This window comes from Mesorhizobium sp. 128a (assembly GCF_053848025.1).
The window spans coordinates 54,787-170,129 of record NZ_JBSPKY010000014.1 but is presented as its reverse complement, the minus strand read 5'-3'; the positions used below and the strand labels follow the sequence as shown (position 1 = coordinate 170,129).

At 61.4% G+C, this 115,343-nt stretch carries 95 protein-coding genes and 2 pseudogenes (2 of these 97 only partly in view); 56 read left to right on the top strand and 41 right to left on the bottom strand.

Annotated elements, in window-relative coordinates; genetic code table 11:
* A protein-coding gene (locus ACWTU9_RS22875) for a hypothetical protein (protein ID WP_455860262.1) crosses the window boundary here: on the top strand, positions 1 to 549 show its 3' portion. The gene continues 3,360 nt to the left of window position 1, outside the view; only the last 549 of its 3,909 coding nucleotides appear in the window; its start codon lies beyond the left edge, outside the window; the stop codon is at positions 547 to 549.
* A 61-nt stretch (positions 550 to 610) separates the two neighbouring features.
* Here the strand turns inward: ACWTU9_RS22875 and ACWTU9_RS22870 are convergent, their stop codons facing one another.
* Complete coding sequence (locus tag ACWTU9_RS22870; protein ID WP_455860261.1) at positions 611 to 1,537, bottom strand: carbon-nitrogen hydrolase family protein; 927 nt, start codon at positions 1,535 to 1,537, stop codon at positions 611 to 613.
* Positions 1,538 to 1,678: 141 nt separating this feature from the next.
* Positions 1,679 to 2,746, bottom strand: coding sequence for a hypothetical protein (locus ACWTU9_RS22865; RefSeq protein ID WP_455860260.1), 1,068 nt, complete (start codon positions 2,744 to 2,746; stop codon positions 1,679 to 1,681).
* A gap of 245 nt (positions 2,747 to 2,991) precedes the next feature.
* On the opposite strand from ACWTU9_RS22865, the gene ACWTU9_RS22860 reads away from it, so the two are divergent.
* The 4 genes from ACWTU9_RS22860 (at position 2,992) to ACWTU9_RS22845 (ending at position 6,991) form a co-directional block, all read left to right on the top strand.
* On the top strand, positions 2,992 to 4,281 hold the full coding sequence (locus tag ACWTU9_RS22860; RefSeq protein WP_455860259.1) for a SidA/IucD/PvdA family monooxygenase: 1,290 nt from the start codon (positions 2,992 to 2,994) through the stop codon (positions 4,279 to 4,281).
* A gap of 47 nt (positions 4,282 to 4,328) precedes the next feature.
* Positions 4,329 to 4,613 carry a hypothetical protein gene (locus tag ACWTU9_RS22855; protein ID WP_455860258.1) on the top strand — a complete coding sequence of 95 codons (285 nt, stop codon included), beginning with the start codon at positions 4,329 to 4,331 and terminating at the stop codon, positions 4,611 to 4,613.
* A 400-nt stretch (positions 4,614 to 5,013) separates the two neighbouring features.
* On the top strand, positions 5,014 to 5,904 hold the full coding sequence (locus ACWTU9_RS22850) for a hypothetical protein (RefSeq protein ID WP_455860257.1): 891 nt from the start codon (positions 5,014 to 5,016) through the stop codon (positions 5,902 to 5,904).
* Positions 5,905 to 6,742: 838 nt separating this feature from the next.
* Positions 6,743 to 6,991, top strand: coding sequence for a hypothetical protein (locus ACWTU9_RS22845; RefSeq protein WP_454577445.1), 249 nt, complete (start codon positions 6,743 to 6,745; stop codon positions 6,989 to 6,991).
* Between the two features lie 36 nt (positions 6,992 to 7,027).
* Here the strand turns inward: ACWTU9_RS22845 and ACWTU9_RS22840 are convergent, their stop codons facing one another.
* Together ACWTU9_RS22840 and xseA are read right to left on the bottom strand one after the other, a co-directional pair.
* The gene (locus ACWTU9_RS22840) at positions 7,028 to 8,146 is read right to left on the bottom strand and encodes a DmpA family aminopeptidase (protein WP_455860256.1); all 1,119 of its coding nucleotides are present in this window, start codon (positions 8,144 to 8,146) and stop codon (positions 7,028 to 7,030) included.
* A 108-nt stretch (positions 8,147 to 8,254) separates the two neighbouring features.
* Positions 8,255 to 9,865: an exodeoxyribonuclease VII large subunit gene (gene xseA, locus ACWTU9_RS22835; RefSeq protein WP_455860255.1), complete on the bottom strand. Its 1,611-nt coding sequence runs from the start codon at positions 9,863 to 9,865 to the stop codon at positions 8,255 to 8,257.
* A gap of 154 nt (positions 9,866 to 10,019) precedes the next feature.
* Here xseA and ACWTU9_RS22830 point away from each other — a divergent pair, with 154 nt between their 5' ends.
* Positions 10,020 to 12,233: a bifunctional diguanylate cyclase/phosphodiesterase gene (locus ACWTU9_RS22830; RefSeq protein ID WP_455860254.1), complete on the top strand. Its 2,214-nt coding sequence runs from the start codon at positions 10,020 to 10,022 to the stop codon at positions 12,231 to 12,233.
* 3 nt (positions 12,234 to 12,236) lie between these two features.
* Here the strand turns inward: ACWTU9_RS22830 and ACWTU9_RS22825 are convergent, their stop codons facing one another.
* Positions 12,237 to 13,193 carry a LysR substrate-binding domain-containing protein gene (locus ACWTU9_RS22825; protein WP_454577449.1) on the bottom strand — a complete coding sequence of 319 codons (957 nt, stop codon included), beginning with the start codon at positions 13,191 to 13,193 and terminating at the stop codon, positions 12,237 to 12,239.
* A gap of 177 nt (positions 13,194 to 13,370) precedes the next feature.
* Here ACWTU9_RS22825 and ACWTU9_RS22820 point away from each other — a divergent pair, with 177 nt between their 5' ends.
* On the top strand, positions 13,371 to 13,661 hold the full coding sequence (locus tag ACWTU9_RS22820; RefSeq protein WP_455860253.1) for a DUF1127 domain-containing protein: 291 nt from the start codon (positions 13,371 to 13,373) through the stop codon (positions 13,659 to 13,661).
* Between the two features lie 183 nt (positions 13,662 to 13,844).
* Here the strand turns inward: ACWTU9_RS22820 and ACWTU9_RS22815 are convergent, their stop codons facing one another.
* From ACWTU9_RS22815 to ACWTU9_RS22800, 4 genes are all read right to left on the bottom strand, one after another.
* Complete coding sequence (locus ACWTU9_RS22815) at positions 13,845 to 14,876, bottom strand: DUF937 domain-containing protein (RefSeq protein WP_455860252.1); 1,032 nt, start codon at positions 14,874 to 14,876, stop codon at positions 13,845 to 13,847.
* 88 nt (positions 14,877 to 14,964) lie between these two features.
* A complete protein-coding gene (locus ACWTU9_RS22810) occupies positions 14,965 to 16,338 on the bottom strand; it encodes a glutamate--cysteine ligase (RefSeq protein ID WP_455860251.1) in 1,374 nt (457 codons plus the stop codon).
* Between the two features lie 153 nt (positions 16,339 to 16,491).
* Positions 16,492 to 17,226, bottom strand: a complete 735-nt coding sequence (locus ACWTU9_RS22805; protein ID WP_455860250.1) for a 16S rRNA (uracil(1498)-N(3))-methyltransferase — start codon at positions 17,224 to 17,226, stop codon at positions 16,492 to 16,494.
* A 31-nt stretch (positions 17,227 to 17,257) separates the two neighbouring features.
* Complete coding sequence (locus ACWTU9_RS22800) at positions 17,258 to 17,905, bottom strand: hypothetical protein (RefSeq protein WP_455860249.1); 648 nt, start codon at positions 17,903 to 17,905, stop codon at positions 17,258 to 17,260.
* Positions 17,906 to 17,991: 86 nt separating this feature from the next.
* Here ACWTU9_RS22800 and ACWTU9_RS22795 point away from each other — a divergent pair, with 86 nt between their 5' ends.
* Together ACWTU9_RS22795 and ACWTU9_RS22790 are read left to right on the top strand one after the other, a co-directional pair.
* Entirely contained in the window at positions 17,992 to 18,690 is a 699-nt protein-coding gene (locus tag ACWTU9_RS22795; RefSeq protein ID WP_455860248.1) for a type 1 glutamine amidotransferase, read from the top strand.
* 279 nt (positions 18,691 to 18,969) lie between these two features.
* A complete protein-coding gene (locus ACWTU9_RS22790) occupies positions 18,970 to 19,110 on the top strand; it encodes a hypothetical protein (RefSeq protein ID WP_006206855.1) in 141 nt (46 codons plus the stop codon).
* On the opposite strand, the gene ACWTU9_RS22785 is transcribed toward ACWTU9_RS22790, so the two are convergent.
* From ACWTU9_RS22785 to ACWTU9_RS22775, 3 genes are read right to left on the bottom strand one after another with little or no spacing between them, the layout of a single operon-like run.
* Positions 19,107 to 19,874: a metallophosphoesterase gene (locus tag ACWTU9_RS22785; protein ID WP_455860247.1), complete on the bottom strand. Its 768-nt coding sequence runs from the start codon at positions 19,872 to 19,874 to the stop codon at positions 19,107 to 19,109. The two genes, ACWTU9_RS22790 and ACWTU9_RS22785, sit on opposite strands and share 4 nt — an antisense overlap.
* A 56-nt stretch (positions 19,875 to 19,930) precedes the next feature.
* On the bottom strand, positions 19,931 to 21,067 hold the full coding sequence (locus ACWTU9_RS22780) for an alpha-hydroxy acid oxidase (protein ID WP_455860246.1): 1,137 nt from the start codon (positions 21,065 to 21,067) through the stop codon (positions 19,931 to 19,933).
* A gap of 19 nt (positions 21,068 to 21,086) precedes the next feature.
* On the bottom strand, positions 21,087 to 21,884 hold the full coding sequence (locus tag ACWTU9_RS22775; RefSeq protein ID WP_455860245.1) for an FCD domain-containing protein: 798 nt from the start codon (positions 21,882 to 21,884) through the stop codon (positions 21,087 to 21,089).
* 275 nt (positions 21,885 to 22,159) lie between these two features.
* Here ACWTU9_RS22775 and ACWTU9_RS22770 point away from each other — a divergent pair, with 275 nt between their 5' ends.
* From ACWTU9_RS22770 to glcF, 4 genes are all read left to right on the top strand, one after another.
* Positions 22,160 to 23,482 (top strand): DUF3422 family protein, encoded by a 1,323-nt coding sequence (locus ACWTU9_RS22770; RefSeq protein WP_455860244.1) that lies wholly within the window; start codon positions 22,160 to 22,162, stop codon positions 23,480 to 23,482.
* 288 nt (positions 23,483 to 23,770) lie between these two features.
* The gene (locus ACWTU9_RS22765; protein ID WP_455860243.1) at positions 23,771 to 25,267 is read left to right on the top strand and encodes an FAD-linked oxidase C-terminal domain-containing protein; all 1,497 of its coding nucleotides are present in this window, start codon (positions 23,771 to 23,773) and stop codon (positions 25,265 to 25,267) included.
* Between the two features lie 227 nt (positions 25,268 to 25,494).
* Positions 25,495 to 26,706, top strand: coding sequence for an FAD-binding protein (locus ACWTU9_RS22760; RefSeq protein WP_455860242.1), 1,212 nt, complete (start codon positions 25,495 to 25,497; stop codon positions 26,704 to 26,706).
* A 3-nt stretch (positions 26,707 to 26,709) separates the two neighbouring features.
* Positions 26,710 to 28,035 (top strand): glycolate oxidase subunit GlcF, encoded by a 1,326-nt coding sequence (gene glcF, locus ACWTU9_RS22755; protein WP_455860241.1) that lies wholly within the window; start codon positions 26,710 to 26,712, stop codon positions 28,033 to 28,035.
* A gap of 3 nt (positions 28,036 to 28,038) precedes the next feature.
* On the opposite strand, the gene ACWTU9_RS22750 is transcribed toward glcF, so the two are convergent.
* Both ACWTU9_RS22750 and ACWTU9_RS22745 read right to left on the bottom strand, forming a co-directional pair.
* Positions 28,039 to 28,959 (bottom strand): bifunctional 5,10-methylenetetrahydrofolate dehydrogenase/5,10-methenyltetrahydrofolate cyclohydrolase, encoded by a 921-nt coding sequence (locus ACWTU9_RS22750; RefSeq protein ID WP_454577463.1) that lies wholly within the window; start codon positions 28,957 to 28,959, stop codon positions 28,039 to 28,041.
* A 367-nt stretch (positions 28,960 to 29,326) separates the two neighbouring features.
* Complete coding sequence (locus tag ACWTU9_RS22745; RefSeq protein WP_455860240.1) at positions 29,327 to 30,070, bottom strand: L,D-transpeptidase; 744 nt, start codon at positions 30,068 to 30,070, stop codon at positions 29,327 to 29,329.
* Positions 30,071 to 30,280: 210 nt separating this feature from the next.
* On the opposite strand from ACWTU9_RS22745, the gene ACWTU9_RS22740 reads away from it, so the two are divergent.
* The gene (locus ACWTU9_RS22740) at positions 30,281 to 30,919 is read left to right on the top strand and encodes a DNA-3-methyladenine glycosylase I (protein WP_454589851.1); all 639 of its coding nucleotides are present in this window, start codon (positions 30,281 to 30,283) and stop codon (positions 30,917 to 30,919) included.
* A gap of 149 nt (positions 30,920 to 31,068) precedes the next feature.
* Here the strand turns inward: ACWTU9_RS22740 and ACWTU9_RS22735 are convergent, their stop codons facing one another.
* Entirely contained in the window at positions 31,069 to 31,317 is a 249-nt protein-coding gene (locus ACWTU9_RS22735; RefSeq protein ID WP_455860239.1) for a hypothetical protein, read from the bottom strand.
* A 352-nt stretch (positions 31,318 to 31,669) separates the two neighbouring features.
* Here ACWTU9_RS22735 and hisS point away from each other — a divergent pair, with 352 nt between their 5' ends.
* The 4 genes from hisS to ACWTU9_RS22715 all read left to right on the top strand — a co-directional run bounded on the left by hisS (position 31,670) and on the right by ACWTU9_RS22715 (position 37,064).
* Entirely contained in the window at positions 31,670 to 33,178 is a 1,509-nt protein-coding gene (hisS, locus tag ACWTU9_RS22730; RefSeq protein ID WP_455860238.1) for a histidine--tRNA ligase, read from the top strand.
* 178 nt (positions 33,179 to 33,356) lie between these two features.
* Positions 33,357 to 34,475, top strand: a complete 1,119-nt coding sequence (locus ACWTU9_RS22725; RefSeq protein ID WP_455860237.1) for an ATP phosphoribosyltransferase regulatory subunit — start codon at positions 33,357 to 33,359, stop codon at positions 34,473 to 34,475.
* On the top strand, positions 34,472 to 35,170 hold the full coding sequence (hisG, locus tag ACWTU9_RS22720; protein ID WP_455860236.1) for an ATP phosphoribosyltransferase: 699 nt from the start codon (positions 34,472 to 34,474) through the stop codon (positions 35,168 to 35,170). Before ACWTU9_RS22725 ends, hisG begins: the two co-directional genes overlap by 4 nt.
* A gap of 127 nt (positions 35,171 to 35,297) precedes the next feature.
* Positions 35,298 to 37,064 carry an AMP-binding protein gene (locus tag ACWTU9_RS22715; protein WP_455860235.1) on the top strand — a complete coding sequence of 589 codons (1,767 nt, stop codon included), beginning with the start codon at positions 35,298 to 35,300 and terminating at the stop codon, positions 37,062 to 37,064.
* 32 nt (positions 37,065 to 37,096) lie between these two features.
* Here the strand turns inward: ACWTU9_RS22715 and ACWTU9_RS22710 are convergent, their stop codons facing one another.
* Both ACWTU9_RS22710 and ACWTU9_RS22705 read right to left on the bottom strand, forming a co-directional pair.
* Positions 37,097 to 40,237: an efflux RND transporter permease subunit gene (locus tag ACWTU9_RS22710; protein ID WP_455860234.1), complete on the bottom strand. Its 3,141-nt coding sequence runs from the start codon at positions 40,235 to 40,237 to the stop codon at positions 37,097 to 37,099.
* On the bottom strand, positions 40,234 to 41,403 hold the full coding sequence (locus ACWTU9_RS22705; RefSeq protein WP_455860233.1) for an efflux RND transporter periplasmic adaptor subunit: 1,170 nt from the start codon (positions 41,401 to 41,403) through the stop codon (positions 40,234 to 40,236). Before ACWTU9_RS22705 ends, ACWTU9_RS22710 begins: the two co-directional genes overlap by 4 nt.
* Before the next feature lie 80 nt (positions 41,404 to 41,483).
* Between ACWTU9_RS22705 and ACWTU9_RS22700 the strand changes: the two genes are divergently transcribed.
* The 5 genes from ACWTU9_RS22700 (at position 41,484) to ACWTU9_RS22680 (ending at position 45,430) form a co-directional block, all read left to right on the top strand.
* Positions 41,484 to 41,705, top strand: coding sequence for a cysteine rich repeat-containing protein (locus ACWTU9_RS22700; RefSeq protein ID WP_454577473.1), 222 nt, complete (start codon positions 41,484 to 41,486; stop codon positions 41,703 to 41,705).
* 149 nt (positions 41,706 to 41,854) lie between these two features.
* The gene (locus ACWTU9_RS22695; protein ID WP_455860232.1) at positions 41,855 to 43,012 is read left to right on the top strand and encodes a calcium:proton antiporter; all 1,158 of its coding nucleotides are present in this window, start codon (positions 41,855 to 41,857) and stop codon (positions 43,010 to 43,012) included.
* Between the two features lie 154 nt (positions 43,013 to 43,166).
* On the top strand, positions 43,167 to 43,430 hold the full coding sequence (locus ACWTU9_RS22690; RefSeq protein WP_455860231.1) for a hypothetical protein: 264 nt from the start codon (positions 43,167 to 43,169) through the stop codon (positions 43,428 to 43,430).
* 149 nt (positions 43,431 to 43,579) lie between these two features.
* Positions 43,580 to 43,951, top strand: coding sequence for a hypothetical protein (locus ACWTU9_RS22685; protein WP_455860230.1), 372 nt, complete (start codon positions 43,580 to 43,582; stop codon positions 43,949 to 43,951).
* Positions 43,952 to 44,194: 243 nt separating this feature from the next.
* Positions 44,195 to 45,430 carry a flavin-containing monooxygenase gene (locus ACWTU9_RS22680; protein WP_455860229.1) on the top strand — a complete coding sequence of 412 codons (1,236 nt, stop codon included), beginning with the start codon at positions 44,195 to 44,197 and terminating at the stop codon, positions 45,428 to 45,430.
* Between the two features lie 378 nt (positions 45,431 to 45,808).
* Here ACWTU9_RS22680 and ACWTU9_RS22675 read toward each other — a convergent pair.
* From ACWTU9_RS22675 to ACWTU9_RS22650, 6 genes and pseudogenes are all read right to left on the bottom strand, one after another.
* Positions 45,809 to 45,977 (bottom strand): annotated as a pseudogene (locus ACWTU9_RS22675) (IS630 family transposase); the annotation flags it as partial.
* A gap of 35 nt (positions 45,978 to 46,012) precedes the next feature.
* On the bottom strand, positions 46,013 to 48,058 hold the full coding sequence (locus ACWTU9_RS22670; RefSeq protein ID WP_455860228.1) for a CHASE2 domain-containing protein: 2,046 nt from the start codon (positions 48,056 to 48,058) through the stop codon (positions 46,013 to 46,015).
* A gap of 15 nt (positions 48,059 to 48,073) precedes the next feature.
* A complete protein-coding gene (locus ACWTU9_RS22665) occupies positions 48,074 to 48,799 on the bottom strand; it encodes a FecR domain-containing protein (RefSeq protein ID WP_455860227.1) in 726 nt (241 codons plus the stop codon).
* Between the two features lie 88 nt (positions 48,800 to 48,887).
* Entirely contained in the window at positions 48,888 to 50,162 is a 1,275-nt protein-coding gene (locus ACWTU9_RS22660) for a tetratricopeptide repeat protein (RefSeq protein WP_455860226.1), read from the bottom strand.
* A gap of 449 nt (positions 50,163 to 50,611) precedes the next feature.
* On the bottom strand, positions 50,612 to 51,799 hold the full coding sequence (locus ACWTU9_RS22655) for a magnesium transporter (protein ID WP_455860225.1): 1,188 nt from the start codon (positions 51,797 to 51,799) through the stop codon (positions 50,612 to 50,614).
* Positions 51,800 to 52,231: 432 nt separating this feature from the next.
* On the bottom strand, positions 52,232 to 53,140 hold the full coding sequence (locus ACWTU9_RS22650; RefSeq protein WP_455860224.1) for a hydrogen peroxide-inducible genes activator: 909 nt from the start codon (positions 53,138 to 53,140) through the stop codon (positions 52,232 to 52,234).
* Between the two features lie 140 nt (positions 53,141 to 53,280).
* On the opposite strand from ACWTU9_RS22650, the gene katG reads away from it, so the two are divergent.
* On the top strand, positions 53,281 to 55,476 hold the full coding sequence (gene katG, locus ACWTU9_RS22645) for a catalase/peroxidase HPI (protein WP_455860223.1): 2,196 nt from the start codon (positions 53,281 to 53,283) through the stop codon (positions 55,474 to 55,476).
* A gap of 62 nt (positions 55,477 to 55,538) precedes the next feature.
* Here katG and ACWTU9_RS22640 read toward each other — a convergent pair whose 3' ends face one another.
* Positions 55,539 to 56,216, bottom strand: a complete 678-nt coding sequence (locus ACWTU9_RS22640) for an MIP family channel protein (RefSeq protein ID WP_455860222.1) — start codon at positions 56,214 to 56,216, stop codon at positions 55,539 to 55,541.
* A 316-nt stretch (positions 56,217 to 56,532) separates the two neighbouring features.
* Here ACWTU9_RS22640 and ACWTU9_RS22635 point away from each other — a divergent pair, with 316 nt between their 5' ends.
* From ACWTU9_RS22635 to ACWTU9_RS22625, 3 genes are all read left to right on the top strand, one after another.
* The gene (locus tag ACWTU9_RS22635; protein WP_455860221.1) at positions 56,533 to 57,822 is read left to right on the top strand and encodes an RsmB/NOP family class I SAM-dependent RNA methyltransferase; all 1,290 of its coding nucleotides are present in this window, start codon (positions 56,533 to 56,535) and stop codon (positions 57,820 to 57,822) included.
* Between the two features lie 152 nt (positions 57,823 to 57,974).
* Positions 57,975 to 58,433, top strand: coding sequence for a PaaI family thioesterase (locus ACWTU9_RS22630; RefSeq protein ID WP_454577486.1), 459 nt, complete (start codon positions 57,975 to 57,977; stop codon positions 58,431 to 58,433).
* The gene (locus tag ACWTU9_RS22625) at positions 58,433 to 59,068 is read left to right on the top strand and encodes a 5'-methylthioadenosine/S-adenosylhomocysteine nucleosidase (protein ID WP_455860220.1); all 636 of its coding nucleotides are present in this window, start codon (positions 58,433 to 58,435) and stop codon (positions 59,066 to 59,068) included. Before ACWTU9_RS22630 ends, ACWTU9_RS22625 begins: the two co-directional genes overlap by 1 nt.
* Positions 59,069 to 59,077: 9 nt before the next feature.
* On the opposite strand, the gene ACWTU9_RS22620 is transcribed toward ACWTU9_RS22625, so the two are convergent.
* Positions 59,078 to 59,395, bottom strand: a complete 318-nt coding sequence (locus ACWTU9_RS22620) for a hypothetical protein (protein ID WP_455860219.1) — start codon at positions 59,393 to 59,395, stop codon at positions 59,078 to 59,080.
* 85 nt (positions 59,396 to 59,480) lie between these two features.
* On the opposite strand from ACWTU9_RS22620, the gene ACWTU9_RS22615 reads away from it, so the two are divergent.
* The 3 genes from ACWTU9_RS22615 (at position 59,481) to ACWTU9_RS22605 (ending at position 63,146) form a co-directional block, all read left to right on the top strand.
* The gene (locus tag ACWTU9_RS22615; protein WP_455860218.1) at positions 59,481 to 59,963 is read left to right on the top strand and encodes a MarR family winged helix-turn-helix transcriptional regulator; all 483 of its coding nucleotides are present in this window, start codon (positions 59,481 to 59,483) and stop codon (positions 59,961 to 59,963) included.
* A gap of 55 nt (positions 59,964 to 60,018) precedes the next feature.
* Positions 60,019 to 61,596, top strand: coding sequence for a glutamine-hydrolyzing GMP synthase (gene guaA / locus ACWTU9_RS22610; RefSeq protein ID WP_454590543.1), 1,578 nt, complete (start codon positions 60,019 to 60,021; stop codon positions 61,594 to 61,596).
* Between the two features lie 293 nt (positions 61,597 to 61,889).
* A complete protein-coding gene (locus ACWTU9_RS22605) occupies positions 61,890 to 63,146 on the top strand; it encodes a tyrosine-type recombinase/integrase (protein ID WP_455860217.1) in 1,257 nt (418 codons plus the stop codon).
* Here the strand turns inward: ACWTU9_RS22605 and ACWTU9_RS22600 are convergent.
* Positions 63,112 to 63,396: a helix-turn-helix transcriptional regulator gene (locus ACWTU9_RS22600; RefSeq protein ID WP_455860216.1), complete on the bottom strand. Its 285-nt coding sequence runs from the start codon at positions 63,394 to 63,396 to the stop codon at positions 63,112 to 63,114. The genes ACWTU9_RS22605 and ACWTU9_RS22600 overlap by 35 nt on opposite strands.
* Before the next feature lie 493 nt (positions 63,397 to 63,889).
* On the opposite strand from ACWTU9_RS22600, the pseudogene ACWTU9_RS22595 reads away from it, so the two are divergent.
* A pseudogene (locus tag ACWTU9_RS22595) lies at positions 63,890 to 64,132 on the top strand (ArdC-like ssDNA-binding domain-containing protein); the annotation flags it as partial.
* 596 nt (positions 64,133 to 64,728) lie between these two features.
* Here the strand turns inward: ACWTU9_RS22595 and ACWTU9_RS22590 are convergent.
* Complete coding sequence (locus ACWTU9_RS22590) at positions 64,729 to 64,896, bottom strand: hypothetical protein (RefSeq protein ID WP_455860215.1); 168 nt, start codon at positions 64,894 to 64,896, stop codon at positions 64,729 to 64,731.
* A 906-nt stretch (positions 64,897 to 65,802) separates the two neighbouring features.
* On the opposite strand from ACWTU9_RS22590, the gene ACWTU9_RS22585 reads away from it, so the two are divergent.
* Together ACWTU9_RS22585 and ACWTU9_RS22580 are read left to right on the top strand one after the other, a co-directional pair.
* Entirely contained in the window at positions 65,803 to 67,005 is a 1,203-nt protein-coding gene (locus tag ACWTU9_RS22585) for a CapA family protein (protein WP_455860214.1), read from the top strand.
* A 55-nt stretch (positions 67,006 to 67,060) separates the two neighbouring features.
* Entirely contained in the window at positions 67,061 to 67,525 is a 465-nt protein-coding gene (locus ACWTU9_RS22580) for a helix-turn-helix domain-containing protein (RefSeq protein WP_455860213.1), read from the top strand.
* Positions 67,526 to 67,539: 14 nt separating this feature from the next.
* Here the strand turns inward: ACWTU9_RS22580 and ACWTU9_RS22575 are convergent, their stop codons facing one another.
* The 4 genes from ACWTU9_RS22575 to ACWTU9_RS22560 form a co-directional block, all read right to left on the bottom strand.
* A complete protein-coding gene (locus tag ACWTU9_RS22575) occupies positions 67,540 to 67,737 on the bottom strand; it encodes a hypothetical protein (RefSeq protein WP_455860212.1) in 198 nt (65 codons plus the stop codon).
* Positions 67,738 to 67,906: 169 nt separating this feature from the next.
* A complete protein-coding gene (locus tag ACWTU9_RS22570) occupies positions 67,907 to 68,713 on the bottom strand; it encodes a response regulator transcription factor (protein ID WP_455860211.1) in 807 nt (268 codons plus the stop codon).
* A 510-nt stretch (positions 68,714 to 69,223) separates the two neighbouring features.
* Complete coding sequence (locus ACWTU9_RS22565) at positions 69,224 to 72,076, bottom strand: ATP-binding protein (RefSeq protein WP_455860288.1); 2,853 nt, start codon at positions 72,074 to 72,076, stop codon at positions 69,224 to 69,226.
* A gap of 169 nt (positions 72,077 to 72,245) precedes the next feature.
* Positions 72,246 to 72,461: a response regulator gene (locus ACWTU9_RS22560; RefSeq protein WP_455860210.1), complete on the bottom strand. Its 216-nt coding sequence runs from the start codon at positions 72,459 to 72,461 to the stop codon at positions 72,246 to 72,248.
* Positions 72,462 to 72,689: 228 nt separating this feature from the next.
* Here ACWTU9_RS22560 and ACWTU9_RS22555 point away from each other — a divergent pair, with 228 nt between their 5' ends.
* The 6 genes from ACWTU9_RS22555 (at position 72,690) to ACWTU9_RS22530 (ending at position 78,882) form a co-directional block, all read left to right on the top strand.
* Positions 72,690 to 73,217 (top strand): hypothetical protein, encoded by a 528-nt coding sequence (locus ACWTU9_RS22555; RefSeq protein WP_455860209.1) that lies wholly within the window; start codon positions 72,690 to 72,692, stop codon positions 73,215 to 73,217.
* 122 nt (positions 73,218 to 73,339) lie between these two features.
* Positions 73,340 to 73,984, top strand: coding sequence for an isochorismatase family cysteine hydrolase (locus ACWTU9_RS22550; RefSeq protein ID WP_455860287.1), 645 nt, complete (start codon positions 73,340 to 73,342; stop codon positions 73,982 to 73,984).
* Positions 73,985 to 74,584: 600 nt separating this feature from the next.
* Positions 74,585 to 75,892: an epoxide hydrolase family protein gene (locus ACWTU9_RS22545; RefSeq protein WP_455860208.1), complete on the top strand. Its 1,308-nt coding sequence runs from the start codon at positions 74,585 to 74,587 to the stop codon at positions 75,890 to 75,892.
* Between the two features lie 109 nt (positions 75,893 to 76,001).
* Positions 76,002 to 77,288 carry an epoxide hydrolase family protein gene (locus ACWTU9_RS22540; protein ID WP_455860207.1) on the top strand — a complete coding sequence of 429 codons (1,287 nt, stop codon included), beginning with the start codon at positions 76,002 to 76,004 and terminating at the stop codon, positions 77,286 to 77,288.
* A gap of 40 nt (positions 77,289 to 77,328) precedes the next feature.
* Complete coding sequence (locus ACWTU9_RS22535) at positions 77,329 to 78,087, top strand: SDR family oxidoreductase (protein WP_455860206.1); 759 nt, start codon at positions 77,329 to 77,331, stop codon at positions 78,085 to 78,087.
* Between the two features lie 132 nt (positions 78,088 to 78,219).
* A complete protein-coding gene (locus ACWTU9_RS22530) occupies positions 78,220 to 78,882 on the top strand; it encodes a VOC family protein (RefSeq protein WP_455860205.1) in 663 nt (220 codons plus the stop codon).
* A 595-nt stretch (positions 78,883 to 79,477) separates the two neighbouring features.
* Here the strand turns inward: ACWTU9_RS22530 and ACWTU9_RS22525 are convergent.
* The 9 genes from ACWTU9_RS22525 to ACWTU9_RS22485 all read right to left on the bottom strand — a co-directional run bounded on the left by ACWTU9_RS22525 (position 79,478) and on the right by ACWTU9_RS22485 (position 88,789).
* Positions 79,478 to 81,685: a molybdopterin cofactor-binding domain-containing protein gene (locus tag ACWTU9_RS22525; RefSeq protein WP_455860204.1), complete on the bottom strand. Its 2,208-nt coding sequence runs from the start codon at positions 81,683 to 81,685 to the stop codon at positions 79,478 to 79,480.
* Positions 81,686 to 81,695: 10 nt separating this feature from the next.
* On the bottom strand, positions 81,696 to 82,157 hold the full coding sequence (locus ACWTU9_RS22520) for a (2Fe-2S)-binding protein (protein ID WP_455860203.1): 462 nt from the start codon (positions 82,155 to 82,157) through the stop codon (positions 81,696 to 81,698).
* Between the two features lie 397 nt (positions 82,158 to 82,554).
* A complete protein-coding gene (locus ACWTU9_RS22515; protein ID WP_455860202.1) occupies positions 82,555 to 83,607 on the bottom strand; it encodes an alpha/beta fold hydrolase in 1,053 nt (350 codons plus the stop codon).
* Between the two features lie 73 nt (positions 83,608 to 83,680).
* Positions 83,681 to 84,118, bottom strand: a complete 438-nt coding sequence (locus ACWTU9_RS22510; RefSeq protein ID WP_455860201.1) for an organic hydroperoxide resistance protein — start codon at positions 84,116 to 84,118, stop codon at positions 83,681 to 83,683.
* Positions 84,119 to 84,166: 48 nt separating this feature from the next.
* A complete protein-coding gene (locus ACWTU9_RS22505; RefSeq protein ID WP_455860200.1) occupies positions 84,167 to 84,973 on the bottom strand; it encodes an SDR family NAD(P)-dependent oxidoreductase in 807 nt (268 codons plus the stop codon).
* A gap of 115 nt (positions 84,974 to 85,088) precedes the next feature.
* A complete protein-coding gene (locus ACWTU9_RS22500; protein ID WP_455860199.1) occupies positions 85,089 to 86,390 on the bottom strand; it encodes an epoxide hydrolase family protein in 1,302 nt (433 codons plus the stop codon).
* A gap of 337 nt (positions 86,391 to 86,727) precedes the next feature.
* Positions 86,728 to 87,525 carry an alpha/beta fold hydrolase gene (locus ACWTU9_RS22495; RefSeq protein WP_455860198.1) on the bottom strand — a complete coding sequence of 266 codons (798 nt, stop codon included), beginning with the start codon at positions 87,523 to 87,525 and terminating at the stop codon, positions 86,728 to 86,730.
* Positions 87,526 to 87,694: 169 nt separating this feature from the next.
* Positions 87,695 to 88,453 (bottom strand): sulfite exporter TauE/SafE family protein, encoded by a 759-nt coding sequence (locus ACWTU9_RS22490; RefSeq protein WP_455860197.1) that lies wholly within the window; start codon positions 88,451 to 88,453, stop codon positions 87,695 to 87,697.
* A 105-nt stretch (positions 88,454 to 88,558) separates the two neighbouring features.
* The gene (locus ACWTU9_RS22485) at positions 88,559 to 88,789 is read right to left on the bottom strand and encodes a DUF1127 domain-containing protein (protein WP_455860196.1); all 231 of its coding nucleotides are present in this window, start codon (positions 88,787 to 88,789) and stop codon (positions 88,559 to 88,561) included.
* A 192-nt stretch (positions 88,790 to 88,981) separates the two neighbouring features.
* Here ACWTU9_RS22485 and ACWTU9_RS22480 point away from each other — a divergent pair, with 192 nt between their 5' ends.
* The 16 genes from ACWTU9_RS22480 to ACWTU9_RS22405 all read left to right on the top strand — a co-directional run bounded on the left by ACWTU9_RS22480 (position 88,982) and on the right by ACWTU9_RS22405 (position 108,255).
* A complete protein-coding gene (locus tag ACWTU9_RS22480) occupies positions 88,982 to 93,109 on the top strand; it encodes a PAS domain S-box protein (protein WP_455860195.1) in 4,128 nt (1,375 codons plus the stop codon).
* Complete coding sequence (locus ACWTU9_RS22475; RefSeq protein ID WP_455860194.1) at positions 93,106 to 93,480, top strand: response regulator; 375 nt, start codon at positions 93,106 to 93,108, stop codon at positions 93,478 to 93,480. The genes ACWTU9_RS22480 and ACWTU9_RS22475 overlap by 4 nt, the downstream gene beginning before the upstream one ends.
* A 91-nt stretch (positions 93,481 to 93,571) precedes the next feature.
* A complete protein-coding gene (locus tag ACWTU9_RS22470; RefSeq protein WP_455860193.1) occupies positions 93,572 to 94,189 on the top strand; it encodes a response regulator transcription factor in 618 nt (205 codons plus the stop codon).
* A 240-nt stretch (positions 94,190 to 94,429) separates the two neighbouring features.
* On the top strand, positions 94,430 to 95,950 hold the full coding sequence (locus ACWTU9_RS22465; protein WP_455860192.1) for a cyclic nucleotide-binding domain-containing protein: 1,521 nt from the start codon (positions 94,430 to 94,432) through the stop codon (positions 95,948 to 95,950).
* 153 nt (positions 95,951 to 96,103) lie between these two features.
* Complete coding sequence (locus ACWTU9_RS22460) at positions 96,104 to 97,309, top strand: acyl-CoA dehydrogenase family protein (protein ID WP_455860191.1); 1,206 nt, start codon at positions 96,104 to 96,106, stop codon at positions 97,307 to 97,309.
* Between the two features lie 62 nt (positions 97,310 to 97,371).
* Positions 97,372 to 98,214 carry an enoyl-CoA hydratase-related protein gene (locus ACWTU9_RS22455; protein ID WP_455860190.1) on the top strand — a complete coding sequence of 281 codons (843 nt, stop codon included), beginning with the start codon at positions 97,372 to 97,374 and terminating at the stop codon, positions 98,212 to 98,214.
* Positions 98,215 to 98,239: 25 nt separating this feature from the next.
* The gene (locus ACWTU9_RS22450) at positions 98,240 to 99,466 is read left to right on the top strand and encodes a CaiB/BaiF CoA transferase family protein (protein WP_455860189.1); all 1,227 of its coding nucleotides are present in this window, start codon (positions 98,240 to 98,242) and stop codon (positions 99,464 to 99,466) included.
* A 28-nt stretch (positions 99,467 to 99,494) separates the two neighbouring features.
* A complete protein-coding gene (locus tag ACWTU9_RS22445) occupies positions 99,495 to 100,277 on the top strand; it encodes an enoyl-CoA hydratase (RefSeq protein WP_455860188.1) in 783 nt (260 codons plus the stop codon).
* Between the two features lie 87 nt (positions 100,278 to 100,364).
* The gene (locus tag ACWTU9_RS22440) at positions 100,365 to 101,234 is read left to right on the top strand and encodes a 3-hydroxyacyl-CoA dehydrogenase (RefSeq protein ID WP_455860187.1); all 870 of its coding nucleotides are present in this window, start codon (positions 100,365 to 100,367) and stop codon (positions 101,232 to 101,234) included.
* 22 nt (positions 101,235 to 101,256) lie between these two features.
* Complete coding sequence (locus ACWTU9_RS22435; RefSeq protein WP_455860186.1) at positions 101,257 to 102,222, top strand: 3-hydroxyacyl-CoA dehydrogenase NAD-binding domain-containing protein; 966 nt, start codon at positions 101,257 to 101,259, stop codon at positions 102,220 to 102,222.
* 88 nt (positions 102,223 to 102,310) lie between these two features.
* Positions 102,311 to 103,975 (top strand): fatty acid--CoA ligase, encoded by a 1,665-nt coding sequence (locus ACWTU9_RS22430; RefSeq protein WP_455860185.1) that lies wholly within the window; start codon positions 102,311 to 102,313, stop codon positions 103,973 to 103,975.
* Positions 103,976 to 103,992: 17 nt separating this feature from the next.
* The gene (locus tag ACWTU9_RS22425) at positions 103,993 to 104,460 is read left to right on the top strand and encodes a MaoC family dehydratase (protein WP_455860184.1); all 468 of its coding nucleotides are present in this window, start codon (positions 103,993 to 103,995) and stop codon (positions 104,458 to 104,460) included.
* A 194-nt stretch (positions 104,461 to 104,654) separates the two neighbouring features.
* Positions 104,655 to 104,801: a hypothetical protein gene (locus ACWTU9_RS22420; protein ID WP_455860183.1), complete on the top strand. Its 147-nt coding sequence runs from the start codon at positions 104,655 to 104,657 to the stop codon at positions 104,799 to 104,801.
* A gap of 16 nt (positions 104,802 to 104,817) precedes the next feature.
* On the top strand, positions 104,818 to 106,773 hold the full coding sequence (locus ACWTU9_RS22415) for an FUSC family protein (RefSeq protein WP_455860182.1): 1,956 nt from the start codon (positions 104,818 to 104,820) through the stop codon (positions 106,771 to 106,773).
* A complete protein-coding gene (locus tag ACWTU9_RS22410; RefSeq protein WP_455860181.1) occupies positions 106,754 to 106,957 on the top strand; it encodes a DUF1656 domain-containing protein in 204 nt (67 codons plus the stop codon). Before ACWTU9_RS22415 ends, ACWTU9_RS22410 begins: the two co-directional genes overlap by 20 nt.
* An 11-nt stretch (positions 106,958 to 106,968) precedes the next feature.
* Positions 106,969 to 108,255, top strand: coding sequence for an efflux RND transporter periplasmic adaptor subunit (locus ACWTU9_RS22405; protein WP_455860180.1), 1,287 nt, complete (start codon positions 106,969 to 106,971; stop codon positions 108,253 to 108,255).
* Positions 108,256 to 108,378: 123 nt separating this feature from the next.
* On the opposite strand, the gene ACWTU9_RS22400 is transcribed toward ACWTU9_RS22405, so the two are convergent.
* Positions 108,379 to 113,946, bottom strand: a complete 5,568-nt coding sequence (locus tag ACWTU9_RS22400; RefSeq protein ID WP_455860286.1) for a trifunctional serine/threonine-protein kinase/ATP-binding protein/sensor histidine kinase — start codon at positions 113,944 to 113,946, stop codon at positions 108,379 to 108,381.
* A 102-nt stretch (positions 113,947 to 114,048) separates the two neighbouring features.
* Between ACWTU9_RS22400 and ACWTU9_RS22395 the strand changes: the two genes are divergently transcribed.
* Positions 114,049 to 115,343, top strand: partial view of a sugar ABC transporter substrate-binding protein gene (locus tag ACWTU9_RS22395; RefSeq protein WP_455860179.1) — the 5' portion only. It continues 352 nt past the right edge of the window; only the first 1,295 of its 1,647 coding nucleotides appear in the window; the start codon lies at positions 114,049 to 114,051; its stop codon lies beyond the right edge, outside the window.

Genomic DNA, 115,343 nt, shown 5'->3' with positions numbered 1-115,343 from the left:
CCCTTCGTCCGTCTCGGGCTCGTGCGGTATCAGCCGCATGCGGCGTCTCATCTGCAAGTGTCCGAACCGGTGACGCAATGGGTCCGCATCCTTCCCGATCGAGAATTGAGCGTCACAGGTCAACGGTACACCGACAAGACGAACAAGATGGTGCGCATTCAGGCTTCGGTCTCTGGCATCACGGACAACGGCACGGTTCTGCCGGAGATGGAATTCACCCTTCGCCGTCGCCGTTCGGACGGGGAGGGCGACCATTCCGAGAGTGAGGTACAGAAGGCGGTGGTCGAGCCTTGCTGCGCGGGATCGCGAGCGGAGTGGAGTTGCTCTTTCATCATCGCGGCGACGAGCTACGACAAAGCCGGCGACCAATGGTTCGTCACTGCTGCCGAGACAGAGCTTTCCCGACCAGGCAGCTATATTGACGAGCCGCGCTACCGGACCGCAACAGAGGCGCCCTCGGCTCGCGCTGGGGAGAGTTTCCTCGTCCGTATGCCGCTAGCCCGACTGAGGACCACAGTCGGAAAGCCTCCGCCAGAGGCAGGCGGCTAGAGTTCGAGCCCGTACGTTCGGTTTCAGGTTGCCGAGTTTTCCAGCCCGGCGATAGATCGCGCTAGTGAACTGGAATATCGAAGATCGCCATGTCCTGGGTCTCGTCGGCAACGCCGCCGACCTTTCCGGCAGGGGTCGCGTAGCCGCTCGTGCCGCAATAGAAAGAGGGTCGAAACCGACCATAAGGTCGTTCTCCCACCGAATTGGCGCCGACAACATAGGCTGATTTCAAATGCGTCGCTGCATCCACAGCAAACCCGGTTGCATTGAAACCGGGCTTGCCACACTCCGCAGGCGTACCAGCTGTGACCCCCCAAGGAACGATGACAAGATTGGGCTTTAGCGTTTTCAAAGCGTCCAGTGTCGAGGGGTCAAAGGTATATGCATCGGCACAAACCAGCATGCCGACACGCCCAAACGGAGTCTTTGCTACCTCAACATCGCTGAGCGGACCCGGTGTGTAGCTGCAGCCTTTCGATCCATATCTAATTGGACATTCGCTGAATGCGTTCTTGATCACGTTGTGCTGACGGTAGTGCAACGCTGTATGTCCCTGGGGATCGATCAGTATGCCGGAATCGAACACTTCAAACGTAGGTGGGTCGGCTGCTATCTGCCGGCCTCGTTCCGCCAGGCCCGCCGCGACCCAGATGCCAGCCTGTTTCGCAATGTCTGCAAAAGCGGCCTGAGATCTACCGGGTATCGGCTCCGCTTCATAAAACACGTTTGGATTGAGCCATCCGAAAACCGATTCTTCCGGATAGACCACTATCTCGGCGCCTCGATCCTTCGCGCCCTTCGCATAGCTCAACATGGCCGCGAAATCGCCAGCCTTGGAGCTATCCAATTGAATAACAGCCACCCGCACTGGCAGGGCAGCCTCATCAGCCTTTACCGGGCTCGCCAGAAGCCACAAACCTGCAACCAAGAAAAGCGGCGTACGCATCATCGCATTTGTCCCTGATATCAAGGCGCTATAGCTGGTCACCTTGCGGGTCCGGCAGCCTTGGCTGGCTGTGCGATATCTCGTCCTTCGAGTGGAGATGATCGTTGACCTATCCGGGTGATCCGCTGCTTTTACGTTACTGGGCAAAGACAGGAGCAGTTTCGGCCCCAACTCACGTCTGTGCTATTTCTTTTTCTTTTTCTCGCGCTTCCATATCGGCCCCCATCGGTCGTCTACCTCGCGCTGAAATTTGAGGTAGGCTTTCCATGCCTTCTCATTCGTCTTGTGAATATTGATCTGGATGTAGTCAGCGCGAAGGCGATCCAGGATAGTCCCGATGCCTGCCGCCATACTATGCCGCCCAGCGTCGATTTCGTCCCACGCTGCTTGGAGCTTGGTCGTCAGTGGCATGTCGCCGGGGTTGCTGAATATGTGCGCCTTGCCGCTCGATGTCTCATGATACTCGTTATGATGGGCCAACGCCGCAAGCCAGCCCGCGTCGAGTTTATCGACTGCATCCCTAAGCACCGGATCATAAACACTGAAGAGGCTGTTGGAGACGACGCCATGGAAGTTCTCGTGGAACCATAGCGCCTTGTCCGAGATCATGTGAGGCAGGTTCTCAATATGCTGCTGAAGTGTCGGCAAATGCAGGGTCTCCATCAGCCAGCGCATGTTTTCAATGTCATGATCGTGCTCGATTTTCTCCCGCGACAGACCTTTGAGCTCAGCTGGCCGCTTGGGGTTGCTGTCGAGCACCGCCTTGATGGCTGCTTCTAGAAAGTCGCTGAGGTCGTCACACTTCGACGAGGAATCGGATTCCGCGTACTGGTAAGGATTCGCTCGGTTCTGGATGAAGTCGAAAGGCAAATCGGTGGGAAAATCCCCGATCGCCTCGTTGAACAGAAGTATGACGCGATCCCAACCCAATGTGGCAACTGCGTATCCGAGTTCATAGCCGACGTTGGGATTGGGGCAGGGACGCTTTGCGCCCTTCGGGGTGACGGTTGTTATGTCGGCGATGAAGATCGCCGACTCCTCAATCTTCTCGAGAATCTTGAGTGCAATGTTCGGGCTGCCGCTCGTGTCGCGGGTCGCTTCATCCGGAACGAGTTTGAGCGTCGGATTGGCCTTTTTTAACCGCTTGCATGCCTTTGCAAGCGCCTTTCGTATCGCATTGAGGTTAGTCTTCCTTGGCGAATCGCTTTGCCAAGAATAGAAGATACGCGTCGACGTCTTGTTCTTCTTCATGTCATCCCAAAAGTAGGCAGTTTCGTTTGTAGAAGCAAAATCGCTAAGATGGAGCACCTTCTAATATGCCGGTTTGTGCTTGTCCAATTCGCGGGCTTAGAACGAACATGGTTGAATATCGCGGTTCTCCGCAAACCTATAATCGCCCCATATTCCGTACGACGTCGAGGCTATGGCAATACGGGTTCGGGCGATATTGAACGCGGCTGAGAATAACCCTTTCCACGGTATTCAAAGGTAAAGCCATGCCCCAACAAAACATTGCAATAGTCGGTGCTGGGCCCAAAGCAGCGGCAATTGCCGCGAAAGCGTATTGCCTTCGACAAGAAGGTGTCGCCATTGCTGTGACTGTTTTTGAGCGATCCGAGGTCGGCGCCAACTGGACAGGCCGGCACGGCTATACCGACGGCGAACAGCGACTCTGCACGCCCGCTGAACGGGATCTAGGCTTTCCCTACCAGCGGACGTTCGGCGAAGAAGCCGCAACTCTCATGCAGTCTCGTTTCTCATGGAACAGCTTTCTTGTCAGCCAGACCAATGCAGGTCGCTACGCAGACTGGGTCAACCGCGGGCGCCGCCCACCTACTCACTCGGATTTTGCCGGTTATCTTTCATTCGCCTTAGACCGGTCCGCCACATCACCACTGATTGGGCGTGTCACCAAACTCATCGACAAAGGCGGTACTTGGACAATACGTCAAATTGAGAAAGAGACAGGCGACGTGGTCCATTACGACGGGTTTCATGGAGTGGTCTTTACCGGCCCGGGGCCAGCATCGAAGAAACCGGTGCAGGTCAAGGATCCGCGAGTCCTATCGGGTGTTAATTTCTGGAGTTTCCTGGCCCGTGTGCGAAAAATGGTCGATAATTTGAAGCAGGATAACCCAATCGTAGTGATCGGCGGTGGCGGCACAGCGGCGGCAATTACGGCATGGCTAATCCGCGCGGGCATCAAGAAGCCAATCTTACTTCTCAACAACCAAGCTATGCTCTTTACCCGCACGACAAATTTTTTTGAGAATAGCTTGTTTGACGACGATCAGACCTGGCCTGCGCTGAGCCCTGCCGATCGCACAGCCTTTACACAACGCCTCAACCGTGGGGTCGTTTGGGAAACGGTCACGCATCTTCTCAGCGACGCCGAGAATCTCACGCTTATGCCGGGAAGGGCCACCAACATCCGCCATGCGGGCGGCACAGGCGCGCACGCGCTAGCCGATCTCGAAGTGGAATACGTGAACGAGCAAGGCACCCACGCAATTGCTGCAGGGATGGTCATCGACGCGACCGGCTTCGATCCTTGGGCGTTTGAAGTGTTCGCGCCCGATGAGATGCGAAACGAACTTGTTTCAGCGCGACGCCAGGATCTTATGAGCAGAATGCGCGAGGACTTGTCATTGCCTCTCGACGCTTGGCCAAAAGTTCACCTTCCCGGTCTTTCCGACGCACTGGGTCCGGGGTTCGGATCCCTCATGGTGCTGGGCGCGATGGCGGATCGCATCCTGCGGCCCTATTATGACGTTGCACGCACTTGAAAAATTCATGACGCACCTGTACATATGTACAGGTCATGGAGGCGACTATGAGTGACAGCACTGATAACATGGTCTTGAGAACTCTATATCTGCCGCGCGATCTGGATCAGGCGCTCAAGTCTGCCGCTCTCCGTGGCGCGCGCAGCAAGGGCGATGTCATCCGCGAACTGATTTATGCAGGATTGAAAGTCATGCGTGCGGATCCCGGCAGCTATTTTGCCGAGCCTTCGAGTCCAAAGAAGCCCGTACAGCTGAAGACCCCAAATCGTTCAGTTGTGGCCAAGGCGAAATCACGAGCCGTTCGAAGTGGTAAGAAGGTTGTCGCGGCTTAACGTCCTCGATCGAAGACGGATTTTCTCTGCTTAATCCAATGCTGGGGGCGTGGCCGGCAGGGAGCCCATGGGCTAGGAGCATCCCTTGCCGTCAGATACATCGATGCCAGCAAATCGCTCCACCAAGATCGGACCTACGACACCGCCTATGGCGCTGCCAGAGGTAGCTGCTCCAAGGAGTTGGCGAAACTGGCATGCATACCTCGACGGCGCCTCTCGGCTTGGCATCGTCGAGTCCAGTCTATTCTCCGACGCCTGGTTCGTTGCTGACGCTAAGGGGCACGGTCCGTACAGCATCATAAACACTGTGGCCAGCACTACCCATGGTGGAGGGCTATACGAGTGGAAGCCGGCGCTCGTTCTGAGGGTCGAGTATTGCCTCCGCGGCGAACGCCCCGATATGTCGGCGACCGTTGCCGAGCATTATCATGGAGGATCGCTCGAAGATGAAGTCGCGGCGCTTCTAGCGCTCATTCTCGGTGTCCGCATTGTTGCCGGACCGATTGAACGCGAGTTTGATGATCATGGTGATCCGCTAGGCCGACCACGCACTCACTCCGCAGGCAGCCTCCCGATTTTGCCACCGCGTTTGCGCAGGCCACAAATCCCCAATCTGCTTGGCCAACGCGACTTACGTGAGATCAGCCTGCTTGGGACGCTACCGAAGATCCCCGCTGCAGCTGCAACCGCACTCATTAAGAGTGCGCGCAGCTATCAGCAGGCCCTCTGGATGGCGGACGCTGCACCTGAGCTTGCTTGGCTCCTATTCGTATCTGCGATCGAGACGTCTGCGGGATTCTGGGATGCGGCAGAACTGAAGCCGGCCGAACGGTTAGAGCGAAGCTATCCTCGCCTTGTCCGGTTGCTTCGTAACAACTCACAGGATGGATTGATCGACCTAGTCGCCCAAGAGATGCACAAAGTGATTGGAGCTACCAGCAAGTTCACCAGCTTTTGCAGGCGCTTCAAGCCTGACCCACCGGCAGATCGCCCTCTGATTGGAAGATTCGATTTCGACGATCCGAGCTACCGCGATGCGATAGCAAAGGTGTATGACTATCGGTCTAAAGCGTTGCACGGTGGAACGCCATTTCCGCATCCCATGTGCCAGCCCCCACGCATCTACGGTGATGACCAGGCAGTTGAAGAAAAACCATTTGGGCTTGCCGCGTCGTCACTCGGTGCGACGTGGCTCGCCGAGGATCTCCCGATGCACCTTCACCTGTTCGCGCACATCACTCGAGGTACTCTGCTCAATTGGTGGCGCACACTAGTGGAACCTGCGATATAGCCCGGGTTTCTGCAGGCTTTGCAGTACGAGATTGCGGTTCCGAATCGTCCGAAGACCGCCTAACAACACTTGGACTCCGCGAACTCGACGGAGTGTTGCCTTGGCCAGGACGTCGGAGGGTAGATAGGACTATGCGTTGCCGGCGAACGGGGGCCGCAACGTTCCTCCTATGTCCTGATACCGTGACGGTACTTTTCTTCAGCCAGATTTCCGTGTTAGGTGCGGGAGAGAACAGGCGGAAGCTCCGATTGACTCCGATAATACACGAAACCTCGAAAAAAATTTCGCCACAAATTTCCCTTTAAAATCAATACTGTAAGTTTTTGACGGGCCCTGGGTCGGCTCTCGGTGCCATAGGAAAGAAAAAACCCAGCTAGATCAATGGCCTAGCTGGGTCATAAACAATTCAGTGGCAATATTGATGCCGGAAACAGTTGTCGGTACGTCATCGAGCCAAGACCGACTGCAGCCGAGGCCAAGGGGAGTCAAATTGCGTGAGGATCTATGGTATCGGCGTATCGCCTAGGGCATGTCCCTGAGCTCGTAGAAAAATGTGCCACATAATGTGCTACCTATTGTGATACAAATCGAGCTCAGAAGCAGCGAAAAACATAATAGAAACAATAGTTTGATGACCGGATCGATCCCAGCCAACGGTACCACCATATCAAACAATCAGAACGTGCTCCTTGAACCCTCCCTTTCCTCCGGCTCTGTGGACCTTGGACAAGATCGGCTTGCCGGGGGAAACCGACTCGGTTGGAATGGGAGTATGCATCCTTTGCCGGATGCAGACGTTTACGATTACCAACCGGCATAGTCGCTAGGGAATGGCAGTATGAGTGAACATGCGATCGAGTTCTTGCGCGAGTGGATTGGCGACCATTGCCAGCATTCGCCGGTAAAGACCGAAAAGCAGGCCGAAACCCTCGCCAGGGAATGTGCGGCCAAGGCGGCTGAGGCCGGTATTCCCCTGGAGGACATCCAGGAAGAAGTCGGCGACATCCAGGAACTGATCGCTTCGCGGCTCGAAGAGGCGGCCGAGGCCGATCAGGGCAAAGCGAATTCGGACAAGCCGTCCGAATGACGTCTCTTGCCCGGCCGCACGAGCCGGGCTCTGCATCTATCCGAACCGATCCTTTAGCCATGCTTTCGGCAGCGCCGGCACGAAATTGCCGTCGCGCCCGCTCATGTCCTCATTGGCGACCAAGGCGTTGAGGATTGCCTCCTCCACGCCTTGCACCACCGCATCGAAGAACGGGTCGATATCGACATCCGGAATGTAATCGGCGCTTGCCGTCTGTCCTGACGGCGCAAGTGCTGCTTGCGGATTGGCGGTGGTGAAGGCCAGGAAGATGTCGCCCGAACTGTGGTAGCCGAAGCCACCGGTCATCGCGATCCCGAGCGGCACACGCCTTGCCAGCCGCTTCATCTGATGCGGCAGGAACGGCGCGTCGGTGGCGACGATGGCAATAATCGAGCCCTTCTCGGTGCGCTGCGTCCCTTCGCGGATCGCCGGCTCCGCCAGATCGGGCCCGACGCGCGCGCCGCGCAGCGTGAAGTTGCGCCGCTTGCCGAAATTCGCCTGCACGAACACGCCGACCGTATGCCTGATACCTTGCCATTCGACGATGCGCGACGCCGTGCCCGAGCCGGCCTTGAAGCCGAAGGCGATCATGCCGGTGCCGCCGCCGACGCTGCCTTCCTCGATCGCTCCGCCCGTAGCCCCGTCGAGCGCGGCTTCGACATGTTCGAAGCCGACATGATGGCCGTTGATGTCGTTGAGGAAGCCGTCATAGGTTTCTGCCGCCACTGGCAGGCCCCAACCGCTGTCGAGTGCGGCCGGCAGTACGCGCTGCATCCAGCGCAGCGTGCCGTCACGGGTGACGCCGCAGGAATGCGTGTTGGTGATGGTCACCGGCAGGTTGAAGGCGCCGACCTCCTCGATAATGTGCGAGCCCGTCAGCTCGCCATTGCCGTTCTGGCTGAACACGCCGGCAAACACCGGCGTGGCGAGTTCGGCCAGCGGTCGCGGCAGGATGGCGGTGACGCCGGTGCGCACCGGCCCCGTGCCGACATCGAGCGGCCCATCGCCTGAGATCAGTGTCGCGTAGCCGACGCTCACACCTGGCACATCGGTGATGGCATTGAAGCGACCCGGCATGCCGTCAAAGGCAATGCCGAAAGTACGGGCGCGCGGTTTGCCGGCCGGCGTTTGAAGATGCGGGTCGTGTCCGGTCATGCCGTCCTCCAGAGCAATTTCGGAAAAGTGTGAAACGGTTTTCCGTCCGGAATTGCGTCAAGACAACAGATAGAGCGGTTCGTCGTTTCTGAGAAACGATGAACTGCCCTAGAATAGCGAGCCCTGATTGCCCGGTTCTTTTGGTTTGCTGGGAGCCGCCTTGGTGGCCGCGGGCTTGCTGGCAAGAGGCGTGGCCGCCGGTTTGGCGACTGCCTCAGGCTGCCCTGTACCGCCGGCCGCAACTGCATCCGTGGTGCCGTCGGCGAATTCCAGTTGCAGCGCTGCCCCTGGCGTCACGTCAGCCGCCAGCTTGATCACCGCGCCTTCGGCGTCCTTCACCAGCGCGAAGCCACGCGCCAGCACTGCTTTGTGCGACAGCGTTGCGAGCAAGCGGTCGGCCTGCGTCAATTGTCCGCGCAGCCGGTCCAGCCGTCGCGACACCGCCTGATCCTGACGGCGCGTCAGTGCGGCCAGCGTGTCCGCCTGCAATTTCTGTCGCCTTGCGATCGGCGTCGGCGATAGTCTTGCCGACGTACGGGAAAAGCGTGATCGCCGTTCGCGTACGATGGCGAAGAACGCCGCCTGCGCGCGGGCGAGATCGCGGCCGATCAGCGTGCGGGCCTCGTTGATGCGCCTGGACAAGGTCGCGGGCGTCAGCCGGTGCCCGCCGAGCTTCGCCTTCTTGCGCTCGATGCTGACGGACAGCGCCCGGCCGAGCCGGCTGGTCGCCTCGTCCAGGCGCCGCCGAGGCAGCGCCAGCAACTGGTCGGGCGAGGGCAGTGCGCGGGCGGCTGCACGGGAGGCCTGCCGCTTGCGTTCGAAATTGCGCAAGGTGGCCGCTTTGAGCCTTGCGCCAAGACTGGCAAGCGTCGCTTCGAGATCGGCTTTTACCGGCACCGCGATCTCCGCGGCACCCGTCGGCGTCGGCGCCCGCATGTCGGCGACGAGATCGATCAGCGTCCAGTCGGTCTCATGGCCGACGGCGGAAATAATCGGGATGCGCGAGGCTGCGACCGCGCGCGCCAGCCCTTCATCGTTGAACCCCCAGAGATCCTCGAGGCTGCCGCCGCCGCGCGCTACGATCAGAAGATCGGGCTGTGCAATGGCGCCATCCCAGGCCTGCGCGTTGAAGCCGTTGACGGCGGCGGTCACTTCCGCGCCCGCCGTCTCGCCTTGCACCCTGACCGGCCAGACCAGCACATGCAGCGGAAAGCGGTCCTTGATGCGGTGGATGATGTCGCGGATGACCGACCCCGTCGGCGAGGTGACGACGCCGATGACGCGCGGCATGAACGGCAGCCGGTGTTTGCGGCCGGTATCGAACAGGCCTTCGGCCTGCAGCCGCCGCTTGCGCTCTTCCAAGAGCGCCATCAGCGCGCCGGCGCCGGCAGGCTCGAGATTGTCGATGACGATCTGGTAGTTGGATTTGCCGGGATAGGTCGTGAGCTTGCCGGTGGCGATCACCTCCATCCCTTCCTCGGGACGAAATTTCAGCCGGCTCATCGTGCCCTTCCAGACCACGGCATCGAGCCGCGCGCGATCGTCCTTTAGCGTGAAATAGGCATGGCCGGAGGAGTGCGGCCCGCGATAGCCCGAAATTTCGCCGCGCACCCGCACATGGCCGAAGACATCCTCGACCGTGCGTTTCAGCGCGCCGGAAATCTCGCTCACCGTATATTCGGTGGCGTTGGTGCGTGATTCGGATGCCGCGTCGCTCATCGGCCGATTGGGGGACGGTTTGTCCGCCCGCGTCAAGGGCGCTGCAATAAGGCCGTTGCAATCATTGCCGGTTTCATAACGCGATCTTAAGGCGGATTTGATTGGCTCTGCGCAGGGAAAAATGGCTCACGACGCAAAAGATGGCCCAAGACACATGAGCGCACGCGCGCACCGCAGCCCGTTGACGGTCCAGGTCACCGTGACGGTGCTGACGCTTGCCGTTTTTGCGCTGGCAATGGTCGTCGGTTTCGGCCTCTACGCCACCATGCAGGCCGACCGCGTTTCGCTCGAGCGGCAGAAGATCTTCTTCGCCAACGGCCTCCAGGATCAGATCGCAACCGTGGAGCGTGAACAGGAAAGCATCGCCGTCTGGGACGACGCCGTCACCAATGCCAAGGCCGGCAATCAGCAGTGGATGGTCGAGAACATCAGCGTCTGGATGTATTCCTATTACGGGCACAACCGGGTCTATGTGCTGGACGACGCCAACCGCCCGATCCATGCGATGCGGGAGGGGCAGGTGGTGGCGCCGGCCGCCTATGACGAGGACGAGCCCGCGCTGCTGCCGATGATCGTCAGGTTGCGCCAGCTGATCGGCGCGGCGGATGCAAACCAGGCCGGCGATCCGGCCAAACTGGTCGCCGAAGATCTGGTGTCGCTCGGGGGCAAGCCGGCCATCCTCAGTATCATGCCGCTGGTGCCGAGTTCGGACCGGCTCACCCAGGCGCCCGGCAGCGAATATCTCCATGTTTCCGTGGAGTTCATCAACGACGTCGTGATAGGCAGGATCGCTGAAAAATATCTGCTGGCGGGCGCGCATCTGCTGCCGCTGTCGCAGCCGGTCGGCTCGGCCGCCATTCCGCTGCTTGATTCGCGTGGCGTCATCCTGGGCTATATCGGCTGGGACCAGGAACGGCCCGGCCTGACGCTGGTGCGCAAGGCCGGCCCCGCATTGATCCTGGCAGCGCTGCTCGCTGCTAGCGTCCTGGCATTCCTTCTCAGGCGCCTGCGCCGGGCCTCGTCCGCGCTGCAGACCAGCCAGGACCAGGCACAATATCTCGCCTTCCACGATACGCTCACCGGCCTTCCCAACCGGGCGCTGTTCGAGGACAGGCTGCGGCGCGCCTTGCTCACCACCGGCCACGAAACCGGCAAGGTGGCGCTGCTTTACCTCGACCTCGATCGCTTCAAGCATGTCAACGACACGCTCGGTCATCCGGCCGGCGACGAGCTTGTGCGCCAGACCGCCGCCAGGCTCCAGCTCATCACCCGCGAGGTCGACACTGTGGCGCGGCTCGGCGGCGACGAATTCGCCGTCGTCCTGATCGATGTCCGCGATGTCAGAAGTGCGGAGGATGTTGCCGACAGGCTGCTGCAAAAGCTGCAGGAACCCTTCAAGCTGATGGACGATCAGGTTTTTGTCAGCGCCAGCATCGGCATCGCGCTGTCGACCGGGCCCGATGCGGAGGCCGACGACCTGTTGCGCAAGGCCGACATCGCCCTCTACGAGGCCAAGAAGAATGGCCGTAGCCGCTACCAGGTCTTCGCCGGCGATATGGACGATCTGTTGCTGCGGAAACGCAAGGTCGAAAGCGCGCTGCGCGAGGCGCTGGCTGGCGGGACCGACATCAAGCTCGCCTATCAGCCGGTTTTTGGCACTGACGGCAGAAAGATCCTCGGCGCCGAGGCCCTGATCCGCTGGGGCCACGAGGTGCATGGCGCACTGCCGGCGGCACAATTCATAGCCATCGCCGAAGAACGCGGCATGATCGGGCAACTCGGCAGATGGGTGTTGCTCGAAGCCTGCCGCTTTGCCGCCGGCTCCGCATTGCCCTGGATAGCCGTCAACGTGTCGCCGCTGCAGTTACGTGATTTCGGTTTCGCCGACGAGGTTGCCTCGATCCTTGCCGAGACCGGGCTGGCGCCGGAACGCCTGCAGATCGAGATCACCGAAAACGTGCTTCTCGAAAACAACGATGCGACCAGGACGGCGCTGGCGGCTCTGCGCCAGTCGGGCATTGGCATCGTGCTCGACGATTTCGGCACCGGCTATTCCTCGCTGAGCTATCTGCGCCGTCACGCCATCGACAAGCTCAAGATCGACCGCTCCTTCGTGCGGCTTCTCGACGGCGACGGCAGCCCGGTGGCGATCGTCAAGGCGCTGATCGACCTTGCCGTCGCGCTTGGTGTCGAAGTCACCGCGGAAGGCGTCGAAACCGAGCAGCATAAGGCGCAGCTTGTCGGCATGGGTTGCCACCAGCTGCAGGGCTACCTTCTGTCGCCGCCGCTCGAGCCGGCGCAATTGCTGGCTTTAGCGGACCTGTCGTCAGGCGGCGACGTTAATAAGCAGACTGCCGCCCGCGCCTGATTGTTACCAGCCTGGCAGGATCTGGTTTGGCTTGGTCCGCTTCATCTTGGCGAAGGCGAGCGCGGCGAAGTCGAAGCTGCCCGCCTCATCGCCGAGCGGCACCGAGATGTTGTCGAGGCTTTCCGAGATATGGCGGGCCAGAGCGTCGACGATCTCCGGCCGCGAGGTCTGGCCGCGCATGATGCCGATGCGGCAATCAGGGAGCGCCCCGAAGCCGTCGGCTTCGCCCAGCACCCGCATGCCGGGCCTGAGCGCGCATTCCGGCAGCACCGAGATCGCCAGGCCAGACAGCACCGCAGCGGTGATGACGGTTGCCGAGAAGCTGGTGAACAGGATGCGATAGTCGCGGTTCTGCCGGTCGAGTACATCGACGGCGGCGCGCCGCCAGATGCAATTCGGCCGGCCGAAAGCCATCGGCAGGACTTCCTGTTCATGTGTGGCATGGTTGGCCGAGGTAACCCACAGAAGCGGTTCGCGCCGCACCACTTCCGACTGGCCGCGCGTGTCGTTGTGCGTCACCAGCGCCAAATCAAGATTGCCGCGCTTGATATGCTCGACCAGCCCTGGCGTCGGCTCGCAGATGACGGTCAGCTCGACACGCGGGTTGGAGCGCGTGAAGCGCGCCATGATCTCGGGCAGGAAGCGGTCGGCATAGTCGTCGGGCGTGCCGATGCGGATGGTGCCTTCGAGCCGCCGGTCATCAAAGGCGGCCAGCGTCTCGCGGTTGAGATAGAGCAGGCGCCGCGCATAGGAGAGCAGCTTGTCGCCTTCCTCGGTCAGCCTGTTGGTGCGGCCATCCTTTTCGAACAGCGGCTTGCCAATCCGCTCTTCCAGCCGCCGCATCTGCATCGACACCGCCGACTGGGTGCGAAGCACTTCCTCGGCCGCGCGGGTGAAGCTGCCGGTATCGGCAATCGAGATGAAGGTCTGCAACTGGTCGAGATCGAGTGGCGCTTTCATCGGTCCAATCCATCACTAGCGTTGATGCTAAAGATTAGAAACATTCGTTGGATTAATCAATCGGCTCATGGCAAATTCGAATTGTCCACATGAATGCATGTGAATCGAGACCGGAACGGCGCTTCTCCCAGGCGCTGTTTGCCCGGCTCCGTCCGCTCGACTCCGAAGGAGACTGACATGGCTACGTATGATTTCGCCACAGAGACCTCGCGCATAACCTCGCGTCCGGCCGTTGCGACGCGCGTGGCCAATGCTCTTCTCAACGCCTTCCAAGCCTGGAAAAATCGCCGCGCCTTCTATCGCCTTGGCGAGATGTCGGACGCCGAGCTTGCCGACATCGGCCTGACGCGCGCCGACCTCCATGTTGCCATCGATGTGCCGTTCGGCGGTGATCCGACCGTGAAGCTGCGTGCGATCGCGAGCGATCGTGTCGACACGATCGAAAATCTTGTCCGCCAGGTAGTGTGATATCAGGCGCCTTGTTTCGGTGGCCGTGAACCTTTTTCAGGCTCGCGGCAACCAAGGAGTATAGCAGGCTCCCCACTCCCTGCCGGTTCCCCGCTGGCCAGCCTGCGTACTGCCCGGTCCTCCTCCAGGACCGGGCTTTTCTTTTAGGTGAGCTGAATCTCAACTCACCTCAGCGAGAAGCCTCTATCGCCGGTCCATGTCCCGCTTGAACTGGTCGAAGATCGATTCCACGCCCTTCTGGTATTCGTCGCGCTGCTGAGCACCGGTCTCGAACATCTTGCCGAAAATATCGTCGAACGGATTCCGTGGCCTGCCGCTCGGATTGGCCTGCGGTTGCGGCGCCTGGCGCTGCTTGGCCTGGGGCTGCGGCGCTGGCTGCTCGCTTGGCTGCCCACCGGGCAGACCGAAACCACCGCCACCACCTTGCCGCAGCATCTCCTCAAAAATCTTGCCCAGCGGGTTGTTGCCGTAGGGACTCTCAGTCTGTTGCGGCTGCGTTGGCTGCGGCCGCCCCTGCGGCTGTTGCGCCGCGCCCCCGCCGAACATGTCCTGCAGCACCTTGCCGAGCGGATTGTCGCCATAGGGATTGGGCGCTTGCTGCGGCTGGCTTTGCGGCTGTTGCGCGCCGCCGCCGAACATGTCCTGCAGCACCTTGCCGAGCGGGTTCTCGCCGTAAGGATTGGGTGCTGGCTGCGGCGCAGGCTGCGTGCCGCCTCCGGCCTGCCGCATCATCTGCTCGATGATCTCGCCGAGCGGATTGCTGCCACCGCCGAAGCCGCCGGCGGCCTGCATCTGGTTTGTGGTCTGCTTGAACAGTCCGCCCATCACCATCGAGGCGATGGCAGGCAGCATCTGCTGCAGGATCTGCTGGCTGACGCCGGTCGCCTGCGCTGCCTGGCTGGCCACGGCGCGCGAAAGCTCCTTCGAGCCGAACAGATGACCCAGAATGCCGTTGCCTTCATTGACGCCTTGCGGCGAGAAGGCCCTGGTCACGTCCTCGAAGTACTTGGCGTGCTGGCCGCTGGCCATCGCCGTCATGAAGGCACCGAGCCCGTAGGGATCGGCCGTGTTGCGTTGCAGCCCTTGCGAGAAAGCGGGCAGCAGCGCGGCGACCGCCGCCTGCGTCTGCTGCATCGAGAGCCCATACTGCTGGGCAAGCGCCTGCATGCCGTTGCCGTTCTGCGCCTGTGCCAATATGTCGAACAAGGTAGGCATCGGTTTCTCCTCCGGGAAATCCTTGGGAGAACCTAGTTCGTTTCGATGTTCGATTGAAGCGGCTTTTGCCGCTCCTCAAGGCGCGCAGTTAATAGGCATATTCCATGAACACCGGCTCGATCGAACCGCCCCAGCGCGTGTGGTAGGCCGACAGCATTTCCTCGGCGCTGGTGGTCCCGCGCGCCACGACTTCGTCGAGCGTGTTGAGGAATGAGGTCTCGTCATAGCCGTCGCGGTTTTTCTTGCCGCGGTTCTTCAGGCCCATGCGTGAAATGGCCATCACGTCGCGGGCGATCTCACGCAGCGTCGTGTTGCGGAACGGCGCCGAAATGCCTTGTTCCGGCACCGCATTGCGCATCGCCAGCGTTTCTCCATAGGTCCAGCTCGAGGTCAACGCTTCGGCGGCGTCAAGCGCTGCTTCGTCATAGAGCAACCCGACCCAGAAGGCCGGCAGCGCGCAGATGCGCCGCCACGGTCCGCCATCGGCGCCGCGCATTTCGAGAAAGCGCTTCAAACGCACGTCCGGAAACAGCGTCGACAGGTGGTTCGCCCAGTCGCCCATGGTTGGCAGCCCGTCCGGCACCTCATTACGGGCAGCACCAGCCATGAACTGGCGGAAGGTGACGTGCGTCATGTCGTGATAGTGGCCGTCGCGGATGACGAAATACATCGGCACGTCGAGCGCCCATTCGACATAGTCGGCAAAACCGAACTCGGGCGAGAAGCAGAATTCGAGCAGGCCCGAACGCTGGTTGTCGGTGTCGCGCCAGATGTCGCCGCGCCAGCTCTGCAGCCCGTTCGGCCGGCTGTCGGTGAAGGGCGAGTTGGCAAACAGCGCCGTCGACAGGGGCTGCAGCTTCAGCGACACCTGCATCTTGCGGCGCATGTCGGCTTCGCTCTCGAAGTCGAGGTTCACCTGGATGGTGCAGGTGCGATACATCATGTCGAGACCCTTGGTGCCGACCTTGGGCATATAGCGGGTCATGATCTCGTAGCGAGACTTCGGCATTTTCGGCGTCTCGGCAAGCGACCATTTTGGACTGCCGCCGAGGCCAAGAAAGCGGATGCCCATAGGCTCGGCGATCTCGCGCACCTGCGCCAGATGCGCATTGCCCTCGCGGCAGGTCTGATGGATCGACTCCAGCGGCGCGCCGGACAGTTCGAACTGGCCGCCAGGCTCCAGGGAGATGGCGCCCTGGCCGGTCGGCTCGACCAGGCCGATGATGCGGCCATCATCGATGATCGGATCCCAGCCAAGCTTGTGCTGCATGCCTTCGAGGATGGCGCGGATGCCGCGCTCGCCGCCATAGGGCACCGGCGCGTTGCCGTCGACATAGAACGGGAACTTCTCGTGCTCGGTGCCGATCCGCCACTTGTCGCGCGGCTTGTTGCCTTCGGCCAGGTGTTCGACCAGTTCGTCGAAGTCTTCGATCGGCCGGAAATCGGTAGTGTCGCGCGCCATTTTTAGCCCTCAAAGGCGGTTGGACCCCACCGCCGGCGCTAAATGGACGAAATGTCAGTAGCCGATCAAGCGAAAAATCCTGAGCCACAGGTCAAGAGGAATTGAACGGCAGCGGTGAACCTTCTTCCGTCCCGAAGGGAAAAGGGGAAGAGCTCACCAATCTCCGATCGTTGCTTGCATCACCGCAAAGGCGGCCACCGCTGCTGTATCGGCGCGCAGGATGCGTGGGCCGAGCGGGATGGCGGTGACGAAGGGGAGCGCCCGCAGCATCTTGCGCTCCTCATCGGAGAAGCCGCCCTCCGGCCCGACCAGCAGCGCCAGCTTCTTTTCCTTGATCGCCTGCAATGCCGGCAGCGGATTGTTGGTCGAGGCGTCCTCGTCGCAGAAGATCAGCCGCCGTTGCTTGTCCCAGCCGGAGAGCAGACGCTCGAATTTCTCGGCATCACGCACCTCCGGCACCGCCAGTATGCCGCATTGCTCGGCCGCCTCGACGACATTGGCGCGCAGGCGCTCGATGGAGGGCTTTGCCACTTGCGTGTGCTGGGTGATTACCGGCTGCAGGATGCCGGCCCCCATCTCCACCGCCTTCTGCACGAGATAGTCGAGCCGGCCCTGCTTCAGCGGCGCGAAGCAGTAGATCAGATCGGGCAGCGGCGGTTGCGGCCGCTGCGGGACCAGAACTTTCAGCCGCACCGCCCTCTTCGACCCGGCGGCAATCGCCGCCGACCACTCGCCGTCGCGGCCGTTGAAAACCAGGATCTCAGCGCCTTCTCCGAGCCGCAGCACATGCATGAGATAATGGCTCTGCTGCTGGCCGGCATCGAATTCGATATCGGGTGCGAGATCGTCCGGCACGAACAGCCGCTGCATCTTGTAATTGGCGCGCATCGCCGAGGAATGGGCGAGGCGGTGTCTGGCGTCAAGTCTCGGCGGAAGGATGCCACACCGGCTCAAAGCCCTGCCGCAGTACCGAAATGGTCGTGGCAGGGGTGAGCAGGCGCAGCTGCCGCCCGGTAACGCTGCCGAAGGCAGCTGGATCGCCATAGCCCGCAAACGACCAGGGCAGTGCCTTGCAGCCGCGCAGCGCATAGGCGGTGACGCTATCTCCGATCATTGTTCCGTCGGGCAACCCGGAAAGCTCCTCCGCGGTAACAGCTGGTGGCTTTCCCCCCGACGCCAGCCGCTCCTTGTGCAAGCGCTTGTCGACCATTGGCGCGCGCGGTTCGGTTATGCCGACCGCTTTGCCGAAGCGGCCGACAAAATCCGTGGCTCGCTCACGCCGGCAATAGAAACAAGGCCGATGCCCGGCCGCCAGCGCCGTCACCTCGTCGAGGAAGAACAGCTCGGTCCAGCCGGCCTTGCCGCCGGGCCTGTTCCTGCCCATCGGCTCGCGCCGAACGTCCCGGAATTGGCAGACGCAGATGATCCAGGCCGGCAAAGCCCAGCGCTTCTTCAGCAGCGTCTTGGTCTGCGGGTCGTGGATGATGCCGCGGTTGCCGGTAAGCAGGCCGCGCTCCGGCACGGCATGGATGGCGCCGAACGGGTCGACCCGGTTTTGCAGTGGCATAGTTCTCTCCCGAATGCGCATCTTGGCTGCAATGCTGGCGACATGATATCGCTCGTCCCGTCATTTCATGTCAGCAGGGTTTCCGTATGCGGGTGCTGGTGGTCCAGAACTACGACAACACCGGCCTCGGCCAGGTGGGCGCGGCGCTTGCCGAAGCCGGCGCCGATCTCGACCTGCGCCGGCCCTACAAAGGCGATCCGCTGCCGGACGACGCGACTGGACACGATGCCATGGTGATGCTCGGCGGTGGGCAGAACGCGCTGGCCGACGACGACTACCCCTATTTCCCCGCACTGCTCGACCTTACCCGCGATTTCGCCGCCAAGGATCGCTCGGTGCTCGGTATCTGCCTCGGCGGCCAACTGGTCGCCCGCACCTTCGGCGGCGAGAACCAGATCGGCGGCGCCTCGGAATTCGGCTGGCACAAGGTGTCGCTGACGCCGGATGCCAAAACCGATCCGGTGCTCGCCGCACTTCCCCAGGACTTCCCCATCTTCGAATGGCACGACGATACCTTCGCGCTCCCTGCAAATGCGGTGCGGCTCGCCGGTAGCGAAATTGCCGAGAACCAGGCGTTTCGCATCGGCCGCGCCGTCTACGGCTTCCAGTTCCACTTCGAGGCCGACCGGCCGATGGTGAAGGACTGGAGCACATCCTTCGCACCGCTCATTGCCGAGCGCCATCCCGACTGGCACGACCGGCTTGATGCCGAAATGGCCCGCAACGGTCCCGACGCCGATGCCGCCGGCCTCGCCATTGCCCGCGCCTGGGTGGCGACGATCTGAGCCCCGGCGCGGAAGCCGGCCGTTGCATAATTGGCACGCGGCGGTGAATCCGCCGGGGACAACATCTTTCATCCTTGGTTTGTGGCCGAACGCTAGCCTACAAGGCGCGCGCTCTGCATCGGCAATGCAACCGCGATGAACCTTTTGTGTGATCCGCGCGACACACCGCCGATACAGAATCGACCTACAAGCGCGAAATCGTCGAAACTTTGAGACGAATTCTCCGTTTCAACCCATTGGTAACCGCCTCGTGCCCAGATGCAGGAAGCTCAACAAGAGATGACGTCCGTGAAAGCAGCGCTTCTGTCCTTTGTCATGCTGTCTGCCATCGTGCTGTGCGGTCTCGGCATTTATTCCGCCGATGCAGCCAACAACCATCAGGCCGTCGACGGCTACGGCGTCACCGCCGCGCTCCGTTAAAACGCTTTTCCTTGCACCGTCAGGATACGCTTGTCGGCGCCGTCCACGGCGAGCGCGCTGAGCATGCCTGACTGCCAGGCGAGCGTGTCGACATTGACACGGTTCGGCATCAGTTCGGCCTCCGGCACCGGCGTGTGGCCGTGCACGACCACTTTCGGGTAAAGCCCCGGATGGTTGTGGAAGACGTCGCGGATCCAGACCAGATCCTGCGGGCTCTGGCTGTCCAGCGGCACATCCGGTCTGATGCCGGCATGGCAGAAGAAGAAATCGCCGAAAATCAGTGACAATTGCAGCGACCGCAGGAAGTCGACATGGGCTTGCGGCACTGCATTGACCAAGTCAGCGTGGCCGCGCCGCACTGCGTCCGCCTTGCCGAACCAGCGTGCGTCTCCAATCAGGTCAACGCCATAGGATTGTGCCGTCTGCACGCCGCCATAGCGCATGAACAACCCGTCCGGATCGGGCTCCGTGAGGAAGTCCAGGAAGCCGATGTCGTGGTTGCCGGCCAGCATCAGGTTGCGTGGATCGCGCTTTTGCGCCTCGATCAGGAAGTCGAGGACGCTTTTTGAATCCGGCCCGCGATCGACATAGTCACCGAGATGGATGATGCGGCAATCGGCGGTCGGCTTATATTTGAGCTCACTCTCTATGCGGCGGTGCATGGCGGCGAGCAGGTCGTGCCGGCCATGCACGTCGCCGATCGCATAAAGGCGCATGCCGTCCGGCGCGCGTGCGTCGAGATAGTGGATGCCGGTCTCGGTCAAGGCTGGCGTGGTCTCCGTGATCCCAGCGAGGCTAGGGCCAATCGGTGAACAAGACCCTAGCGCCGCAACTGACCCTTGCCCATGTCGGTCACCAGGCGCTTGCCGCACAGTGCCAGCGTGATGTCCATCTCCTTGCGGATGATCTCCAGCGCCAGGGTCACCCCTTCCTTGCCCATGGCGCCGAGACCGTAGAGGAAGGGACGGCCGATATAGGTGCCCTTGGCGCCGAGGCACAGCGCCTTCAGCACGTCCTGGCCCGAGCGGATGCCGCCATCCATATGCACCTCTATTCTGTCGCCGACGGCATCGGCGATTTCTTCCAGCGCCATGATCGAGGACGACGCGCCATCGAGCTGGCGCCCGCCATGGTTGGAAACGACGATCGCATCGGCGCCGGTCTCGACCGCCATCAGCGCGTCCTCCTTGTCGAGAATGCCCTTCAGGATCAGCTTGCCGCCCCAGCGTTCCTTGATCCAGGCGACATCCTTCCACGACAGATGCGGGTCAAACTGCTCTGTCGTCCATGATGCCAGCGAAGCGACGTCGCCAACGCCCTTGGCATGGCCGACAATGTTGCGGAAGGTGCGGCGCTTGGTTCCGGCAATGCCCAGGAGCCAGCGTGGCCGCATGGCGATATTGGCAATGTTGGCCAGCGTCATCCTGGGAGGCGCCGACAGCCCGTTGCGGACATCCTTGTGGCGCTGTCCCAGGATCTGCAGGTCGAGCGTCAGCACCAGTGCGGAGCATTTCGCCGCCTTCGCCCGGTCGATCAGGTCGAGCACGAAATCCTTGTCGCGCAGCACGTAGAGCTGGAACCAGAACGGCTTCCTGGTCACCGACGCCACATCCTCGATCGAGCAGATGCTCATGGTCGACAGCGTGAACGGCACGCCGAATTCCTCCGCCGCCTGCGCCGCCAGCATCTCGCCGTCGGCATGCTGCATGCCGGTCAGGCCGGTTGGGGCAAGCGCCACCGGCATTGCCACCTTTTCGCCGATCATGGTCGATTCCAGCGAGCGGTTGCTCATGTCGACCAGCACGCGCTGGCGGAACTTGATCTTGCCGAAATCCTCCTCATTGGCGCGGTAGGTGCTCTCGGTCCAGGCGCCGGAATCGGCATAGTCAAAGAACATCTTCGGCACCCGCCGGCGCGCAAGATCCTTGAGGTCGGCAATGGTGAGGATGTCGCTCATGGTGGTTCTCGCGGGTTCGCTAGTTTGTTGCTTTTGCGCCGTCGCCGGCGTCGGAGCGCTGCTTGAGCCTGAGTCGCGAGACGCGCTGCCAGTCGCCGCTGCGTTCGGCCTCGAGCATCGAGCGTTCGACATAGGAGATGTGGTCCATCGCCGCCTGGCGGGCAGCAGCCGGATCGCCGGCCTTCACCGCTCCGTAGATAGCCCGGTGCTGGGCCAGCAGTGCCTCGCGCGCGCCGGGCACAGTGAACACCAGCAGCCGATTCTGGAATACGCCTTCCGACAACAGCCGGTAGCAGGAGCGCAGCGTGTGCAGGAGGATGATGTTGTGCGCGCATTCGCACACCGCATGGTGGAACTCGACGTCGATCTCCGCCTCGTCGTCGAAATTGCCGGTGCGGTGCGCCTCGTCCATGCGCGCCATGATGCGGTCGAGCAGCGCAATGTCGTCTGCTGTCGCGCGCCGCGCCGCATATTCGGCCGCCACGCCTTCGATCTCGCGGCGATATTCCAGATAGTCGGTCACCGCCTTGCGGTGCATGGAGATGAGGTCGGTTACCGGCTTGGTGAACAATTGGCCGATGACATCGGCGACATGGGTGCCGCCGCCGGCTTTGGTGGTCAACAGCCCGCGCCCCTCCAGCGCCTTCAGCGCGTCGCGCAGGATCGGCCGCGACACGTCGAACTGGCGCGCCAGTTCGCGCTCGCCGGGCAGCCGGTCGCCGGTGCGCAACACGCCTTCGAGGATCAGGTTTTCGATCTGCTGCACGACCTCGTCGGCGGTGCGCGAATGCTCGATCCTGGAGAAAATATCGCTCAACGGGGCGCCTGGGAAATCCTGCCTAGAGCATGATGCCGAAAAGTGTGAAGCGGTTTTCGGAACGACATCATGCTCTACTTCTTCGATTGAGAATGTCGCGCAGATTAAAGCCAGTGTCGCCAACTGGTCAAATTATTTATCCAATTCGCCCGGTCGGGTCGGCTTCAGCGCCGCGCCGGCGAAATCGCTTCGGCTAAACTTTGCTGTTTACGCGCCTCATCGATTGTCTCAAGAGGACACGACAACACGAAGGGTCGAGAACAGGGGGACCAGCCGTGTCGGACGAGACGTCCAACCTCGAATTCCAGCCGCGCGCCCAGGGCAGCGTCATGGGCTTTCCCGCGCATGAGGGACGGCCCGGCGCGCTGGGCGAGGTGCATGCCCGCCCGCATCCACTGGTCGAGAAGCCGCGCGTGTTGATCCAGCTGTCCTTCATGACCGAGGGCGGTTCCGGCGTCGACATGGCGGTGCTTTCCGAACTGTCGCGGCGCCTGGGCATTGCCGCGCCCGACCGCCAGGCCCGCCACCACGCCATGAAGTGGGGCAAGGGCACGCTGCGCTGGGAGCGGCACACCGAATTCTCGACCTATCTGTGGGAAGGGCCGCTGGCCGAAAGCGGCCGCGGCCAAGAGGACTCGCCCTTCGGCAACGGGTTTTCGCCGCCGGGAACGGTCATCTCCGGCATCCGGCTGGAGATCCGCAAATGGACGCAGACCAGTGAGAGGCTGATCGCCGGCTTCGACCCGACCAGCCTGTGCTATTCGCTCGTCGAGCGCGGCAACGCGGCAATCGTCACCGATTTCCGTCAGGACGGCGACGGCATGACCCGCATGCTGGTGCTCGACCGCGGCCTGACGCCGGCCAGCACCGGTGCGCTGTCGCAGCGGCTGATCGACATCGAAAACTACCGGACGCTGGCCATGCTCGGCCTGCCGCTGGCAATGACTCTGTCCGGCCGCGCCCGCCGCATCGAGGACCGGCTGGCGCAGACCACGCTGGAGATGAAGGTCGCCGAGACCCGCGACAGCCAGACGCTGCTCGCCGATCTGACCGAACTTGCCGCCGAACTGGAGGCCGATGCTGCCTCCAGCCTCTATCGCTTCGGCGCCAGCCGCGCCTATGACGGCATCGTGCGCGAGCGGCTGGAGGCGCTGGAGGAAGAGGCGGTGCCCGGTCACGACACCTGGGGCGGCTTCCTGCAGCGCCGCGTGGCACCCGCCATGCGTACCTGCCGTTCGGTCGAGGAGCGCCAGGCCAATCTGTCGCGAAAACTCACCCGCGCCACCACGCTGCTGCGCACCTGGGTCGATGTCGAGGTCGAAAAGCAGAACCGCGATTTGCTGGCCTCGATGAACAACCGCGCCCGCCTGCAACTGCGCCTGCAGCAGACAGTGGAAGGCCTCTCGGTCGCTGCCGTCTCCTACTATGTCGTCGGCCTCATCTCCTATCTCGCCAAGGGCGCCTCGATCTTCGGCCATGCCTTTGCGCCTGAAGTCGTGACCGCCGCAGCCGTGCCGGTCGCCATCCTGCTGGTCTGGTGGGGCGTACGCCGCGTGCGGCGGATGCATTCCGAGCCAGTGAAATATCCGGGCGAGTAATCTCCCCCCTCGAGGGGGAGATGTCGCCGAAGGCGACAGAGGGGGTCGTCTCGTGTGGAGTGCTAGCCTTTTCCGCGACGCCAGAAGACGTCGGCGCTTGACGCGCAAGGACCCCCTCTGACCGCTTCGCGGCCATCTCCCCCTCAAGGGGGGAGAAAGCACAGCGGCAGATTGCCGCTGCGGAAGGCCGCCGCCATGCCTTGCCTGTCCTCCCGACCAAAGCAGGGTTTGCAACCGGCGCGCCTCGCTGGTAAAAGATTTTTACCAGCCAAGCAGAGGACGCTGCCGATGTCCGGCCTTGCCATGCCGAAGCCAGACGACGCCACGATGCGAAGGCGCGCAGAGATCGTCGCCGACATGCGCATCATCGTGCCTGGCGAGGGCGTCGTCGACGCAACCAATGAAATGCGGGCCTTCGAGAGCGACGGCCTCACCGCCTATCGGCAATTGCCGCTGGTGGTGGTGCTGCCGGAAACGGTGGCGCAGGTGTCGCGGGTGCTGAAATACTGCAACGACCGCAATATCCGCGTCGTGCCGCGCGGCTCCGGCACCTCGCTGTCGGGCGGCGCGCTGCCGCTCGAGGATGCCGTGCTTCTGGTCATGAGCCGCTTCAACCGTATCCTCGCGATCGACTATCCCGACCGCGTCGTCGTCGCCCAGCCGGGCGTTACCAATCTCGGTATCACGACCGCCGTCGAGCAGGAGGGCTTTTACTACGCCCCTGATCCATCCTCGCAGATCGCCTGCTCGATCGGCGGCAATGTCGCTGAAAATTCCGGCGGTGTGCATTGCCTGAAATACGGCCTGACCGCCAACAATGTGCTGGGCATCGAGATGGTGCTGATGAACGGCGAGGTGATCCGCCTCGGCGGCAATCATCTCGACAGTGAAGGTTACGATCTGCTCGGCGTCATGACCGGCTCCGAAGGCCTGCTCGGCGTCGTCACCGAAGTTACGGTGCGCATCCTGAAGAAGCCGGAGACGGCGCGTGCCCTGCTGATCGGCTTCCCGACCAGCGAGCAGGGCGGCCAGTGCGTCGCCGACATCATCGGCGCGGGAATCATTCCCGGGGGCATGGAGATGATGGATCGCCCGGCAATCCACGCCGCGGAAGATTTCGTCCATGCCGGCTACCCCCTCGATGTCGAGGCACTGCTGATCGTCGAGCTCGACGGGCCGGGCGTCGAGGTCGACCATCTGATCGGCCTCGTCGAGGCGATCGCCTACAAGAACGGCTCCACCACCTGCCGCATCTCGCAGTCCGAACAGGAGCGGCTGAGTTTCTGGGCCGGCCGCAAGGCAGCTTTCCCCGCGGTCGGGCGCATCTCGCCCGACTATTACTGCATGGACGGCACTATCCCGCGCAAGGAACTGCCGCGCGTGCTCGCCGGCATGCGCGAATTGTCGGAAAAATACGGTCTCGGCGTCGCCAACGTCTTCCATGCCGGCGACGGCAATCTGCACCCGCTGATCCTCTACGACGCCAACGTGCCGGGCGAACTCGACAAGGCGGAAAGCTTCGGCGCCGACATCTTGCGGCTCTGCGTCAAGGTTGGCGGCGTCCTGACTGGGGAGCACGGCGTCGGCGTCGAGAAGCGCGATCTGATGCCGGAAATGTTCAACCAGATCGACCTCGACCAGCAAATGCGCGTCAAATGCGCCTTCGACCCCAACCATCTGCTCAACCCGGGCAAGGTGTTCCCGCAACTGCGGCGATGTGCCGAGCTGGGGAGGATGCATGTGCATCGCGGGCAGGTGACATTTCCGGACATTCCGAGGTTTTGAGCTGATATGCCGGCGCTTGAACATCCCCCTCTGTCCTGCCGGACATCTCCCCCGCAAGGGGGAGATTGGCTGCTTGTATGCCTCACTGTTGAAGATTTGCGAAACCGGACGCGACATCTGATCTCCCCCCTTGCGGGGGAGATGTCCGGCAGGACAGAGGGGGGTGTGACCGAACTCGGCCTGTCCTTTCTCTCCCGCTTTGCGGGGGCGAGGAAGGGTGCCAGCCCATGACCACCTTCACCCCCACCACGTCAGCCGAAGTCCTCTCCACCGTCCAATGGGCGGCGGCGGAGGAATTGCCGCTGGAAACCGTCGGCCACGGTTCCAAGCGCGGCATCGGCCGGCCGCAGCAGAGCGAGCACATGCTCGACCTGTCGAAGCTCACCGGCGTCACGCTTTATGAGCCGGCCGAACTGGTGCTGTCGGCCAAGGCCGGCACGCCGCTGTCCGAGATCGAAACCCTGCTGGCCGAAAACGGCCAGCAGCTCGCCTTCGAGCCGATGGACTACGGCCCGCTGCTCGGCGGCGAGCCGGGCAAGGGCACGATCGGTGGCGTGCTTGCCGCGAACCTGTCCGGCCCGCGCCGGCTGAAGGCGGGCGCCGCGCGTGACCATATCCTCGGCATTTCAGCCGTTGCCGGTCGCGGCGAAGCGTTCAAGTCCGGCGGCCGCGTCGTCAAGAATGTCACCGGCTATGATTTGTCGAAGCTGATGGCAAACAGCTGGGGCACGCTCGCCGTGTTCACCGACGTCACCTTCAAGGTGCTGCCGGCGGCCGAGACCGAAGTCACGCTCGCCGTCCGTGGCCTGCTCGACAACGCAGCAGCAAGCGCCATGGCGCTGGCCCTCGGCTCCAGCGCCGAAGTGTCGAGCGCTGCTCACCTGCCCGAACGCATCGCCGCGCGTGTTGCTGGCGGCGCGCTCGGCACTGACGCTGCAACGCTGCTGCGTGTCGAAGGGTTCGGTCCGTCGGTCGCCTATCGCATCGCCGCGCTGAAAACCCTGCTGAAGAATGCCGGCGCGCTGCAGGAGATTGTGGGGGAAGCGTCGCTTGCGGTCTGGCGCGATGTCAGGGATTGCGCGCCCTTCGCTGATGGCAGCGAAAAGCCGGTATGGCGCGTCTCGATGGCGCCCTCCCAGGCCCACCAGATGGTGCTGACGCTGCGCATGCAGATTGGCGTCAGCGCCTTCTACGACTGGCAGGGCGGGCTGGTCTGGCTGCGCATGGAGGAGGGCGATCCCGAGGCCGGCCTGCTGCGCGGGCTGATCCGAAAGCATGGTGGCGGTCACGCGACGCTGGTGCGCGCCGCCCCTTCGCATCGCGCCGCCGTGCCGGTGTTCGAGCCGCAGGCGCCGCATCTGGCTGCTCTGTCGGCCAGGCTCAAAGCCGAGTTCGATCCCAAGGCCATCCTCAACCCCGGCCGCATGGCGCAGAGCTAAATCATGCAAACCAATTTCTCCCTTGCCCAGCTTGCCGATCCGAATGTCGCGGAATCGGAGAAGATCCTGCGCAAATGCGTTCATTGCGGCTTTTGCACCGCCACCTGCCCGACCTATGTGACATTAGGCAACGAGCTGGATTCACCGCGCGGCCGCATTTATCTGATCAAGGACATGCTCGAAAACGGCCGTCCCGCCGACAAGGAGATCGTCACCCATATCGACCGCTGTCTGTCTTGCCTGGCCTGCATGACCACCTGCCCATCGGGGGTCAACTATATGCATCTGGTCGACCATGCCCGCGCCCATATCGAGGAGACTTACCGGCGGCCAGTGCTCGACCGGATGACACGGGCCATGCTGGCCTTCGTGCTGCCTTATCCCGCGCGCTTTCGCACCGCGCTGAAACTGGCGAGGCTGGGCAAGCCGTTCATCGGTCTGTTCGAAAAGCTGCCGGCCCTGAAGCCGCTCGGTGCGATGCTCAAGCTGGCGCCGGCCTCGATCCCGGCAGTGTCGCCGATGGCCTCTCCCGGCATCCATGCCGGCAAGGGGGAGAAGAAAGGCCGCGTCGCCATTCTCACCGGCTGCGCGCAATCGGTGCTCGACCCTGCCATCAACGAGACGACGATCGCGCTGCTGACCAGGCTTGGCGTCGAGGTCGTGGTGCCGCAAGACGAGGCCTGCTGCGGCGCGCTGGTCCATCACATGGGTCGTGAGGAAGCAGCCCTTGCTTCGGCGAGGCAGAATGTCGATGCCTGGACACGCGCCATCGATCGGGGCGGGCTCGACGCCATCGTCATCACCGCGTCCGGCTGCGGCACCACCATCAAGGATTACGGCTTCATGCTGCGCCTCGATCCGGCCTATGCCGACAAGGCCGCGCGTGTCTCGGCGCTGGCCAAGGACATCACCGAATATCTCTCAAGCCTCGACCTGCCGGAGCCGGTGCGCAAGCCCGGCACTGTCGTCGCCTATCACTCCGCCTGCTCGATGCAGCACGGCCAGAAGATCACCCGCCAGCCGAAGGAATTGCTCGCCAAAGCCGGCTTCATCGTGCGCGAGCCACGCGAAGGGCATCTGTGCTGCGGCTCGGCCGGCACCTACAACATCCTGCAGCCGGAGATTTCGGCCAAGCTGCGCGACCGCAAGGTGAAAAACATCGAGGCGACCGGCGCCGAAATCGTCGCCACCGGCAACATAGGCTGCATCTCCCAGATCGCGTCGGCCGCCAAGCTGCCGGTGGTGCACACGATCAAGCTGCTCGACTGGGCTTATGGCGGGCCAAGGCCGGAGGGTGTTGCAGAAGGAAGGTTCGTCGCCGCGGAGTAGAAACTACTCCGCGGCCAGCCTGTCCGCCACGCCGTAAGTCGCCTGGTAGCGCGCCCGCTGGCGGCTGAGCGCGACCATGGTGTTGCGCAAGAGGATCGCCACGGTGATCGGGCCGACGCCGCCCGGCACCGGCGTGATCCAGGACGCGACTTCCTTCACACTCTCGGTGTCGACATCGCCGACGATGCGGCTTTGCCCGTCCGGGCCGATCTCGGAGTTGATACCGATGTCGATGACGGCCGCACCGGGCTTCACCATATCGGCCTTGATCAGCCGTGGCTTGCCGACGGCGACGAACAGCGCATCGGCGCGGCGCGCATGCGCCGCCACCGAACGCGTCATGTGGTGGCACACCGTCACCGTCGCGCCTTCACTCATCAGCAGGAAGGCGATCGGCTTGCCGACGATTTCGGAATGGCCGACGACGACGACTTCCAACCCCTTGAGGTCGAGGCCGGTTTCCTTCAGCAGCTCGACAGAGGCCGCCGCCGTGCAGGGTGCGAGATCGAGCTGGTTGTAGACGATGTTGCCGATCGACGCCGGATGCATGCCCTCGACGTCCTTCAGCGGATGTACGGCCGCCTGCAGGGTCTTGATCGGGATGTGTACCGGCACCGGCCGCTGGATGATGATGCCGGTGACGCGCGGATCGGCATTCAGCCCATGGATCGCCGCTTCGAGCTCGCCAGCGGTGATGTCGGCCGGAAACCGCCGCTCCTCGAAACCGATGCCGGCAAGCGCGGCCTTGGCGCGCTGGTTGCGCACATAGACATCGACCGCATCGGTATCGCCGACGGTGATCGAAACCAGCTTCGGCGGAAAGCCCTCGGCCGCGGCGATCGCTGCGTCTTCGCGCACCGAAGCAATGATGCGCTGGGCGACCGGGCCGCCTTTCAGGTAGCGGCTGTCGTCGGTCCGGGTCATGGCTGGCACCTTTGCCTTCTGGAGCAATTCGAGGACAAGCGTTGAAGCGGCCTTCGGTCCGGAATTGCGTAACTACCGAGATTTGTGCGCTGCAATAGCAGAGGAGCGCCGAGAAATCAGCCCCGAAAGCGAAACCCCCTGCTTTCGGGGCGACTTGCCGGGCCGCGCATCAAACGAAAACTGTAGAACGAAAAAGGCAGCGCGGTTTCCCTGCGCTGCCTTTTCGTGACCGGCCGCATCCCCACACGGCCCGTCCCCCGTAAACCCTTCACCGGTTAAAGCACATCCCGCGGGATCGCACTATGACTTGACTGCAACAGCATGAGACTAAAAGTGCTGCGCAGCCTAACCGGCTGATTCGATGTGACTAGATTACCTCGACCGTGGTGCCGACATTGACGCGCTCGTAGAGATCGACAACATCTTCGTTGCGCATGCGGATGCAGCCGGAGGAAACCGCGCCGCCGATCGTCCAGGGCTGGTTGGTGCCGTGGATGCGGTATTCCGTCGTGCCGAGATAGAGCGCGCGGGCGCCGAGCGGGTTCTCTTCGCCGCCGGCCAGATAGGTCGGGAGGTAACGGCCCTTGGCGGCCTCGCGCTTTATCATCTCCGCCGGCGGACGCCAGTCCGGCCAGACGCGCTTGTTGGTGATCTTGTGGGTGCCCGACCATTCGAAGCCCGGTTTGCCGGTGCCGACGCCATAACGCCGCGCCTTGCCGTTGTTCTCGACCAGGAACAGGAAATTCTGCGTCGTATCGATGACGATCGTGCCCGGCTTCTGCGGGCCGTCATAGGCGACTTCCTGCGGCAGATAGAGCGGATTGATCTGCGGCCGCATGGCCATGCGTTTGGCCGGCGCCTGCACGGACGCGGTGCGCACGCGGTCGGGTCGCGCCGGCTGCGCGTAGCGCAGGCGCGGCTGCTGGACCAGTTGGCGGCTCTGCCGCACGATGCCAGGCGCGCGACCAAGCTGCAGCACCCAGGGTGCCGAAAGGTCGGGGCTCACCATCACCGGCGGCCTGTCGGCATAGCGGTCGCCCGCGGTGGAGGAGGTGACGCCGGTGACCAGAATGGCCACGGCACCGAGCACGGAACGCAAAAAGATCTTCATCGGAACGCACCTTGATCGTCGAACGGACGGAGGCGGAGCTTGCCCCCGGTTGCGCGATCCTTGGCGCGAAGCCGCAACCGAAACATGAATCGGAATGCGTAAAATGCCGCTTTGTCAGTAAACCTTTTGGTGTGGTTACCGCCGGGTTCAGGAATCTGGTAAAGCCGCGGTAAACCAGCGCTCGGGCGCGTTAATGAACGGATATTGCCGATGGCACAAGAAAACACAGGCGTGATCGCCGGCCCCGACGGGGTTATGCGCTGCTTCTGGCACGGCAATCTGCCGGACTATCTGCACTATCACGACCACGAATGGGGTCGGCCGGTCGCCGACGACCGCAGGCTGTTCGAAAAGATCTGCCTCGAAGGCTTTCAGTCCGGCCTTTCCTGGCTGACCATATTGCGCAAGCGCGAGAATTTTCGCGAAGCCTTCGCCGGTTTCGACTTCGACAAGATCGCCGCCTTCACCGACGAGGATGTCGAGCGCCTGGTCGGCAATGCCGGCATCATCCGCCACCGCGGCAAGATCGTCTCGACCATCAACAATGCCAGGCGTGCCCGTGAAATGGTCGATGAATTCGGCTCGCTCGCGGCCTGGTTCTGGAAGTTCGAGCCCGGCAAGGAGGAGCGACCCGAAATCGTCGACCTCGCCCACCTGCGCGCCAACCCGACGACGGCGGTCTCGATCAGGATTTCGAAGGAACTGAAAAAGCGCGGCTGGAGTTTTGTCGGCCCGACCACCGTCTATGCCTTCATGCAGGCCATGGGGCTGGTCAATGACCATCTTGAGGGCTGTGTGTGCCGGGCGCAGGTGGAGAAAGACAGGAAGGCGTTCAAGCGGCCGAAGTGAGCCTCTCTTCCTTCTCCCGTTCACGGGGAGGTGAGGAGTGGTCCGCTTAGCGGGCGAAAAGCCAATTGCTTGGCTTTTCGAAAGACGAACGCCCGAAGGGCGGATGAGGGGCGGCGCGAATATTCAAAAGTTCGTGCCATTCCTCACAATCAAGTCCCGCTGGCGCCCGTCAGAAAAAGCCCCGCGACAATCGCAGCCAGCGCCGCAAAAGCGGGATAGATCACCAGCAATCCGGTCATCAGCGCCTCGCGCATGGTCGAGCCCTTGTGCTCGTCGGCAGTGACCTCGAACGGACCGAGGCTCGCCGTCACCGGCGCACGGGGCTCAGCTGGTCGCAACCGGACGGGCAGTTCGTGCGAACCGTCGTCTCTAATGTCAAACTTCCGTGCCGCGGTCATGGCCCCAACCCTTTGTTTCGGCGCGCTTATCGGCTCTGATTGTGTCGGCACGATGCCGCACCGGTGGCGGAATTGTTTCCTTTTGGGTGGGTTTTGTTTCGGTAGAGCTTCCTCCTTCCCCCCTTGTGGAAGAAGGAGGATTGCCGCGAAGCGACAAGATGGATGAAGGGTGTTCCAGCTTGGCAAAGGGTCGGCGATCCTTCGCGCACCCCTCAACCGTCTCGACGCTGCGCGCCGATCCACCTTCTTCCACAAGGGGAGAAGGGAAGGGCGCTAACCCTTGCCGCTCTAGGCCGCATCGTCTAGGAAACGCGCGCTTGAACCAATTATTGCTGATCGGAAGACCCATCCCATGGCCGACAAATCGGAAAAGACGAAAGCGCGGCTGCCGCGCGGCTTTGCCGACCGCAGTGCGGAAGACATCCGCGCCGTCGAGAAGATGATGGTGACCATCCGCTCGGTGTACGAACTCTACGGCTTCGAGCCGGCCGACCAGCCACTGATCGAATACACAGATGCGCTCGGCAAATTCCTGCCCGACCAGGATCGGCCGAACGAAGGCGTGTTCTCGTTCCAGGACGATGACGAGCAGTGGCTGTCGCTGCGCTACGACCTGACCGCGCCGACGGCGCGTTTCGTTGCCGAAAATTTTGAGCGGCTGCCCAAGCCCTATCGCAGCTATCGCTCCGGCTGGGTGTTTCGCAATGAAAAGCCCGGCCCCGGCCGTTTCCGCCAGTTCATGCAGTTCGACGCCGACACGATCGGCACGCCAAGTGTGGCGGCGGATGCCGAGATGGCGATGATGATGGCCGACGTGATGGAGGCGCTGGGGATCAAGCGCGGCGACTATGCCATTCGCGTCAACAATCGGAAGGTGCTCGATGGAGTGCTTGAGTCGATAGGACTTGGGGGCGACCAGAATGCCGGACGGCGGCTGACGGTACTGCGCGCGATCGACAAGCTGGACAAAATAGGCTTGGCCGGTGTCAGCCAGCTACTGCAAGCTGGACGGTTGGATGAAAGTGGCGATTTCACCAAGGGGGCTGGCCTGAGCGAAAGTCAAGCAAGTTCAATCTTACAATTGATGGCTGCCCAAGGCGATGGCGCTTCGGCAACTCTCGATGCCATCGAAAAACTGGTCGGCGATTCTGAAATCGCCGAACAGGGTTTTGTTGAGCTCGATCAAATTGGATCGATGATCAACGCGGCAGGGTACGGAGACCGTGTTTTCATTGCTCCCTCCGTCGTTCGCGGCCTCGAATATTACACCGGCCCGGTCTTCGAGGCCGAGCTTCTGACCGAGATCCCCAACGAGGACGGCCAGATCGTTCGCTTCGGTTCGGTCGGCGGCGGCGGCCGTTACGATGGTCTGGTCTCGCGCTTCCGTGGCGAGCCGGTGCCGGCGACCGGTTTTTCCATCGGCGTCTCGCGGTTGATGACGGCGCTGAAGAACCTCGGCAAGCTGGACACCGCGGACGTGATCGCGCCGGTCGTCGTGCTGGTCATGGACAGGGATACCGAAAGCCTCGGCCGCTACCAGAAGATGGTCGCAGAGCTGCGCGCCGCCGGCATCCGCTCTGAAATGTATCTCGGCGGCGCCGGCATGAAAGCGCAGTTGAAATATGCCGACCGCCGCGGCAGCCCGGTCGCCGTCATCCAGGGCGGCGACGAGCGCGCCAAGGGCGAGCTGCAGATCAAGGACCTGATCGAAGGCGCGCGCATGTCGGCGGAGATCACCGACAATGCCGAATGGCGGGCCGCAAGGCCGGCGCAGGTGACCGTGGCGGAAAGCGAACTGGTCGCCGAGGTGAAGAAGATATTGGCGGCGCAAGCGGCCGATCGCGCGAAAGGTGGCGCTTGAACACCCCCCTCTGGCCTGCCGGCCATCTCCCCCGCAAGGGGGGAGATTGGATGTCGCATAGGCTTTCGCCAATTTTCTGCGTTGAAGAAAAGGCACCGAGCCGCAAGCTGCCGATCTCCCCCCTTGCGGGGGAGATGTCCGGCAGGACAGAGGGGGGTGCCTCGCGCCCAACCAGCCGATGAATCGGTATCCCGCCATCGCATCCGAAATCACCAACCTCTTCGCCACCCGCAACACGTATGCAGTGGAGGTTGCCGTGCTGCAGCCGGCCGATCCGTTTCTCGACATGGCCGGCGAAGATCTGCGCCGCCGTATTTTTCTCACCGAAAGCGAGACCGGCAAGACGCTGTGCCTGCGGCCGGAATTCACCATTCCCGTTTGCCTCGACCACATCGCCTCGCAGGCCGGCACGCCGCGCCGCTATTCCTATCTCGGCGAAGTGTTTCGCCAACGTCGCGAGGGCGGCAATGAGTTTTTCCAGGCTGGCATCGAGGATCTGGGCGACCGCGATACGGCCGAAGCCGATGCCCGTTCGCTGGCCGATGCGCATGCGCTGCTTGAGCTGGTGCTGCCGGGCCAGGCCCTCGCGATCACGCTCGGTGACCAGACCATCTTCGAGGCGGTGCTGGCAGCACTCGGCCTGCCGCGCGGCTGGCGTATGCGCCTTGCCCGCGCCTTCGGCTCGGCGCCGATGCTGCAGGCGGCGCTGGCCGACCTCGCCAACCCGCCGCGCAACGGTCAGCTTGAGGCCGAGGTTTCAGCACTTGTTCTCGACGGCGATCTGGAAGCGCTCTCCGCCCACATCGCCGGTGGCATGGAAGAGGCCGGCCTGTCGGCATCGGGCGGGCGCGCACCCGCTGATATTGCCCGTCGGCTGATCGAGAAAGCCGAACTGCGCAGTGTGCGGCTGTCGAACGAGGCTTTCGCTGCGCTCGAAGGTTTTCTGGCCATAGACGTACCGCTCGACGGTGCGAGTGCTGCGCTCGAAAGCTTCGCCGCCTCCGCCGGCCTGTCGCTGGGTGCGGCGCTGGAAAAATTTGCTGCCCGCGCCAAAGCCATCGAGGGGCACGGCCTGCCGGCAAACGCAATTCGCTACGATGCAGCCTTCGGCCGTCCGCTCGATTACTACACCGGCATCGTCTTCGAGATCGCGGCTGAGGGTGGCGAGCGGCCGCTGGCCGGCGGCGGCCGGTATGACCGGCTGCTGACGCTGCTCGGCGCCAAGACGCCGATCCCCGGCGTCGGCTTCTCCGTCTGGCTCGACCGCATCGAAGCGCTGCGGGGAGAGCCCAAATGATCACCCTGGCGATCCCGTCGAAAGGCCGGCTCAAGGAGCAGGCGCTGGAGGTGCTGGCCAGAGCCGGGCTTGCCGTCAGCCTGCCCGGCGACGAGCGCCAGTACCGCGCCCGCATCGACGGCGCGGAAGGCATTGAGGTGGCGTTCCTGTCGGCGTCCGAAATCGCCGGCGAGATCGGGCAAGGGAACGTCGACCTCGGCATCACCGGCGAGGACCTGCTGTGCGAAAACCTCGCCGACTGGGAGTCGCGCGCCGAGATCGTCGCGCGACTCGGTTTCGGCCATGCCGATGTGGTCGTGGCCGTGCCCGGCATCTGGCTCGACGTCGACACCATGGCCGATCTCGACGATGTCGCCGCCGATTTCCGCCAGCGCCACGGCAGGCGGCTGCGCATCGCCACCAAATACTGGCGGCTTACACAACAATTCTTCTCGCAAAAGCACGGCATCCAGGTCTACCGCATCGTCGAGAGCCTCGGCGCTACCGAAGGTGCGCCGGCGGCGGGCCTTGCCGACGTCATCGTCGACATCACCACCACCGGCTCGACCCTGCGCGCCAACCATCTCAAGGTGCTGGCGGATGGGGCCGTGCTGAAGTCGCAGGCTTGTCTGGTGGCATCCAGGAAAGATCGAGCGGTTGCGGATGAGGCGCTGTTGCGGGATATTGCGGCGAAGATGGCGGCGGTGACCATATAGCGGTAAAGTCGGCAGCGCTAACGGATGAAGCCTGCCATCAGACCACCGCCACAGCCCACCACCATCGACGGGATTTCCACCGCCTCATCAGGCTGATAGGTTCAGCTCATCCCGGGAGGAGACGGCGATGGCGATCAATCTCGACGAGCTCAACAACGCCACCAATCTGCGCGGGCGTGGGGCGCGTGGCACTTTCATTGCCCCGATCGACGGCCGGGCGCATGTCTCCGGCGAGCGCACCCCGCCACTGCTCGACAAGACCATCCCTGAGCTTTTCTCCGATACGGTCAGCAAATACGCCACGCAGGATGCTGCCGTCTTCGTCGGTCAGGACAAGCGCTTCACCTGGAGCGAACTGTCTGACACAGTCGACACGCTCGCCGCCGGCTTCCTGGCGCTTGGCCTCGAAAAGGGCGACCGCGTCGGCATCTGGTCGCCCAATCGCTGGGAATGGCTGGTGACGCAGTTCGCCACCGCCCGCATCGGCCTGATCCTGGTCAACATCAACCCGGCCTACCGGCTGACCGAGCTGGAATATGCCCTCAACAAGGTCGGCTGCAAGGCGCTGGTGACGGCCGCCAGTTTCAAGACATCGGACTATCTCGGCATGATCGAGACGTTGGCGCCGGAACTCGCCGAAGCCGTACCCGGCAAGCTCAAGGCGCAGAAATTGCCGACGCTGAAGACCGTCATCCGCATGGGCGACGACAACTCGCCCGGCATGTTCAATTTTGCCGATGTGCTGTCGATGGCCGGGCGCGACGAGCATGACAGCCTCGACCGCATCTCCGAGGGGCTGAAGCCGGGCGAGGCCATCAACATCCAGTTCACGTCAGGCACGACAGGCGCGCCCAAGGGCGCGACGCTGACCCACACCAACATCGTCAACAATGGCAATTTCGTCACCGCGGCGATCAAGCTCACGGTCGACGACCGGCTGTGCATCCCGGTCCCGCTCTATCACTGCTTCGGCATGTCGATGGGCACGATGGGCTGCGTCACCAAGGGCACCACGATGGTTTTCCCCGGCGAGGGGTTTGACGCCGGCGCGACACTGAAAGCCGTGGCACAGGAAGGCTGTACCGGCCTCTATGGCGTGCCGACCATGTTCGTCGCCATGCTCGACCATGCGGACTTTTCCACCTTCGACCTCTCCAGCCTGCGCACCGGCATCATGGCGGGTTCACCTTGCCCGATCGAGGTGATGAAGAAGGTGGTCTCGCTGATGCATATGGAAGAGGTCACCATCGCCTACGGCATGACCGAGACCAGCCCGGTGTCGTTCCAGAGCAGCGTCGACGATCCGCTGGAAAAGCGCGTCTCCACTGTCGGCCGCATCCACCCGCATGTCGAGGTCAAGGCCATCGACGCCGAGGGCGCCACCGTCGCGGTCGGTGAGCCGGGCGAGCTGTGCACGCGAGGCTATTCCGTGATGAAGGGCTATTGGGACGATGCGGAAAAGACCGCCGAGGCGATCGACAGTGACGGCTGGATGCACACGGGCGATCTCGCGACGATCGATGCCGAGGGCTATTGCAACATTGTCGGCCGGGTCAAGGACATGGTCATCCGCGGCGGCGAGAACGTCTATCCCAGGGAGGTCGAGGAATTCCTCTACCGCCACCCCAAGGTCAAGGAGGTGCAGGTGTTCGGCATTCCCGACGCCAAGTACGGCGAGGAACTGTGCGCCTGGATCGTGCTCAAACCCAACCAGATCGCCACCGAGCAGGAGATCAAGAACTTCTGCGCCGGCCAGATCGCCCATTACAAGATCCCCCGCTACATGCGCTTCCGCACCGAACTGCCGATGACGGTGACTGGAAAACCGCAGAAGTTTCTGATGCGCGAGGCGATGGTGGAGGAATTGGGGCTGGTGGTGCAAAAGACCGCGTGAGGGCAGGGCGCGGGCCGACAAGCCCACAATGCCTAGCCGGGAAGCGTAACCTGCTTCCCTTTGCGCTCGGCGCGCCATTCCTCAAACCGCTGCAAGATCACGAAGAAGGCAGGCACGAAGAGAACAGCAAGGCAGGTGGAGGCGATCATGCCGGAGAAGACCGTGATGCCGATCGATTTGCGCGCACTGGCTCCGGCGCCCGTCGCCAGCACCAGCGGCGCGACGCCGAGGATGAAGGCGAAGGACGTCATCAAGATGGGGCGGAAGCGGGCGCGCGCGGCCTCTATCGCCGCCTCGATGATCGGTTTGCCGGCGGCGCGCAATTCGCGCGCGACCTCGACGATCAAAATGGCGTTCTTGGCCGACAGCGCAATCAGCAGGATCAGGCCGATCTGGACATAGAGGTTGTTATCGATACCGAGCCCGGTGAGGACCAGCACCGGGCCGACCAGCGAAAGCGGCGCGGCGAGCAATATCGAGATCGGCGCCAGCCAGCTCTCATACTGGCCCGCCAGCACCAGATAGACCAACAGCAGTGCCATGCCGAACACCAGGTAGATCTGGCTGCCGACGAGCTTTTCCTGGAAGGAAAGCGCAGTCCACTCGTAGTCGGTCCCGGGCGGCAGCGTGTCGGCCGCGGCCGCTTCCATCAGCTTGATCGCATCACCTGATGAGAAACTCTGCGCCTGAACGCCAAGGACCGATGCGGAGGGGTAGAGGTTATAGAGGCTAATCAGCGAGGGGCCGACGCTTGGCGTGACCGTCAGGACCGTGCCAAGCGGGATCATATCGCCGTTCTGGTTGCGCACCGTCAAGCGGCTGATGTCCTCGGGCGACAGTCGGAACTGAGAATCGCCCTGCACATAGATCTGGAAGACCCGCCCGAACTTGTTGAACTGGCTGACATAGGTGGAGCCTAGATAGCCGGCGAGGGTCTGAAACACCTGGTCGGTGGTCAGCCCGAGCTTCTGTACCTTTTCGCGGTCGATCTCGACCTGGTATTGCGGGACGTTGGATCGGAACGTTGCCGATACGCGCTGGATGCCGGACTGCGTAGCTGCTGCCCTGATCAGCGCGCTGGTCGCGCCCTGCAATTTCGCAAGGTCGAAACTGCCGTCACGCAACTCGACCTGCATGGTGAAGCCGGCGGCGTTGCCGATGCCCTGGATCGGCGGCGGTGGCAGCACCAGGACAGTGCCGTCCGCCATGTCTGACAGGTTCTTGTTCAGCGTCGCATAAAGCGAGGCGAGATCCTCGCCTTTGCCCCGCACGCTCCAGTCCTTGAGGATGATGTAGGCAACGCCGGCATTTGCTAAAGTCGAGTTGTTGTCGAGGGCCGACAAGCCGGCGATCGTCACCACCTGGTCCACGCCCGGCGTTGCCTTGGCGATCTTCGAAATCTGCTGCAGCGTCTCCTGCGTACGGCCAAGGGACGCGCCGTCAGGCAGTTGCACCGAAGCGAGCAGATAGCCTTGGTCCTCGATCGGAATGAAACCGGTGGCCACGCGCGACATGCCGTAGCCAGCCGCGCCAATGATAAGCAACGCGATTATGCCCATCGCCGTGCTGTGGCGCACCATGGATCCGATCAGGCGGGCGTAGCCGTTTTCGGCGCGCTGATAGACAGCATTGAAGCCGCGGAAGAAGGCGTTTCGCTTGTCCAGCGGCACCGGCTGCCTCAGCCAGGTCGCGCACTGCGTGGGCTTTAGCGTTGCCGCGTTAACGGCGCTGATCAAGGCCGTTGCCGCAATCACCAGGGCGAATTGCGCATACATCTGCCCGGTAAGGCCGGGCAGGAACGCAGCCGGGAGGAACACCGCCATCAGCACCAGCGTGATGCCGATGATCGGCCCGAACAGCGCATTCATGGCCGCGACCGCCGCATCGTGGCCGGACATGCCGCGCTCCATGTTGTGCGCGGCCCCCTCGACCACAACGATGGCGTCATCGACGACGATGCCGATGGCAAGCACGATGGCGAACAGGGTCGACAGGTTGACGGTAAAGCCAAGCGCGAGCATCGCCGCGAAGGCCCCGATGATGGTCACCGGCACGGTCGTTGCCGGCACCAGCATCGCCCGCCAGTCCTGCAGGAAAAGCAGGATGACGATCAGCACCAGCACCGCGGCCTCGAGCAGCGTCTTATAGACTTCGTCGATCGCTTGGCTGACGAAGATCGTGGTGTTGAACGGGATCGAGTAAGCAAGGCCTTGCGGGAACTCGCCAGACAGTTCCTTCATCCTGGCCTCAACTTTGCCGGCCACGTCGAGCGCGTTGGCGCCCGGCGACAGGAAGATGGCCAGGCCAGCCGCCTGCTGGCCGTCGAGATTGAAGAATTGCCCATAGGTCTGGGCGCCGAGCTCGACCCGGCCGACGTCGCGCACGCGGGTCAGGTCGCCGCTGGCGCCGGTCTTGACGACCACCGCGCCGAACTGATCGGGGTCGTCAAGGCGGCTGGAAACTTCGATCGTATATTGGAAGGACTGTCCGTCGGGCGCCGGCGGCGCGCCGACCTGACCCGCGGTGACCTGCTCGCTTTGCTGCTGCAGGGCCTGGACGACGTCCTGGGTGGTAAGGCCGCGCACCTGCATCTTCTGCGGGTCGAGCCAGACGCGCATCGAATACTGCCCGGCGCCGAACACGTTCACGTTGCCGACACCTGGTATCCGGGAGAGCTCGTCCTTCAGCCGGATGGTTGCGTAGTTGGCGAGATAAAGGCTGTCGTATTGTTTGTCCGGCGACGTCAGCGTGACGATCTCGAGGATGGACGTCGATTTCTTCTGGACGTTGACGCCCTGCACCTGCACTGCCTGCGGCAGCGATGCGAGCGCTGTGGACACCCGGTTCTGGACACGCACCTGCGCCTGGTCGAGGTCCGTGCCGATCTGGAAAGTGACGGTCAGATTGTAGCTGCCATCCGACGCGGAGAAGGACTGCATGTAGAGCATGCCCTCGACGCCGTTGACCTGCTGCTCGATCGGCAGCGCCACCGTGTCGATCATCGAGCGCGCGCTGGCGCCAGGATAGCGGGTGGTCACCGAAACGGTCGGCGGCACCACGTCGGGATATTGCGCCACCGGCAGGCCGAAGAGCGAGACCAGGCCAATGACGACCATGAGGACAGCGATTGCATTGGCCAGGACCGGCCGCTCGATGAAGAATTTGGAGATCATTGGGCAGTGCCGTCGGCCGCAGCCGCTTCCAGCGTTTTCACCTGCGGTTCGATCTTCTGGCCGGGCACGGCCGTCAGCAAGCCGGAGACTAGGACGCGGTCTTCCGCAGTGATCCCCTTGCTAATCACGCGCAAGGCACCGACAAGCTGGCCGATCTCGACCGGACGCTCCTCGATGACGTCGTCTTTTCCTGCAACGAGCAGGTAGCGACCCCTCTGGTCGCTTCCGATCGCTCGGTCGGGAACCAGCAGCGTATCCGGTTCTTCTCCCAGCGGCACGCGCACGCGCACGAAGTAACCCGGAAGCAATGCCCGATCGTCGTTGGGCAGCACGGCGCGCACCGCGAGCGTGCCGGTGGTAGCGGTAACCTCAGGAGAGGCGTAGTCCAGCATTCCCTTGTGCGGATAGCCTGTCTCGTTCTGCAGGCCGACTTCGGCCGGTATCTTCTTGAGGTCCTGACCGGTTATGCCCCGTTTGGCCATGGCGGCGCGAATGCGCAGCACGTCCTGCTCCGAGATGTTGAAGTTGACATAGATGGGCGCGAGCTGAACGATGGTCGCCAGCGTAGTCGCGCTGCCGGCGCCAACCAGTTGCCCGATCGACACCTGGCGGGCGCCAACGATGCCGGCAAACGGCGCCTTGACCTCGGTGTAGCTCAAATTGAGCTGGGCCTGCTCGACGTCGACGGCGCTCTGCTTCTGTTTGGCGGCGTCGACATCCGCCGCCGCGGCGGACTGATCGAGGGTTGATTGCGAGATGATCTTCTGTGATAGCAGCTCCTGCTGCCGCTTGAGGTCGGCTCCGGACTGCTTGGCGGAGGCGTCGGCCGAACCCTGCCCGGCCTGGGCCTGTTCGAGTGCCAATTGGTAGGTATCCTGTTCGATCAGGAACAGCCTGGTGCCAGCCTTGACCTCATCTCCGTCCTGATAGTCGATTTCCTGGATGAAGCCGGAGACACGCGCAACCAGCGGCGTCGTGTTCACCGCCGCGGCGCTGCCTGTGGCCTCAAGATAGGGGGTTACAGTCTGCTTGACCGGAAGCGCTACATCTATCTTGGGTGGCGGGGGCGGCGCGTAACTGTTTTCATTGCTGCAGGCGCACAATAAAATTGCTGCAAACGCGAATGAACCAGCCGTCGGCGCGGCTCTCCTCCATGAGAAAACCATTTTGCCCCTCTGAATACTTCGGTATATATATCGTATTGCTGTGAAATTGCGTGAACCTAGCTTTTTTTGGAGAGTTTGTCATGCGGATTGCGTTAAGCGTGCTTTTTCTGGCAACTCAGGTGACGGCCAATGTCGCATTTGCGCAGACTGCGGCCGAGCGCGAAGCCTGCCAGTCTGACTACGAGAAATTCTGCAAGGGGGTGGAGCAGGGCGGAGGCCGCATCATCAAGTGCCTGAACGATCATCTAAGTGACCTGACGCCGCAATGCCAGAAGGTCGTCAAGGAGAATACGCCCCAATAGGGCCACCAAGGCAATTCCAGCAAAAGTGCGCGGTGATTTTGCCTCCGGAATTGGGATAGAGTGCTCTAGGGCTCGTCCTATCCGACGACTGAGCGGGATCAGCGAACGCTGGCCGGCAAGGCCCGCTGATCTCGTGGAATATTGGCTGGATGCTTGAAGACAGGCCTACGCAAACGCCCAAGGTTGCAACATCCAAGGCCGCATCGGGCGGTTTCGGGCGATCGGTGATGTCTTGGGTGATGCCTTTGGGTGCCTTGGCCATGGCTCTCGCGGTGAGGGCCAGCGGCCTTTCGGTCGACCAAGGATCGCTGAACCTCAGGATCCTCGTTGGCGCGCTTTCGAGTGCGATCTTGTTCACCACCATTTTCGTGGTGCTCGAGCATGCCGAGTCAGTCGCCCGGCGCGTGGGGGAGCCTTATGGAACGTTGGTGCTGACTTTTGCGGTGACGGCAATCGAAGTGTCGATCATCGTCTCTATGATGTTGCACGGAGAAAACAATCCTACGCTGGCGCGCGAGTCCGTTTTCTCGACGGTGATGATCACTTCAACCGGCGTCGTCGGCATCTGTCTCGCGCTTGGCGGCTGGCGCCACCGCAAGCAGGCAATCGTCCGGCAAGGAACCAGTGCCTATCTGGCGGTTCTGATCGCGCTGACCGTCATGACGCTTGTTCTGCCGACCTACACCCAGACCACGGGTCCCGGCACGTTTTCGGCAGCTCAACTTGGTTTCGTCAGTTCCCTTTCAGTACTGCTCTATGCAAGCTTCGTGTTCGCGCAGGCGGTCCGGCACCGGGAAGACTTTGTCGAGGGACAAGAGCACCACGTTTCGGTGCGGATGGCCTCTGACGAGAACATCTTTGTCAGCGCTGTGCTGTTGATGGCCGGGCTGATCGGAATTGTCATGCTTGCCGAGCAGGTCGCCGCAAGCGTTGAAGATATGCTCGTTGCCTACCAGGTGACCCAGGCCGACAGCATTGTCGGAGCAATGATAGCAGGGCTGGTGTTGATGCCAGAGGCCATTTCGGCAATTCGCGCTTCGCTCAACAATGAGTTGCAGCGCGGCTTGAATGTCGCGATGGGTTCGGCCTGCGCCACGATCGGCCTGACAATACCGGGAGTAGCAGCCGCCAGCCTGCTGACGGGGAGGGGGTTGACCCTGGGGCTGCCGGCGGCTGACACGGTCCTCTTGGTCCTGGCGCTTTTCACATGCGCCGTAAGCTTCAGTACCGAAAGAACCACGTTCCTGACCGGCATGGTCCATATCGTGGTGTTTTTTACGTATGTGTTTCTGATCTTTGTGCCGTAAACTGTTGCCGGCCACTGATGCAGGGTCCGGCTGTGCCGGGTGCTGCATCGCGGATCTGGCCGCGCCTCACTGGAACGGAATCAATCGATCCGTTGAGGCTTTCGCTCGCTGATGATACATTAGAGAGGCTGCAGGTTAAGGAGAGGGGAAACCTATGGTCAGACGTGGTTTGTTTGCATGCACATTTGCCGTTGGAGCTTTGCTCGCGATTTCGTCGATGGCAGGCGCCTCTGGATTCCGTTTCATCGCATCGGCGGAAGCAAAGACGGTCGCCATCCAGAAGACCACCATCTACATTACGACACTTCCATCGGGCTGCGTTAAGACCACCTATAGCGGTGGGATCGTGGTCTGGAAGTGCGGCACGAAATACTACCAGCCCTACAAAAACAGGTACGTGCTCGTCTACATCAAATAGTGAGACAGTATGGTGTGAGGCATAAAGCCGATTTGGCATGGCGCTGGCCGGCCTCGCAGCCATTTCTGGAATGAGCGCGGACGAGAATCGAGCACCTGAACGACCGTATCATATCTGCACGCCGCAATGTGCACCGAGCCGGTTCCAGGATGGGAAACTTCGACGAAGCCGCTATCCAGGCTGACAGCACTGTGGGAGCAATGATCGCGGGTCTGGTTTTGATGCCGGAAGCCATTTCGGCGGTTCGCGCTTCACTCAACAATGAGTTGCAGCGCGGCCTGAATGTCGCAATGGGCTCGGCCTGCGCCACAATTGGTTTGACGATACCGGCGGTCGCAGCAGCCAGCCTGCTGACGGGACGAGGGTTGACCCTGGGGCTCCCGGAGGCTGACGCCGTACTTTTGGTTTTGGCGCTTTTCATATGCGGCGTAAGTTTTAGTAACGAAAGGACGACGTTCCTGACCGGAATGGTCCATCTTGTAGTTTTTCTTACTTATGTATTTCTAATATTTATACCTTGAGGTTTTGGTGCGATCTGGCGATCAGATGCAGGGATGAGACGGCCACCCGGCAAACCACTAGAGGTAGCCGACAAGAGAACTCTTCCGCGACGTAGGGATGGCGTCCATCCTAGGGCTGTCAGAAACAGGCTCATTGCAGTATACTGCCGTGGTTCAAGAACGGCGCGAAATGCCTCGCCGCAATGCAAGGCTGAGCGCCCTCGCGTCCGCTCCCCGCACAATTATTTTCGAAGTGGATCTTTGTTGGGGAACACGGTTGGGGGAATACTTGATGCTGTTGTCATAGGCGCCGGTTCGGCTGGGCTCGGCGCGAGCTATTTTCTGAAACAACAGGGGCTCAAGCATTGCGTGCTTGAACGAAGCCGCGTCGGCGAGACATGGCGAACACAGCGATGGGATTCCTTCCTGCTGAATTCGCCTAACATACGCTCGATCCTGCCCGGTGATGCCTACGACGGGCCGGATCCTTGGGGTGCAATCACACACCACGAATTCGTCGCATATCTGGAGGCCTACATCGAGCGGCACCGATTGCCGGTGAGAACCGGGAGTGCGGTGCAGAAGCTGACAAGAGACAATGGTCACTATCGGGTGACGACGCCGGATAGCACGGTTCGGGCGCGCAACGTGGTGATCGCGACTGGCAATCTGAATTGTCCGGTCCGCCCGCTCTGGTCCGACGACCTGCCGCCGTCACTTCGTCAGATTGATTCCTCCGCATATCGCAGTGCGGCCGCACTTGACGACGGTGCCGTGCTGGTGGTCGGCAGCGGCCAATCGGGCGGCCAGATTGCCGAAGACCTGGTTCTGGCAGGGCGCTCCGTCTTTCTGGCGACATGCCGCAATGGCCGCTGGGTGCGACATTATCGCGGCGGCAGCATGCTCAACTGGCTGACAGTGAGTGGTCATCTCGATCTCCCGCGCCGGGAACTGATCCTGCCATCCGGCAAATTGCCACCGCGCCCGCTACTTGGCGCGACGCATACCATCAGCCTGCAGTCGCTCAGCGCGCAGGGCGTCGTTCTGCTTGGTCGATTCTTGGGGATGGACAACGAGAGCTTCGTCTTCGGCGATGAGCTTGACGACCATATTCGCTTTGCCGACGAGCTCTCCGCGAGTACCAAGCGCCTGGTCGACCAGTATATAGAGCACACGGGCCTTTACGCGCCGCCAGCCGAGGATGACCCGGCCGAAACGGTTGAGCCGCGACTGCCGAGCCCACCCCTGCGCTCGATCGACCTGGCGGCCAGCAGGATCTCTTCGATAATCTGGTCTACCGGGTTTACTGGCGATTTCGGATGGATTGGGCTCCCCGGCGCGCTCGATGCGGCTGGTCAGCCCTTGCACGAGGATGGCATCGGCGTCGATCCCGGCATCTATTTCACCGGCCTCGATTTCGCATCAACGCGGAAATCGGGGACGGTACCCGGCGTTGCCGAGGAGGCAGCCCGTCTGGTTGACCATCTCGCAAAGAGATGAGCCGATCTCGGATTGGATATTGAAGAAGACGAGGCCGGCGATCTCGATGCGCGAGGCAATGGTGGAGGAGTTGGGGATGGTGGCTTGGAAGACGGCGTGAGGCAGAGATTGTTGCCGATCTATTCGCGCTCCACCGGCCTGAGTGGCTAACGGCGCTCGGCTAGCGTTGGTGATGGCAGAGATATTCTCAAGGCCAGCCGCTCGAAGCCAGGCTGACACGCGAGTTCCCCTCATGGCGCCGTGGCAGACGCCACGTCAATTTAGATCCTGCGGTTGATACTGCCAAACCTAGATATAGACCTCCTTTACGGCAACAAGCCCGCCTGGTTTTGCGACGCGGCAGACTCCTCGATTGCTCGGGTCAGCTCTTCGTCGATGAACCAGGCGGGAAGAATCGATACGGTCCTGATACTTTGCCCACTGTGCACGCCGGCACGCGCCACATCCGGCGATCCTGCTCAGCCGCGATCAGCGTCTTTTTTTGTGACTGAGCTTGTCGGGCGTGGACGAACTCCCACACCGAGCGGTAATCGAACTTCAAGCCGCGCTCAGGTCGGCACCCCTGCAATCCGCTGGATCCGGTCAGCGTGTGCTTCGGGTTCGGGGTTCAACATTAGGCGGGGCCATTTGCACGGATGGCGGCGAACCAACCACCCCGGCAGGGGCGCCAGATTGCTCACCACGTTGGCTCTCTACTTCGCGGCTCATACCTTGGTGAGCAGCTTGCATCTCCGGAACGGTGAAAACCGGTACCTCGCCCTTGAAACCCTGGAGCTCAAAGGCGCCTGCCTGGACGACCGGCATCGATGCTCCTGCCGCAAAGCCGGGTCCCAGCACCAGGGGGATGCCCAACTTCTTGGTCGTCGATTCGAGCCGTGCCGCGCGGTTCACCGGGGAGCCGATCGCGGTGTAATCGAAGCGCCGTTCGGAGCCGAAATTGCCTACCGAGCAAATGCCGGTCTCGATGGCGACGCCGATTTCGATGGAGCGATGGCCATCCGCGGTGAAGGCGGCGTTTTCGCGCTTCACCCGCTCGATCAGGGCAAGGCCCGCGTCGAGCGCACGCTCGCGATGATCGGGTTGATCAAGCGGTGCGTTCCAGAAGGCCAGCACCGCATCGCCCATGAACTTGTCGATGGTGCCGTCGCGCTTGAGGATCTCATCGGTCGCAATGCCGAGGAAATGGTTGACCACCTTGGCGATTTCTTGGGTGTCGAGCTGTTCGCTCATTGTCGTGAAGCCGCGTATGTCGCTGAGCAGGATTGTGATCTCGCGCTTCTCGCCGGACAGGATTGCCTCTGTGTCCGAGCTTGCGAGGCGCTCCACGACGGATGGCGAAAGATATTGTGAGAACTGTCGCGTCAGCGTGGACCGGCGCTGCTCGCTGCGCCTGTATAGGACGTAGCCTTCGAAGCCCGCAACCATGATGGTTGCAAGCGCCGGCTGCAGTGGGTCATAGAGTGCGCCCTGCAGGGTGTACTCGAGAACGCCGAACACGAACGGGGCAACAGCCAGCAGCGCCAGGGCGAGGGCGCCAAGCACGACACGCCCCGCGAGCACTCCGGAAAGCCCGATGAAAACGACGGCACTGAGGAGAAACCAGAGCCGCTCGAACATTCGCGCGTGCGTTGGCTCTGCCAGGTAGCGCCCGGCAAGCATCTGGGCGATCGCATCGGCGTGGATGTCCGCGCCAAGTCGCGTTGGACGGGTCGGCGTGGGCAGGTACTGCGTCATTCCCACAGCCGAGAGGTCGACAATGGCGATAGCGTCCCGCAGCCGCGGATCGCCATGGCCCGAAAGGATAGTGCTGGCAGACAGGCGGGGCGTATCGGTGGCGGTTTCCCAGAGGCGGATGCCCCCCTCCGGGTCGAGCGGCACAATGGCGCCGGCCATCCTGAGTGCGTCGAACCCGGCTGCATTCATCCGGGCTATGTAACCGTCCTGTCCGGCGTAAAGGCGCAGGAGCTCGAGTGAGAAGGACGGCCACAGCTGCACGCCTTGAGCGGTGTTGCGAATCCAGAGCAACGGCACATGGCGCAGTACGCCGTCGGGATCGGGCAAGGTGCGAATCACGCCGAGGCCCACGGCGGCGTTCGAGAATTCGGCAAGCGAGCCGGTCAGGCCGGTGAAGCCGGGAAGTGTATCGGGTACTTGCCCGACGATCGACCAGCCGGCTTTGGGTTCCGCTTCTGAAACCGTCGCCTCATTGCCCAGGCTGACGGCAAGCGCCGTTCGATTTTTGGCCAGCGCCGCGGCCAGGCGCTTGTCTCCGGCGATGCCCTCAGGCGAGGTGTCGGCCTCGGGGAGTACCAGCGCAAGCCCGACCACCGACGCGCCGGATTCGGTGATGCCACCGACCAGATCGGCCAAGAGGCCACGGTTCCAGGGCCATCGCCCATGTGCCTTGAGGCTGGCGTCGTCTATCGAGACGATCACGACAGGATTTCTCGTCGCCTGGCGCGGGGCGAGAAACTGGTAGAAGTCGTACGTGCGTTCGCGCAGGCGCGACAGCGGGCCGTCGAAAGCCAAATGGCAGGCGAGCAGCAAAAGAACGACCACGAGACCGGATATCTTGCGCCTCACGGTCCAGCGCCAATCAGCCCAGCGCCGAGCAGCAAAGGGGCTCATACCGGGCGCCCCGGCCTAATTGCAGAAGCGGCCGCAGCCTTCGCCCTCGCCATCGTCCCTCCGTCCGCCGCTGCCCACGGGTGGCGTTGGGCTGTCAGGGAAGTCCATGACCACTCCTGGCAATGCGCCGTCCGTGGAATCGCAGACTTTGAGCGAGCCGCCGAGTGCCGACGCACAAAGTGCGCTTACGTCCAAACCAGGGCCCGGCGCGCCTGGCAGGCCGGTACCGGCTATCCGGTCGATACTGTCCAATATCGGGAAGGTGTCGATTCCGCCGTAGCCGGCCAGCAGCTTGCCATCTTGTGATGTGCAGGCGTAGCCCGGGTTTGTGATAACCAGCCGTTTGCCATTGATCGTGCAGGTCATACGGCCGGCGCGCAGAATGCCGACAGTCTGGCCAGCTGCCACCAGCACTTCGATGATGCCGCCCCTCGCGCCGAGCACCATGTGCGGCGTCGCAACCTGCATGGCCCCCCGTTTCGAAACCTGGCCGCCATAAAAACGGGCCAGGCCGCTGTTCATGCCGATGTCGATCTTTCCCGATCCGGAGCCCGGATTATAGACGAATTCATCGATCGTCAGGCTGGTGTTCGGACCGATCTTGGCGCTCGATTCATCCTGGAACACCAGCATTCCAAGACCGGTGGGATCGCTGCGCAGCAGGTCGCCCAGTTCGACGCCGGCACCAACGTCCATTGTCCCACCGTTGTTGCGGACGATGTTGGTCTGATAGGCTGTCATCGACCCGACCGTCTCAGCGGCGGAGGGTGCCGCGAAGGCAAGGCAGGCGATAATAATCGCGATCGGACGGTACCTCATCGCGGCCCTTTCAATTGAGCGTCAACGTATAGCTCATGAGCATTTCGAACGATTTTTGGTCGCGGTTAGCGACGGCGAAGTTGGTTTCTCGATAGGCGAGATCAACGCTGATCTTCTGCGCTTCCGTCATCTGAAAATCGCTTTCCGAGGCAATGCGCCAGAAGTCGCTCTTGATATTTGTGCCGATGCCGACAGACAGATCGGGAGTGTCGCTGTGGCCGGCCGAGAAGGCGATCTGGTGCGACCATGCGAAAAGATCCGGTACGGTCATCAACAGGCCGCCATAGCGGACCTCGCCCGAGTAGCTACGGCCGATTTCGCCAGATCCTGACGCGAAGTCATTCGAGCCGACAAAGCGCAGTCCGAGCGCCTGGCCATTGCGGAAGCGGTAGCTGCCGCCTGCCTCATAGAAGACCCTGCTATCGGCGAAAATGCCTTGCGAGGCGCTTAGATCGATGTAGCCGCCACCGGCGAAGAGGGTCGTCTCGACCGTGGGGCGAACGAGGAAACGTCCACTGAGGCCGACGCCGGTTTCGTTGATGTCGCTGTCGAAACGATCTGTAACGGTAAACGCGGAAAGCAGCAGGCGAAGCGAATCGATCCCACTGTTGGGCAGCCCCTTGTCCCAGGTAATCGCTGCGTTGCCGTGGACAAAAGTCTTCTCGCTACCCGGAACCGACAGGTCTTCCGTGAAAAAACGCTGTGTCGCCATCAACGAGCCCGAAAGAACGAGGGCGTCAGCGCTTGGCGTGCCGAGGTCCCAGCGAACAAAGCCGTCGGCCCGCCCGTAGGGCGAGACGAAGCTGTCGTCGTCCTGCGCCCCGCCTGGCTCAAAATCGGTGAATGCGCTGAATACGCCTCCGGTCAGGGCGAGTTCCCAGGTGACGCCACGCAACGCGCGCTCGATGCGGGCGAGCAAACGAACAGCTTCCTGTTGCTCACTTTCGGTCAGACCGCCGACTTCGATGCCGTACTGCACCTGCCGCCGGGCCAATTCATAGGACCCGACATGATAATACAACCGGCTGGCCGCAAGCCGGGCGCGCGCATCGCGGGGGTATTTGATCAGATACTGCTCGATTGAGGAGATCGCCTGATCGTACTGGCCCGCGTTGACCGCAACCGTAACGAACTGGGCGAGCGTTCCATTGTCGGCAGGATTGGCGATGCGGGCCGAAAACGCGTCGTCATAGCCCGCAAAAAGACCTTGTGCGCCGGCCGGCAATACGCCGCCGAAAAGCAGCGCTGCGGCGAAGCCGAAGATCGTTCGAGCCGAAGATTGCATGCCGAGAACCCCACCCTCGACCCGACTAGTGCGAAGGATTTAGCACGGCTACAAGAAAAAAGGCGACGAAACCGTAGCCAGACCGTGCGAGCTTCAGCAGCTGTTGCAGCTGCGCAACAAATCATCGGGGTTATTCCTATTTCGGCTGCGCTGGTTGCCAAAATATCTTCTTAGCGTTGCTGAGCGCAATTGGAGTATTCGGCGCCAGCGGCAAATAACTCAAAATCCTCAGTGACGGATCGCAGGCCACAAGATTTGTATTGTTGCGCGATTCTGCGCATATCTGGTCACCGAATGAGCCTTCAAGGTACCCGCGACTTCACGAAAGGCCTTCCGTCGCGTTGCGCAAGGGGTCGGAGAACTGAGGTGCTTCTCACAATTTCGCTGAACGCGACGAGGTCAGCTTGTTGCCCCCAAATTCCCAGGGATGCGTCCCTGGACGCTCCTTGCTACAGCACGAGCATGGTGGCCAGCCACAACATCAGGCCCATGCCTACAATGTCAGTCAAGGTGGTGAGGAAGATCGCCGAAGCGACCGCCGGATCGGCGCCGACCCGGCGAAGGCCCAGCGGGATCAGCACGCCGGAGATTCCGGACAAGAGGCACGCTCCGGACATGGCAAGCAGGATCACGAGTGCCAGCATGGGCGCTTGGGCCGCCGACTCCGGTTGCCTCGAGGCGTAGAACCACATCGCCGCAGCCGCAACAAGGCCGACGAGCAAGCCGTTAGCGATCCCAAGCGCGCCCTCTCTCATCACCAGATGCAGCTTCGGTCGTTTGTCCACATCCCCCAGGGAAAGGCCACGCAGCGTCATGGCCAGTGCCTGGCAGCCGGTGTTTCCGCTTTGCCCGGCCAAGACCGGCAGGAACGCCGCCAGAGCGACGATCTTCTCGATCGTGCCTGTGAACGAACTGACCACGAATGCGGCCATGAAGGCCGTCAGGAGGTTCACCTGCAGCCACGGATGACGCTTCAAGAAGGCTGAAAACAGCGGCGTAAAGGAGCGCTCCTCCTTCTGGACACCTACCATCTGGCCAGACTGGGCGGAAATCTCGATGATTTGCTGCTCGAACAAGCGCCAACCGCGAACCTGCCCGAGCAGCCGGTTCTCCGCGTCCACCACCGGGTAGACAGGGTAGTGACGCCGTACCGCTGCCTCGCACGCGTTGCTCAAAGAGAGATCGACATTAAGAGCAAACGGCCTGGGCAGCATGATCTGATCGACAATGGCGTCCGGTTCGCTCAGCATCAGATCGCGCAGGACCACCAGGCCAACCAGTTTATCGCCCTCGCTCGTGACGTAGAGATAGGTGAGCTCGGTCGGCACCTTGGCGCGTCTGACAGCTTCAACCGCGGCAGCAACGGTCGTTCCGACCGGAACGCTGGCGGAAATCGGGTCCATCAGTTCGATGAGCGACTCGGGTATCGCGACACCCTCGTCACCGTCATCAGACCCGATGGGCCGCATGTGCAGGGGCAAATGCTCGGCCACCTTTCGGGCGTGCCCGTCCGGCAACAGCTTTAGTGTGTCGCGGATGAACTCGGGAGACTCTTTGGCGAGCAATTCAGCCGCGTCATCGGGTGCTCGGGCACGCAGCGTGCGCACCAACTTCTGAACGCCGGTCTCTTCTTTCATTTGCTATAGCCCCCAATTGAAGGTCGCATAGTAGGTAAAGTATCGGATCGCACCAGTGCGGAAATACGACAGCTTTTTCCGGCCGCAGCAGTCCGCCTTGTGGTCCTCGAAGAATATGAGTTGATGTACGCCGACCGACGCCAGCGTCGACCTGCAGACGCCATCTCGTTTGAGTGATCCGGACCGGCCGGGAATTCCGGCCTGAGCGATCAATGGCCGTCCTGGGAAATGCGTGGGGGCAAGATCCTTTCAGCCAGCTTCAATTCAAGCTCTGCCAATGGCGGGTTGGAGAGTCTGACATCGTCGAAAAGGTCATCGGCGAAGCGGCTGCTAATATCTCAATGCCCGCGATGCGGCGCAAAGCCCCCATCCGGCCCTCACGCAGGTCGCCTTGGTCAGAAACAGGCATTCGATGTTGGCCTATCAGACAACTCACGCCCCCAGCACCGCCTGATCCAGCCCACGAATGATCTTGGCCAGTTCCACGCACTCGTCATGCCGCACCTTGTTGCGGCGCCACGCCAGGCAGATCGTGCGTTGCGGCATCGGCTCCTGGAACGGGACGATCTTGAGGTCCGGCATGACGCTGGCCGGCTTGGCCGCCATTTCCGGTATGAGCGTGACGCCGAGCCCATGCGCCACCATCTGCAGGAGCGTCGTCAGGCTGGTCGCACCGTAGCTGGCCATCGCCACCGGACGCACGCTGCCGCACAGCGCGAGTGCCTGTTCGCGCAGGCAGTGGCCTTCCTCCAGAAGCATCAGCCGCTCCAGCGCCGGGCTTTCTGGCGGCACCGGTGGCGAGGCGAAGGCCGGGTCGCCTGACGGCACGGCGAGGAAGAAGCGGTCGGCGAACAGTTCTTCGGTGACCAGGCCCGGTTGGTCGAGCGGCAGCGCGGCGATGAAGGCGTCGAGACGTCCCGTCGCCGTGTCCTCGACCAAAGATGCCGTCACCGCTTCGCGCAGTTCGAGCTGCAAAGCGGGAAAATGCCGCTTCAGTTCCGGCAGCACGTGCGGCAACAGATAGGGCGCAACTGTCGGAATGATGCCCAGCCGGAAGCGCCCCTCCATGGCCGGGCGGCCGCGCCGCGCCGTCGTCTCGACCTCGCTGATGTCGCGCAGAATGCGTTCGATGCGCGGCAGCAGGGCCTGCGCCTCATGCGTCATCCGCACCGTCTTGCCGCCACGCTCGAACAGCCGGCAGCTCAGCCTTTGTTCCATCTCGGCGATCTGTGCGGACAGCGCTGGTTGGCTGACGCCGGCGAGTTTTGCGGCGCGGCCGAAATGCAGCGTTTGCGCCAAAGCCTCGAAATATTGCATCTGCCGGACGGTGAGACCAATCATAAGAAAAACCTATCGCACCAAACAGGAAAGGCAATTTGTTTTTATCGAAGAGACGGCCTAGTCTGGAACAATTCCAGAGTGGCGCGGCTCCCGGCCGGCCCGGAAAACCAACAAAGAAAATCAGCAATTCGGAGGCTAAGATGGACGCGAACACCGACGACAACAGCGCCGGCAAATGCCCGGTCGCGCATGGAACGTCCGGCAGGACCAATCGTGACTGGTGGCCGAACCAGCTCGACATCAGCGTTCTCCACCAGCAGTCGAACCTTTCCGACCCGATGGGTGAGGCGTTCGACTATGCCGAGGAATTCAAAAGCCTCGATCTCGATGCGGTGATCAAGGATCTGCACAAGGTGATGACGGATTCGCAGGATTGGTGGCCGGCCGATTTCGGCCATTACGGCCCGCTTTTTATCCGCATGGCCTGGCACAGCGCCGGCACCTATCGCATCGGTGATGGCCGCGGTGGGGCCGGTGCCGGCCAGCAGCGTTTCGCGCCGCTGAACAGCTGGCCGGACAATGCCAATCTCGACAAGGCGCGCCGGCTGCTGTGGCCGATCAAGCAGAAATACGGCCGCAAGATTTCCTGGGCCGACCTGTTGATCCTCACCGGCAATGTCGCGCTGGAATCGATGGGCTTCAAGACCTTCGGCTTTGCCGGCGGCCGCGCCGATGTCTGGGAGCCCGAGCAGGATGTCAATTGGGGTTCCGAAACCAAATGGCTCGACGACAAGCGCTATTCCGGAGACCGCGAACTGCACGGCCATCTCGGCGCCGTGCAGATGGGCCTGATCTACGTCAACCCCGAAGGGCCGAACGGCAAGCCCGATCCGCTGGCCTCGGCACGCGATATCAGAGAGACCTTCGGGCGCATGGCCATGAACGACGAAGAGACTGTGGCGCTGATCGCCGGTGGTCACACCTTCGGCAAGACCCATGGCGCGGGTGATGCAGCCCTTGTCGGGGTCGAGCCGGAAGGCGCCGGCATCGAGGCGCAGGGCCTTGGCTGGTCGAGCAAGCACGCCACCGGTATCGCCGGCGACGCCATCACGTCGGGCCTCGAAGTCACCTGGACGACGACGCCGACCAAGTGGAGCAACAACTTCTTCGACAATCTGTTCAACTTCGAATGGGAGCTGACCAAGAGCCCTGCCGGCGCCCATCAGTGGACGCCGAAAGGCGGCTCCGGCACGGTAATGGTGCCGGACGCGCACAATCCCTCGAAGCGCCATGCGCCGGCGATGCTGACCACCGACCTCGCGCTGCGTGCCGACCCGGCCTATGAGAAGATCTCGCGACGCTTCCACCAGCATCCCGAGCAGTTCGCCGATGCCTTCGCCCGCGCCTGGTACAAGCTCACCCACCGCGACATGGGTCCGGTCGTGCGCTATCTCGGCCCGTTGGTGCCGAAGGAAGAGCTGATCTGGCAGGATCCGGTACCGGCAGTCGACCATGAACTGGTCAGCGATCAGGACATCGCCGCGCTGAAGGCCAAGATCCTCGCCTCGGGCCTCACTGTTTTGCAGCTGGTTTCGACCGCTTGGGCGTCGGCCTCGACCTTCCGCAACTCCGACAAGCGTGGCGGCGCCAATGGCGCGCGCATTCGCTTGGCGCCGCAGAAGGACTGGGAGGTCAACCAGCCGGCCGAACTAGCCAAGGTGCTGGCGAAACTCGAAGCTATCCAGAAGGAGTTCAACGCGGGCGGCAAGAAGGTGTCGCTGGCCGACCTCATCGTGCTCGGCGGTGTCGCTGCTGTCGAGAAAGCGGCGACGGATGGCGGCAACGCGGTGAAAGTGCCGTTTACGCCCGGCCGCACCGACGCCTCGCAGGAGCAGACAGATGTCCATTCCTTCGCCGCGCTCGAGCCGAAAGTCGATGGCTTCCGCAACTATGTCGGGGGTAAGTTGCCGATGTCGGTCGAAGCGTTGCTGGTCGACCGCGCGCAACTGCTCAACCTGACGGCGCCGGAGATGACGGTGCTGGTCGCTGGCCTGCGCGTGCTCGGCGCCAATGCCGGCGGTTCGAAGCATGGCGTGTTGACCGACAGGCCGGGCACGCTGACGAACGACTTCTTCGTCAACCTGCTCTCGATGGCGACCGTCTGGGACCCGGCCTCCGAGCCGGGCTCGCATGAGGTCTACGAAGCGCGCGACCGCAAGACCAAGGCGGTCAAATGGACTGCCACTCGCGCCGATCTGATCTTCGGCTCGCACGCGCAGCTGCGAGCGCTGGCCGAGGTCTATGGGTCGGCGGATGCCGGGCCGAAATTCGTCGGTGATTTCGTCAAGGCGTGGACCAAGGTGATGAACGCCGACCGCTTCGACATCGCCGGCTGATCGCAGCCCTCCCAACAAAAAGGCGCGGGCCGCGGCCCGCGCCTTTTTTATGCCTTCGAAAATCAGTCCTTTTCGAAGATGCGCGCCTTGGCAACGACGCCGGCAACAGCACCGCCGATCAGTGGGGCTACGATGAATAGCCAGAGCTGGCTGAGGGCAGCACCCCCCGTAAACAGCGCCGGGCCGATCGAGCGGGCCGGATTGACCGAGGTGCCGGTCACCGGGATCATGGCGAAGTGCAGCCCCGCCAGGGTCAGGCCGATGACCAGGCCGGCGAACGCCGTCGAGTGCTTCTCGGCGGTGACGCCGAGGATGACGGTGACGAAGGTGAAGGTGCCGATCAGCTCCCACAGGAAGGCCGAACTCATCCCCCATTTCGCCACGTCCCAGCCATTGGCGCCGAAGCCGGTCGTGTGTCCGCCGGTCTGGCCCGAAACGATGATCCACAGCGCCAGCGAGGCGAGGATGGCGCCGATGATCTGCGCGATCCAGTAGGGAACCACATCCTTTGCCGGCAGCCGGCCGGCAAGGAAGACGCCGAGCGTGACGGCCGGATTGAGATGTGCGCCGGAAATCGGGCCAACCGCATAGGCCGCCGCAATCAGGCCGATCCCGAACGCCAGGCCGATGGCTTCCTGGCCGAGCGGCAGGTCGGCAAGGAAGCCGCCCGTCGCCACCGACGCCGTGCCGATGAACACCAACAGAAATGTTCCCAAAACTTCCGCAAGATACGTTTTCATTGCCCTCTCCTCGTATCGATCCGCCGGCTCGCGTTTTCTGCGCCGCGAATCATGGCGCAAAGAGTATTCCCAACGCAAAAGCTTGGAAAGCAGAGCAGTTGCGCCACAGGCCATGCTTGCGGCGGCCAGTTCCAAACATTAGAGGCCTTGCATATATTTGGGATTTATTGTCGCCGGCGGGTGGACATTTGCCGATTGGAGAAATTCGCCGATCGCGATCGGAACAGCTTGTCGCCGGGAAACGCAAGCGGGGTTCAATCTCGACGTGAAAGGCTCTAAGAGCAGGCCGGAAGATGCACGATTGATGGAATGACGAATGCGACTGGGCGGGCGGCTGGCGGCAGCCATCGAAGTGCTGGAAGACATTGGCCGGCGCCACCGGCCGGTGGCCGATGCGCTGAAGGATTGGGGTCTGTCGCATCGCTTTGCCGGCGGCGGTGACCGCGCGGCGATCGGCAACATCGTCTACGACGCGCTGCGCCACAAGCGTTCCGCCGGCTGGCTGCTGGGCGAGGACACGCCGCGCGCCATCGGCTTCGGCGCGCTGCTCATCGAATGGGGCCAGACGGCGCAATCGCTCAACGACGCGCTCGACGGCGACAAGTTCGCGCCGCCGCTGCTCAGCGCGGCCGAGTTGCAGGCGCTGGCCGAGCGCCGCCTTGAAGACGCGCCCAAGGCGGTGCGGGCCGACATTCCCGACTGGTGCGCGCCGCTGTTTGAACGGGCCTTCGGCACAGAGTGGGTCGAGGAGGGGGCCGCCCTGGCTACCCGTCCGCCGCTCGACATCAGGGTCAACACGCTTCAGTCCGACCGCGCCAAGGTGCTTGCGGAATTGGCCGATACTGGCGCGAATGCGGCCCATATCGCGCCAAACGGCATTCGTATCCCGCCGATCGACGGCGATGGCCGGCACCCGAATGTGCAGGCGGAGCCTGCCTTCCAGAAAGGCTGGTTCGAGGTTCAGGACGAGGGCTCGCAGATCGTCGCCGCACTCGCCGGTGCGCAAGCCGGCATGCAGGTGCTGGACTTCTGCGCCGGCGCCGGTGGCAAGACGCTGGCGCTGTCGGCTGCAATGGCCAACAAAGGCCAGGTCTTCGCTCACGACGCCGAAAAGGCGCGGCTGGCGCCGATCTTCGACCGCATCCGCCGTTCGGAAAACCGCAACGTGCAGGTGGTCACCAAGCCGGCCGAACTGGCGCCGCTCGTGGGCCACATGGACATTGTGCTCGTTGATGCGCCCTGCACCGGCAGCGGCACCTGGCGGCGCCGTCCCGACGCCAAATGGCGGCTGACGCAAAGGCAGCTCGACGCCCGCAAGGGCGAGCAGTCGGCGATCCTCGATGCCGCCAAGGCCTACGTCAAACCCGGTGGCCTCTTGGCCTACATCACCTGTTCGGTGTTCGACGAGGAGAATGGCGAGCAGACCGCCGCCTTCCGCGAGCGCCACAAAGACTTTGTCCCGATCGATCATCGCGCTCTCTGGGACGTCCATTTCCCCGGCCACGCGGCGGCCGCGCGGATCGGAAAAGCAGGCGACATCTCGCTGTCGCCGGCGCTTAGCGCTACCGACGGATTCTACTTCTGCGCGCTGCGTCGGGCGAATTGACGCTGCCGTTGACATTGGTGGCGTTCGCCACCTTGCTCAACGCATCGCTGCTCCTGTTGAACTAAGCGCGTTTGCTGCAGTGCAGCAAAAGCATTTGCTTGCCGCCCGTGCCTCTGCGATAAGCTTTTCCGGCAAAATTGAAGGCGATGGCCATGGCAGCAAAGATCGTACCCGCTCCCGATTATGAGGATCGCGTCAGGGCGTCCTTTGCCCGCCAGCAGGCAATGGCGACGATCGGCGCAGAGCTGACGCTGGTGACGCCGGGCATCATCGAGATCGAAATGCCCTATTCGGCCGAGCTCACCCAGCAGCACGGTTTCCTGCATGCCGGCGTCATCTCGACGGCGCTGGATTCAGCCTGCGGCTACGCCGCTTTTTCACTGATGCCGGAAAATTCAGGCGTGCTGACCATCGAGTTCAAGGTCAATTTGCTGGCGCCGGGCAGGGGCGAACGCTTCCTGTTTCGCGGCTCGGTGACCAAACCCGGCCGCACCATCATCGTCGCCGACGGGCAGGCCTATGCCTTTGCCGCCGACGGCGAGGCCAAACTCATCGCCACCATGACCGGCACGATGATGACGGTGGTCGGCCGTGACGGAATCGCCGGCTGATGGCCAGCGTTGTGCGCATTGGCGGCAAGCATGTCCTCTTCGTCATGGCGGCGCAGGCCGAATACGGCCCGCATCTCCAAAAGCTGTTCACGCCGTTGATGACGGGTGTCGGCCCGGTCGAGGCGGGCGTGCGGCTGGGCGCCGGGCTTGCAACGCTGAAGGCTGAGACCGCGCTGCCCGATCTCGTCGTCTCGCTCGGCTCCGCCGGCAGCCGCACGCTTGAGCAGACCGAAATCTACCAGGCGGTCTCGGTCAGCTACCGCGACATCGATGCCTCGCCGCTGGGCTTCGAGAAGGGCGCGACGCCGTTTCTCGAGCTGCCGGTGACCGTGCCGCTGCCGTTCAGGATTCCGGACATCAGGCAAGCCAGCCTGTCGACCGGCGGCGCCATCATCACCGGCGCCGCCTATGACGCTGTTGCCGCGGACATGGTCGACATGGAGACCTTCGCCTGCCTGCGCGCCTGCCAGCTGTTCGATGTCCCGCTGATCGGCCTGCGCGGCATTTCCGACGGCGCGGCCGACCTGCGGCATGTCGGCGACTGGACCGAATATCTCCATGTCATCGATGAAAAGCTGGCGGATGCAGTCGGACGGCTCGAACAGGCGATAGGCGGCGGCCTGCTCGGCGCCTGAGCGTAGCGATCAGGCCGCAAGGCGGTTCGGATCGCCAAAATCGATGCGCGAAATGCGCCCGCGCACGGCGCCGGTTGCATCGACATAGTCGATCGCGCCGGTCGTGTGGTCGAGTTTCCACGAGCCGGCCGGGCCATCGGTCCATTCGACCTTGTAGCCGTCGTCGAGCAGGTCCCATTTTCCATGAAAGCGGGTGCCGTCCGGCAGCAGCATGTGCGCCCGATCCACGGTTTCGTAGTGGATGAACGCACTCTTGCCGCCCATGTCGATGACATGCGTGGTGCCGATCATGATAATGGCCAGCGTATCCCTGTTCAGAATTGTCATGGTCCCGGTTCCCAGGTTTTGAGTTTGAAAGCGCTCGACGCAATCGAAGTCGTCAAGTATCTTGACTATATGGAGTACTGGCAAAATGGTCAAGGAGCTTGACGAAAAAACCGAAGCGCTACCCGATCACGTCGGCTGGCGGCTGTGGCAAGCGAGCCGGGCCTGGCAGGCTGAGTTCGCCGCCGCGATGCGCTCCGCCGGCCACGGCTGGTTCACAGAGGCGCGCGCCGGGTTGCTCGGGCATATCTCCCGCAACGGCATTCGCCAGTCTGCGCTGATCGACCGCTCGGCGATTTCCAAGCAGGCGGTCCAGCAATTGCTCGACGGGCTGGAGGCGGAAGGCGTGGTGCAGCGCCTGCCCGATCCGCGGGACGGGCGTGGCAAGCTTGTCGGCTATACGCGCAAGGGTCTGGACGCCCTGCGCGATGGTGACCGCATCAAAATGCAGATCGAACGCCGCTACGTCGAGCGTATCGGCCAGCAGCGCTTCGCAGCACTGATGGACGCTTTGCGGACCCTCGATGCGGGATCGCCGGATGCCACCGGCAAAGAGACCGAAGTTCAGTGACGGCGTGGCTTCGCAACCCATTGCGCCGACTCGTTTCTTTCTCTAAAGGCTCGCCATGACGACAGCCAATCACCCCGACACCGTTCTGCCCGACACTGTGCTGATCATCGATTTCGGCAGCCAGTTTACGCAACTCATCGCCCGCCGCATCCGCGAGGCCGGCGTGTTTTCCGAGATCGTGCCGTTCCAATCGGCCGAAGCTGCCTTCAAGCGCATCCAGCCAAAGGCCGTGATCCTGTCCGGCGGTCCTGCCTCGACATCAGATATCGGCAGCCCGCGCGCGCCGCAGATCGTCTTCGACGCCGGCGTGCCGGTGCTCGGCATCTGCTACGGCCAGATGGCGCTCTGCGTTCAGATGGGCGGCGTCGCCGAAAGCTCCAACCATCGCGAATTCGGCCGCGCCTTCGTCGAGATCGAGAAGGACAGCCCGCTGTTCGAAGGCCTGTGGGCGCCGGGCCAGCGCCACCAGGTCTGGATGAGCCATGGCGACCGCGTCATCTCGCTGCCCAAGGGGTTCGAAGTTTTCGGCAAGTCGGAAGGCTCGCCCTTTGCCATCTTCGGCAATGTCGCTCGCAAGATGTATGGCATCATGTTCCACCCTGAAGTGGTGCATACGCCCGATGGCGCCAGGCTGCTCCGCAACTTCGTCCACAACATTGCCGGCATCGAGGGCGACTGGACGATGCGCGCCTATCGCGAGCACGCCGTCGAGACCATCCGCAAGCAGGTCGGCAAGGGCAAGGTGATCTGCGCGCTGTCAGGCGGCGTCGATTCCTCGGTCGCGGCACTTCTGATCCACGAAGCGGTCGGCGACCAGCTGACCTGCATCCTCGTCGACCATGGCCTGATGCGCAAGGACGAGGCCGCCGGCGTGGTCGAGATGTTCCGCCAGCACTACAACCTGCCGCTGATCCTGGTCGACGCGTCGGAAAAATTCATCTCGGCGCTGGAAGGCGAGTCGGACCCTGAGAAGAAGCGCAAGACCATCGGCCGGCTGTTCATCGAAGTGTTCGAGGAAGAGGCCAAGAAGCTCGGCGGCGCCGATTTCCTGGCGCAGGGCACGCTCTATCCCGACGTCATCGAAAGCGTCTCCTTCACCGGCGGCCCGTCGGTGACCATCAAGTCGCACCACAATGTCGGCGGCCTGCCGGAGCGCATGAACATGCAATTGGTCGAGCCGCTGCGCGAACTGTTCAAGGATGAGGTGAGGGCGCTCGGCAAGGAACTCGGCCTGCCCGAAAGTTTTATTGGCCGCCACCCCTTCCCTGGCCCTGGCCTCGCCATCCGCTGTCCCGGCGGCATCACGCGCGACAAGCTGGAAATCCTGCGCGAGGCCGACGCCATCTATCTCGACGAGATCCGCAAGGCCGGCCTCTACGACGCCATCTGGCAGGCCTTCGCCGTGCTGCTTCCCGTGCAGACCGTCGGCGTGATGGGCGACGGTCGCACCTACGAATTCGTCTGCGCGTTGCGCGCCGTGACGTCCGTCGACGGCATGACCGCGGATTTCTATCACTACGACATGGCCTTCCTCGGCGCCGCCGCCACCCGCATCATCAACGAGGTCAAGGGCATCAACCGCGTCGTCTACGACGTGACCTCGAAGCCGCCCGGCACAATCGAGTGGGAATGATTCAGGCCTACCCAAACGCCGCCGAATTTGCGCTAAGACTCGACCTAAGCCACTGAAATAGAAAATATTTTTTACCGATAGCTTTCGCTGCCTATCGGCGGGCATCTTTCGGCTTCGGCGGACTGGCTGACGGACCTCCCCCCATATTGCCACAGTGAATTTTTGAAAGTACCGTCACGCCGTAGAGAGCTATTGACGGTACTTTTTTCAGGCTAAGCGTCTGAAAATTAAACGATATTTCCGCCGACAGCCCTCAAAAACCTTGTGACGGTACTTTTGGAAAGGCAGTCGGGATGCTGACGGACGCCGCTCTCAAGGCATTGAAAATCAAACAGAAAATCTACAAGGTTGCGGATCGTGACGGTATGTATGTCCGCGTTATGCCTAGTGGAACGATCTCGTTTCGTCTGGATTACAGGCTCAACGGCCGGAGGGAGACCGTCTATCTCGGCAAATACGGCCGCGATGGGATCTCTCTTCTCCAGGCGCGCGAGAAATGCCTTGATGCGCGCCGAGCTATCAGAGAAGGCCGCTCTCCTGCCATCGAAAAGCAACGAGACAAACGGCGGCTGAAAGAAGCCAAGAGCTTTGGCCAGTTCGGAGAGAAGTGGCTGACTTTGGCGCCGATGGCGGACAGCACTCGATCGATGCGCCGGTCAATTTTCGAGCGCGAGCTCCTGCCGGATTGGCGCAATCGGCTACTGACTGAAATTACGCCGAACGACCTTCGCACCCAGTGTGCCAAGATTGTCGAGCGCGGAGCGCCGGCAACGGCAATCCATGTCCGCGACATTCTCAAACAGATCTATGGTTTTGCCATTCTCCATGGCGAGAAGGTGTCCAATCCGGCCGATGACGTCGGGCCAGCATCTATCGCCAACTTCGTTCCTAGGGATCGCTCGCTTTCACCAGCTGAAATCCGCGTCATGCTCAAGATGCTGGAGAAGGTCGCCACTCTGCCCACAATTCGTCTCGGCCTTCGCCTCATCCTGTTCACGATGGTGCGAAAGAGCGAGCTTCAGGACGCAGTCTGGGACGAGGTTGACTTCGAAAATGCGGTCTGGAGCATCCCCAAGGAACGCATGAAGCGATCGAAGGCCCACAATGTCTATTTGTCTCGCCAAGCGCTCGACATCTTCATTGCGCTCAAGACTTGCTCGGGGAACTCACGCTTCGTGCTGCCATCGCGCTACGATGCGGATGCACCAATGTCGCGTGCAACGTTCAATCGCGTGACTTATGCGGTCACCGAACAGGCTAAGAACGAAGGCCTACCGCTCGAGCCGTTCACCGTGCACGACCTTCGGCGCACCGGCTCCACGCTTTTGAACGAACTAGGATTCAACAGCGACTGGATCGAGAAATGCCTCGCCCATGAGGACGGCCGCTCTTCCCGCGGTGTCTACAACAAGGCGGAATACGAAATGCAGCGCCGCCATATGATGCAAGAATGGTCCGAGATGGTCGAAGCTTGGGTAGAGGGGAAAAAGCGTCCTGTAGTCCTTTTGCCCGCGACTATGACGATCTTCGAGCCCGATCCGGCGCTTTAACAGGAGCGGTTTTTCTCAAACGCACATCCGGAGGGCTGGCTTGGGGAATTGGTGCTGCCCTGCGTGCATGGAGCCAGGTTTCAACCTCGGCCAAATCCCACACGACGCAACGAGGGGTGAGAGCGAAACGCCGCGGAAATTGCCCGCGTTGTTCCATTTCATAAATTGTGCTGTCGGCCAACGGCACGATCGCGCGCAACTCCTTTCGGCGGATCGTTCGTCTTATCGGTGTTTCTCCTGGTCCAGTCATGACGTCATACCTCGTTCGTTGCGGGTGATTGATGCCGATAGTCTTCAAGGATGGAAAGGGCGAAAGCCGGCAGGCGTATGCTGGGCGGTGATTTCGTACATATCGGCCGGCGAGGGTCGCTATGAACCGGATCGACAATGCATCCAATGCGCCTCGACGAATCGTTCTGCGGTCCGAGGCGGAACTAACCGAGCAAGCTTCATATGGCGCCCTTCGCAGGGGGCGGTCGGCCCCGCATCCCGCCTTGCGGCGGCGCTATGCTGATGCTCCTTCGGCCGCCCTGTTGAACCGGTCTCAGGGCCACGAACTTGCTCCAGCACCGAACTGACTTATTTCCGCTTACGGACATTTCGGTGCTTCCGCCTTGTACGCCCTTTTTCACATTGGTCGGGAGAGCATGGTGCTCTCCTGACGAGAGTCAGGGAAGGGCCGGTTTTCGGCGACGGGTTTCAAGCCAGAGCAGAGGCCTCCGGTGCCGTTGCGGAGAACCGCGATGTCCAGTCGAAGCGACCGAGTCCGCGCAGACGCGGATCGGACGAACCTTTATGACGATATCACCAATAAGATCATCGCCCAGTTGGAGGCAGGCCGTTTCCCCTGGTTCCAGCCGTGGGGGACTGCGGCCGCCAGGGCGCCGTTGTCCCTGCCGACGAATGCCGGGACCGACAGGACGAATAGCGGGATCAATGTGCTTATCCTTTGGGGAGACGGATACGCCTCGGCAATCGTCGGGGAGATCGATCCTCACGCGCCATGAACTCTTGGTGCCTTGCCGACAGCGGGCAAGGCACTGCGTCGCGCATTCGTACCAGTTGTATCACTCCATTTCCGGCACGTCGCCCCCCACGAAGAGCGTCTCTGGCTCACCATACTCGCCAATGGAGGGGTTGGCCTCGCGGACCACGCAATGGCACCGGCATGCTTTCCTGCTAGCGCCTTCGCCGTCCTTATAGCCCGCTCCTCGCTTTGCTGTTCTGCCGGCCCATAGACGGCTTACCTGCCTCACGAAAGCTTCATGAAGTGTCGCTAATATGCGTCCTTGAAGAGGAACATTTGGTGGGCGAAGACAAGCCGAACCGGGAGGCCTAACAGCTCGAATGGATCCAAGACGGCCGGGCCTTTCCAATCGCAACCTTCTACTCAGCAGCGGAAGCCCTAACGGTTATCGGCAGCCTGGAAGAAGGCTACCGCTTGATGCGCGGCGACAAGCAAGTATGGCCTTCATCTGCCCGTCACGATGGTGAAGCAAGTTAGTGTGTGCCGATTGGGGTAGAGTGTATCGGCGCACTCCCAAGACCTCCAGCTAGCCCGGGATGCCGCCCGGGCATTCTTTTAGGCCGGGTCTAGCTTCGCCTTGATGGACCTGACCGCGTTCAAAATGGCGTCTGCGGCTTGCACATCGAGCGCAATATCCAACAGGCCTTCCGTGGTCTTGATCGAAAGGATGCCCGGCACACCCTTGTCGTCGTCGACTGTGCTGACGTGAATTTCTGTGGGCACGAAAGGCAGCGCCTTGCCTCGACGCTTCATCGATCACCTACGCACTACGCAGCGACAATCGCGCAGCCCAATGTCACAATCAAGCCGGCTTAGAAAAGCGAACCTTGAGCCGGAGCCTGCTGTGGAAACTTGATCTGTATGGCCGGCTTCTCGACAATCACTGAGGCGTGGTCGGGAGCTGTCCGCTGCATGTGCCGCGCTTCTGACCACGGGGCTGCTGTAGGCCAGGTCTCCACCTCCGTGAAGATCACCGGCGTAGTCTTCTCGTGGATCTGCGCTATGAAGTCGTTGGGCTTTGGTCGCGAGGAAGCCGTAAAGCTCGAAGTCCTCGGCCCGTCCTTGACCCTGCGGACCCCTGCCAGCGCGTCCAGACGCCCGCGAAGAAGAACAGCGGACAGTCCTCGCTCGGGGCAAACCAGTCATGCTGGGGCGCCGGGGAGCCGGCGGTGGGCCGCATGCGGTCGAGGCTGGCACAGATTGGCGTGTTTGCGCGATCGTCCAGAATGCCGTCTGCGGCAATGCGATCGAGACAGTCGCTTTGCGTGACATCACCAGCGGACGCGAGTTCGCCGATGCCATGTGCGAGCCGCGTCGCATAGAATTGTCGATGGAGTGGGATTGCACTTGCCGGAGCCGAGTCGGTTGAGGTTGCCCGAGATCTCCTTGACCTTCCCGTAGTGGCGAGCGCACCTGCGCGGTCTCTTCGATTGGTGTTTCTGGTCTGAAGAACGGCTTTCGCCTCGATCGCCTGTGGCGCAATGGCGCGTCACGACTTTCTTCCCCTGCCGGCTTCGCCGTCATTCCTCGCGCTTCAACAAAGTCGCTCCCGCGCCATCCTCCGCTGCGCTTCGGCCCAAGGGTGCGCCGACGATCGCCTCCGACCTTTCGACCACCATCGAGACCGCAATGGTGCGGCTCGAAGCAGACAGGATCAAGGAGAACTATCATGGCTACCATCAGCAGGGTGACGTTGTCTTCACCAATTTTGAGTCGACGATCCTTGGCCAACATGGGGGTTGGCCGACCAAGGGCAGGTACTTCGGGTATTCCAGGGCTGAAGTGCTGGATGCATTGCAGGACATTGGTTTTAACGCGCTCGCCCTGTCCAACAACCACGCGTTCGATCTCGGCCCTTGCGGCATCCAGTCCACGCTGGGCGAAGTAGAGACGCGCGGCTTCTTGCATGCCGGGATCGGGATCGACGAGACGAACGCCGCGAAACTCGGCCGGCGCCATCTGGGCCATCGCCATGTCTCCCTGCTTGCGCTCGATGCAGGCCCTGGCCCGGCCAACATGTATGCCGAGAACCGCTCGGCTTCGCGTCCGGCTCGGCCTGGCGTCAACCGGCTGAAGACCGTTCGCAAGATCGGGGTGCCGGACGGCCATTTCCGGAGGCTGGCAAGGCTGGGCGATCATTTGCAAAGCTCGCATCTCGAACTCACCAATTATGCGCAACCGGAGGATCCGCCCGAACTGGCGAGTGGGAAGGAGCTGAATTTCTACGGGACCGTGTTCACCCAGGCAGCCGACTTCGGCCGCTCGATCGAGATCGATCCGCAGAGTGCGAATATTCAACTGTCCGCCGTCCGGCAGGCGGCTGGGCAAGGCGATTTTGTTATCGCCTACCTGCACCACCACCATTGGGAACCAGGTTGGCAGGACGTGCCGCGCTGGGTACAGGCCTTCGCCCGCACATGCATTGACGCCGGAGCAGACCTTTTCGTAAGCCACGGTGCCCCCGTTCTTCAAGCGGTGGAAATCTACAATGGCTCGCCAATCTTCTACGGTCTCGGAAATTTCCTCTTTCACGTCCATCCGGACGAGAGCGAATGGGATCCTCCGGAGGTCTGGCAGAGCATTGTCGCCGCTTGCCGCTACGATGCGAACGGAATCCTTGAAGCCATAGACCTTCTGCCCGTCGTGATCGGTGAGGGAAATGAGCGCCACGGATCCGAAACAAGTGGATTGGTTCCTGTCCCCGCCGGCGGACGCGCGGCGCGAGATATTCTCGAGGGTTTCGCAAGCCGCTCGCGTGCTTTCGGTGCCGGGGTCGAAATATCCGGATGCTCCGGCAGAATAGTTCTGCCGCCTGTGCGCAAATTTGGCTGACGATCAAAACCCAAGGCTACTGCACCGGAAATGACCTGTTGGAGCATCGAAAGCATTGTTGAAACCGAAAAGTTCGGCAGCGCCAAAGCGAAAGATCAGGCGTGATCCTCACCCCGCTGATCTTCACGTCGGCAGACAGATTGCGGCGGTTCGCGTACTGTCGGACGTATCGCAGGCTCAGCTTGCTCGATCGATAGGCGTCAGCTTCCAACAACTCCAAAAATACGAGAACGCAAGGAACCGCGTCAGTGCATCCATGATATACGACATTGGGAAGTCGCTGGGCGTCCCCGTCAGTCGTTTTTTCGAAGGTCTCCCGGAGAATGGGGAGAGCGGCCATGAGGCTTCACGTCTACGAACCGATGAGCGCATTGGTTTCATTGCCAGCGCAGAAGGTCGACGCCTGATCGAGCGTCTTGTTCGACTTCCTCCGCGGGTGCGTACCCGCGTGTCCGCCCTTGTCGCCGCAATCGGGGAAGAATGGGCCGTCCCTCAATACGATGAAGAACAGGCAGACTGACGGCGAACTGTTGCTCAGGTCAGAAGGACAGGCGTGCTATGATCTTCGCGGGCCTCACTGCTCGGACCGTAGCTCGAGTTCCGGGCGATGACGGCATAAGTCTTGCTGCGCGCCAGCTCGGTGATGATGCCCTCGGCAACGGCATCGCTGAGATAACCCTTGTCCGCACCGGCACTCATGTCGTCGAAGGGAAGGATCGCAATCCTCGGCATGTCGCTCGGAGGAACCGGGGCGGCTCGCCACGTTTCCGCGCCGTAGCGTGCTCACGGGCCAAGTCATTCGCTTTCGCATCAGGGTCAAACAGTCGCCCCTAGGTGCTGCCACGCCTCCGACTCGGCGAAGGTGGGAACCGTCGAGGATGGGCGGTCTGTTGTCCGGGAATCACAGCCGGTCTAAGACCGCCTCTTTGGAATAAAGTTCGTCGATTGTGGCGTGGGCGCGTCGGTTTTCACTTTTGGACAACTCGTGAGCACGTTGTCGGTAGGTCCGCGGCGAGAAGTAGCTACTCTGGGGGCCGAGTTGGAATAAGGGCGTGCCACCCCGGGTTAGCGGAGGTACGGACCGAGGCGAGGTGGCGTGACTGCTGCCAAGAATTGCAGCCATCTTGACCAATTCTGGAAGTGACTTAGCCTTCATTTTTCGCATTACCTGGCCGCGGTGAGCCTTGACGGTAATTTCGCTAATTCCGAGTTCGAACGCGATCTGCTTGTTCATCAGCCCGACGACGACCAGCGCCATGACCTCCCTCTCACGCGGACTAAGAGAGTCGCAGCAATCACGGGTCGCTTGTATCTTTGCTGCAAGTAGGAGCGCATCCTTGCTTCTCTGGAGTGCAAGCTCGATTGCGCGCAACAACACCTCGTCACTGAATGGCTTCGTCAGGAATTCAAGGGCTCCGGCCCTCATTGCTTTGACAGCTAGCGGTACGTCCGCATGCCCGGTGATAAAGATGATCGGCATTTCAGCTCGCTCGACAGAGACGAGGGTTTGCACATCCAATCCGTTGAGATCTGGAAGGCTGAAGTCAAGCAGGAGGCAACTCGGGACAAGCGCCTTGGGGTAGTAAAGGAACGCCGCTGCGGTTTCAAAAGTCTTTGGCGTCCAACCGACTGAGCGGACCAGCGACTCTAACGATTCACGGACCGAAACGTCATCGTCCAACACGAAGACGACCGCCTGTTCGCTCATGCAGTTAGCGCTGGGCGCCGACACATACCTATACATAGAAAGGTCCTCCGCCTGTGATCCATGGTGTCCGACCGAGAGCGATCCAGGACTGACGTTCGCTGTGCTTCGCTGCAAAGACGACCGAACGACTCGCCATGGAGTCAGTCGGCGTTCGACAGCTCCTCCTCCCGATGCCAAGAACATTCGCTGAAAAGAAGCGAATTGGCTTGTTATAAGTTGTTAAAAGCCGTTACGACGCGCCTGAGGAAAGAAGGCCAGTGGGCCTCAGCAGTTCAAGCAGCCGCCCCAAATCCTACGGGCTGAGCGACGCCTTGGTTCCTGCGCTGCGATCCTTTCAAGCAGCGGCTATGTGTTGGGAGATGCTCTCAGTGCCAAACCAAATCCTGCCAGGGCAGGGCGTCGCATGCCCTATGTAACAGACCAATCGAGTGGCCGCAGCTCGCCCGCTGCGGCAGCCAAGCCGCCTTCATGCGCGGGATGGATCGTCGCCTGAACTGACAATACTCACGGTCAACGTTGCATTTCTGCAGGTTTCCCAGTCAATTTGGCGAGGAGGTCGGTTGCCTCCCTAACATCCGCTGTTCCAAATCCCTCCGTAAACTGCCGCAGAAGCCGGCCAAGTAGATCTTCGGCGCGAGCCACTTGCCCTTGCTTCTCCCACAGCCGGGCCAGCGAAACGGCAGCCCTCAGTTCCCAGCCCAATGCGGATTGCTTGCTGGCCCAGTAGAGAGCTTGAAGGAATGTCTCCTCTGCTCCTCTCACATCCTTCGGGGAGCGCGCCAGATGAATTTCTGCTTTCACGCGAAGCAAATTCGGGCGGTCATAGGTCTCACCGGCCTGCTCTGCCAAGAATAGAGCTCGGTCAATCATCGCGGAAGCCTCATCGATCTGACCACATCTCAGCATGCCCTCGGCCAGCGCGCGAAGAAAAGTCGTTGCAAGAATATGATGGCGCTCGGCAGCCAGTGTTGCTAACGCCTCTCGCAGTAGATCAACGCCCCCCGTTATTTCACCTTTCAAAACCATAAGTTCGCCCTTTAGCCCAAGTCCAAGGGCTTGATAAGGCGCCAGAGAATATTTGGTCGCGTGGGCCAGGACTCGCTCTATGCACACTGCCGCCCGATCGAAATCGCCGCTCCAGAGATAGACCTGCACTGTGTAGCTCAGTGACATGCAGACCGTGACCGGATGCTCCCGCTTCATCGCCTCCTTTACGGCCATGTCTGCGGTGAGAATGGCTTTGTCCGGCATGCCGAGCAGCCAGAGGGCCCTCGCGTATGCCACTAGCCCGCGCGCCCGATGATCGTAACCAAAGAAGTCGACCTGGGCCGCACCCGAGACGGCTTCTAGCTCCAGCCCACGCTCGCAGTGTAGTCGCGCCGCGACTTGATTCCCGACAAGATGGTGCGCCACGCCCAGCATCCATTCAGCCATAACTAAGCCGGGCGATTCGCCAAGCTCCCCCGCAACGAGCATGCTCCGCTCAGCAGAGGTGACCGCACCTCGGAAATCGCCGATCCGGGTCAGAAAGACGTTTAGTCCAGCTAGTAGGTGCAGCTTGTACTTTCCGTCACGCAGTGCCTCAGCAAGCCCGATGCCTCGCTCAATAGCGCGCCTTACTTCGTCGCCGTTACCCCGTGTGAACATCGATGACATTGCCAACGCCGCCTGCAAGGCCAATTCTATGACTGTTCCGCGATCGGCCTCTCGCAAAGCGGCCAAGCCGCGCTCACACCAGAGCTCGCATTCACCAAGAAGCGAGAACCCTAAAAACAATGGCGCCGCTTCGGCGGCGAGTTCCACGCCAATCTGCGGGTCGCCGAGTTCCGAGAAGCTCCAAACAAGCGCGGCCCGGATATTGCCCATGTGTGGTTCGTAGGCTGATACGTCACGGCTTCCGAAGGCGGTCGCGCTTGTCGGATCGGACTTCAAGCGATCGGTGTAGTGAAGTGCGTGTCGTCTCGACAGCACTTCCTTTTCGCCGGTGTCCTCCAGCCTTGTTGCCGCGTACGCTCGCGTGGTGTCCAGCAGCCGATGGTAAGTTGCTCCCCCAACCTCAGACATCCTGACAAGCGACTTATCAACCAAACTCGCTACGGCATCGGCAAGCTTCGGCGCATCATCTTCGTTTTCGGCCGCGACGGCCAATGCGGCTTCCAAGGTAAACGCGCCCACGAAGACAGATAGCCTCAGCAGGATCGTCTTTTCGTACTGGGAGAGCAGATTGTAGCTCCAATCAAGCATTGCTTGAAGAGTTTGATGTCGGGGAGGCGCGCTCCGCCGCCCGTGCCAAAGAAGCTTGAAGCGATTGTCGAGGAGATCGGCTGTTCCTCGAATTCCGTAGACCCCCACACGGCCGGCCGCGAGTTCAATGGCGAGCGCGATTCCATCGAGTCGACGACATATCCCTGCCAAGATAGGCGCATCTGCGTCACTAAGCCTGGTAACAAGCCCACCGGCGGCGGCGCGCTCCATAAAGAGTTGCACCGCCGGCGAGGCAAGCGCTTGGTCGGCAGTTAGTCCGGCTTCCTCCATCGGAACTTCAAGCGGTGTCAAAAGGTGTACGTTTTCGCCCTCCACGCGCAATGCTTCACGACTGGTTGTGAGAAGGTGTACGAGCTGCGTCTCAATGAACAGCCGCTCGGTCAGTTCGGCGACCCCGTCGATTACGTGCTCGCAACTGTCGAAAACGAGAAGGATCGGCTGGTCGACCAGCAATGCGACCAAACCGGGCAAAGGATCTTGCCCAGTTTGGCCGATTAGCCCAAGCGTTGAGGCTACCGCGCCGGCGACCAGCGACGAGTCACCGATCGAGCCGAGGTCCAAGAAATAGATCTTATCGGAGAACTCATCGCGCAACGCGTGGGCGGTGGCCACTGCGACGGTCGTCTTTCCCATGCCTCCTGGTCCGACAACGCTGACGAACCGGCGGCTCGAAAGGAGTGAACACAAATCGGCGACTGTCCCATCGCGACCGACCATCCTTTCAAGCCGCGGAGGTAGTTTTTGTGGCCTTCTCTCCTGGTTGGCGGGCGCGGCAGGTTGCCCTCGTGCGGAGCGTCTTACCGGCGCTACAAAGCTGTAACCGCGACCTGGAACGTTGGTGATATAACGAGCGCCGTTTTTTCCGTCACCCAAGGCCTTGCGGAGATTGAAGAGGTGTACCCGAAGGCTCGCTTCCTCCACGATCACGTCGGGCCAGACGCGCTCGATCAGTTCCTTTCGGCTCAGCACCTCGCCTGCGTGTTCCACAAGATCGATAAGGATATCTAACGCCCGTCCGCCGATCGCAACAGGCTCCTCATCCCGCACGAGGGATCTCTCGGCGGCGTTCAAGCGAAACGGGCCAAAAGAGGCGATCACATCATGCAAACTGCCCTCTACCGGTAATATGCCCCTCCCACGGAACGTCGTCGGCGGCGACGAACCCGACACGCATCTAACTCAACATGGACGCGGAACTCGGCTTGTCGTCAGGTGCAGCCGCTAAGTCCGCAGGCATTGCCGTTATACTGTACCCTAACCGCGCTGTTCAACCCGTTCGCAGAGCCGAATTGAGCCCCTCGCTCAGAGCCGTATCGCTGAATGGCTTGAGTAGGCACGCGACGGCTCCGCTCGCGAGAAGGCGCTGTCGGAGGGACTCCTCGCGTTGAGCGGTGATGTAAACGATCGGTATTCCTTGCCCGTTGAGCGCCAACTCGCGCTGCAGATCGGGGCCGCTGATGGTTGACAAAATCGACGTAACCACCGGGTAACGCAGTCCACACCATGGCAGATAGTGCGTCCAATACAAGATTGAGATCGATCTCCATCGCCATCCTTTCGTGACACGCGCGTACGCGACAGTGCCCCCGGCCAATGCAACGGTCTATTATGCCTTGGTGTCCCTCCGGCCGCGTACCGCCGATACCATCGTGCAATGGCTCCCTACCGTGTTTTATTGATCAGTATGCCGCATCCGAAAGGGAGATGTGTCATGGACGATCACGAAATTGTCGATTCGAGCTTCACGGCAGTCATCAACGCGCCAATCGAGAAGATCGATATCCCCAAATGGTGCTTCAACCTTGCAGAGCAGGAGTATCAGGGCTGTTCCCCGGCCCATGTCGCGGCGGGCTTCACGACCGCGCCGGACGGCAAACGGATGTCGATCAACGTCGAAGTTATCGGCGGGGCGCTGATGGTGCAACACTACGTCGAGACACTCGGCCGGAAGGACCATCTCATTTTGGATTCGGTTTCCGATATCTTCACGCCCAACGGTCGGACGACAATCAACGTGCGATGGGAGTTGAGCGTCAAGGCCCTCAACGACGGGAGTTGTGAGTTCACCAACCACGTCCGCTCCACGGCCACCAACGACTTTATGACCTTGCTTGATCGGCAGGGGATCCCGTTCGAGGTTTTTAGATCGCAGCGCCAACCAAATTCGATCGCCCACAACAAGGGCGAGACCCCGCTCTTTGCGGCTAGTATCGAGCGAGCCGCCCTGAGAGATTTATAGCCCACCGCCAACGAGAACATCTTTTCTGAGCTGGTAGGATGTCGCAGCCAAGCCGCAAGAGATCGTCGATGACGCCACTCAAATCTCAAAAGCCAGAGATCCGACGGAGAAGCATCATGGAAATGCACACGTATGAAAAGGAGATCACTGCACTTCTGGTGATCGATGCGTACAACGATTTCATTTCCGAGGGTGGCAAGATATGGCCCCGCATCCAGGCCGTTGCAGAAAGGAACGACTGCGTGCCTCACATGCTGCAAGTCCTCAGAGCCGCTCGGGATGCAGGGCTTCGGGTGTTCTACGTGATGCACCATCGCTACCGGCCAGGCGACTATGAGACCTGGAGGTACATTGCCCCCATTCAGAAAAAAGCATGGAGGAACAAGAGCTTCGAGCACGGCAGCTGGGGCGGCGAAATTCGTGCCGAGTTCGAGCCGTTGCCGAGCGAAACCGTCGTGGCGGAGCATTGGTGTTCCAGCGGTTTTGCCAATACGGATTTGGATCTGGAGCTCAAGAGGAACGGCATCCACAAGCTCATTGTCATCGGACTGATAGCGCATACCTGCGTCGAGGCGACAGTTCGGTTCGCCGCCGAGCTCGGTTACGAAGTCACCGTGATAAGGGACGCGACCGCCGACTACTCAGACGATGCTATGCACGCTGCTCTCGAAATCAATATCCCGAACTATGCCAGCGCAATTGTGTCAACGAGCGAAATCGTCGCCTCCATTTCCCTAGGGCAGACATCGGGAACTGGCGCTCGATGATCTCGTTGTGGCCTAGCCAGGGAAATGGCGCTGGGAGCCAACGCTGCTGATACCAGCTAGCAGGAGATCGGACTTGCCCTCGCATCGCCCGACACCCATCCCAGAAACAGGCGCGCGCAGTATGGTGCCCACCCGGTGATTTCGGCGTGGTCCGGCGACGGCCGCAGGCCGAGCATAACGGTGCGCCGCCGTTCCATAATCATCATGGCTCTCAGCATTCCGACTGCCATAGCCGGATCACCTTCTGAAGCACCGCAACTCCGGTGTCAGCGTTCTTGTCAATGTGCTGGTCGGCATCGCAGTATTGGGCACCGGACATATCTTGCCCCAGTATTTGGGATCGGTGCAGCGTTATAATGCGGAGCAGCGCTCCCGCTAAGCAAATTCAACGAATGGGCCTATAGGCCATCGCCATTGCGTGCGCGCGGTTGCGCTGCTCTTCACGGGAAAGATCCAGGCCGACGGCGGGGCAGGCGCTCGTTGAGCCTATCGCAACCGCTCACTGCTGCCGACCAAGCGATACCAAGGTGCAATGGTTTTAGCTCCTGAGGCAGCTGATCCTTGTCTTGTATCGGACCAGATCAGACATAGGAGAACATCATGTCAGCAAGATCATCACTTTTGCCTACACGGCGCGAGGTACTCCTCGCCACTGCCGCCGCCGGCGTTGTCAGCATGCTCCCCGGGACGTCTTACGCAGCGACCGGAGAGGCTTCGATCCGACCCTTCACCGTGAGTTTCCCGGAAGAGAAGATCACCGAACTTCGCCGACGCATTGCCACCACGCAATGGCCTGAGCGTGAAACCGTCAAGGACACATCGCAAGGCGTGCAACTTTCTGCAATTCAGGAGCTCGCGCGCTATTGGGCGACTGACTACGACTGGCGCAAGGTCGAGGCGAAGCTGAACAGCTATCCGCAGTTCATGACCGAGATCGATGGGCTGGATTTCCACTTCATCCATGTCCGCTCGAAGCATGAAAAGGCGTTGCCACTCGTCATCAATCACGGATGGCCAGGCTCGATCATCGAGCAGTTGAAGATCATCGACCCGCTTGTTGACCCCACGGCATTTGGCGCGAGCGCATCGGACGCCTTCGATGTTGTGATCCCCTCGATGCCTGGCTACGGCTTTTCGGGCAAGCCGACCACGCCCGGCTGGGGTCCAGAGCGCATGGGCCGAGCATGGGCGGAACTCATGAAGCGACTAGGCTACACGCGCTACGTCGCCCAGGGCGGCGACTGGGGTGCATTTGTCGTGGATCAGATGGGCCTGCAGGCGCCCGCGGGATTGCTTGCTATCCACACCAACATGCCCGGTACCGTCCCAGCCGACGTCGACAAGGCGCTACTGGCAGGCGCCCCGCCGCCATCAGGCCTTTCGGCCGACGAAAAGCGCGCGTACGAAGACCTGATCAAGACATTCAGGCAGGTCGATTACGCCCGGTTTATGGGCTCACGCCCGCAAACCTTGTATGGCATCGCGGATTCACCCGTCGGCCTGGCAGCCTGGCTTCTCGACCACGGTGATGGTGATGGCCAGCCTGCCGCGGCGGTCGCCGCGGCCCTGAACCGGACTACCAGCACCACCGGCGAATTGACGCGCGACGAGGTCCTCGACAACATCACGCTCTACTGGCTGACCAACACCGGGGTCTCTGCGTCCCGCCTCTACTGGGAATACAAGGGTGGGTTCTTCAACGCCAAGGGCGTCAAGATTCCGGTGGCCGTAACCGTCTTCCCAGGCGAGCAGTATGAAGCACCGCGCAGTTGGACGGAAAAGGCTTATCCGAAGCTAATCTACTACAATAAGGTCGACAAAGGCGGGCACTTCGCGGCTTGGGAGCAGCCGCTGATCTTCTCCGCCGAACTCAGGGCTGGGTTCCGGCCGCTCCGACAATCAATCTGAGTCGAGCAGGACAGCTCGCCGTTCCAACCCGCTCAAGAGACGCGGATCGGATTGTTCCAGCCCGATCCGCCTGTGAACGCACCGCCAAATCGGACCACGGAGGAACGCCATGACGATACGATTTCTCTCCCGCCGGCAGCTACTTGCCGCGACGGCTGCAGCCGGGGCTATCAGCTTGCTCCTTGGGACGTTTCGCGCCGAGGCCGGCGATGATATCCGGCCCTTCGTCGCTAAGGTCCCGCAGGGGGAACTCGACGAGCTTCGCCGGCGGATCGCCGCGACGCGCTGGCCGGACCAAGAGACGGTGGATGACCAGTCGCAAGGCATAAAGCTCGCGAAGCTCAAACCGCTCGTCGACTATTGGGGCACCGGTTACGACTGGCGAAAGGCGGAGGCCAAGCTCAACACCCTGCCTCAATTCATGACGACGATCGACAGCGTGGACATTCACTTCATCCATGTGCGCTCGCGTCACCCGAACGCCATGCCGCTGATCATGACGCATGGCTGGCCCGGCTCGGTGTTCGAGCTGCTCAAGACGGTCGGCCCACTCACCGATCCCACCGCGCATGGTGGACGTGCGGAGGACGCCTTCGACCTGATCATGCCTTCGATGCCAGGCTTCGGCTTCTCGGGCAAGCCGAGGGATACCGGCTGGGGTCCTGACCGCATCGCCCGAGCCTGGGCACAACTCATGGCGCGTCTCGGCTATCCCCGCTATGTCGCGCAGGGTGGCGACTGGGGGTCTCCAGTTTCCAGCGCGATGGCGCGTCAGTCGCCGGCCGGGTTGCTCGGCATCCATATCAACTTGCCAGCGGCCATACCGCCCGACATTGCTGCCATACTGACTGCAGGGGGGCCGGCGCCGCCGGGACTCTCCGAGAAGGAACGGACGGCATTTGACGCGCTCAGCGTCGCTGCCAAAAAGGGCAACAGGTCCTACGCGGTAATGATGGGTACCCGGCCGCAGACGGTCGGCTACTCCATCTCGGACTCGCCCACAGGCCTTCTTGCCTGGATGCTCGGACATCCAGGCTTTTCGAATTGGACGTACAACAGCAGCGATCCCGAAAAGTCTCCGGACGAGGTGCTCGACGACGTCACGCTGTATTGGCTGACCAACAGCGCAGTCTCATCGGCGCGGATCTACTGGGAATATAGCGGGCGCAGTCCTGTTTTTTCGGGGCCGGAAATGACCTCCGAGATCGCACTCCCTGTCGCGATTACGGTCTTTCCAGGTGAGAACTATCAAGCCCCGGAGACATGGGCCCGGCGCGCCTATCGCCACCTGATCTACTTTCACGAGGCCGACAAAGGCGGGCACTTCGCCGCCTGGGAAGAGCCAGAGCTTTTCGCGGCCGAATTGCGCGCGGGGTTCAGGCCGCTGCGGCAATGAAATAAACGGAGACGAGCGCCGCTCTCCCACTGGAGGAATCATGACCGTTGCAACCGTCGCCGCATCCAGCCGGCGCCCACCGGGATTATCAGGCCAAACCGTCGTCGTCATCGGCGGCAGCGCTGGCATCGGACTGGAAACCGCCCGGCAGGCCCGTGCAGAAGGCGCCCGCGTCATTCTGACCGGACGTCACCCCGAGCGCCTCAGCCGAGCAGCTCTCGAACTCGACGCGCATTACACCGCAGCCTTTGACGCCAATGATCCGGCCGGTTTGCAATCCTTCTTCCGCGATCTCGCAACCCCGATCGACCAGGTGATGGTCACCGCCGGCGCTCCCCACTACGGCTCTCCTCTCAAGATGCCAGCGGAGGAAGCGCGACGCGCCATTACCGAACACCTAGTGCTGGCGCTCGAAGTCGCGCGTGGCGCCGCGGGCAAGGTCAGGCCAGGCGGCTCCCTGATATTCATGGGCGGCACGGGCGCACGTCGCCCGCGGCTTGGCTTGGCAATCGCCTCAACGGCAACTGTCGCGTTCCCTACACTTGTCGCCAACCTTGCCCTCGAGCTCGCGCCGATCCGCGTCAACCTGATAGCGGCCGGCTTTGTTGACACGCCGCTCTCGGCATCGATCCTCGGCGATGACCTCGACAAGCGACGCGACGAACTGCGTGCGACGCTGCCCATCCGGCGCGTCGTCGGACCGGCCGACGTTGCCGCGCTGGCCGTTCACATCATGATCAACACGGCGCTGACGGGAGCCACATACGACATCGACGGCGGGCAGCAGCTGGTCTCATGACGAACGCCATCGTGGAGCGTGCGGCACCCACCAATACCATCGCGCAATTGATCCGACTGCTAGCCCCATGTTGTCATTCATGCGTCTGGACATATGCCACTCTGAAAGACATCCAACCCTAAGGAGATCAACATGAGCAGTACCACTTTGTTGCGCAGCGAATCCGCGATCGAAACCCGGAAAGCGCGAGGGGTCGACATGAAGCTCGAGGTCGTCATCATTCCCGTTGTGGACGTGGATCGTGCCAAGCGTTTCTACGGCGGCCTAGGCTGGAGGCTCGACGCTGACTTCGTCGTCGGGGACACATTTAGGGTCGTGCAGTTCACACCGGCAGGCTCGCCGTGCTCGGTCCACTTCGGCACGGGGCTCACTTCGGCAGCACCAGGTTCCGCAAGCGGAATGTATCTTGTCGTATCGGACATAGAGGCAGCGCGAGCCGAGCTCAACAGCCGCGGTGCCGACGTCGGGGATGTGTTCCATGTCGCTGGTCCGGGAAAGCCGGCGGTCAGCGGTCGAGATCCAGAACGGCGAAGCTACTTCTCATACGCCGAGTTCAGCGATCCGGACGGTAACAGCTGGAAGTTGCAGGAAGTCACCACGCGATTCCCTGGACGCGTGGACACGGACGTCACGACGTTCACCACGTCTAGCGAACTCGCTACGACGCTTCGACGTGCCGCGGCTGCACATGGCGAGCACGAGAAGCGGACGGGCGGCGAGCGTGATGAAAACTGGCCGGATTGGTACGCCGAGTACATCGTCAGCGAGCAGGCCGGTAAGCCGCTGCCGCAGTAGGTAGCTGGATCAACGTCGTCGCCATCACTGAATTTAGCGAGACTACTGGGGGACGCACGAAAGGGTGCATCTGCGGGCGCAAGAGACTGCGCCGCGCGAACTGCGGACCTTGGTGCCTCTGAAAACGGCGGGCCGGATCGCTCATTGTACGAGGGTTAGCTCTTTCCAGCGTCCGAAGAACGTAGCCATCGTGTCGATAAACTAAGCCCGGCTCCAGCACGACGACATGAATAGTCATCCGCATATATTCGTCGGGTCGGTGTGGTCTGCAATGTCGACGTCCAATTGCACGAACGCGCCGCGGATCAGAGAGAACGCCAATGGACACCAATTCCGGCGGGAAATTCGTTCGTCTCCAAGAGGTGGTGACGAGCCGGCAGTAGCCAAGCTCCATTGCGCGATGCAACTTCAACAGCGCCTCAGCCTGCCGGTGGGCTTGGGACAACTCGCCTCGGCGAGCACGAGGATCAGTGGATCCTCGTGCTGGAGTTCCGAAAGTCTCGGCGGGTTGGCGGTGTGGTCGGCAAGCTCATAGTCGGGAAAGACAGATCCCGAACGACGCCGGTGCGCACGGGCGCATCGCTGCTTTCCGCGATCAACCCGGCGGTCTGAGCACGCCGCTGTCGATCGGCATCTTGCGCAACCTTTTACCGGTAGCGGCGAAGATCGCATTGGCCACGGCGGGTATGACAGCTGAGGTTCCAGCCTCGCCCATTCCACCTGGCGCTTCAAGGCTCTGGACGATGTGAACCTCAACTGCTGGTGCCTCATCGATGCGCAGGATCTGGTACGTGTCGAAATTGCCTTGCTCGACACGGCCGTCCGTAAGCGTGATCTCACCGTAGAGCGCGGCAGTGATTCCGAATATCACGGCGCCCTGAACCTGAGCCTCGACGGTGTCGGGATTGACTACGATCCCGCAATCCACAGCGCAGACGACGCGCCGGACCCGAACATCGCCCTTCTCGGACACCTCCACCTCGGCAACCAGCGCCATATAGGTGCCGAAGGCGAACTGGACGGCGACGCCGCGGCCGCTGCCTTTTGGCGATGGCTGTCCCCAGCCGGCCTTTTCCGCGGCGAGCGCGAGCACCGCCTTGGCACGCGGTGACTGGTCGAGCAGGGCCAGGCGGTAGGCGACCGCATCTTGCTTCGCCGCCGCCGCCAGTTCGTCCATGAAGCCTTCGGTCACATAGACATTGTGCGATGGCCCGACGCTGCGCCAGAAGGCAGTCCGGATGCCAGGCGGTTCCACCTGCACATATTCGACATGCAGGTTCGGCAGGGCATAGACCAGGTTGATCGCGCCGTCCGTGGTGTCGGGGTCGAGACCGTTGTTGAATGCCAGAGGCAGCCACCGCGCGATGATCGACGAGCCTGCAAAGCGATGGTTCCACGCAACCGGCATCCCTTTCTCGTCGAGGCCAGCCGACAACCGGTCGAAGAAATACGGCCGGTACATGTCGTGCTGGATGTCTTCCTCACGCGTCCAGATCACTTTCACCGGACCATCTACACGCATGGCTATCTGAACGGCGCGTGTGACGCCGTCGATTTCGAGGCGTCGGCCAAAGCCGCCCCCGAGGAGGTGATTGTGCACTACCACCTTGTCTAGCGGCAGCCCGGTGGTTTCTGCGGCCGTCGCTTGTACCCGCGCGATAACCTGGTTGCCGACCCAGACATCGCAGCCATCCTTGCGGACGTGAACCGTGCAGTTCATCGGCTCCATCGCGGCATGCGCGAGGAACGGAACCTCATAAATCGCCTCGACCTTGGTGGCGGCGCCCGCCATGGCCTTCTCTACATCCCCGATACTCTGGGCCACCGGACCCGGCTTGAGCGTCGCCTGTTCAAGCTCGCGCACGATCTCTTCCGTGCTGAGCTTGGCGTGTTGCCCCTCGTCCCATTCGATGACGAGCGCTTCCAGTCCTTTCTTCGCAGCCCCCATATGGTCGGCCACGACGGCCACGGCGTCGTCGAGGCGTACAATCTGACGTACGCCGTTAACGGCATTGGCGGCGCTGTCGTCGATGCTTCTGAGGCGACCGCCGACGACCGGCGACTGTGCGAGCGTCGCGATCTTGACGCCGGGCGGCCGAGCGTCGATCCCATATATGGCCGTTCCGTTGACCTTCGCCGGCGTATCTAAACGCTTGGCGGGGGTGCCGATGAGCTTGAAGTCCTCCGGCCGCTTGAGCGTCACGCTTTCGGGGACAGACATATGCGCTGCATCGGCGGCAAGGTCGCCATACTTCATGCTCCGCGCCGTGGGAGTGTGAAGCACTTCGCCGGCTTGCGCAGTGCATGATGCCGGATCGACGTTCCAGCGCTTTGCCGCCGCCGCCACGAGCATCGTCCTTGCGACAGCTCCAGCCTGGCGCATCGGCTCCCACACCGCACGTATCGAGGTCGATCCGCCTGTCGCCTGCACGCCGGCCAGCAAGGGATTGCCGTACAGCTTTTCATTGGGCACGGCATGTTCCAATTGCACTTGCTTCAGCTCCACCGCAAGCTCTTCGGCAATGAGCATCGGGATAGACGTATAAGTGCCTTGGCCCATCTCGACCTGGGGCATGGTCAGGACGATCTGCCCGTCGCTTTCGATACGGATGAAGGCGTTGGGCGCGAAGCTGCCGGCGTCCGCCGCTTCGGCTCCGTCTTTGCCCAAGGGCAAGGTCAGTGCAAGCAGCAGGCCACCGCCTGCCGCCACTCCGGCCTGCAGGAACCGGCGCCGGGAGACACCTTTTGCGGCCGGCGATTGGTCGGAGTTCGCGGCGAGGGAAGCGGGATAATCGAGGAGCATCGTCGGCCTCCTATCCATTCGATCGCGCGGCATGCTTGATCGCTTCGCGGATGCGGACATAAGTCCCGCACCGGCAGATGTTGCCGGACATGGCGCTGTCGATGTCGCTGTCGCTCGGATGTGGATTGCTCGCAAGCAACGCCGAAGCCGACATAATCTGGCCCGACTGGCAATAGCCGCATTGCACGACCTCCCGGTCGAGCCAGGCTTTCTGGATCTGGGCGCCGGCTGCTGTCATGCCGATCGCCTCGATTGTCATGACCTCGGACGTGCCGATGCTCTCGATTGGCGTAATGCAGGACCGGGTGGCGACGCCATCGATATGCACGGTGCATGCGCCGCAGAGCGCCACGCCGCAACCGAACTTCGTGCCGGTCATGCCCAGCACATCACGCAAAACCCATAGAAGCGGCGTGTCGCCATCAACATCCACACTATGGGGCTGACCATTGACCTTTATGGCGACGGCCATCCGTTCTCTCCCTCTCAGCCTGGTATTCCGAAAGGTTATCGTCAAGCACCGCGAACGCTATTGTACGAAGGTATCGCCGACGCATCAGGACGTCGGCGCGATGATGGAGCGCGTAACCTATGCCCGGACGCATGGGCGCGGAAAGACGGCAAGGAGGGCGCGGTGCCTGAATACTGGCAGGAATTCGCTGAACCTTGGTTGCAGGGATTCGATGGGAGCCAATTGGCGGCGCGCTTGGGCCGGTCTCCGACACAATGGAAGCGGAGATTGACATCTCGCTGTGGAGTCCGCGGACCGGGCGCCTGAATGACCGTTTCACGCTTTTCCTGGATTGCTCATACCTCCGACCCGCGGCGAAGCCCGCAGCTGAGCACCGATCACACCTTTCCGGACTGCGCTAGCTCATGGCGTCTGCGTCCATGATCGCCTGGGCAAAGGCCTCGGATGCTTCCTGGGGCAGGTTGTGGCCGATACCGCCGTCGACGACGCGATGCGCGTATTTGCCCGAAAACTTTTTCGCGTAGGCGCTGGCATCGGGGTGCGGAGCGCCGTTGGCATCGCCCTCGAGCGTGATCGTGGCGACAGAGATCAGCGGCCCTTGCGCAAGCTGCCTTTCAAGCGCGTCATATTTCGCTTCGCCTTCGGCGAGGCCGAGCCGCCACCGGTAGTTGTGGATGACAATGTCGACGTGGTCGGGATTGTCGAAGGCGGCGGCGCTGCGCTCGAAAACGGCATCGTCGAAGTTCCACCGCGGCGAGGCGATCTGCCAGATGAGCCTGGCGAAGTCGCGCCGGTATTTCTCGTAGCCGGCGCGGCCGCGTTCGGTGCTGAAATAGTACTGGTACCACCACTGCAGCTCGGCCTTAGGCGGTAGCGGCTGCTTGCCGATCTGCTGGTTGCCGATCAGGTAGCCGCTCACTGAGACCAGCGCTTTGCAGCGTTCCGGCCAGAGTGCGGCGACGATGTCCGCCGTCCGGGCACCCCAGTCACAACCGCCGATCACCGCCTTGTCGATCGCAAGGGCATCCATCAGCGCGATGACATAGTAGGCGATGACGGACTGCTGGCCATTGCGCACCGTCTTGTCGGACAGGAAGCGGGTTGGTCCATAGCCACGCAGATGGGGAACGATGACACGATACCTTTCCGCAGCCAGCAAATGCGCGGCATCGACATAGGTGTGGATGTCATAAGGCCAGCCATGAAGCAGGATAACCGGCTTGCCGTCGACCGGCCCCATCTCGGCATAGCTCACGCTAAGCGCCCCGGCATCGGTTTGTTTCAACGGTGGGAAGGTCTTGATTGTAGGGGCTGCTGGATTCGCCGCGGCGGGCGCAGGCTGAGCCAACGCGATCACCCCCAGCTCGGCGGCGGCCAAGGTCATCGCCGTCGCGCCAATCAGATGGCGACGACGAAGGTCGACGGTTGCCGGAGTCTTTTCCGTGTCCATGGCGAATGCCTCGCACATTTCAGTTGCGGGCGATCGGCGCTTCTTGCGCGCCGGTCACCACTGCACGGCTGCGTCAGACGAGACTGACGGTGACGTCGATGCTTTTGCTCAGCGCCTTGGAATAGGGGCAGATCTGGTGAGCTTCCTCGACGAGGGCCTGCGCGACATCCCGCTCTACGCCCGGCAGTCTTACGTTGAGGCGCGCGCGCAGGAAGAAACCCTCGCCGCCGTGGTTCAGGTCTACTTCGGCGTCGATAGTCGGGTCGGAGGCGAGTGCCACCCTACGCTTGCGCGCCACGATGTCGAGAGCACCTTCGAAGCAGGCCGACCAGCCGGCCGCCAGCATCTGCTCCGGGTTGGTGCCCGCCCGTCCCGACCCGGGCGGCGAGAACCTAACTTCGAGCTGGCCGTCGTCGCTGTGGGCGACGCCATGATCGCGGCCGCCCTGTGTGTGGACCCTGCCGGTATAGAGGAGCTTCTCGCCCTGGGGGGCTGTTGCCGCTTGTGACATGATAGTTCCTCTCGGTTCTGGAGATGGTCGAAAACTTCGGGGGTTGCGTCAGGCTGCAGCGGCCACGCCGAAGCGTGCTGCAGGGAAGCGGTTTGACAGGTTCGGGAAGAGTTTTTGACGTGCCGCTTCGTAGGCGTCCCAGTCGGCGGCGTCGGGCAGTGCGGGAATGGTCACCAACTCACCCTGGTCGAAGCCGGCAAGCGCGGCGTCGACCATGTCCTCGGCGGACATGAGGATCGTGCTCGGAAGGTTTTCGAGCGGCCGGCCGGACAGGTCCCAGAAATCCGTGGCGGTGGCGCCTGGCAATACGGCCTGTATACGCACGTTGCTGGCGGCTAGCTCTTTGAACAGCGACAGGCTGAACGCCAGAACGAAGGCCTTCGTGCCGCCATAGACTCCGTTCAGGGATTCTGGCCGGATGGCAACGATCGACGCCACGTTGACGATCGCTCCACCGCCCCGCGCTGCAAAGGATGGCGCTGCGGCGTAGGTCAGGCGGGTGAGCGCGGTCACGTTCAGCGCGACCATCCGCTCCATCGTGTCGACATCGGCCTCCAGCAAGGGGGCAACCGAACCGATTCCGGCGTTGTTGACCAGCATGGTGATGCCAGGCTGGGTGGCCAGCAGCGTCTCGATCTTCCTCAACTCAGCCTTGTCGTTGAGATCTGCGGCAATGACATTGACGGCGCGGCCAGTCGCGCCGGCAATCCGTGTTGCCACCGCGTCGAGCTTTTTCTGGCTGCGCGCAACCAGGATCAGATCGTAGCCGCGGCGTGCGAGCCTGTCTGCGTAGATCGCGCCGATCCCTGAAGAGGCGCCTGTAACAACGGCGATCCCTTTGGAAGTGGTAGACATTTCATTCTCCGATCAGGTTTGCGCCCGCTGGGCGATGGATCGTGGAATGCGCGGCCGGGGGGAGGACCCGGCCGCGCGTGCGGCAGTGAGCGGTGGGGAGGGCCGCCCTGTCGCTTTAGATCTGCTGGCGCAGCGGCCGGAACGCGGTGCGCAGCTCTTCCGAAAAGACTTTCGGCTGTTCCCAGGCCGCGAAGTGACCGCCCTTGGCGAGCTTGTTGTAGTGGATAAGCTTCGGGTAGGCCTTCTCGGCCCAGCTCTTCGGCGCTGCGTAGATCTCATCGGGGAAGGCGCTGACGGCAACCGGCAGCTTGACACCGCGAACGTCGAAGAAGCCCGCTCCATTCGAAATCTGAGTCGTGTCCCAGTACAGCCGCGCGGAGGAGATCGCGGTATTCGTCAGCCAGTAAAGCGTAACGTTGTCGAGGACGTCGTCACGCGACAGGCCTTCTGATGCCCCGTCGAAGACGCGAGCGATGAGGTCATAGCTGCGTATGTCGTGATCAAGCATCCATGATGCCAGACCGACTGGCGAGTCGGCGATGCCGTAAAGGCTTTGAGGCCGGTTCGACATTTCGAGCGCGTAGCCCAGCCCCTTGCCGTAGAATTCAACCAGCTGGTCCCACGCATTGCGTTCGTCAGCGGTGAGATTGGCAGGAGGCCCCTCATGGAATGCAAGCGCCTTCGATATGTCGGCTGGGACCGTCGCCGCCATGTTGGTGTGAATGCCCAGCAATCCCGCCGGCTGCTGCAGGGCCATAATCTCGGAGACGGCATTGCCCCAGTCACCGCCCTGCGCCACATATTTCGTGTAGCCAAGGCGCTGCATCAGTTTTGCCCATGCCTGGCCGATGGTCACTGGGGTCCAGCCTGGCGCTGTCGGTTTGCCGGAGAATCCGTGACCGGGCAGCGAGGGGATCACGACGTGAAACGCGTCAGCCGCGCTGCCGCCATGCGCCGTAGGATCGGTAAGCGGAGCGATGATCTTCAGCTGTTCGATGATTGAGCCCGGCCATCCATGTGTCACGATCACGGGCAATGCATTTTCATGCTTCGAGCGGACGTGAATGAAATGAATGTCCAGTCCATCGATCTCGGTGACGAACTGGGGCAAGGCGTTGAGCCGTGCTTCCACCTTGCGCCAGTCGTAATCGGTCGCCCAGTACTGAGCGAGCTTCTGCACCGTCGCCAATTGGACGCCTTGGGAGTGGTCTGTGACGGTTTCCTTGTCCGGCCAGACTGTCGCCGCCACTCGTCGGCGCAGATCGGCGAGCTGGTGCTGGGGGAAACTGACTGAGAAGGGGCGGATCACTTCAGGTGCCGCAGCGCCCAATGCATTCGGAACGATGCTGATAACGCCGACCGCAGCCGTAGCAACGAGAAGCTCACGCCTCGTGGGGGAAAGCAGATCTTTCGACATAACGTGCTCCTATGCAAAGAGAAGGCTGATTTGACTTGTGCATAGTTCTGTCGTCATCGGCGCTTAAGCTATTGCACGAAGGTATCGGGGATACTTTTGGATTGGTCTGACCGCCGACTGCAACTTGGAGATCAACCGCAGGGCGAGGGGTGCGTGCCGCCGGTGGAACTGCGCGCATTCCGATAAGCGTGTCTGGCTTTCAAAAATTCGGCTTCGCGTCGTGACGTTTGTGCGGCGGGTGCCAAGCGGTTCGCCACGTTCACACCAGCATTGAAGGGTCTATCAAGGGCGACACCGCATAGAGGGGGTGGCCGTCGCCCCGTCCGGCTACCCGATGTCATTTCGCGGTTTCGACCGCTTCCAGAATGACCGCGGCCACTTCCTTTGGGTGCGACAGCATCGGAACGTGACTGGACGCAATGGTTTTGACGTGGGCGTTCATGGTCTTCGCGCTCTCAGCAAGCAGCTTGGGATTGATCATCTGGTCATTCTTGGTGACGACGGCCCAGCTCGGCTTCGACTTCCACGCAGCCGTCGTCACCTTCTCGTCGAAATTCGCACCGCGAACAGGGCCCTGTGTGACCGCGATCAGGTTGGATTCCGCCTTGGGAACATCGGGCGCGAAGTATTTGGCGATATCGTCATGCGACAGCGTCAGAAACCCCGCCGCATCAACCTGCGGGTGCGCCAATCCAGGCGGGGTAGGGTAGTTCTTGTTGAGATCGGATGTCGACTGACCATCGCCGGGTGAGAAAGCGGCGACATAGACCAGCGCCTTGACGTGGTCGTCATTGCCGGCCTGGGTGATAACGGTCCCTGCCCAGGAATGGCCGACCAGAACGACAGGACCTTTTTGCTGAGCGATGGCGCGCTGTGTGGCGGCCACGTCGTCGGCAAGCGAGGTCAGCGGATTTTGAACCGCGACAACGTTTAGACCTTTTGCCTGAAGCAGTGGAATAACCTTGTCCCAAGACGAGCCGTCGGCGAATGCGCCATGGACAAGGACGACTGTCGTCGGGGCGGTCTGCGCCAATGCCGGTGTCGAACCGCCGGCGGCAGCAAACACCATGGCCCCTGCAAAAATTGCGATGCCTGTCCGCCGAACGCCAAATTTTGAGACGGCAATCCTTGTCATGGTTTCTCTCCTTCGTGCTACATCATTTGCTTGTGATGCCCAGACAGATGCCCGTTACATGAAAGCGGTGCCATTGCACGTTGGTATAGGCGATACTTTCGGATTGGTTTGAGATCACAAAGATTGACAGGCGGTGCCATGGACGCGCCATGTTGCAAACGGGCGCGGCCTATACCAGATAGCCGGACACGCCGTCCCACAATAACTTGAACGCCGTCACGATCAGCAATCCATAGCAAGCCCTGTATAGCTGTCGCTGGTCCAGCCTCCCATGCAGCCGCCAACCCAGCCAGACGCCCGCGGGAATGGCGAGCAAGCAAAAAGTCATCGCGACCCAGGTATTGCCTTCCGGCTTAGCAAGCACCAGCCACGGCACTGCCTTAATCAAGTTGCCGACAGTGAAAAACAGGCTCGTCGTGCCTGCATAGACTTCCTTGGTGAGGCCGAGCGGCAGCAAATACATGGCGAGCGGCGGTCCGCCCGAATGTGCCACCATGGTCGTGATACCCGATGTGAAACCCGCAGAGACCGCCTTCGGCGGTGAGCGCCGGCGGATGGTGACGTTTGCTCCTGCGGCAAACCAAAGGCCGACGAAGATCAGGGTGATCACCGCCATCACGATCGATATGGCGCGGTGATCCAGAACGCGGAAGAGCAGGTAGCCAACTCCGATGCCGACCACGAGGCCCGGCAATAGCAGCAAAAGGTCGGGCTTTGACCACGTCGAGGACTTCCAGTAGCGCAACGCAACCAGGTCCGTGGCAACAAAAAGCGGCGCGAGAAGACCACCAGCCGTAACCGGATCCATGACGAGCGACAACAGCGGAATGCCAATGATGGCGAATCCGCCGCCGAACGCTCCCCTCATGAACGAGATCAGGAAAACGCCGGCAAAAGCCACAGTTATCGTGGTGGCCGTCAATTCCATGCGGAAACTCCCGCTTCGCGTTGAACTACGTATTGTAAATTCGGGCAGGCTGCCGGAGGCTCGCCCCGAGCAACAAAACCGTGGAGTTGGTCCCAAGGCGTTGCGTCAATCAGCGAACCGGCGGCGCGCCTCGCGATTGGCTTCGAAGCGCGAGCGACCGATGTCTTTCAGCAAGTCGTCGCTCAGTTCGAGCAACGCCTTACGCGAGCGCCGCTTCTTCACCTGCCGCTCTAGCCAGGCCATCCCGGACGTGACCGAGAAAGCCGAGTCGCAGGTCTGTTCGAGGTCGCGGTCCAGCCCGTTCGGCGTCCGGTAATTTGTCTTGATCGTGGCCATTGTCGTATCCTCCAGTTCTATTTCATTCGCTCGTAGAACTGGCCCGTCGCCGTAGAAGAATCGATTGCACCAAGGTGTCGACAATACTTTTGGACTGTCCGCCAGCGGGGACCGACGAAACCGACACCAAGGCATAATAGACGTTTGCCCGACGTTCGGGCAGCTTAGCGGGCGAGCCGGAAAGGATAGCGCATGAAGAGTGATCAGAGCAGCGTGCTGGATGCGCTGCCGGCCATGGCATGGACTGCGCTGTCTGACGGAAGTATTGACCTTATCAATCGACGCTTGTGCGACTACACCGGCCTCCGCTCGAGCGAGAAGAACCGGGGGTGGCCCGCCCTTGTTCATCCGAACGACCTGCCGACGCTACTCGAGGAATGGCAATCGATCATCGCTTCCGGTCAGGCCGGCGACATGAACGCACGTGTACGCCGCGCCGACGGAGAGTATCGCAGATTTCTCATCCAATGCAGCCCGGTCCAGGACCGAACTGGGCATCTCAGCAAATGGTGCGGAACCGCGACGGACATCGAGGACGCGCAAACTGCCGAGGAGACATTCAGGCAGCGCGAGTTCGAGTTTCAGTCGATCGTGGAAAGCGTTCCGATTCCTGTTGCCGTGACCACTCCAACAGGCGAAGTCGAAGGCCTCAATCAGCTGACCTTGGACTATTTTGGCAAAACATTCGAGGAGTTGAAAGGCTGGACGGCATCCGACGTCGTGCACCCCGATGACCTTGAGCATACGATCGCGGCCCAGCTCGCCGCGCACCAGAAAGGCGACACATATAACGTTGAGAGTCGCCACCGCCGGGCCGATGGCGTTTACCGCTGGTACAACGTCCTTGGCATGCCTTTGCGTGATTCGAGCGGTCAAATCCTGCGCTGGTTCCACTTACTGATCGATATCGACGACCGCAAGCGGGCGGAGGAGGCTCTGGCGGTCAGTGAACGCAGTCTGCGGCTTACTATCGACACGATGCCAGCAATGGCGTGGTCGGCACACCCCGACGGAAGGAACGAGCTGCTCAGCAAGCAATATGTCGATTATGTCGGTCTCACGCCTGATCAAATGCTGGCTTGGGATTCTATCGGCGCGCTGCATCCGGATGACTTTGACCGCATGGTTGTGACCTGGCGCGAGATCGTGACTTCCGGAATGCCGGGGGAAGGCGAAGCGCGGCTCCGCCGCCACGACGGTGCGTATCGATGGTTCCTTTTCCGCGCCAATCCTTTGCGCGACGACAAGGGAAACATCGTCAGATGGTACGGAGTGGGCACCGACATTGACGACATGAAGCGGGCACAGGAAGCGCTGGCTGCGAGCGAAGGCAATCTACAGGCCACCTTGGACACCATTCCTGCCAGGGTCGGCGTTTTCAGCGACGACGGAAGGCTCGTATCCGTCAACAAACGTACAGTTCAGCTGAGCGGTATTCCCAGCGTCGCCGACTGGAGGCTCATCTTCCATCCTGACGACTTGCCGAACGCCGAGAGCCGATGGAACGAATGCCAGATTACTGGAGAGGATTTCGAGTGCGAGTATCGCGCTCGGATGGCGGACGGGACGTATCGTTGGCACTTGGGGCGTCGGGTGCCGATGCGCGACGAAGCTGGGAAGATAGTCCGCTGGTATGGGATAGCGCACGACATCGAAGATCGAAAGCGTGCAGAGCAGGCCTTGCAGGAAAGCGAACGCCAGTCTCGCCTGATCGTCGACACCATCCCGGCCAGGGTTGGCATCTACGATACAGAGGGAAACCGCATTTCCGCCAACAAGCGGGCACTCGAACTGAGCGGCTACTCCATTGGATCCGATTGGAGAGAGGTTTTCCACCCAGACGATCTTGGGCGAGCCGAGGAACTGTGGCGTACATCTCTGGCCAGCGGCGAGCCGTTCGAATGCGAGTATCGCGCTCGCATGGCTGACGGGACGTATCGCTGGCACATAGGGCGCCGAGTGGCGATGCGTGACGAGACCGGAAAGGTGATCCGCTGGTATGGTGTCAGCACCGACATCGAGGATCGAAAGCGCGCCGAGCAGGCGCTGGCAGCAAGCGAAAGTGAATTACGTCTGATCCTGGACTCGATTCCTGCAAGGGTCAGCGTACACGACACCAATGGCATCCGTGTTTCCGCTAACAGGCAGGCGATCGAGCTCAGTGGACTGCCGGGGGATGCCGATTGGAGGGAGCTGTTCCATCCGGATGACGTTGGGCTCGCGGAAAGGCTATGGCGAGAGAGCCTCGCCAAGGAAGAGCCATTCGAGGCTGAATACCGCGCGCGAATGGCGGATGGCACCTATCGTTGGCATCTGGGGCGCCGGGTGCCGATCCGCGACGAGACCGGAAAGGTGATCCGCTGGTATGGCGTCAGCTCCGACATCGAGGATCGAAAGCGTGCCGAGCAGGCGCTTGCGGCAAGCGAGCGCAACCTGCGACTTACTGTCGATACGATCCCAACGCTCGCCTGGGCGGCGCGTCTGGATGGCACCGCGGAGTTTCTTAACAAACATTATCTCGACTATATCGGCCTTACCGCCGAAGGCGCTCAGGATTGGGGCTGGGCGGCGGCGGTCCATCCCGACGATATGACTGGTTTGGCCGAAACTTGGCAAACCATCATGGCTTCGGGAAAGCCGGGAGAGACCGAAGCGCGCCTCCGGCGCCATGACGGCGAATACCGATGGTTCCTGTTCCGCGCCAATCCGCTGCACGACGAACAAGGCAACATCGTCAGATGGTATGGTGTCAACACCGACATCGAAGACCGCAAGCGCAGTGAGGAGGGGTTCCGCGCCATCGTGGAAACGACGCCTGAATGCGTGAAGGTGGTGGCCCGCGACGGCACGGTTCTGCGCACAAATGCGGCCGGCGCGACAATGGCAGGTGTGCCCGCCATCGATAATGTCATAGGACAGCGGTTTTTCGACTTCGTGGCTCTAGAGCACCAGGAAAAATATCGCCAGTTCCACGAGAAGATCTGCGCTGGTGAAAAAGGCTTTCTGGAGTTCGACCTCATCAACGTGCAGGGCGTTCGCCGGCACATGGAGACGCATGCCGCTCCGCTGCGCACCAGCGATGGTTCAATCGCACAGCTTGGTATCACGCGCGACATGACAGCGCGCAAGCGCGCGGAAGACGCCCTCAGGCGCAGCGAGGCGTTCCTGGCGGAAGGCCAGCATCTCGCTCGTATGGGCAATCTTTCCTGGCACGTCTCGAGCGGCGAGATCATCTGGTCTGAGCAGCTCTATCGCATCTTCGAGTTTGGGCCGGACACTGTCGTAACGCTCGATCGGATCACCAGCCGGATTCACCCCGAAGACATGCCGATGATTGTCAATATGGTCGAGCGGGCGCAACACGGCGAGCGTGAATTCGAATACCAGCCCCGGATCGTGCTGCCCGACAAATCGGTCAAATTTCTTCACCTGATTGCGCACCGGGCCGGATGCCACGGCGATGGCCAGATCGAATATATCGGCGCCGTTCTCGACATCACCCAACGCCGGCTTTCGGAAGAGGCACTCGAGAAGCTGCGATCCGAGCTTGCGCAGGTTACCCGCATCATGAGCCTAGGCGTGCTGACCGCCTCGATCGCCCATGAGGTCAATCAGCCGCTTGCCGGCATCATCACCAACGCCAGTACCTGCCTTCGCATGCTGGCCAGCGATCCGCCCAATGTCGCAGGTGCGCAAGAAACAGCGCGGCGCACCATACGCGACGGCAAGCGTGCGGCAGACGTGATCGCGCGATTGCGGGCGCTGTTCACCAAACGCGCGGCGACCTTCGAGCCGGTCGATCTCAACGACGCAGCGCGAGAGGTTATCGCTCTGCTGTCGGCAGACCTGCAACGCAATCGCGTGATACTGCGCACGGAACTGGCCGACGAACTGCCACTGCTTGCTGGCGACCGGGTGCAGCTCCAACAGGTAATCATGAATCTCTTGCGCAACGCGGCGGATGCAATGAGGGACATCAAAGACAGGCCGCGGCATTTGCAGGTCTGGACAAAAGCTGACGAAGATGGGGTCCGTCTTTCCGTGCGCGATGCGGGCATCGGGATAGGACCCGAAGGGAACGAGCGGCTGTTCGAGGCGTTCTACACAACGAAGAGCGATGGCATGGGAATCGGCCTCTCTGTCAGCCGCTCGATCATCGAACGACACAACGGACGTCTTTGGGCGCAAGCCAACGATGGGCCCGGAGCAACATTTGCATTTTCGATCCCACGCGGTTCAGCGGATGCAACATCCGTTCAGGAAGTTGCCACGACCGAAGCAGCCCGTGGCAATACCCAAATTGCATCGGAGTTTTCATGAAAGTTACGCATCCACTCGTATCGATCGTCGACGATGACGAGTCCGTACGCGAGTCTCTTCCCGATTTGCTTAAGGAGCTTGGCTTCAGTGCGGAGGCCTTTTCCTCGGCTGAAGAGTTCTTGGCGTCTGATAGCCTCGGCCGAACCAGATGCCTCATTATCGACGTCGCAATGCCCGGGATGACCGGCCCTGAATTGCATCTTGAGCTGATGCGCCGCGGGGAGAAGATTCCAACCATTTTCATCACGGCGCTCAAGGATGATGCCGTGCGGCCGCGCCTCATCGAGCAGGGTGCTGTAGATTGCCTGTTCAAGCCGTTCACAGACGACGCTTTGCAGGAGGCCATAAATTCGGCGCTGCGACCGGACTGATGTGCGCAGCTTGATAGGTATGTGGCAGGGGGGTAATAGCTGTGCATACGAAATTGGTGAATTCACCCAGAGACTTGGGGAGCTGACACCTATGTCGCAGGAAACCCCTCTTGTGTTCGTTGTCGACGACGACATTTCTGTCCGCGAGTCGCTCGAACTGCTGATACGATCCGCGGGTTGGCAGCCCGAGATTTTCGAATCGGCGCAGCAATTCCTCTCCCGTCCGAGGGCGCTGGTTCCGAACTGTCTTGTCCTCGACGTCAACCTTCCCGATTTAAACGGCCTGGATCTGCAGAAGCTGGTTTCCGTGGAACGCACGGAGATGCCTATCATCTTCGTTACCGGCTATGGCGACGTGCCGATGACGGTGAAGGCAATGAAAGCGGGCGCCGTTGAGTTCCTGACCAAGCCTTTCAGCGAAGAATCGATGTTGGCGGCCCTGGAGCAGGCCATCGAGCGGAGCAGGACAGCGCTTGCCCTCGAAATCGAGATGCAGGTGCTGCGCGACCGCCACGCATCGCTTAGCCGCCGCGAGCAGGAAGTAATGGCCCTGGTCATTACGGGACTGCTGAACAAGCAGGTGGCGTACGAGCTGGGCATCAGCGAGATCACCGTCAAGGCCCACCGGGGCAGAGTGATGGAGAAGATGCAGGCCGCATCATTCGCCGATCTCGTCAACATAGCTGGCAGGCTGGGCATCGGCCATTAGGGTTGCGTCGCCGTTATCGATGTCTTCGATGCCAATAGCTCCGGGGAGGGACAGAAATCGAGTCTAAAGTATTGCCGATACCAACGTGCAATAGCTCTCCAAAGCATACAGACGAATATGAACTCGGACAAATGACCACCAGAAACTCGTGTACGGCTCGATCCTACCGGAACCATTGAAGGCTTACCGCCGGATTGATGACTGGCTGCGGGAGCGGAACCGCCGAGGGAACCGGGATCAATGCCGAGTTATGGCGACATCGCCCAGCTAGCTGCTGACCCTATTGTGCAGACGGGTACGCTTGCTGCCCTGGGAACGGTGTCTACGCGGCTGGCGCTGCGCAAGCGATCCGAACGCCAGCTGGTCGGCCAGCTGGCTCTGTTTGCCGCCCTCACTGCCCTGCTGGTATCCCAAGACATCGTTCCCTACGCGCCTGGGCCACAGAACGCGTCCGATCTGCTGCGCTTTTTCGCAGGACTTGCCAAGATCGCGTGGTGGACCAGCGCAGCCTGGTCGCTGATCAGCCTGGTGCGCGTCTTCGTGATTTTCGAGGGCCGTGTTCGCGAAGGTCGTTTCCTTCAGGATCTCGTGGTTGGCATCATCTACGTCGGTGCAGCACTGTCAGTCGTCACCTATGTCTTCAATGCCCCGGTCGGTACCCTCATTGCCACCTCCGGCGCCATCGCGGTAATCCTTGGCCTGGCCTTGCAAAGCACATTGAGCGACGTGTTTTCGGGTATCGCTCTCAATCTGGCCAGGCCCTACGGGATCGGTGACTGGCTTGTTCTCGGCAACGCGATGGAAGGCAAGGTCGTCGAGACCAATTGGCGCGCAACGCACCTGCTGACCGCCGCCAATGACCTGGTCATTGTTCCCAACAGTGATCTGGCAAAAGCGAGACTCACAAACCTGAGCACTCCCGAGCCCAGCCACGGCGTAACGCTCACGATACGCCTACGGCCGACGACAGCACCGTCCGCCATGATCGAGCTGATGCACTCCGTCCTGCTCAGCAGCACGTCCACCTTGAGAACCCCGGAGCCCAGTGTCCATGTAACCTCGCTCGATGCGAACGCGGCCGAACTGGAGCTGACGTTCAGGGTTGCCGACGTGTCCCTGGTGGGCGTTGCAAAAACCGAGATATTTGATCTGACCTATCGCCACGCGAAGGCTGCCGGTCTGGCTCTCGCCCAACCTCCCGATGGCGGTGCCACCGTTGCCACATCGGCTTCGAGCACTTCGTCCGCTGGGCTTCGCGCCACGCAGATGCGGCTGCTCGACGCCGTTCCGCTGTTTGCCCATCTGACCGAGGATGAAAAGGAAGCACTTGCTTCGACGATGATGCGCCGCACCTTTCGCAAAGGCGAATTATTCGTCGAGCAGGGAAGCGTGTTGAAATGCCTTATGATCGTTCGCAGCGGTGTCGCTGTCGTCACGCGGCGGGGCGAGGGTGCCGTCGGTGAGACGGCCGAATTGGCCAGGCTGGCGCCGGGCGATTTCTTTGGAGAAGGCGGCCTGCTGACCGGTGCGGGCGAACCAGGTACGGTCACGGCGCTGACCCCTGTCGTGGTTTATGAGATCACCCAGGAAGGGTTGGCGCCGCTTATGCGGGACCGGCCTTCCATTGCGGACGAACTCGGTTCGCTCCTGTCAAGGCGAACCGCTGCGGAACAGTCTAGGTTGGATGAACGCAATGGCTCTGTACTGCCAAAACCAGATCCCGGCCTGACTGCCCGGATTCGGCATCTGTTTCATCTTTGATTGAATTTTTGACTCTCGATACCAAAGTATGGTCGATACAATCGTATTATAGATTTGATCGAAACATCATTTTATTTTGACCATATTCAACAGGCCGACTTGCGCAGCAGAGATAAACTGCTGTGGTGGCGGCGCATCCATGGAGAGATCGAGATGCCTTCTGCAACTGCCTTGAAGCAGGCCCGTGAGCCGAAACCGCTGCCGGCGCCCAACGCCGATTTCTATCAGATCGAGGACACGTTGAGCGCCGAGGAACGGGCGATCCTCACAAAGGTGCACGATTTCATGGAGACCAGGGTCGCGCCGATCATCAACGACTATTGGGTCAGAGATGCTTTTCCGTTCGAGCTGATCGAACCGCTGAAGGAACTCAATATTGGCGGCCTCAACGTTGGCGACTACAGCTCAAGGCTGAAGGGCTTGGTGGCGATGGAGATGTCCCGCGTCGACCCCTCGTTCACGACTTTCTTTGGTGTTCACACCGGCCTCGCCATGGGGACGATCGCCCTGCTGGGCTCCGAGGAGCAGCGGCAGAAATGGCTGCCGCCGATGGCGCGGCTGGAGATGATCGGTTGCTTCGGCTTGACCGAGCCGCTGGTTGGCTCCGGGACGGGTGGCGGACTGCTCACGACCGCGAAACGCGAAGGCGATACCTGGATCCTCAACGGTGAGAAAAAGTGGATTGGCAACGCACCCTGGTGCGACGTGTCGATCATCTGGGCGCGCGACCTGGACGATAACCAGGTCAAGGGATTCATCGTCGAGAACAAGACAACGCCCGGCTTCAGCGTGGCGAAGATCGAGAACAAGATGGCGCTCAAGGTGGTCCAGAACGGCCTGATCACCATGAAGAACTGCCGCGTTCCGGAAGCCAACCGCCTGCAGAACGCCAATTCGTTCCGCGATACCGCCCTCGTGCTGCGCGAGACCCGGTCCGGCGTCGGCTGGATGTCGACCGGCGTGCAGATGGGCGCGTACGAAGCCGCGGTGAAATACACCCAGCAGCGCATTCAGTTCGGCAAGCCGATCGCCTCGTTCCAGATGATCCAGGATCTCATCGCCAAAATGCTCGCCAATGTGACGGCGTGCCAGGCGCTGATGTTCCGCCTCGAAGAACTCCACGGCGAGGGCAAGCTTCTCGACCAGCATGCGTCGCTTGCCAAGGCATTCACGACGCAGCGTATGCGCGAGACGGTCGCCTGGGCGCGTGAGGTGCATGGCGCCAACGGCATCATCGTCGACAACAATGTCGGACGCCTGTTTGCCGACGCCGAGGCGCTCTACTCCTACGAGGGCACCTTCCAGATGCAGAACCTTATCATCGCCAAGGCCGCAACCGGGTTCAGCGCCTTCGTCTGAGACCCTGACTGCCGGAGTTGTCAAACATCCCATCATTCACTTCGAAACTCAGGAGACGATCCATGAGCTCGCCCGCTGTTGCACAGACCCTCGAGCACGCCATGAGCTTGCCGGTCAGTGAAATGTACGCCGCCAACGTCCTCTACGAGAAGAGGGGCGCCATCGCCTATGTGACGATCAATCGTCCGAAGGTGCTGAACGCGCTCAATCGCGCGACCTGGCTGGATCTCCGCTCGGCGTTCGAGGACGCGCGTGACGATGCCGCAGTGCGCGGCGTCATTCTTACCGGCTCCGGCGACAAGGCGTTTGTCGCCGGCGCCGATATCAGCGAGCTGGCGGAAGTAAGCGCGGTCGAGGCGGAGTCATCGAGCCGTCTTGGACAGGCAGTGCTCGATCTGGTGGAGAATCTTGGCAAGCCGGTCATTGCTGCAATCAACGGCTTTGCGCTGGGCGGCGGCTGCGAGACGGCAATGGCCTGCACCATCCGCATCGCCGTCCCGCAGGCCAAATTCGGCCAGCCTGAGGTGAAGCTGGGATTGCTCCCCGGTGGCGGTGGCACCCAAAGGCTGCCCCGCCTGATCGGCAAGGGCCGCGCGCTTCAGCTCATTTTGACCGGCGGCTTGATCAACGCCGAGGAGGCTTATCGCATCGGCCTTGTCAACGAGATCGTGCCGGCCGCCGAACTCCTGGCGCGCGCGGAAGCGATCCTCCACCAGATCGCCGCCAATGGACCGATAGCCGTGCGCTTTGCGCTCGAAGCCACGCACAAGGGCATGGACACGAGCCAGAGCGAAGGCCTGGCCCTCGAAGCCGCCTATTTCGGCCTTAGCGCCGGAACAGAAGACAAGAAGGAGGGCACGTCCGCCTTCCTCGAGAAACGCGCGCCCCAATTCCACGGACACTGAACCGCAAGATTTCAGGAGAACGAAAATGACGACCGACAACATCTTTTCCGGGCTGAAGGTGGTGGACTTCTCAAGCTTCGTCGCCGGTCCCAGTGCCGCCGTGATCATGTCGGACTTCGGCGCCGACGTCATTAAGGTCGAGCCGCCGACAGGCGACCCGTGGAGACACGGGCACCAGGTCGCACCGCAGCCGCTGGCAGAGGATCCCTATCAATGGCATCTCGCCAACCGCAACAAGCGCAGCATCGCGCTCGATCTGAAATCGCCCAGCGCGCAGCTGGTGCTGCAGAAGCTCGTCACGTGGGCCGACGTCTTCGTCGTCAACACGCCGCACCACGCCCGCGCCAAGCTCAAGCTTGAATACAGCGATGTCGTTGAAGGGAATCCGAGGCTGATCTATGCCGACCTAACTGGTTTCGGCGAAAACGGGCCGGACGCGAACCTACCCGGCTTCGACATCACCTCCTACTGGGCCCGCAGCGGGCTACTGTCGATGACGCGTGATGCCGGTGCGCCACCAACTTGGCCGGTGGGCGGCAGCGGCGACAACGCCACGGCCATGGGGCTTTATTCGGCGATCGTTACCGCGCTTTATCGGCGTGAGCGCACGGGCAAGGGCGGCTACGTTACGACGTCGCTGCTTGCCGAGGGCGTCTGGTCGGCAAGCGTCTCGATCCAGGGTGCGTTGGCCGGCGCCAAGTTTGCCGCCCCGCACGATCGCGAGAACCCGTCCAATGCTGGGCTTAACATCTACAAAGCCTCCGACGGAACCTGGTTCGCGTTGATCATTACACCCGACAAAATCGCGGATGTGGCAAAGGCGATCGGGCGCGAAGACCTCCTCACAGACCCACGCTTTTCCGGCCACGCAAAGCTCGCGGCAAACAGGCCGCAACTGACGGCTATCCTCGACCAGGTCTTTGGCGCGCAGCCCATGGCGCATTGGTACGATGTCTTCAACGGTGTCCACGTCACGTTCGGCGCCATTCGCGGCCCGCAAGAGGTGATCCAGGACCCGCAGCTGCGGCTGAACGACATCGTCGTTCCACTCGAGGGCGCGGGAGGCAGACTGACCGAAACGATCAGCAGCCCAATTCAGGTGCACGGCGTAACCAAGGTTCCCGCCAGGGGTGCTCCGGGTCTTGGTGAACATACCGAGGAGATCCTGCGGCAGGTCGGATTCGATGCCAAGGGCATCGACAGCCTGCGGGCCAGCGGCGCCGTGCCGAAGGCACAGGAACGCGCTGCATAGCGGGTCGAACGACAGTACGGAGACAGCAATGACCGAGATACTCACCGAACGTTCCGGCGGCATTCTGCGGGTCGAGCTCAATCGCCCGGAGAAGAAGAATGCGATGACCGGCGCCATGTACACGCAACTGGCGAATATCCTGATCGATGGCGCGAAAGACGGAGAGACCCGTGTCGTCCTCTGGCATGGCGCAGGCGACGACTTCTGCGCCGGCAACGATGCAGGCGAGTTCCTTAAACCACCGCCTGGGCCGGGGGAATCTCCGCAGACGCAGCTGATGCGCGCTTTCGTAAGTCTGGAAAAGCCAATCGTCGCGGCGGTACAAGGCGCGGCGGTCGGCGGCGGAACAACGATGCTGACCCATTGTGACGTGGTCTACGCCGGCGAAGGTGCGCGGTTTCAGCTGCCCTTCATCAATCTGGCGCTGACGCCGGAGTTCGGATCGAGCTACTCGCTGCCGGCGCGCATTGGGCATCTCCGAGCCGCGGAACTGTTCCTGCTGGGAGACCGGTTCAGCGCTGCGCGGGCTGCGGAGCTGGGTCTGGTGACCCGCGTGGTGCCCGACGATGACTTGTTCGCCACGGCAATGGAGACCGCACAGAAGCTTGCAGCCAAACCAGGTGGCGCATTGCAGGCCAGCAAGCGGCTCCTCAAACGGGGTTTCATCGACCAGATGAAGGCGGCCATCGACGCGGAAGGGCAAGAGTTCAGCGAGCGACTGCGCTCAGCCGAAGCCAAGGAAGCGCTGTCCGCCTTCCTTGAGAAGCGTCCACCGAATTTCACCAAGACGTCAGCGATGGCGGCCGAATAGGCGTTGCCGCCATCCGCGACATGAAAGGAACAGGTGATGAGCATATTGGAAGCTACCAAGGCAACGACCATTTCGGGCGCGGCCCGCATGGGCCGGCTGTTCGTGCTGGAACTCAGTGGCGGTCGCATTCACGCGATGAATACGGACGGCTCCGACCAAAGCGTCATCGTCACCGGCTGCCGGTTTCCCGACGGCATCGTGGTCGATGCTGAAGCCGGCCATATCTACTGGACCGACATGGGGACGCTTAAACTCAACGACGGCTCCATCGAGCGTGCCGATCTCGACGGAAGCAATCGTCAAATCATCATACCGAACGGCGTCACCCATACGCCAAAACAACTTCATCTGGAGCAGCGCAGCGGCAAGCTCTATTGGTCCGACCGCGAGGGGATGAGGGTCATGCGTGCCAACCTCGACGGTACCGACGTCGAGACACTGGTTCAGACCGGGCAGGGCGACGACGATCGAGGCGACGCGACAAGATGGTGCGTTGGCATTGCCGTGGACCCGATCCGGCGGCACGTCTACTGGACACAAAAGGGTCCGGATAATGCGGGCCTCGGCCGAATTTTCCGGGCAGGCCTGGATTTTCCGAAAGGTGAGGACGGATTTAACCGCTCGGACATCCAGGTGCTGTTCGACGACCTGCCTGAGCCAATCGACCTCGAACTCGATCTCGAAAACGGCTTTCTCTATTGGACCGATCGTGGCGATCCTCCCTCCGGCAACACCGTCAACCGCGCGCCGATCGAGCCGCCGGCTGGTCGCGGTCGCGCGCCAGAGATCCTGTTCGCTGGGCTGATGGAGGGTATCGGCATCGCCCTCGATGTTGCCGGCGACCGCATGTTCATCACCGACTTTGGCGGGTCGGTGTATTCCGCCAAGCTCGACGGGACTGAGCAGCGGACGCTTCGTTATGCCCAGGGAAATCTCACCGGCATTGCCTACGCCTGACAATTCTCAAGGAGATCAGATCATGTCCGACACCAAAACCATTCGCCAGGTCGCAGTCATCGGAACCGGGGTCATCGGCGCGAGCTGGACCGCGCTATTCCTGGCCAAGGGTCTCGACGTCGTCGCAACCGACGTCGCGCCCAATGCTGAAGCCGCTTTGAGACGGTTCGTCGACGCTGCGTGGCCAGCGCTCGAGAGGCTGGGGCTCGCTCCCGGCGCCTCGCCGCTGCGGCTCGTTTTCACCGCCGATTTGGCAGAAGCACTGAAAGGCGCAGACCTCGTGCAGGAGAACGGGCCCGAGCGGCTCGATTTCAAGCAGAAGCTCTACGGCCAGCTCGACCAGTTGCTAGCGCCGGACGCCATCATTGCCTCGAGTTCGTCGGGATTGCCGATGAGCCAGATCCAGTTGGGCGCAGCATCGCATCCCGAGCGCTGTGTCATCGGCCATCCGTTCAATCCGCCGCACCTGATGCCGCTGGTCGAAATCGTCGGCGGGGCAAAGACTTCGGAAGAGACGATCCGGCGCGCAGAAATGTTCTACACCTCGATCGGCAAGAAGACTGTGCGCATCAACAAGGAATTGCCGGGGCACGTCGCCAACCGTCTCCAGGGTGCGTTGGCGCGCGAGGTCTATTACCTTGTTGCCGAAGGCGTGCTGAGCGCAGCCGACGTCGATACGGCTCTGTCTTATGGGCCAGGTCTGCGCTGGGGCATCATGGGCAACATGATGCTCAACCATCTCGGCGGTGGCCAGGGCGGCATCGACCACTTCTTCGAGCAGTTCGCGGGCCCGATGACTGCCTCGTGGAAGTCTCTCGGCGCGCCTGTGCTGACGAAGGAGGTGCAGCAGAAGCTGATCGACAGCGTCCATGCCGAGATCGGATCGCGCACAGTGGCGGAGCTGGAGGCGGAACGCGACGAACTGCTGCTCGGTCTGCTCGAATTGCGCACCAACGCTGCGGGAACAGCTGCCGCGCGCGCGGCTTAGGCTCGGCATCGGGGGCGGCCACGATCACCGATCGCGGCCGCCCCTGCAATTTTGCTTCGCCTCATTCAGAACGACAGAGGATGCCGCCATGACGGGCAGGCTCATAGCAGGCGCCAACTCCGCATATCGGTATCCGCTGCTCATAAAGCAGCTGTGGCATACGCCTCTTGTGCAGGCGCCGGATCAGGAGATCGTCTATCGCGACGTGAGGCGCTTCACGTATCGCCAGTTGCGTGAACGCATCGGGCGGCTCGCGTCCAGCCTCGCCGGGTTGGGTGTTGCAGCCGGCGACACTGTCGGCGTGCTCGACTGGGACAGCAATCGGTTTCTGGAAACCTATTTTGCGGTTCCAATGATGGGGGCTGTCCTGCAAACCGTGAATGTCCGGCTGTCGCCGGAGCAGATCGCCTACACGATCGATCATGCCGGCTCGTCGGTGCTTCTCGTCGACGATGATTTCGTGCCGGTCCTGGAAGGGATCATCCAGCAATTGCCCAAAGTGAAGACGCTGATCCTGATGTCCGACCGGGCGGTTCCCCAGACGGGCGGCCTCTCCTTTGCAGGCGAATATGAGCACCTGCTGGCCGGCGCCTCGGCCGACTACGATTTCCCGGACTTCGACGAAAACACCCTCGCCACGACCTTCTATACGTCAGGCACGACGGGTAAGCCAAAAGGAGTCTATTTCAGTCATCGACAGCTGGTGCTCCACACGCTCGCTCAAATGGCTTTCCTGGGGACTGCCTCGAAACAGGGCCGTTTCTGCCGCGACGACGTCTATATGCCGATGACCCCGATGTTTCATGTGCACGCCTGGGGATTGCCATTCACGGCGACGCTCAGCGGCGTCAAGCAGGTCTATCCGGGCCGGTACGATCCACATTTGCTTCTCAAGCTGATCAGGACCGAAGGCGTCACGGTCACGCACGGCGTTCCGACGATCCTGCAAATGCTTCTCGGCGCTGCTATGGCGGCAAACACCGACCTTGCCGGATTGAAGATGGCGGTCGGGGGTTCGGAACTGCCGAAGGGGCTTGCCAGGCAAGCGCTGGCGCTCGGCGTTGACGTCTATGCCGGCTACGGCATGTCCGAAACCGCGCCACTGATTTCTCTTGTACAGGTCAGAACCGAAGACCTCACTGCGAACCTGGACAAACAGCTGAATATCCGAACCATGGCCGGCATCTCGGCACCGCTTGTCGACCTGCGGCTCATCGACAGAAACCGGGATGAGGTGGCGCATGACGGCAAAACCACCGGCGAAATCGAGGTGCGCGCACCGTGGCTCACGCAGGGCTATGCCGACAACCCGGAAGCGTCCGAGCAATTGTGGTCCGGTGGCTATCTGCATACTGGCGATATCGGCGTCATCGACGCCGGCGGTTATCTCCGTGTCGTCGATCGGATCAAGGACGTCATCAAGTCCGGCGGAGAATGGGTCTCATCGTTGCAGATTGAGGATCTCATTTCTCAGTGCGAGGGTGTGTCCGAAGCCGCGGTCATCGGCATCAAGGACGAGAAATGGGGCGAACGACCCCTGGCTCTGGTCATCAGGAATGCCAAGAGCGGCAGCGAACTCAGCGACATCAGGATAAAGGCGCATCTGAAGTCGTTTGCCGATTCAGGTGTGATCTCGAAGGTCGGCATTCCCGACAAGATACTGTTTGTGGACACACTTCCCCGGACCAGCGTCGGAAAGTTCGACAAGAAGCAACTCAGAGCGACTTATGGCAACATGGCGGTCGTGGAATAAGAGGGAGGAACTGCATCATGAGTGACCGGATCCCGGCAGGCCGTCTCCATTTGGACGATCTCCACGTCGGACAGCGCTTTGTCAGCGCCAGTCATACGATCGATGAACAACAGATCAAGGTTTTCGCCGCGCAATTTGATCCGCAGCCGTTTCATATGGATGCGGATGCCGCCGCGGACACCGTGTTCAAAGGGTTGGCGGCAAGCGGCTGGCACACCGCCGCCATCACCATGCGGTTGAATGTCGAAAGCGGGTTACCGCTGGTCGGCGGAATTATCGGGGCTGGAGGAGAGATAACCTGGCCAGCGCCCACACGCCCTGGCGATGTCCTGCACGTGGAGAGCGAGGTGGTTGAAGTTACTCCCTCCCGATCCAAGCCAGATCGAGGCATCGTTACCATCGTCAGCAGAACACTGAATCAGAATAATGACGTCGTTCAGATACTTACGGCAAAACTCGTCGTTCCGCGAAGAGCTGTGACCTAAGGGCTGCGGCCATCGCAAGCTGCGGCGATAGTCGACTGTAGCTTGGGGCAATCATCTCGAAGCGGCTGCCCTCCCGGCACGGCCGAAAGACGCCACTTCGCAGACCAATCCAAAAGTATCGCCGACACCATCGTGTAATGGATTCGCGGCCGCCGACAGTCGATCTCTAGCGCATCAAACACAGGAGATGTGTCATGCGCGATCCCCGGCTTAGCAATTCACGCGTCGCTGCAATCATCAGGACGAAGAACGACATCAGCGTCACCCAGGCGCGATGGATACTCATTCCGTTGTTCGGATTGTGGATCCTGGCTTCCGCTGCAAGCGTGATCCTCCAGTGAGGAAATGGGCCCGGCCGTGAGCGCAACCACGACACAACTGCCCTTCGCTTTCGCCGGATTTCCTGTCCGGTCGTGGGCTTTCGCGATCCGCATCTGGATGGCCGCGGTCGTTGCCCTGCTGGCGAGTTTCTGGCTTCAACTCGAGGCGCCGTCCTCAGCCATGCTCACTGTTATGATATTGGCCGAACCAACCCGCGGGCAGGCGCTGGAGAAGGCGGGATTTCGTCTGATTGCTACCATCCTGGGTGTGGTCGTCTCGATTGTAGTCGTGGGGGCGCTTTCGCAAACGAGAGATCTGCTTCTGGTGGCCTTCGCTTTATGGATGGGGCTCTGCATCTATGCGTGCGGCCTGCTGGACGGCTATCGCGCCTACGCGGCGGTACTGTCAGGATATACCGTCGCGTTCATCGCCATCCAGCAGATCGACAACCCGCAGATTGTCTTTGAGGCGGCAATGGAGCGCGGTGCTGCCATCGCGGTTGGGGTGCTGTCGATCACGCTCGTGAATGATCTGTTGTTGGCGCCCGATCGCCATCCGCAGCTTGGCGCGCAGCTCGCAGTTCTTCACCACCGCGTGCGAAATTATGCACGGGCGGTCATTCGCCGCGAGGCCACCGATGCCGTGGCGGTCACTGGCCTGATCAGAGAGATCGTCACGCTCCGCCCGGACATATCGAGCCTCGCAGCCGAATCGAGCAGCGGTCCGGCGAGAAGTGCTGCGGCCCGCAGCGCGATGGTGGCGTTGGTGGCGGAACTGCAGGCGGTGCGAGCCCTGGCCGCCCTTCCGGCGATCCCGGAGACGGCACCGCGCGAACGGTGGGCCTCCATGTTCGATTCAAACTCTGAGGAGCTTTCGAAACTTTCATCTCGCGATCAAGATCTCGACTCGGTCGATCTCGATCAAATGCCACTGCGGTGGGCGCTCGGCGAACTTATGCGGCGAGATGCGGAGGTTCAGCTTCACCTTATGACGTTGAAGTCTGTCGCGCGTCCAGCGTGGTCATGGCGAGCGCCACTCTACCGGTCTCAGCGGATTGCGATAGAAAATGGAGTCCGGGCGGCAGCGTGCGTTGCGGCGGCTTCCCTGTTTTTCGTACTGGCTGGCTGGCCGAGCGCGAGTTCGGCGCTGTCTCTGGTTGCAGTCGCAATGGGACTGGGTGCAACGACTCCAGCGCCACGAATCTTCACGACGCTCGGTTTTATCGGCGCGCCGATCGCTGTCGCGCTGACCGGCATCCTGGAATTCTTTGTCCTCAACGGCGTTTCCGACTTTCAGTTGCTGGCACTCGGCCTTGCTCCATTCCTGATCGGAGCCGCGCTCGTGGCGACCTCGTCGAACCCGGTCTGGGCGGGTCTTGGAAAAGTGAACCTGATCTTCATTTCGGCCGTGCTCGCCCCAAGCAATCCGCAAACCTACAGTCCGCAGTCATTCCTGTTCACCTCTCTATTCACCTGTGTGGCGATGAGCGTGCTGCTCGCAACTCAGTACCTCATTCCCCCAGTATCAAACGGCCAGCGCCGACGCTGGCTGCTCGCATCGGCGTGGCATGATCTTCGGCTGCTGATAGCTCGTCCCGAACGACGTTACGCACCCGAGGAGGCGGCATTCAGAGATGCCGTGCGGGTCGGGCAGATCGCTTCGGCCGGTCCGAACGAAGCGGAGTATCGAAGCTCGGTCGAGTATGCGCTCGCATATTTTGATCAAGCCGCTGCGATCCGCTGCGGTGCAGCCCGGCTTGCACAGCTGACGGATCGCGCTATGGGCGGTCTGGTCGAGAACGCGCGGGCAGCTTTGGCCGCCCGCGATCCACAGCTGATGCGCGCATCCGCCGACGATTTGCGTGACCGCGCCGAGACTGATCATGCCGTCGCCACTGCGCGTGCAGCGCTCGTCATTGCCAGTGCAATTGTCGAAAAGGCGCCCGCTACCATTCATATGAAGGAGCCAGGTCATGACATACGATTTTCATGAGCTTGCGATCGGCGGGGTCTTTTTCGCGCCATTCATTACCTACGCCGTGGCCGCGCTCGTCATCATTCTGGGGCTTCGGCCGATCCTGCACCTCGTCGGCTTCGCAAGCATCTTCAGCCACGTATCGATCGCCGAGCTCAGCCTTTATGTGGCCGTGCTTGGCGGCCTTGTGCTACTCGCTTGATGGAGACTGTCATGGACGCGCAACTCAAGAAGAAGTTTGTTCAGGAGGCGGCGCTGGCCCCCGAGACGGAGCCTACTGCCCTGATACCTGCACAAATTGACAACGAAGCATTGCAGGCGGCGAACCTGAATGTTGTTGCTGTTCCGGCTGCACAAGACGGCGCCCAGACAGCTTCCATCCCCCAAGGCCAATTGACTCGACAAGGGGGCGCGATGCGAATGGCGCTGGCAGCAGTGGCCAAGCGACTGGCCACACTTGCGCTGGCGCTCGTCGCCGTCCTCATTTCAGTCGTCGCTTGGGATCATTATTTGACCGCGCCATGGACGCGCGATGGGCGTATCCGCGTTCAGGTGGCAAGCGTTGCTCCAGAAGTTACCGGCCGGATCAAAGAACTGCGTGTTGTCGACAACCAGTTTGTGCACAAGGGCGATGTCCTTTATGTGCTTGATCAGTTCGATTTCGACGTGGCCCTACAGAGCAGCAAAGCAGCGCTGCAGCAGAGGGCGGCGGATGTGCAGGTAAAGCAGCGGCAATCCGAACGACAGGGCAAATTGTCGACCCTCGCGACCACCCCCGAACAACAGCAGATCTATGCCGGCAACGCGATCCAGGCCGAGGCCGCATTTGAAGCCGCGCAGTCCCAGGTGTCCTTGGCTGAAGTGAACCTGAGGCGTACCGAGGTTCGTAGCCCCGTAAATGGATACGTGACGAACCTGCTGCTGCGCGCCGGTGACTATGCTCGCCAGGGTGTCGCCAATGTTTCGATCATCGATGCCGACAGTTTCTGGATCGACGGCTATTTCGAAGAGACCAAAATGGCGCGCGTCTGCACGGGCGCCCAAGTCGAGGCGAGGCTGATGGGCTACTCAGCACCGATCATCGGGCATGTCAGCACCATCACACGCGGCCTCAGCGTTTCCAACGCAGCCGTTGGCGCACAAGGTCTACCGAATGTGGATCCGATCTATACCTGGGTGCGGCTGGCACAGCGTGTCCCGGTTCGCATCGCGATAGACGAAGTTCCGCCCGGCGTGCCGCTTGTCTCCGGCATGACGGCAACCGTGTCGGTGCGAGACCACTCCGGCGCCGGCCATTCTACCTGGCTCGACAGCGTGCGTGCAAGTCTGTCCAACGTGCTCGATGGCCCCGCGGCGCGGCCCGACTGTATCCCAACCGTCACGGCTGAGGGTAAGTTGGCGCAATCGGTCCCCGAATGGGAAGCTCAGGCAACGCCAGAGCCGGATCAGATTAATCCCGGTTTGGCTTCGAGCATACAGGCGGCACCTCGCCAAGATTGACCTCGTGCCGCTTGGGGAAACTGGCAATTGATCTGCACGGCCGAGATACAAGCATCGACTGTGCAAGGTGGCATAGGCAAGGAGATCTTTGATCTCTCGTGGCAAGCTCGCCAGGCGTAATGGTTACGCTGCGTCCGTCGGAATGGCCGCCAATGTGAACTGGAAAATCGCACCCCGGGGCACGGCGGGACTGACCCAGAGGTTGCCACCATGAGCCGTGATAATCGTGCGGCAAATCGATAGACCCATACCCACACCATCGGACTTGGTAGTGTAGAACGGAACAAAGACACGGTCGAGACTGTCTGGATCCAGACCAGGCCCCCTATCTTCAACGGCGACCAGCAGGTCCGAGCCAGTTGCCGTCGTTCTGACAAGCAGTTGTCTTTGATCGTCTTCAACCGCAGACATCGCGTCCATGGCATTCCTGACGAGGTTTAGCATCACTTGCTGAAGCTGGATGCGGTCGCCTTTTACCGGTGGTAGATCATCGGTCAAGTCCGAGCGCAAAGTCACGTGCATTTGCTGGAGCTCCTGCTTCGATAGGGCGATGACTTCCCGGATGGCCTCGTTGAGGTCAAGTAACTCACGAGTGGCCTCACGTTTAGCAAAAAGCGCTCGCAGTCGCTGGATAATTTCCGAAGCGCGATTGGCGTCGCGGATAGTGCGTCGTGTCGTTTCACGCGCGCCGTCCACGTTCGGGGGAGCGGCGGCAAGCATCCGCAAGCCGGTGCCTGCATTCATGATTACGCCTGACAGAGGCTGGCTGATTTCATGAGCAATCGAAGCTGAGAGTTGCCCTAGCATGGTGACGCGGTTTGCGTGTGCCAATTCAATCTCTATTTCGTGGTATCGCCGCTCGCTTTCGCGGGCCTCTTTTTCCGCCCGCTTGCGATCACTTAAATCGAGAATGAATGAGACCCCTTGGTCCTCTGGTCCGTCAAAGAGCGCAGTGCCCACCAACACTGGAATTCGGGTTCCATCCTTCCTGGTTAGCTCGGTTTCATAAGGTTCGACAAGGCCCATCGATCTGATCTCCGAAATGCGCTGAGCGTCAATCTCTCGCCATTCAACAGGTATCAGGTCCGTCCAATTGAGATGTGCTTCCGCGAGATCCTCCCGGTCATAGCCGACAATCCGAAGAAAGGCGTCGTTGGCGTCAATGATCTGTTCTGCCAGCACGCCGATTGCGATGCCGACAATGTTCGAATCGACGAGGCGTCTCATCCGGGCTTCGCGTTCCCTCAGGTCATCGTAAAGCCGGCTGTTCTCAAGCGAAACGGCTGCCCCGGAGGCGACCAGTTTCAGAACACTGATCCGATCAGACGTGAAGACGTCGGTGCTGAGATTGTTCTCGAGGTAGAGAATGCCGATAAGGCGGGTCTGCTTGAGCAACGGCAGGCAGAAGACGGATCGAGCCTGACACCGCCGTATATATTCGTCGCTAAAAAACCGTTCATCGGCGGACGCATCGTTCAGAAGGACGCTTTCTTTTGTTCTGACGACATAGTGAAAGATTGACTCGGGAAGCAGAGCTGCCGACACCTCAGCCGGCTTGACGCTCACCAGAACAGTGTTCTGAATAGTTGTTGCTTCAGCCTCAATCCGAAATCCTCCACCGTCGGCAAGGACCAACAGTCCACGCTCGGCGCCGGCGTGCTCGATGGCGGTGCGCATCAGAGTGTCGAGCAGCCTTTCGAGGACTATCTCGGCGGAGATGGTTTGCGAAACCTTCATCACGGTCGCCAGATCGAGTTGCTCCAAAGGGGCGCCAATGCTGCCGAGTGAAGACTGAGCGATCCCCGCCGTTCTCAAGTGAGGATGCATTTGATCGAGTTGCCGCACCTTGCCGTCGGCTCTCCAGAGCAGATAACAGGAGCGCGCTTCCCGTAGATATGCGTTCGCGATCGTTGGAAAGCCGCGCGCAGCATAGGAGCGGGCCGCCAGTTCGTTGGCGAGCCCTTCGTGTTGAACGAAGCCCTGCTCTCGCGCCGAACGTATGGCCTCGTCATAAAGCTGCATCGCGTCGCTTTCGCGCCGTTCGACCCGAGCCAACTCTGCGCCGAGCAACGCTGCTCCATGTGCGAAATTTTTCGGCCCACCGAGTGACCAGTACGCGAATTTTCCCTGGTGAGCTCTCAGCCGGTTCAAGGCGTCATCCGCACCTGTCGCCGCTGTGGTATCGCAATTCCCCGCCCAGGCGAGGCCGGCATAGAAATGATACTCAGGCAGCTCCTGTTGAGCGGGTAGCGTCCAAAGAAGCAATTCTGCTTTCGATGCAGCAATTTCGGCGTCTGCGTAGTCGCCAGCATAGACCTTGAGCTGCAGCTTGCGGATCCAATACCGCGACGCTGCCACGGCCAGGCGGGGGTCACCTTCCAGATGCTGCTCGAATATGTTCTCATCAAATTCGCCATCGTTAAACGAGCCTAGCTGTGCAGTCTGTCCCCGGAGCGCCCGGATCACCCCGAGTTGCGCCAGGATGACGTCGCTGATCAGACCGAACCGGACGCCTTGCACGAAGGCAAGCGCACTTTTCGCCTCGCGCTCCACCTCCTCGAGCGATTGTCCGGTTGCCAGAAGATTTGTGATCAGATCGACGCGGGCAAAGGACGCATTTTTGAGATCTCCAACCTCCACAGCGGCCTCGAAAGCGCCCCGAAACAACCTCTGGCAGGTTTCCAAAGGCTGCGTCCAGTGCGCGGTGAAAAGCGCGAATAAGTAGGAGATAGCTCCTCTGATACGATCAAATCTGTGCTTCTCGACCAAGTCCAAGGCAATCTGGCCGACACGAAAGCCGGCTAGAGATTTCTCGGCATCGAGACCCGGCACGCAACCAAGCAAAGCGTAGGCAACGCACGAGCCTTCCGTGTTGCCGTGTTCAAGGCTGAGGCCCACCATATGAATGATAATGAGGTGGAAGAGATTGAGATCAGTAAACTGGGCAGCTGAAAGCATGGATGTGAGCACATTCATTGTCGCCCGCTGCTGTGGATCGCTCATCAAGGGCAAGTAGAGCAGAGCCTCGATGGACGAGCCCTCGATCTTGCTCCACAATCGATTGCATTCCTGCCTGATGTCCTCGGCCGTTGAACCCAACGCCAATTGCGGTTGATGCCGACGCAGGTAGGCGAGGCCGACAGCGACGGCGTCGTCGCTTCGATCCAAGATTATGTAGAGATTGATCAACAAGTAGGCGACAGCAGCAGAGTCGATCGACGTTTGAGCTTGCCCTGATAGCGCCAAAAGACGCTGCTCGGCTTCTTCGGATCGCCCGCTCAAATGCTCGCATTCGGCAAGGTGGAGATCGAGGTCGAAGGTGAGCCTGTGATTGCGGTGCCATCCATTCTTGCCGAGCAGGGCCCGGCCGACTTCGAGATACCGCAGAGCGGCGACGAAAGCACTTGCTGACTTTGCCCGCTTGCCCGCAACCAGATTGAGTGCCGCGACCTGCTCACGCTCCTCGTCTTCGGCGATCAGCGCGGCCGCCTGATCGAACTGGTTGACAATGTCGAAGATTGCTTCTTCGCGCTTTCCCAGCGGCATTTGCGTTGTCAGCAGCCGGCCGATTGTCAAATGGATCTTGGCGCGGGACTTCTTCGGTATCAGCGCGTAGGCGGCCTCCTGCACCCGGTCGTGCGCAAACTTGTAAGTATGCTCGAGGCGCTCGATCAATTGTTGGCAGAGCGCCTCCAGGAGAGCGGCGTGAACCCGGTCTTCGGACTTCTTCAAGACCATCGAGAGTGTCGCGACGTCGGCAACGTTGCCGAGGCAAGCGAGGCTCCGTAGCGCGTGTTGCGTATCGGGCGGCAGCCGCTTCAGCTTCGGGACGAGGAGGTCAACAACGTTTGCCGTGTACCGTTTGTCGTAGATGCCGGCGACGTCCCATGACCATCGTGCCCGCGCATAGTCAAATGCCAAGAGACCCTCGTCGGCGAGGACTTGAAGGAACTGGATCGCGAAGAACGGATTGCCGTTGGTCTTCGCGTACACCATCTCGGTCAGGGCAGCGGACTCCTCCTGTTCACAATGCAGCGAGTCCGCGACGAGTCTTCCCAAATCCTCGACTGTCAGTGGATCCAACTTGATGCCGTGCACCCTCCCGGTTCGCCGAATTGCCTCGAGCCTATGCATGAGCGGGTGTGCTTCCGTGACTTCGTTGTCGCGGTAGGCACCAATGACGAGGAGATTTCGCAGGTCGGGCCGGATCAACAGCTCTTCCAGCAGGTCGAGCGTCGCCGCGTCCAGCCATTGCAGATCATCAAGGAAAAGCGCCAGAGGACGCCCCGGCTGAGCGAAGACCCGGACAAACTGGCGAAGGGCCAATTGGAAACGCTGTTGCTTGTCCTGTGGCGGAAGCTCGGGAAGGGGCGGCGTCTCCCCGATGATGAGCTTTACTTCGGGTACGAGGTCGACGATCAACGCGGCGTCCGCCCCCAGTGCCTTCTGAAGCGCTTCGCGCCAAGGCGCAAGCTCGGCTTCGCTCTTGGCGAGCAGGGGCCGAACCAGGCTTTGAAAGGCCTGCGCCAGCGTGGAGTAGGGAATATTGCGTTTGTACTGATCGAACTTGCCGGAAGCGAAAAAGCCGCGCGACGGTGCTAGAACCGGCCGCAGTTCGTTGACGACCGAGGATTTCCCCACGCCGGAATAGCCGGAAACAAGCACCAATTCCGGAGCGCCGCCTTTGACCACGCGATCGAAAGAAGTCAGCAGCGTCTCGACCTCCTTTCGCCGTCCGTAGAGTTTCTCGGGAACTACGAGGCGGGCGGATGTGTCGTGCTCGCCAAGTGGAAAGTCGTCGATTCGACCGTGCGCGGTCCATTCAGTCCAGCATCGGCGAAGGTCGTTTTCGAGACCGGCGGCGGTCTGATAGCGATCTTCGGCCTCCTTTGCGAGCAGCTTCATGACGATCGCTGAAAGGACGCCGGGAATTTCCTTCAGCCGCTCGGCAGGTGCAATCGGCCTCCTTGCTAAATGGCAGTGGACCCACTCCATGGAATCCACGGCCACGAACGGCAAAATTCCTGTGAGCATTCGGTAAAACGTGACGCCGAGTGCGTAGAGGTCGCTACGGGAGTCGATTGAGCGGTTCATCCACCCCGTTTGCTCAGGCGCCATGTAGGCAAGCGTGCCGTCGATTGTTTCGGGAGGCCTGCGCTCGCGCACCAAACGTGAGGCGATACCGAAACCTGTCAGCCACACATCGTCCGTGGCAGCATTGACGAAAATGTTTGCTGGTTTGATGTCCTTGTGGATCAGAGTGCGCTGATGTAGTTTACCCACAGCCACCGTAATTGCGGTGGCGAGGTTGAGGAAGCGTCTAGCCTCCATTGGTGTGCTGAGCAGCATGTCGAGTGGTTCGCCGTCAACATTTCCAAGCACCAAGATGGTCTGCCCTGCGCCATGGACGAGGTCCAACGGCCGCAGCGCCCAAGATTCATCGAGTTGGTCTTTGAGTTCGTATTCGTGGCTGAACCGTTCGAGGGTTGATCGAGACGGGTGTTCGACGGCAGGTACGACGATCAGAACGGCACGTCGTTCGCCCTGCTCATCCAAACGCCAATCACGGCAGACAACCCGTTCACCGTCCTCCCACAAGACCTGAGAGGTGGCGCTGGAATAGCCCGTGGTCTGCGAATAAGCCACTAGTTGCCAGACTCCGCCAGACTTGAGATTACCGCGAGGGTCCATGATGTTCAAGGGTCGGCAACAGCAGCCAACGACCCTGGGCAGGCGAGGTGCAGAAGAAGCTTGTGACCGTCAAACTTTGTCACAACCGGGAGGAGGAAAGCGATGAGGGTCGACGTCTATGAACGGTTGATGAGAATTCAGGCGAGCCGCCGCCGCGTGTTGAAGGGCGCCGCAGGGGCCGCTGCTCTTGCCGCCGGATCGTCGTCGGGAGTGCCCGGAACGGTTTCGCGCTTGTTCGCGGATGAGAACCTGCGCGCGCAGATCCTAAAGATACCTGGAGTAGGAACCGGCGAGCCGACCGACGCCGATTGGCAAAAGGTGGGCGAATTATGCCTCGAAGGCACAAAGGCTACCGTCGCCGAAGGCGAGTTCGCCGCGATCGAGTTGACCTTTATGGGTCTTAACAATGAACAGAAACACAACTTCCTTTTTCGCGGCTTCCTCGCGCCCTGGGAGACGTATACTGGCGCGAGGATCAACTGGATCGACCTCGCGCAGGCCGATTACAATCCACGTCTGCAGCAGTCCATCGCTACCGGCACAATCGACTTCGACATCCTCGAGATGGGTGCGCCACTGGAGGGTGACACTGCCGGCAAAGGCCTTCTCGACGAGATGCCCGACTGGGTGGCGAAGCAGATCGACGCCGATGACCTTGTCGGCTACTTAAAGCCTCCGGTCGGAACTTGGAACGGAAAAACTTACCGCGTCACCATCGACGGCGATTGCCACACCTTCGCTTATCGTACCGACTATCTTGGCGACGGATCGATAAGCGGCATGTTAGAGCCACCGGACACATGGGCGAAGGTGAAGGCTTTCTCCGAGGCCCTTAAGGGAAAGAAGGATCCACTTACAGGGCTGGACGCCTACGGTTTCCTCGATCCGCTGAAGTTCCAATGGGGCGGGTTCGGGTACTACTTTCTGGCCGACCGTGCCGCGGCTTACGCCAAGCATCCGGCTGATCCGGCGTGGCTCTTCGAGCCCGACACCATGCAGCCGCGCATCAACAACCCGGCGTGGGTACGAGCGATCCAAGACGTGATGGACATGATGCCGGATCAGCCGCCGGACCAAGTGAACGCCGATCCGAACACGACTATGTCTCAACAGTTCCTCGCAGGCACTGGCGGAGCGCTGTGCTGGTGGGGCGACGTCGGCCCGTATGCCCGCACATCGGAGACGTCGGTTGTCGGCGGTGTCGTCGGCTTCTCGATCAACCCTGGCGCTGACGAGGTGTACAATTCCAGAGCCGGCGCGTGGGAAAAGCCGGCGAGCCCGAACTTCGCGCCGAATATGGCGTATCTCGGCTGGGGCATCTACGTCACCAACCGTGTCTCGGGCAATGAGATGAAGCGCAAGGCGGCATGGTCGGCAGCGGCGCATCTCGGCGGCAA

Coding starts and splice junctions, on each gene's coding strand:
- ACWTU9_RS22865 (WP_455860260.1), bottom strand. CDS start 2,746: ATGAAGAAGAACAAGACGTCGACGCGTATCTTCTATTCTTGGCAAAGC.
- ACWTU9_RS22860 (WP_455860259.1), top strand. CDS start 2,992: ATGCCCCAACAAAACATTGCAATAGTCGGTGCTGGGCCCAAAGCAGCG.
- ACWTU9_RS22855 (WP_455860258.1), top strand. CDS start 4,329: ATGAGTGACAGCACTGATAACATGGTCTTGAGAACTCTATATCTGCCG.
- ACWTU9_RS22850 (WP_455860257.1), top strand. CDS start 5,014: ATGTCGGCGACCGTTGCCGAGCATTATCATGGAGGATCGCTCGAAGAT.
- ACWTU9_RS22845 (WP_454577445.1), top strand. CDS start 6,743: ATGAGTGAACATGCGATCGAGTTCTTGCGCGAGTGGATTGGCGACCAT.
- ACWTU9_RS22840 (WP_455860256.1), bottom strand. CDS start 8,146: ATGACCGGACACGACCCGCATCTTCAAACGCCGGCCGGCAAACCGCGC.
- xseA (WP_455860255.1), bottom strand. CDS start 9,865: ATGAGCGACGCGGCATCCGAATCACGCACCAACGCCACCGAATATACG.
- ACWTU9_RS22830 (WP_455860254.1), top strand. CDS start 10,020: ATGAGCGCACGCGCGCACCGCAGCCCGTTGACGGTCCAGGTCACCGTG.
- ACWTU9_RS22825 (WP_454577449.1), bottom strand. CDS start 13,193: ATGAAAGCGCCACTCGATCTCGACCAGTTGCAGACCTTCATCTCGATT.
- ACWTU9_RS22820 (WP_455860253.1), top strand. CDS start 13,371: ATGGCTACGTATGATTTCGCCACAGAGACCTCGCGCATAACCTCGCGT.
- ACWTU9_RS22815 (WP_455860252.1), bottom strand. CDS start 14,876: ATGCCTACCTTGTTCGACATATTGGCACAGGCGCAGAACGGCAACGGC.
- ACWTU9_RS22810 (WP_455860251.1), bottom strand. CDS start 16,338: ATGGCGCGCGACACTACCGATTTCCGGCCGATCGAAGACTTCGACGAA.
- ACWTU9_RS22805 (WP_455860250.1), bottom strand. CDS start 17,226: ATGCGCGCCAATTACAAGATGCAGCGGCTGTTCGTGCCGGACGATCTC.
- ACWTU9_RS22800 (WP_455860249.1), bottom strand. CDS start 17,905: ATGCCACTGCAAAACCGGGTCGACCCGTTCGGCGCCATCCATGCCGTG.
- ACWTU9_RS22795 (WP_455860248.1), top strand. CDS start 17,992: ATGCGGGTGCTGGTGGTCCAGAACTACGACAACACCGGCCTCGGCCAG.
- ACWTU9_RS22790 (WP_006206855.1), top strand. CDS start 18,970: ATGACGTCCGTGAAAGCAGCGCTTCTGTCCTTTGTCATGCTGTCTGCC.
- ACWTU9_RS22780 (WP_455860246.1), bottom strand. CDS start 21,067: ATGAGCGACATCCTCACCATTGCCGACCTCAAGGATCTTGCGCGCCGG.
- ACWTU9_RS22765 (WP_455860243.1), top strand. CDS start 23,771: ATGTCCGGCCTTGCCATGCCGAAGCCAGACGACGCCACGATGCGAAGG.
- ACWTU9_RS22760 (WP_455860242.1), top strand. CDS start 25,495: ATGACCACCTTCACCCCCACCACGTCAGCCGAAGTCCTCTCCACCGTC.
- glcF (WP_455860241.1), top strand. CDS start 26,710: ATGCAAACCAATTTCTCCCTTGCCCAGCTTGCCGATCCGAATGTCGCG.
- ACWTU9_RS22750 (WP_454577463.1), bottom strand. CDS start 28,959: ATGACCCGGACCGACGACAGCCGCTACCTGAAAGGCGGCCCGGTCGCC.
- ACWTU9_RS22745 (WP_455860240.1), bottom strand. CDS start 30,070: ATGAAGATCTTTTTGCGTTCCGTGCTCGGTGCCGTGGCCATTCTGGTC.
- ACWTU9_RS22740 (WP_454589851.1), top strand. CDS start 30,281: ATGGCACAAGAAAACACAGGCGTGATCGCCGGCCCCGACGGGGTTATG.
- ACWTU9_RS22735 (WP_455860239.1), bottom strand. CDS start 31,317: ATGACCGCGGCACGGAAGTTTGACATTAGAGACGACGGTTCGCACGAA.
- hisS (WP_455860238.1), top strand. CDS start 31,670: ATGGCCGACAAATCGGAAAAGACGAAAGCGCGGCTGCCGCGCGGCTTT.
- ACWTU9_RS22725 (WP_455860237.1), top strand. CDS start 33,357: ATGAATCGGTATCCCGCCATCGCATCCGAAATCACCAACCTCTTCGCC.
- hisG (WP_455860236.1), top strand. CDS start 34,472: ATGATCACCCTGGCGATCCCGTCGAAAGGCCGGCTCAAGGAGCAGGCG.
- ACWTU9_RS22715 (WP_455860235.1), top strand. CDS start 35,298: ATGGCGATCAATCTCGACGAGCTCAACAACGCCACCAATCTGCGCGGG.
- ACWTU9_RS22710 (WP_455860234.1), bottom strand. CDS start 40,237: ATGATCTCCAAATTCTTCATCGAGCGGCCGGTCCTGGCCAATGCAATC.
- ACWTU9_RS22705 (WP_455860233.1), bottom strand. CDS start 41,403: ATGGTTTTCTCATGGAGGAGAGCCGCGCCGACGGCTGGTTCATTCGCG.
- ACWTU9_RS22700 (WP_454577473.1), top strand. CDS start 41,484: ATGCGGATTGCGTTAAGCGTGCTTTTTCTGGCAACTCAGGTGACGGCC.
- ACWTU9_RS22695 (WP_455860232.1), top strand. CDS start 41,855: ATGCTTGAAGACAGGCCTACGCAAACGCCCAAGGTTGCAACATCCAAG.
- ACWTU9_RS22690 (WP_455860231.1), top strand. CDS start 43,167: ATGGTCAGACGTGGTTTGTTTGCATGCACATTTGCCGTTGGAGCTTTG.
- ACWTU9_RS22685 (WP_455860230.1), top strand. CDS start 43,580: ATGGGAAACTTCGACGAAGCCGCTATCCAGGCTGACAGCACTGTGGGA.
- ACWTU9_RS22670 (WP_455860228.1), bottom strand. CDS start 48,058: ATGAGCCCCTTTGCTGCTCGGCGCTGGGCTGATTGGCGCTGGACCGTG.
- ACWTU9_RS22665 (WP_455860227.1), bottom strand. CDS start 48,799: ATGACAGCCTATCAGACCAACATCGTCCGCAACAACGGTGGGACAATG.
- ACWTU9_RS22660 (WP_455860226.1), bottom strand. CDS start 50,162: ATGCAATCTTCGGCTCGAACGATCTTCGGCTTCGCCGCAGCGCTGCTT.
- ACWTU9_RS22655 (WP_455860225.1), bottom strand. CDS start 51,799: ATGAAAGAAGAGACCGGCGTTCAGAAGTTGGTGCGCACGCTGCGTGCC.
- ACWTU9_RS22650 (WP_455860224.1), bottom strand. CDS start 53,140: ATGATTGGTCTCACCGTCCGGCAGATGCAATATTTCGAGGCTTTGGCG.
- katG (WP_455860223.1), top strand. CDS start 53,281: ATGGACGCGAACACCGACGACAACAGCGCCGGCAAATGCCCGGTCGCG.
- ACWTU9_RS22640 (WP_455860222.1), bottom strand. CDS start 56,216: ATGAAAACGTATCTTGCGGAAGTTTTGGGAACATTTCTGTTGGTGTTC.
- ACWTU9_RS22635 (WP_455860221.1), top strand. CDS start 56,533: ATGCGACTGGGCGGGCGGCTGGCGGCAGCCATCGAAGTGCTGGAAGAC.
- ACWTU9_RS22630 (WP_454577486.1), top strand. CDS start 57,975: ATGGCAGCAAAGATCGTACCCGCTCCCGATTATGAGGATCGCGTCAGG.
- ACWTU9_RS22625 (WP_455860220.1), top strand. CDS start 58,433: ATGGCCAGCGTTGTGCGCATTGGCGGCAAGCATGTCCTCTTCGTCATG.
- ACWTU9_RS22620 (WP_455860219.1), bottom strand. CDS start 59,395: ATGACAATTCTGAACAGGGATACGCTGGCCATTATCATGATCGGCACC.
- ACWTU9_RS22615 (WP_455860218.1), top strand. CDS start 59,481: ATGGTCAAGGAGCTTGACGAAAAAACCGAAGCGCTACCCGATCACGTC.
- guaA (WP_454590543.1), top strand. CDS start 60,019: ATGACGACAGCCAATCACCCCGACACCGTTCTGCCCGACACTGTGCTG.
- ACWTU9_RS22605 (WP_455860217.1), top strand. CDS start 61,890: ATGCTGACGGACGCCGCTCTCAAGGCATTGAAAATCAAACAGAAAATC.
- ACWTU9_RS22600 (WP_455860216.1), bottom strand. CDS start 63,396: ATGACTGGACCAGGAGAAACACCGATAAGACGAACGATCCGCCGAAAG.
- ACWTU9_RS22585 (WP_455860214.1), top strand. CDS start 65,803: ATGGTGCGGCTCGAAGCAGACAGGATCAAGGAGAACTATCATGGCTAC.
- ACWTU9_RS22575 (WP_455860212.1), bottom strand. CDS start 67,737: ATGCCGAGGATTGCGATCCTTCCCTTCGACGACATGAGTGCCGGTGCG.
- ACWTU9_RS22570 (WP_455860211.1), bottom strand. CDS start 68,713: ATGAGCGAACAGGCGGTCGTCTTCGTGTTGGACGATGACGTTTCGGTC.
- ACWTU9_RS22555 (WP_455860209.1), top strand. CDS start 72,690: ATGGACGATCACGAAATTGTCGATTCGAGCTTCACGGCAGTCATCAAC.
- ACWTU9_RS22550 (WP_455860287.1), top strand. CDS start 73,340: ATGCACACGTATGAAAAGGAGATCACTGCACTTCTGGTGATCGATGCG.
- ACWTU9_RS22545 (WP_455860208.1), top strand. CDS start 74,585: ATGTCAGCAAGATCATCACTTTTGCCTACACGGCGCGAGGTACTCCTC.
- ACWTU9_RS22540 (WP_455860207.1), top strand. CDS start 76,002: ATGACGATACGATTTCTCTCCCGCCGGCAGCTACTTGCCGCGACGGCT.
- ACWTU9_RS22535 (WP_455860206.1), top strand. CDS start 77,329: ATGACCGTTGCAACCGTCGCCGCATCCAGCCGGCGCCCACCGGGATTA.
- ACWTU9_RS22530 (WP_455860205.1), top strand. CDS start 78,220: ATGAGCAGTACCACTTTGTTGCGCAGCGAATCCGCGATCGAAACCCGG.
- ACWTU9_RS22525 (WP_455860204.1), bottom strand. CDS start 81,685: ATGCTCCTCGATTATCCCGCTTCCCTCGCCGCGAACTCCGACCAATCG.
- ACWTU9_RS22520 (WP_455860203.1), bottom strand. CDS start 82,157: ATGGCCGTCGCCATAAAGGTCAATGGTCAGCCCCATAGTGTGGATGTT.
- ACWTU9_RS22515 (WP_455860202.1), bottom strand. CDS start 83,607: ATGGACACGGAAAAGACTCCGGCAACCGTCGACCTTCGTCGTCGCCAT.
- ACWTU9_RS22510 (WP_455860201.1), bottom strand. CDS start 84,118: ATGTCACAAGCGGCAACAGCCCCCCAGGGCGAGAAGCTCCTCTATACC.
- ACWTU9_RS22505 (WP_455860200.1), bottom strand. CDS start 84,973: ATGTCTACCACTTCCAAAGGGATCGCCGTTGTTACAGGCGCCTCTTCA.
- ACWTU9_RS22500 (WP_455860199.1), bottom strand. CDS start 86,390: ATGTCGAAAGATCTGCTTTCCCCCACGAGGCGTGAGCTTCTCGTTGCT.
- ACWTU9_RS22495 (WP_455860198.1), bottom strand. CDS start 87,525: ATGACAAGGATTGCCGTCTCAAAATTTGGCGTTCGGCGGACAGGCATC.
- ACWTU9_RS22490 (WP_455860197.1), bottom strand. CDS start 88,453: ATGGAATTGACGGCCACCACGATAACTGTGGCTTTTGCCGGCGTTTTC.
- ACWTU9_RS22485 (WP_455860196.1), bottom strand. CDS start 88,789: ATGGCCACGATCAAGACAAATTACCGGACGCCGAACGGGCTGGACCGC.
- ACWTU9_RS22480 (WP_455860195.1), top strand. CDS start 88,982: ATGAAGAGTGATCAGAGCAGCGTGCTGGATGCGCTGCCGGCCATGGCA.
- ACWTU9_RS22475 (WP_455860194.1), top strand. CDS start 93,106: ATGAAAGTTACGCATCCACTCGTATCGATCGTCGACGATGACGAGTCC.
- ACWTU9_RS22470 (WP_455860193.1), top strand. CDS start 93,572: ATGTCGCAGGAAACCCCTCTTGTGTTCGTTGTCGACGACGACATTTCT.
- ACWTU9_RS22465 (WP_455860192.1), top strand. CDS start 94,430: ATGCCGAGTTATGGCGACATCGCCCAGCTAGCTGCTGACCCTATTGTG.
- ACWTU9_RS22460 (WP_455860191.1), top strand. CDS start 96,104: ATGCCTTCTGCAACTGCCTTGAAGCAGGCCCGTGAGCCGAAACCGCTG.
- ACWTU9_RS22455 (WP_455860190.1), top strand. CDS start 97,372: ATGAGCTCGCCCGCTGTTGCACAGACCCTCGAGCACGCCATGAGCTTG.
- ACWTU9_RS22450 (WP_455860189.1), top strand. CDS start 98,240: ATGACGACCGACAACATCTTTTCCGGGCTGAAGGTGGTGGACTTCTCA.
- ACWTU9_RS22445 (WP_455860188.1), top strand. CDS start 99,495: ATGACCGAGATACTCACCGAACGTTCCGGCGGCATTCTGCGGGTCGAG.
- ACWTU9_RS22440 (WP_455860187.1), top strand. CDS start 100,365: ATGGGCCGGCTGTTCGTGCTGGAACTCAGTGGCGGTCGCATTCACGCG.
- ACWTU9_RS22435 (WP_455860186.1), top strand. CDS start 101,257: ATGTCCGACACCAAAACCATTCGCCAGGTCGCAGTCATCGGAACCGGG.
- ACWTU9_RS22430 (WP_455860185.1), top strand. CDS start 102,311: ATGACGGGCAGGCTCATAGCAGGCGCCAACTCCGCATATCGGTATCCG.
- ACWTU9_RS22425 (WP_455860184.1), top strand. CDS start 103,993: ATGAGTGACCGGATCCCGGCAGGCCGTCTCCATTTGGACGATCTCCAC.
- ACWTU9_RS22420 (WP_455860183.1), top strand. CDS start 104,655: ATGCGCGATCCCCGGCTTAGCAATTCACGCGTCGCTGCAATCATCAGG.
- ACWTU9_RS22410 (WP_455860181.1), top strand. CDS start 106,754: ATGACATACGATTTTCATGAGCTTGCGATCGGCGGGGTCTTTTTCGCG.
- ACWTU9_RS22405 (WP_455860180.1), top strand. CDS start 106,969: ATGGACGCGCAACTCAAGAAGAAGTTTGTTCAGGAGGCGGCGCTGGCC.
- ACWTU9_RS22400 (WP_455860286.1), bottom strand. CDS start 113,946: ATGGACCCTCGCGGTAATCTCAAGTCTGGCGGAGTCTGGCAACTAGTG.